Source organism: Nostoc sp. (assembly GCF_036917655.1).
In the GTDB taxonomy this organism is placed as follows: domain Bacteria; phylum Cyanobacteriota; class Cyanobacteriia; order Cyanobacteriales; family Nostocaceae; genus Nostoc.
The window spans coordinates 57,672-173,014 of record NZ_JBALCY010000047.1; the positions used below are offsets into that span (position 1 = coordinate 57,672).

Here is a 115,343-nt window from a genome sequence, read left to right on the forward strand (position 1 = left end):
TGCTTCCAAACTGGTTGCAGAACCCTTAATCGTGTCGGTGTTCTCACCAGTAGTGATAATAGCTTCTTTAATGTTCTGGATGCCGATGCCAGTACCACCTGTGCTGCTTTTTCTTCCCGTTTTATTGTTGCTGCCAGCAGTACCAGTACCGATGAGCGTATCTTCTCCTTTGCCAGTATTTAATTTATCACTGTTACTAATGCCAATTCCAGCACCGCCGTCCCCGCTTTCGCCTCTGAGGATGCTGGGGGGAATGGAACCAGTCTGGCCAATGACACTACCTTCGCCACCAGTACCACCAGTACCAGTGCCAGTGATAGTGTCATTTCCGTCCCCTGCATCAAAACTGCCACTGTTGCTGATGCCGATTCCAGTACCGCCTTTACCGCCTTTACCAGTAAGAGATCCTCCACTGTCGCCAGTACCACCAGTACCAGTGCCAGTGATAGTGTCATTTCCGCTCCCTGCATTGAGAGTAGCACTGTTGCTGATGCCGGTTCCATTGCTGCCAACAGTGCCACTGCCTGCCCCACTGAAGATTATTAAAGTTCCTTTGATTTTGGGAAGGTTGCCACCAGTACCAGTACCAGTACCAGTAATACTGTCATTTCCGTTCCCTGCATTGAGAGTACCACTGTTGTTGATGCCGATACCAGTGCCAGCTTTCCTAGGCTCAAGATTACCAGTGTCAGTACTAGTACCAATACCACTAATACTATCGTTTCCTGAAAATGTATTAATCACACCTTGATTTAAAATATCAATACCAATCGCCACAGATGCATTCGACTCTTCTGCGGCTAAAGTATCAATACCGGAAGTACCGACGAAATTAGGTGGAACAGTAAGTCTAGACATTGACAAAATCCTCTCTATCAGAATAATTACTTTGTCAATTTTAAGGCTTAGTTGTGCCGGAAGGTTAATTTGGTATGGTGATAAATCGTAGATTCTAAAAATCCAGTATGAGTAAGCTAGGTACAACCTTTAGTGAAGGGATAATTGCCTTCATAGCCACTAACATAGATGACATCATTATCTTGTTAATATTTTTTTCACAGGTAGATGTTAATTTTCGACGGCGGCAGATCGTACTCGGTCAATATCTGGGTTTTACAGCCATTATCATCGCTAGCTTACCAGGATTTTTTGGTGGCTTGGTCGTACAGCGAGAATGGATAGGATTGCTAGGACTGCTACCAATAGCAATTGGTCTTCAGCAATTAGTATCTAGAAAAGAAGAAACAATAACAGTTCAGACAGTTAGCAGTGATTTTAGGCAATCCACATCTACTAACCCCGTATTGTCTTTTATTTTGAGTGTTTTGCATCCCCAAACCTATAAAGTGGCAGCAATAACGATCGCTAATGGTGGTGACAATATTAGTATATATATCCCTTTATTCGCTGGTCATAATCTTACCAGCTTGGGAATAATTATAAGTATATTTTTTATCATGGTAGGGATTTGGTGTGCGATCGCTTATTTTTTAAGCCGTCAACCTACCATTGCTTATATTTTAAGTCGCTACGGTCAAGCTGTTGTACCTTTTGTATTGATTGGCTTGGGTCTGTTCATTATGTATGAACGAGGTACATTTACTCTACTACCTTGGGTGAGAAGTTAATCAATGTTGGATGCTGGATTTGGGATCTAAAATCTAAAATTTGTCATACCTGATGAACTAATTTCCAACTTACCATCATCAAGATGGCATAAATGATAAACCGTAGTGGGCGTTGCGGAGCGACTTGGCAGATTTTAGCACCTAGTAACACCCCTGGTACAGAGCCTAGCCATATAGGCAATACCAAACTCCAATCAACCGTTCCCAGGCTGAGATGACCGAGGGCTGTAAACAGCAGTAAAATTGCTGCGTGTGAAATATCTGTACCTACTAACTTCCGTGCATCAAGGCGGAAAAACCCAATCAGCACTAGAGCAAACATTGAACCAGATGAGACGCTAGTTAGACCAACTAAACAGCCTAAAACTCCTCCCAAAGTGATTGTTAGGAAGCGACCAAAGTTAGTTTCTAAATCTAACTTTGGCAGTTCGGGTAAATTAAATTTGGGCAAAAAAGTCAATAACAACAATTGCACTAGTGCTAACACTGTGACTAGCAAAATCATTCCGCCAAGCAAACGGAGCAAGATATTATCCAGGTTATACTCACCTGTACGTTTAAGGAAGTGCAAAATCCCCACCCCAAACAGTGAACCTGGAACACTCCCGAATGCCAGCCATTTGACAACTTCTGTGTCAAGGGTTTTCTGTTCCCAATGCTTGACGCTACCAACAATCTTCATCAATGTGGCAGCCATAACATCAGAACTTACAGCGATGGAAGGCGGAACCTGAAAAACAAAAATCAACATTGGGGTGATGAGAGAGGCTCCGCCAATTCCCGTCAAACCAACGATGATGCCAACAAAAAAGCTTAAGAACGGTAGTAATAAATAATGCATACTCTTCGGGGGTTTCAACAATCAGTTATCAGTTATCAAAGTCCTGTTGAGTCTCCCACTTTTATAAGTGAGCAGCGTCGGTTAGGGTTTAAATCCCCAAACGAAGCTTTGATAACTGTTCACTTTAACTACGAGCAGCTAGAACTGAAAGTCAGCTAAAGCTTCACTGCTAGAAAGCAGCAATTGTGCCAAACTATAGCCCAGTGGTAGACAGAGCTAGTGATGGCAAGTTATTGTGTTTCTCAAGGCATGAGTGACACAAAGGTTATCCAGCTAAAAGTTAGGGCAAAGGATTCCTGGACAACTTAAAACCTGTCTGGAAGTTTTTGTCAGCATGGCAACTGGCATTTAGCTGAAACAGACTTTGATAACTGTTTATGGGTCAGTTGCTCTGCTAAACTCAACTTCTAACTGGTTTTTATGCGGTTTTACATGTAAAAGCCCGTAAGGCGATGCACTTACCGTATTTTACTTGTAAGCATGAGTAAACGTCCAGCGTATTCGCGTTGTATATCGCTAGATTAGCTGGATAATACACCGTAGCCAGTTAAACTTCTTAGGACTGGTTGCTAAAAAAATTACCTACAAGTTAATAACCGTAGGGATAATTCAAAACCTTGTAGAAAAGATATATCGTGTCTCTACATCTGGATTCATACTGCAATTGGGCAACGCCATGAAAGTGATTACAATACTCAAAGTCAAATGCGATTCCCTAGTCTAATCATTCATGGAAAACTTTGTTTTTTACAATCCAGTCAAAATCCTGTTTGGCAAAGGTCAAATCGCCAATATTGCTAGTGAAATTCCTGCTGTGCGATTCGTTGCTTAGTGAATCACGGTACTCAGCCCGTACATAACTAAGCCAGCCCGACAGCAGATTACTGTCTCAAAAGGCTGAACTCTCGGTCAGATGTAGGTGAAAAGCCCTACCATTCAGACTCAGAATTGACTCCTTATCTGCCCACACCGAACAAGCTCGGTTCTTGTAGAGTGAAGCTAGCTGGGAACAGGGCGCAACCAGACGACCGTTGCGGGTTGACACTGGCGCTAACAGGGAGTTCCTATGATGAAACAGAGCCTAGAAAAACGACTTAATTTCGGGCAGGGCGCAACGCAAAACCCCTGACTTCATTGGAGAACATTCCCGCCGAACCATAGCAGGAGTATCGGTAAGAGTCCAGGGAATCCAACAGTCGAACTGGCTACATCTAACGGAACAATCAATCTCTCCGAGGGAACGAATAAAAACGATTTTGTGAGTCCTGGGGCTTTCGTTCCCCAAGTAGGCTAGACGAGAAGCGGAATTCTCACAAGTCGGGTAGGACAGACCGTAATTGGTCTGAGGTGTTCAGAATACACAAACTCTAGAAGAGAAAATGATTAGACACAGTAAAAATACTAGTGAATCTTGGAAAGCTCTACCGTGGAAGAAATTCCGCCGAAATCTTTTCCGCCTTCAAAAGCGCGTGTATAAAGCTGTTCAAGTTGGAGACAAGCGGAAAGCTCGGTTACTCCAAAAGCTTATTCTAAAATCCACCTCGGCTCGATTTCTTGCAATAAGACAAGTATCTCAGCTAAATGCTGGTAAAAAGACGGCTGGTATTGATGGGAAGAAATCCCTCTCATTTGAAGAACGCTTCAGCCTTGAAGAACTACTGAAAATGAATAGTGGAAATTGGAAGCATCAAGGACTACGGGAAATCCCCATCCCCAAAAAGGACGGGACAACCAGAATGCTTAAAATACCAACCATCGCAGATAGAGCTTGGCAATGCCTAGCAAAATATGCACTAGAATCAGCACACGAAGCCACTTTCCATGCCCGGAACTACGGGTTCAGAACTGGGCGCTCTGCCCATGATGCACAAATGTACATCTTTAACAACCTTCGCTCCAAAGCCAATGGAATAGAAAAACGAGTAATTGAACTCGATATTGAAAAATGCTTCGACCGGATTAACCACTCAGCAATAATGGACGAACTCATAGCACCCAAAGGCTTAAAACTCGGTATCCTCCGATGCCTCAAGTCAGGAGTTAACCCAGAATTCCCCGAACAGGGAACACCTCAAGGGGGAGTGGTCAGCCCATTACTAGCCAACATCGCACTTAACGGGATTGAGAGTATACACAGATACCACGAAAATAGAGGGTATAGAATCACCACTAAAACCTCAGCCAGTTCGATCATCGAACCATCAGTCCGATACGCGGATGACATGGTTATTATACTCCGACCCGAAGATGATGCGACAGAGATACTTGAAAGAATCAGCGAGTTCCTCCGCAAACGCGGAATGAATGTAAGCCAAAAGAAAACCAAAGTTACCGCCGCGACAGATGGGTTTGATTTCCTCGGCTGGCACTTTAAAGTCCAGAAAAACGGAAAGTTCAGATGTAGTCCCTCAGTGGACAACTTTAAAGCGTTTCGTAAGAAAGTAAAACACATCGTCAACAACTCGAATTATGGTGCTACTACAAAGGCTGAGAAATTAGCCCCGGTAGTTAGAGGATGGAGAAACTACCACAAGTTCTGCAAGATGGATGGGTCAAAGTTTTCCTTATGGCACATCAATCATAGAGCTTTTCAGGTATTCAACAAGGAAACCAAGCAAAACCGTCACTCATGCCAGGAGCTAATAAAAAAGGCATTCCCAAAGGTTCCTTACTCCGAAAACAAACACATTTCTGTCAAGGGAACTAAATCACCTTACGACGGAGATACAGCCTACTGGAGCAAACGTAACAGTAAACTCTATTTCGGCGAAACCTCTATTGCTCTCAAGGAGCAAAACCATAGATGTGCTTCCTGCGGCTTAAAATTCATCGATGAGGAACGCATTCACTTGCACCATATCGACGGAAATCACGCCAACTGGAAGAAAAATAATCTGGAAGCAATTCATGAGAGTTGCCACGATTACAAACACATGAGCAAAAGCGCAAGCTAAGAACATCGGAAGCTGGGTGCGGTGAAAGCCGCACGCCCAGATTTAACTGAGAGGTGCGGGGAATAATATCCCCCATCGACTCAACCGATGCCAAAATCCTGATTATTTACGGTGGGGGCAGCATCAAAACTAACGGCGTCTATGACCAGGTGAAGTCTGCATTGGCTGGACGGAATGTAGTTGAGTTTGGTGGAATCGAACCCAATCCTCACCTAGAAACCCTATTGAAAGCGGTTGAAATAGTGCGGAATGAGGGCATAGACTTTCTACTTGCGGTGGGTGGTGGTTCAGTTCTTGATGGCACTAAGTTTATTGCAGCTGCGGTTCCCTTTGTGGGCGATCCTTGGGACATCCTCGCAAAGAACGCACCTGTAAAGGCTGCTGTGCCCTTCGGTACAGTTTTGACTTTACCCGCAACCGGCTCGGAAATGAATACTAACTCGGTTGTTACTAAGTGGGAAACCCAAGAAAAACTACCTTTCAGCAGTCCTTTGGTATTTCCCCGTTTTTCTGTTCTCGATCCGGAAACGACTTTTTCCTTACCTGTGCGGCAAATTAGTAATGGAATTGTCGATGCTTACACCCATGTGATGGAACAGTATTTGACTTATCCAGTCAATGCGCCACTACAAGACAGGATGGCTGAATCAATCTTGAAAACGCTGATTGAGGAGGGGCCAAAAACCCTGGCTAATCCCCAAGACTACGATGCACGGGCTAATGTGATGTGGTCTGCGACATTGGCACTCAATGGGTTGATTGGTGCAGGAGTACCCGAAGATTGGGCAACTCACATGATTGGGCATGAATTGACAGCACTGCATGGTTTGGATCATGCTCAAACTTTAGCTATTGTGCTACCCAGCACCTTGACAATTAAACGCGATCGCAAATGGCAAAAACTCTTACAGTATGGCCAGCGAGTTTGGGGGATTGTCGATGGTAGTGAGGAAGCGCGGGTTACTGAAGCGATCGCTAAAACTCGCAATTTCTTTGAGTCGGTTGGTGTAAGCACGCGCTTGTCTGATTACGGTGTTGGACTTGATACCATTCCTGTAATTATTGAGCGTTTTGAAAAACGCGGTACTGTAGCTTTGGGTGAACACAAAGATGTTAATTCTCAAGTAGTCGAGCAGATTTTAACTCTCTCAGCATAAGGACTGGGGACTGGGCATTGGGAAGAGTTTTCCCAATGCCTAGTTCATTACTGAGCGCTAAAAAAACTTGACTTGCTAGCATGTATTATGGTATTTTTAATCAGACCATTCGGTCGGTAATATTTTATTTACAGCAATTTTCAATTCAATAAACTACACCACTCCCTACTCTCTATCGCGTATCCATTCATCTAATAAATCGCTGTAATGTCCAAAGGCGAAGAAACAAAAAGCAGAATTCTCCACCAAGCAGCCGAACTGTTTAACCAACAGGGGTATGCAGGGTCATCGATGTCAGACATCATGCGTGTTACTGGATTGCAGAAAGGAGGAATCTACAATCACTTCCAAAGCAAAGACGATCTCGCGCTACAGGCTTTTGACTTTGCGATCGCACGCATCAAACAGCATACTAGATTTGTATTACGAAGCAAACGCCACGCAGTAGAACGCCTGCAAGCAATCATTGGCGTATTTAGTAGCTTCGCAGAAAATCCACCTATCAAAGGAGGGTGTCCACTGCTGAATACTGCTGTGGAGAGTGATGATGCTCATCCGGCGTTGCGGGAACGCGCTCAACAGGCGATGAACTATTGGCTGCATATGATTCGTCGAATTATTGAAACGGGAATTGAAAAGGGTGAAATTCGCCCGGAAGTGAGTGCTGAGGAAATCGCTACCATCATAATTGCAACATTAGAAGGAGCGATAATGATGAGCAAGCTTTATGGAGATTCAATTCACATGCACAGGGTAATTAATCACTTGAATCAATATTTGGAAACTCACCTTTAAATTTATCGCACAAAATAATTTCCCATGCTTAAAAGAGGAAAATTTTTTTGCTATTTTACAGACCGATCAGTCTCAAAAGCTGGAGAAAATAATGGTGGTAAATAATAACTTGCACAGAACATTAGAAGTAGTATTGGCAATTCCTGTAAGAACATACGACATTGATTTTATGGGAATCGTGAGTAATATTGTGTATATCAGATGGCTAGAGGATTTACGTTTAAAGTTTTTAGATGAACATTGGCAACTAAATCAACAAATTGAGCAAGGATATGCACCTGTTCTAGCTGGAACTGAAATTGAATATAAACGTCCGATAAAGATTATTGATCAAGTAGTTGGACATTTATGGCTGAGTAATTTAGGACGGTTAAAGTGGACTGTGCAAGCGGAAATTTTATCTAATAATGAGTTAGCAGCAGTAGCTACACAAAAAGGTGCTTTTATTAGTTTACACAATGGCCGTCCCATGAGAATTCCAGAAGAATTGCAAAATAAATATTTCCAGTGTCAGCAAGTGACTCAGGACATTTTAATTTGATAAAAGCTGAAATTTTTTACACAAGTGCTTGGCGATCGCATTTTTTTTGGTAGTCACCAGTTAACTTTAGCAGATATTGTTGCAGGAATAGGTGTACTTTCATTACCTAATTTAGGTGTTAATCTCCGTGATTACCCCAGGCTAAATGAATGGTCTGAGCGCTTAATGCAACGTCCAGCATGGCAGAAAACTAAAATTAGCAGCGAAGAATTTGAAGCATTTAAAGGACGAGTTAGAGCTTTAGTGAGGTTGCGTAGGTATCAAGCCAATAAGAAAAAATAGCCAGTGATTAGCGAGTTGTTGCGTATTGAGGCGGGATATCAAGAAGTAATTGCGATCGCTAACCAATCAAGTACACTCTATAGAAATATCCCAAATTGGTATCACCACTGAAGTTGTCATATCTTTAATAACATGAGGAGTGAGGAAAATTTCTTCTGATCACTCCTCATAAGTTACTCATTACAACAATTTACTTAGCACCAGTCAATATACTTTCGATATTTTCTAGCTGCACCACTCCTGAAAAAGTTGGACTATTAATTACAAAGAAAGGTGTGCCAGGAACACCCAATTTCTCAGCTAGCTGGATATCTTTCTTAATTGCGGGAGTGGCAAGAGTCAGGTCGCGTTTAAATTTACTCAAATCCAGACTCAGTTTCTTAGCAATATCTAAATATAACGCCTCACCTAGTTGCTTTTGATTAGTAAATAGCGCATCATGATATTCCCAAAATTTACCTTGCTGATGTGCCGCCCAAGCCGCTGTCGCAGCTGTTAATGCTTCAGCATGAATTGAAGTCAGGGGGAAATTCTTGTAAACTAATCTTACTTTATCTGGATACTTTGCTAACAATTCTTTTAAGGTTTTATGCGCCTCAGCACAATAGGGGCATTGAAAATCTGAAAATTCTATTAGCACAGTTTTTGATTTAGTTGAACCTATGGTGGGAGACTCACCAATCACTGTTTCAGGATTCGTCTTTAAATCCTGTAAAAATGTTTGCTGTGCTTGCTTGACTTTCTGTTGTTGTTGCTGCTGATAGGTTTGAACAGATTCAATAATTACCTCTGGGTGTTCGCGGATAATTTGTAAAACTTGCTGTTCCAACTGCGGATCAATGCGGCTAGCAGCTTGTGCAGGAATTGACCAGGTAACAACCAAAAATAGCAGACCTATTGCTGTCCAAGTACGCACATACTGAAATAAGGGACTAAACCAATCAAAGAATATACCCATACAAAAACTCATAAATATTTTTTATCTGACTTAGGAGTTCACTCCAATTTAAAATCCCATAATTTAAGTTATGGGAATTTTCTTTTTACTTATTAAAAAGATCCAGCAATCATCCCAACAAGTAAAATAAAACCAATCCACACGTTTTGCCGGAACATCTTACCATAAACAGGATTAGGTAAGTCTCGCAGTCTTAATCGCAGAGACTGCCAAACCCATCCGATAGTAGCAATTGCAAGGCTAATCCAGAAGGCGAAGTGCAGATGTATCAGTACACCTAACCAAGCCAATAACAAGATTGTGCCAGCAAAGAAAATTCCAATAGCTACAGAGGCATAATTCCCAAAAAATAGAGCGCTAGAATTAACACCAATACGGCGATCGTCTTCCTTGTCGCTCATGGCGTAAACTGTATCAAATCCCAATGTCCAAAGTACAGTCGCGCCCCAAAGTAACCAAGTTGGTTGGGAGATGGTTTGTGTGACTGCACTCCAGCTAATCAATACCCCAAAACCCCAAGCGATGGAAAGCACCAGTTGCGGTACAGGAAACACTCGCTTTGCACCTGGATAAAGCAGAATTACAGGCACTGCTGCCACACATAACCAGAAACTCAGGGGGTTAAGATAAAAGGCCAGGACTGCTGCACATGCTAGCGAGACGATCGCGACTACAATCCCAACCTTCACAGACAAGGCGCGAGAAGCGAGGGGGCGATCGCGGGTTCTCTCCACTTGTGGATCAATATCCCGATCCCACAAATCATTGACAACACACCCAGCCGCACTCGTGGCCAGAGTACCCAATACAATCACACCAACCAGAGGTAAAGGTGGTTTCCCAGAAGCTGCCAAAAACACAGCCCACAGGGCAGGAATCATTAAAATTAACCGCCCTTCTGGTTTATGCCATCGCAAAAGCCGGATAATTACAAGCCAAACTGGTTGCTGGGGGCGTTCTGGCGTCCTTAACATAGAAATCAACAAATAACTTTAGATAGATCAATTCACACATCTTTACATCTATAGAATAACGTTATTTGTTATTTGTAAAAACATAACCTAAAAGTGGCAACTTTAAATATCCTTAAATAGTCACTACGGTTAGAAACAGTCGGGTGAATATACTTAGCTCAATTCCCCTCGACCAAAGATGAATAGTGCTGAGTATTTTTTAATTTACTCAGTGCTGAGGACTCAGCTTGAGCAAGTGTGTTGCAATCAATATCAGTGCCAGCTACCCCGACATATCACCGTTTGCCATCATTTCTTATAAAGAGAGAAAACTAGATGCTGAATTTAGTTTCTAGCTGGGAGAGTGTTCCAACTCAACCAACTAAGCAACATCGGATTATTGCTGCCATTGACCTGGGAACAAATTCTCTACACATGGTAGTAGTTAAGATTGACCCCACACTACCAGCTTTCAGCATTATCGCCAGAGAAAAAGAAACTGTAAGACTTGGCGATCGCAATCTTAGTACTGGGGAACTCAAACCGGAGATAATTAAAAAGGCGATCGCTGCTTTAGGACGCTTCCAAGAAGTTGCCAAAACTATCAATGCTGAAACAATCATTGCTGTAGCAACTAGTGCCGTGCGGGAAGCCCCCAATGGGAAAGATTTTTTGCACACAATAGAAGCGGAGTTGGGTTTAAGCGTTGACTTGATTTCTGGTCAAGAAGAAGCGCGACGAATCTACCTTGGCGTGCTGTCGGGGATGGAATTTCACAACCAGCCCCACATGATTGTTGATATTGGCGGTGGTTCCACAGAGTTAGTTTTGGGCGATAGTCACCAAGCACGGACTCTCACCAGTACTAAAGTCGGTGCAGTCCGACTCACTAGCGAGTTAATCACCACTGACCCCATCAGCAACACGGAGTTTCAGCAGCTGCAAGCCTATGCACGCGGGATGTTAGAACGTTCCGTGGATGAGGTACTAGCAAATTTCCAGCTTGGGGAATCTCCCCGTTTGGTAGGTACGGCTGGCACAATTGAAACCCTGGCGATGATTCATGCACGAGAAAAGTCGGGTGTTATTCCTTCCACTCTCAATGGCTACCAGTTCAGTCTTAAAGATTTGCGAGACTTGGTAAATCGCTTGCGGAAACTAAGTAACTTAGAAAAGGCTGCGATTCCCGGTATGCCAGATAAGCGCCCTGAAGTTATACTCGCTGGCGCAGTGATATTACAGGAAGTAATGACCCTTTTGGGTAGTGAATCGGTCACAGTCTGTGAGCGTTCTCTGAGGGAAGGTGTAATTGTAGACTGGATGCTAACCCACGGTTTAATTGAAGATAAGCTGCGTTACCAAAGTTCAGTTCGGGAACGCAATGTTCTAAAACTCGCTAATAAGTACCACGTCAACTTAGAATATAGCGATCGCGTGGCAGCATTTGCCCAGAGTTTATTTGACCAAACTCAAGGTACGTTACACCACTGGGGATCTGATGAGCGACAACTGCTGTGGGTAGCTGCAATATTACACAATTGCGGTCATTATGTCAGCCATTCCTCTCACCACAAGCACTCTTACTATCTAATTCGCAATGGTGAATTACTCGGTTATACAGAAACCGAGATTGAAATCATTGCCAATTTAGCGCGTTATCATCGCAAATCGCCGCCCAAGAAAAAACATGAAATTTATCAGAGTTTGCTGACTAAACACCAGCGCCAAATGGTCAGCCAATTGAGTGCAATTTTAAGATTGGCAGTGGCATTGGATAGACGACAAATTGGTGCGATCGCTCAAGTTCAATGTGAGTATTATCCACAATTTCGGCAGGTAAATCTGCTGATTTTTCCATCTCAATCTGATGATGATTGTGCTTTAGAACTCTGGAGTTTAGATTATAAAAAAGGAGTGTTTGAAGAAGAATTTGGAGTTAAATTAGTAGCGAGTTTAGAAAAGTCTAGCGTTGCTAATTTGTCTTAGAAAATAGGGTGCGTTAACGCAATGTAACGTAGTGTAACGCACCTGATGAATCAAGCATAAGCGCACATATATGCGTCACTACAAATTATCTGTAATTTACGCATCTGCTTTCAAAATTTCAGTTTAATCCTCATGTCTCATGTACTTTTTCATCATACTTAAGGATGAATTGAAAAACTATCCAGAGAAGTAGTTTAAAAACAAAAATTAGAATTAGAATTATAAGTATAGTTAATAGTCTATTTAATGTAGGTTATGTTGCTATTGGATATCTAAGCTGGGAAAACTTAGGTATCCTTTTATAAAATTTCAATCAAGCAGGCTAAATTGCTCAGTTTTCTGCACTGGAGAATAGTCAGGCTTCAGCACATAGCTTACATTTCTTAATTGTGAGAATTCCTCAGCTTTGAGAGCTATGCTCGATATCAAGGCTGGAGGGAAAAAATCTGATGAATTTATCTGTGACAACTTCCCTGACTAAAATTGCACCTAAGTTGACTTACGATATACTTATTGAAAATGAACAAGATGGCAGGGTTAGTGCGACATTGATAGGCTAACCAGATGTTAAAAGCTGTGGTGCGACTAAAGAACAAGCACTAGAGAAACTAATTCAACTGAGAACCGCTATATCAATTATTACGAAGACTTAATTCGTCAAAGAATCCGCATTGGTATACAAGATTTACGCATTGCGGCAATTACGCTGTCATACCATTTCACTTTAATAATGATACAAATACGTTGGTAAGGGCATGGCAATGCCATGCCCTTACGTGAAATTTATGTGTATCAAGGTTTTCGTGAAATGGTATCAGTGAATGGGATTTTGGTTACTCGCAACCGCAAGGATTTTGAAAAAGTGCCTAATTTGCGTTTAGAAGATTGGACTATATCTTAATTTGTCCCAAGGATAATTCAACTTATTTGTTTATAGTGAAAAACTTCAGAGTAATATTATTAGCTTCCCAGTGTTCTTTGGCTGAGAGTTTGCGAGTGGTAAGTTTTTGCTAAGTAACCATTGTGATTAGTTCACCAAACTTTACCTTCACCACTATGAGCTATCAGTTCACCCACCAGAGTAATTGATTTTCCCGTATGCGCGCAGGTGAGAAATGTCATTGAATTTTACTCTCTATCAAACAAGCACAAAAGTAAAGTTTTATCATCGTCAGTGCGAGAATTTAGCCGCTCAGAGTTGAGGAATTCCGTCAGATATTTATTTTCATCCTCTGAATTAACAGGTTTACGCAAGTGTTCCTCCAAAGGTTTAAAGAAAGGTGAGAAAGGTTTCCAGTCGCTCAAGCGAATTGCTACTTTTTCCAGTCCATCAGTGGAAACACAAATAAACTCTTGTTTTTCGGAAATAACCTCTACCTGCATATCTTTTACTGCATTTGTTGAGGTGATAAAAGTTGTTTCATTGATGAACTCACCTTTATCTGGCTGAAACAACAGTTGATATTCTGAGTCTTGGGAACGCAGCACAATAAATCCATCCCCGATTTGCATAGCTGCAACCCAGTCAGAAGTTGCCACGAAAACCAAAAGAGTACAAGCTAAATCATTGACAGAATAATCTTCATTGTCTGCTTTATTATGTAATTCTGTAATAACTTGATTCACGATCTCAGCAAACAGTTTCTGAGCTTCTTCTTTGGACAGTGGTTGAGAATCTCGCTTCTGAGGATATTCATTAATTTCAGAAAAGCATTTGAGTACCGTTTCCACCGCCAACTTAGAACCAACATCAGAATATTTAGCACTACCAGCACCATCAGCAACCGCGCCTACAATCACATCATCAAAGATGCGATAACCCCCATAATCTTGACAAAGTATCCCCTGGTTTTGATGACTTGTTCCGATAGCGGAACTCGCAACAGCTTTCCAATTCACAAAATTTCCTCTAACTGGTAATTTGACCCCATCCCACAGCCGGTAAAGCTACAGCCGGCCCTACTTTGCCACTACAAACCCGTTTCATCGAAGTAGAAAGCCAGACAAACAATTCACGAAAATCTAGAGTAAGAGAATTACAGGGCAACGATTTTCTGGATTTTCAACGAATTCAGGCAATCCTACAGACATCCGATGCTCCTAAATAGAGTCAACTGGTTTGAGAGATAAATTACTTACATTTTTAACTTAAAAAAATTACTTTTGCAGTAGTATTTATACATATAAAAGCTACTGCTTCTCTGCCTGATTTAAAGCGTTTTTGCTTGTTATCTGATTAAGCTTTTTAAAGCTATCCGTTTCATTACAATCTTCAGCCTCCTGTAACCTTAGCTACACCTGAGTATTAATTCCTTCTCTCCAAGACGCTACGCGATCGCAAAACTACATAATTCGGTAAAATTGGGTAAAGCAATTTTTGCGCTTGTTAAACAAAGGCATCAGCAAACCCATGCAATTGAAACTCAGTGCATCTCGACTTTCCTTTGCCCCTCTGCTATTAATTGCCCCCTTTTTTCTATGGGGGACGGCAATGGTAGCCATGAAAGGAGTGATACCCCATACCACACCGCTATTCATGGCGGGAGTGCGTCTGATACCAGCGGGGATGTTAATTTTGATTGCAGCAACATTCATGGGTAAACCCCAGCCCAAGGGTTGGGCTGCATGGCTGTGGATTGCCTTATTTGCCCTGATAGATGGGACGCTGTTTCAAGGCTTTTTGGCAGAGGGATTAGTCAGAACCAGTGCGGGGTTGGGGTCTGTGATGATTGACTCGCAACCTTTAGCTGTGGCCTTGCTATCGTTGTGGCTATTTCAAGAACACATTGGTTTTTGGGGATGGTTGGGGCTAGGCTTGGGAGTCACAGGTATTAGTTTAATTGGCTTACCTGATGAGTTGATTTTACATTTTATCGACTCAGGCGCAAACATCACAATTGGCAACTGGCAAGATTTGTTTGCTAGTGGTGAGTGGTTAATGCTGTTAGCAGCCTTATCAATGGCAGTGGGAACAGTGTTGATTCGGTTTGTGTGCCGACATGCTGACCCAGTAACTGCCACGGGATGGCACATGATTTTGGGTGGATTGCCACTATGGGGAATTTCATCAGTTGTCGAATCCCAGCAGTGGGAGAATCTGGGAGGATCTGATTTAGTGGCTTTGGGTTATGCTACCGTATTTGGCAGTGCGATCGCCTACGGGTTATTCTTCTACTTTGCTTCTAGTGGCAGTCTCACCAGTCTTAGTTCCCTCACCTTCCTCACACCCGTCTTTGCCTTATTATTCGGCAATCTCTTCCTCTCAGAAGTCCTCAGTCCGTTGCAGTGGGTAGGTGTTTTCCTCACTTTAATCAGCATCTATCTGATTAACCAACGTGATACTTTAGCAGGGCAAAACGACACAGTTACTGTCGGCGAAATAGCTAATATACCGCGACCAGTTTTAGAAGCATCGGCTAAAAAATTGAAGCCCATAACCCTAGCAGTCAGAGAATCTGAACCAGAAATTTTGCCCTAACTAGTTAAAGGGGAGATGAGGGGGATGAAGGAGTAGTAGTGCTGAGTAATTCGTGGGGAATCTCACTTCTTTACTCAGAATTGGGAACTGGCAACTGTTTTGTCCAATGGGCAATGACAAATAACAAATAACAGTTAACATTTAGACACCTTGAAGTTATTGTGGGATCGATGACTTCAAAAGCACGTTCAGGCTGAAACTTGCAATATGAGGCTACGCCCTTCCTCAATCTTGATATTTACCTGTTTTTCTTGCCTGGGTTTTTACCCAAATCGCGCAAGTACAGCCACACCTAACCTAGCACCTGAAATTTTAGAACTTGCACAAGCTAGTTCGAGAGTCACTGCTAGTCCGGCTGTTTTGAGATATGGTAGTCGAAAATCAGATGTGCAGAGACTACAAACCCAATTAAAGCAGTTGGGATACTACAGTGGTGTGGTAGATGGACAGTACAACGCCAGTACGGAAATCGCTGTAGCTAAATTCCAGAAAATAAAGGGTTTAAAAGTAGATGGTCTTGCTGGTCTGACGACTAGGGAGAGGCTGCAAGCAGCTTTGGCAGCCAAAAATCAGATTATCACCTCTCGAATTGTTGCCTCTCCTGCTGCAAAACCCAAGCCAACTGCAAAACCCAAGCCAACTGCAAAACCCAAGCCAACTGAGAGAGGTTTTGTCTGGTGGTTAATATTTGCCATTGGAGTTCTAGGAAGTATTGGCGCACTTGTTTACCTGCTGAGGTGGTTTCGTCAGGCAAAAGAAGTGCAAAAGTCTCAAATATCAAATACTAAAAGTTTGAGTGAGGCTAACAAAAAAACGATGATACCACCCCCACCAGAGACTGTAACTAGTCCACAAACAGCTACGCCACCACTCGCTACACAATTACTGCTACCAGAAAAAACTTCCCGGCTTGCTAAACTCAATATCGTTGACGAATTAGTTCAAGACTTACGCAGTCCTGACCCAACGAAGCGACGCAAGGCTATTTGGGATTTGGGTCAGCAGGGAGATTCGCGGGCAATTCAGCCTATGGTTGACCTGATGATTGATGCCGATTCTCAAGAAAGAAGCTTAATTTTAGCAGCTTTGGCAGAAATTGGTATCCGCACACTCAAACCGATGAACCGGGCTTTAGCAATTTCAATTCAAGATAAAAGTCCACAAGTGCGGCAAAATGCGATCCGTGACCTGACGCGCGTTTATGACATGATGGGTCAAATGAGCCAGATGTTGCGCCATGCACTAGAAGACCCAGATGCCGAAGTACAAGCAACAGCACGATATGCTTTAACTCAGATGAATCGAATGCGTGGCTTGGCGGAACAACAGAGTCTACCGGAAGATTCACACAACGATTCACGAGAATAGAGCAGGAGTGATTCGATTTTAGATTTTAGATTTTAGATTTTTCCTTCAATCCCTTCTCCTGTCGAAGACGCTGCGCGTAGCTTGCTTCCCCGTAGGGGTAAGGGTGACGCTCGTATCGACACTCGTTCGCCCTACACCCTTCGGGTATCCTACGGCGCGGTCTTCTCCAAAATCCAAAATTCAAAATCTCAAATTGGCGCAGTCACGAATAAAACAGGTTTTATATGTGGTTTTGAATTCTAGTTTGTCTACTGCACCAAGTTTAAATCTGCTGTCAGCCTAAAAAATATTTCAATTGGATTTTGATATTAGTATTTGGGCCTGCGACCAAAAATGCTGCTTCGCTAAATTTGGGCGCTCTTGTGCGAATTTCTGGGTTGCTGGAAAATCCAAAGCCTTCGATTGGTATACCAAGGCTATTACTATTGAGAGTGCCGTCATTATTTTGATCGTGAAAGACAGCAACGGCATAACTACCTGCTTTCAAGTTCTCAAAGGTAATGGTTAAGGGAGTTTCAGTAATCTTTGTACACTGCTTTTGTAAGATGCGATCGCGATCGCTAGGAAATCCTTCACTGCTTGCAAATATACTGGCACAGACTTGTCCTTGTTTATTCTTCAAGCCATCAATTTCCACAGTGAGTTTACCGTTAAAATTTGCCTTGGCACTAAATGGCCATGCCAGATTTCCCAGTACTGCCAATAGCAGCATACTAACTCTCAATCCTCTAACCATAAAATTGTCACAAGGTAAAATAAGTTTTGCTGAAATTAAGTTTTTACTTTGATTCAGATCACGCAGATTCATCGTGACATTATTCGGTCAATACTCGCAAGTATCCTGCCATATTTCGTCTCTAGATTTGTCTGTACACGCAGTAGTCAGTATTCATAATTTATAATTTATCTCTGCGAAAGAAAAATGTATCAAAAGCAACGCATATTTTCAAGATTTATCCTGAGATAGTGGATTGGTCGAGCTATTTACACAAGAGTTATCACTCTGTTAAATCTGGTTGTAAGTGTAAACTCACAGGCGATCGCTATCTTAATTGAACAGCTGCACCAGTTGAGCAAAAACGCTCCGCATCCTGGCTTGTTGTTAGACATCGCCTTGCCCATTAAGCACCAATCAGTGAAGGAAACATCTATCGAAACTCCCATACAAGCTTATAGCCTGAGTTAAATAGAATCGTAGTGGGAAACTTGGCTAACAAACCTAATTTCCTTAAATAAACTGGGTTTAGAGTACCTGTAATATGGGAGACTTGGCAATATTCCCTATAAATCAGATTCAAGATGAGTAACACAATTTCGGACATCGCAGTCAAGACCATCAACGGTGAAGATAAGCAATTAAACGAGTATACCGGGAAGGTACTCTTAATTGTGAATGTGGCTTCCTATTGCGGTTATACTTCTCAATACGAGGGGTTAGAAAAGTTGAACCAGAAGTATGGGGAAGCAGGGTTACGTATTTTGGGGTTCCCCTGTAACGATTTTGGAGCGCAGGAACCAGGAAGCAATGAAGAGATTGTGCAATTCTGCACGAGTAAATATGATGTTACTTTTGAACTATTCGATAAAGTTCATGCCAAAGGCTCGCAGCAGCATCCACTTTATGAGCGACTTACCAAAGCCGTTGAGCCAACAGGAACTGTTGCTTGGAACTTTGAAAAATTTTTAGTCAATAAACAAGGTGAAGTGGTAGCTCGATTTAATAGTAGTGTTCAGCCAAATTCATCAGAGATAATTGCCATAATTGAGAAAGAATTAGCAAAATAGTCAATAGTCATTAGGTAAAAATTTCTGTACTATTGACTGTTAGCTCTGGGCTGTTAAATTTATTTACGTCCAGTCCATTAATTGAGAATATTGTCTTGATGAGTAGTTTAATTTATTTGTGTCTAATTTGTCATGAACGTTGCAATCATCGGTTGTGGTTATGTTGGTTATAAAGTTGCTCAATATTGGCAGCAAAAGAGGAATTTTATTGTCAGTGTAACCACAACTTCCCCTGAGCGTGTCCCTGCACTACAATCAGTATCCCAAAGAGTTTTAGTTACCCGTGGAAATGACCCACATAGTCTAAAATCAGTTTTGCACAATCAAGATGTTGTCGTTTTGAGTGTTGGTGCAAAAGGTGGGGAAGTTTATGAAGAAACTTATCTACAAACTGCCCAAACTTTAGTTTCATCCTTGCAGCAGATTCCGAGTGTGAAACAATTAATATACACAGGGAGTTATGCAGTATATGGTGACAGAAATGGTGTATGGGTAGATGAAGAAACACCGCTTGCACCCGCTAATTTAAATGCCCAAATTCTCAGAAAAACAGAGGATGTGCTGCTATCAGCATCTAGCGAAAATCTCCGCGTTTGTATCTTCCGCTTAGGAGGGATTTATGGGACTGACAGGGAACTGTTGAAAATATTTAGTAGATATTCTGGTGCAACCCGTCCGGGCAATGGCGAGGATATCACAAATTGGATTCATTTGGATGATATTGTTGGTGCGATAGAATTTGCCCGTCACCGTCGTTTGCAAGGGATTTATAATTTAGTAGATGATGCACATCTCACCAGCCGAGACTTGCTAGAGTGCCTATTTGAAAAACATAATTTACCCAAAGTTAAATGGGATACTTCTATTAAGAGGACTCGCCCATATAATGCTTGGGTATCGAATGAAAAGCTTAAAGAGGCTGGATACCAGTTAATTCATCCACAGATGATTTTTTAGCAAGTATTAAAAACTAGGAATTATGCAACCATCTGCTGTAGCTAACACAACCAATTTGACAGCATCTCCTAGCCAGTTTTACACTTGGCAGAATTATCGTTGCGCCTACGAAGTTCATCAACCAATTAATATAACATCTGAGGGTATTCCCTTACTGTTAATTCATCCTATTGGCGTCGGGTTGTCGCGGCAATTTTGGCAGCGATTTTGTCGCGAATGGTATAATACAGGTCAGCGAAATTCAATTTACAACCCTGATTTACTAGGATGTGGCGAAAGTGATATGCCCCATGTGGCTTACACTCCTAGTGATTGGGCAGAACAGTTGCAGTACTTTTTACAAACAGTAGTACAAAAACCTGTCATTGTAGTAGTACAAGGTGCTTTATTACCAGTTGCGATCGCATTAGTTCAAAAGGAATCAAACTTAATTGCCAGACTTGTACTCTCTGGGCCTCCGGCGTGGGCTTTGATGACAAAGAAATCACCAGAATGGCAGCAAAATTTTCTTTGGAATATCTTAGATTCGCCTTTTGGGAGTGCTTTTTATCGCTATGCACGCACCCCAAAATTTTTACATTCTTTCTCGACTCGTCAACTCTTTGCTTCTGATAATGCTGTGGATGCAGAGTGGTTGGATACATTGGTTGCAGGTGCAGAAAATCCTGCTAGCCGCCATGCGGTGTTTTCTTTTTTAGCAGGGTTTTGGCGACAGGATTATACTAATTTTATCGCCTCTATTCAGCAAGCAACATTGGCGGTTATAGGGAAAACTGCATCGAGTATTAGTCAAGACAATAGAAAAGAAACGCCAGATGAATGCTTGGCTCACTACCTGTCCTGTTTGCCTCAAGGTCGAGGTATAAAAATAAATGGGCGTAATGTTTTACCATATGAATCAACTGCGGAATTTGTCACAGCGATCGCTCCATTTATTAATGAAGTTTCTTAGCTGATTGATAATTAGATTATATCCAGTTCTCCCATGATAGGTTATGACTGGAATTGATTACTAAAGGCAAGCAAAATTATGTTCCCCAATCGCCAAGGACAAAGAGTACCCAATGTCACTTTCCATACTCGTCAGAATAACGACTGGGTGGATGTGACAACCGATGAATTGTTTGCTGAGAAGACAGTGGTTGTCTTCTCCTTACCCGGTGCTTATACACCGACTTGTTCATCAACTCATCTCCCTGGTTATAACGAGTTGGCTAAGGTTTTCAAAGAAAATGGTGTTGATCACATTATCTGTCTTTCTGTGAATGATGCCTTTGTGATGAACGAATGGGCAAAGGATCAAGAGGCAGAAAATATCACACTAATTCCCGATGGTAATGGTGAATTTACTGATGGCATGGGTATGCTGGTAGATAAATCAGACTTGGGGTTTGGGAAGCGATCGTGGCGCTATTCTATGCTGGTGAAAGATGGTGTAATTAACGAGATGTTTATTGAACCAGACGAGCCAGGAGATCCCTTTAAGGTGTCCGATGCCGAAACAATGCTCAGATACATCAACCCCCAAGCAGAGAAGCCCGAAGTAGTTTCCCTGTTTGCAAAAGTCGGTTGTCCCTTCTGTGCCCGTGCGAAGGCGATGCTCAAGGAACATGGCATCAACTACGAAGAAATTACCTTGGGTAAGGATATCACCACACGGTCGTTAAAAGCAGTTACAGGTGCGACAACAGTTCCCCAAGTGTTTATCGATGGTAAATTAATTGGTGGTTCTGAGGCACTAGAAGCCTACTTCGCTGCTAAATAGGTTTAAGTTGGGGTACACAGCCGTCAAATGTGTCAACTTTAGCTGAAAATCATGATATTAGGACTTACGCAAAACTACACGCGCTCAGGGGCAATTAATGAATTGCCCCTACGGGAAATCAGGGCTTTCACTGCCTTTTGGCGTAAGTCTTGGGTATTTTGACCACAGCCTGATTTGTGAGAATTGAAAGCCACAGATCCCCGACTTCTCAAAGAAGTCGGGGATTTTGTTTCTTAAAAGTCAGCAATTAACAAATCTTTAAATGAGTAAATGTATTTTTGTGCAGTTACTCATTACTAATCATCTAAAATTGATTCGGATCGAATTTCCATTTATTTAAAAGACAATATGTTTGCCAGAATCCGCCGTCTTTTGAGTCAATTTTTTAGTAAATCAAGGACAATCAACAACGAACCACTAAATAAAGTGAGTTTGATTGTCATTATTTTAATTGATATTTTTATCTTGATTAATGTTTTTACGGGACTGGATGATATTAGCAGATGGCATATTAGTTCAACTGAGGCTTATCCATGTTATTCAGAGTGGCAAGATTACCGGACAAAAACCACTAACGATAAAGACTATGAAATTGTTAGACTTTCGTTGCCATCGGACACAAACAATCAACTCAGTTTTCAGCGAAACTATCAACAAGTCGAAGTAGGACATCTAGGTAAGGTTTCTAAAAGTTGCTTGCAATATGCAGATTACAAAGATAAGATTAACAATCCTGAAAAGCAGCAAATTATCAAAACTATTGATCAGGAACAAGCGAAAATCAGGACATTTGAACAAGAGAATCGCACTATTCAAGCCCAATATGACTCAACGCTTTTAGAAAAAATTGCAGGTCAGGGTCGTGAACAATCAATTAATCAAGTCAGTGCGGAAAAAGCTAAACAGACATTAGAACAAAATAATCGCCAAATTTCTACCCTTAAACAGAAAATTTCTACTCTTAAAAATGAACTGCTTACCAAACCGGAAAGCATTAGTTTTATAGCCTTTCTTAAAGATAACAATCAATTCCATGAAGTTGACAAAGGCTATCAAAAGGCATCATTTTGGTATCCAAGTATCCAGCTTGCTTTTCAGTCTCTCTTTCTTCTACCACTGATTCTTATTGCCTTATCAGTTCACAAATTTGCCCAAGGAAGAGGATATGGACTGATCTCGCTCATTAGCTGGCATTTGCTAGTTATCTTTTTTATTCCACTCATAATTAAAATATTTGAGTTTCTTCAAATAGGTGCAATATATAAATTTATATTTGATATCATTAGCGTCATTTTTGTTGGTTTACTTTTCCTGATCAATTATGTTTATATCTTACTGATTCCAATTATTGGTTTTGGAATTATCCAGTTTTTTCAAAAATTTGTCTTTAATGCTAAAGTTCAAGCAGCTAGCAGAGTTCAAAAATCACGCTGCGTCAATTGCGCCAAAAAAATTCGACATCTTGATACTTACTGTCCGCACTGTGGTTATTATCAATATATTGAATGCCAAAACTGTCATAATCTTACTTATAAACATTTGTCGTACTGTAAACATTGTGGAACTTCTCAAGATTCCAGTAATTTGTAATCAGTGAAGTCGTTTATAGCGGTTCTCGGTTGAGTGAGGTATAAGAACCCCTCCCCGCTCTTCGAGAGGGGACTATGATGTACCTCATGTGATTAGGAAACGCTATATCAGTCTTTTTAACTTAGATATGGAAAAAGTGAAAACAGCCCATAAAGAGAGTAAGTCGCCTCTTGATTTTCTGAAAAACCTGTTGATTGCTCGTTGGCGATCGCTCTTACTCCTCTTGATCGGAGTTTATTTACCTTTGCAGATATTTGAAATCCTGACAGTGAAGATATGGCAGAATCAAGCTGGCTTCCTGTGGGATGTGCCTATTCTGTTAGCGGTTCATTCTACAGCAAACCCACAGCTTGATGTTTTAGCAGTGACGCTAGCTATAATTGGGTTGCCTTGGACGGCGATACCGATTTTAGGTGCGATCGCACTCATATTACTACTTCAAAAACGCTGGCGATCGCTAGCTTATTTACTCACCGCCTCAGTGGGAAGTATCATCATCAACCGCACAGCAAAGGAATTAATGCATCGAGTGCGTCCACAATTGTGGCAGTCTATTGCGCCTGAGTCTAGTTTTGCATTTCCCAGCGCTCATGCCATGACGAGTGTAACACTGGTAGCAATTTTGCTATTCTTAAGTTGGGATAGCTCCTGGCGCTGGTTGCTTCTCATGTTCGGCAGCTTATATGTAATAGCTATTGCGTGGTGTCGTCTCTATCTGGGGGTTCATTTTCCCAGTGACATTCTCGCAGGTTGGATGGTTACATTAGGTTGGACAATTGGCGTCAGTCTAATTATCAAACCCTATAGAACTATAACCAAATCTGTAGATGGCGAACATCCTAAGGATGAAACTACCTTACTCCCTGAAGAAAAAAAGTTGATAACTGAAGAGTGATATTATGTCCGCTTCAAGACTTATTAATGAGGTTGATGCACAAACACGGAGAGTTTTTTTTTTAATAAATGATATGAAAGCTTGTTGCCGTATCCATCACTAATAAGATAGATTTACATATACAGATTATGGACATAAAATCACGTTCTTTTCTCCAGCCATCAATAGGGGCGGTAGCGAAACCAATGAAAAATCTGTACTACCACAAAAAGTGAATGTCACAAATAATTTCAGTGTTTTGGCAATCACATTGAAGCACGTTAAAGTGAGCAATTGAAGTTAAGGATGGATTTATATGCGCTTGCCAATCGCAATTAGTTCCTACTCTACGGTGTACACAGAAGTCATCGAATTACCCAAAACAAAAGAAAAACCTCACCCTGTCAAGAAAGGACATCCCTCTCCTTAGTAAGGAGAGGGACAGGTTTTGCTATGCAAAACCAGGGTGAGGTTTCTCAGGGGCTATGAGACTCGTAAATTGCCTCATCAAAGACTTGTGTGTATACCGTAGATTCCCTAATAGGGAAGAGGGCTTGGGGTTAGGTTTGAGTAAAAGTATTGAAATACAACCAAAAATAAATTACGAACCTTGTAAAAGGTCATTAATTGAACTTATCCTCTGTTTAATTTGTTCTGTCAGAGAAGTTCTTAATAAATCAAGGGTTTCGGCTGAAAGGTTAAGTAATCCCAAAGCATATAATAGGCTCGAAATACCAATAAATAGAGCCAAAAATCTGCCAAAACAACCGGGATTAATTTCAATAAAACCTAATTTAGATTGCCCGATGACTGCAATCGTTATAAAAACAATTCCTGCTATTAAAAATGTGCTATTTGGCGTTAAATCTGTCATTTTCCTATTAAGATATCTCAGTATTTTTATTGTAGCTATTATTAGTTCAAATTTCTACCCCGGCTATATGCAAAAACATAAAAAATTTGCTCCTCAACATCTATCCACCCTACCCCAAGAAGGGTCTGGCTATTACAGTATCGGTGCTGGATATCATGATGTGCTATGATTTAGAAAGACATATTCTGATTTTTAAACTTATTGAGCAACAAATAGCGTTGATTATCTCAATTGTATTTAAATCCTTCTATTTTACTCAGATACCGAAGGACAAACCCAGATTCTGCAAGAAGCGAACTGACTCATATACCTCTGGTAGAAATCAGATATTCTTAAGTTGCATCTGCTACCGATTAACTGTGAGGTTGCACAGAAGACAAAGGGCTTAACCACCTTGTCTAGCCAAGCCTGATTTTGTGCAGTTTCACAAAGAATTTATATGATTTAAACCTCAATTTTGCTTTTTACTATTTTGCTGAAACTATGCAGTGGTAAAACTTTCAGCATCAAAAAGCCAAAACGTTATCACTTCTTTACTAGACTTTGGCTTAGTTTATATATTAAAATACACTAAGCTGATAGGAATAGTGGGTTTTTATGGAAAGCGTCCAAAAGGTCAGTCAAGAGTTGAATGTAACAGGAGACACAGCCCTGGAGCACTTACAACAGTCTACTCCAGAAGAGTTCAAAAAAGACATTTTCAAAAAACTCAGAGGTGGATTTTTTCTGGTACTGGGATATTTGTTATCACCACTATGTTGGTGGAATGACCTACTATTCAATCTGCCAATAGCTTATGGTTTTGGGTATGCATGTAGTTTACTTTCCCCAAAATTACTTCTACCTTGTTCAATTATAGGATACTGGCTCTCTAATATCGTGGGAATTCTCTTGATGCAATTCGGTTCTAAGGACATTTTTCAAAAAGAACCTCAAGAGCATAACCTCAAAAAAGAATTATTCACGGGTCTAATTTCTTCAACAGCTTATACTCTGTTGATTATACTATTGATCCAGTTGAAGATTCTCGATTCTCCCATTTTATTCTCCAAGGGTTAATTGACTTTATCACCTTTATACAAATGAATCGGTTATAGGGGCGCACATCTGTGCGTCCCTATGTATAAGCAGATATTTCATTAAAAAGAATCTCAATTTTTATCAAATTTTAAAATTTCACTTAAATTAAATAATTTTGGAGCCTCCTTACTTACAATTAATGGCAGTTTCCCATTCCATTTTTCTATTGCTTGCCTTTGCAGGATTTCTGGAGTTAAACCGTCACGTAATAATCTGTGCGCCTCAGCCTCTCCTTTTGCTAAATTAACTTTTGCCTCAGCCTCTTTTGTTGCTTTCAGCGCGATAAACTCTGCTTGTTTTGCTTCTTGTTCAGCAATCTGCTTTGCCTCCACCGCCTCACCAAATCGTTCTGAAAAATGGACATGAACTAGAGAAATATCATCAACTGCAACGTGATAGCTACCTAGTCGTGTGGACAGTGCATCATCTACTACACCTTTGACTTCTCCTCGTTTAGTAATAATTTCTTCAGCAGTGTACTTTGCCATTACTGCTTTTAGTACTTCTTCAACTGCTGGGTTAATAATCCGAATAACTACATCTTGTTCATCTCCAATTTCTTGAAAAATGGCATTTGCTTCTTGGGGAATAATATGCCAATTGAGAGCGACATCGGTGAAAACATTTTGTAAATCTTTGGAAGAAGCCTCAGCGGAAATTTCCTGTTTTTGGACTCGAATACTCAACTTTTTCACAGTATTGACTACAGGAATAATTAAGTGAAGTCCTTCTCCTAATATTTGGTTTTGGACTTCGCCAAATTTCATCAATACACCACGTTCTCCTGCATTTACAATCACACAAGGCGTGAGGAACAGAGTTATCAGGAACAAAAGAGCAGTCAGTTTACCGGCACTGTTAAAAGTTGTAATTTTTCTCATCTGTATGAAACATTTATGCGTCTTGCACAGGGACACATCTTTAGGAGTTGTAGGCTTCTTCCCGTCATCCTCTTATAACTTTGGCTCTAAGTCAATTTTCATCTCACTCTAGCCAAGGTAGTATTACCAATAAGTAGCAAGTCCCTGACTGAGCAGTGAATGTGTTTAATATACAGGCATATAGTTAAGCTGCCAATGTGTACTTTACTACCCAAACTTGCAGCTAGCGAAGGTTAGGTAGCTTTATATTTACATAAATTACTGTAATAGTATCGAAAAACCGTAGTAATTGAAAAAGTAAGTTTGCCCTTAATTGTGTAAAGCAGCAGCGCAATCACATTGTTAATAATCAAAAAGCGTGCCCAGATGCTTACTCAAGGATGGAAAATATGATCATTGAGGAAATTTGTCAAGAAGCAACGGGAGCAGCAATGACAGTTTTTGAAGGCTATACGCAGAGGTCTTTACGATAAATGGATGGGGGTGCAACGCTCTTAACCCATGTATTACATTTAGCTCGTCTTTTTGTTTACTAAATTCATCAGCTGCTTATCCAAGCCGATGAGGTAATCTCTACCGTAAGTCCCATTCTCTAAGCCTGTAACGAGATGATGGGGAATGTCTTGTCTAATTTCTTCGCTACAAGAACCAGCAGCCAGGGCGATCGCAGCTACTGTATCCACATCCCCGGTAAAAGCGATACAATCTTGTAAAAGTTCGCTCATGCTGTCATTTCTGATCACCGCACTAATCGCAGCCCTGACACTCATCCAGCCTTTGGACTTTACTTTTCCTTCCCACGGTTTAGACCACTCGCCAGATACATAACCTTCTAGAAACTCTCCTAATTTACGTTTTGCTCCCAGTCGATAGATAAAATAATGTGACATCAGGGCAGCCGCAACGGCAGCATTGACTCCATCAGGTGTATTGTGGGTAATTGCTGCTTGAATTGTTGCAGCCTCAATGACTTTTTCTGGTGTGGGATAGATACCAATGGGTGCTGCACGCATCGCCGCCCCGCTTTTGTCACTATCAGGGTTAATTTTGGTTAAAAACTCTTCCCCATTCTGAATCTCTACCAGAAAATGGTAGAAGCTTCGAGAATAACCTTCTCTACTATCGCGTTTGAAAGCTCTAACAAAGCTATCGGCTAAAACTTCTGGCGTCCACGGTGCTTGAGCAACAATCACTTCCGCAATGGCAATGCTCATTTGGGTGTCGTCGGTGTAGCTGCCAGGAATGAGTCGAAAACGCGGATGTTGAACGTATCGACTCAAATCGTTGTTAATAATCATCTCGTCAGCATATTCAAAGCCTGCACCGTAGGCATCTGCAAGCGCTAACTCTAGCAGCATATTGGTGTTAAACTAAAAACGGACGCGCCAGAAAAAAGCTAGAAACTGATTTAGCATCTACCGGTTCTCCTTCCAGAATAGCTTTCTCTAATTCTTCGGGAGTCAAAAATACAGTTTCGATGTCCTCGTCTCCATCTTGTGGTGGTGGTGTCTCTAGCTTTTCTAAATCTCGCGCCAGAAAAGCATAGATAATCTCATCAGAATAACCGGGAGCTAGGAAAAATTCGCCTAGTTTGTCCCATTTTTGGGCACTATAGCCAGTTTCTTCGGCGATTTCACGCTGTATTGTCTCTAAAGGCTCTTCATTTGCTTCCACTGTCCCCGCCGGAAATTCTAATATCCGTCCCTGAATTGCAAAACGATACTGGCGCACGAGTACAAGTTTACCCTCTGGCGTCACTGGCACAGCTAGGGCACCACCAGGGTGACGAATACATTCCCATTCTCCTTCCGATTTATTCGGCAAACGCAAACGATTGACTTCAAAATCAAACTTGCGTCCTTTATAAAACAAGCGTTGCTTTAGCAGTTGTGGTAATTCTCTACCTAATGGCATAGTATAATTCTGATTATCTGTGAATACAGAGGCCAAATCAGCGTTCTTCTGCGTTTAAGGATGGTAATTTTAATTGCCCATCAATTAAATGTATATCAGAACAGTCTACCTTTTTCAGCAGTTCTTTAATAACACACCCAGAAACTGGTTCTATCCAATCTGGGGCAATTTCTGCCAGTGGTACTAACACAAAGGCTCGATCCCGCATTCGCGGATGGGGAATCTGGAGATTTGGTGTATCCACAATAATGTCATCATATAATAACAAATCCAAATCTAGGATTCGTGGCCCCCAGCGTTCTTGACGTACACGCCCAAATTGTTGTTCAATTCCTAACAAAATTTCTAATAACTGCTGGGCCTGAATTTCTACCTGCAATGTGACGCAGCCATTTAGGTAATCTGGCTGTGGTGGCCCGACGGCTTTGGTTTTATACCAATTGGATCTGGCTTCTAAGGAAATACCTGGCGTTTGGGCTAAAGTCTCTATAGCTGCTTCTAAAATGGTCTGTGAATCGCCGATATTACTACCAAGGGCAACGGCGCTTCGTCTGGGTTTTGCGTAAGCATAGCTCACCATAGGCATCGTACTCTCCTTAAGTAAGCCGTTTTCTGGCTGTCTTTGCGGATACTTCGCTGCGTCTGTTCCAAAAAATGCCAATATTTATATTCCGAATAGTTATCAAAATTAGAGTAGTTTTATAAAACTAAATTCACTAAATCTAAAAAACATTATTTTTATGGTGAATTTAGTTAATTATTTATAGGATATTATACTAACACAAAGGTGGTGTGCTAACCCCAAAGCTGATTGATGGTGGTTATATAGTTACTACTTTGAGCGAGGAACTGACGTGGGGAAGCTTACCTCCTGGTTCAAGCGAAGACCAACTAATTTGAGTGACTCTGGACAAGGAGGAACAAATGAGAGCTTACCACCAGCACATATGGCGCAGGCGAGGCAGTTACTGAGCAAAATGAAAATTTTACCATCTAAAATGAGGGGCAATCAGGCAACTGGCGGTAAACCACTCTATCGTCGCATCTGGTTTTGGGCAGGCTTGGGTGTAGGTGGTGGGATAGTTGCCTTGATTTACGGTGTCAGTTTAATAGATCGGACTTTGCCAGATCGGGCCGAGTTGAATGCCGTGCTGAGAGAGCAAACACTGACCATCAAAGCCGCTGATGGAAGCATATTACAACAACAAGGTGAAGCGACCAGAGAACAGCTAAAGCTGGAACAAATACCAGATAATTTAAAAAAAGCTTTCATTGCCTCAGAAGATAGAAGATTTAAGCAACATAACGGAGTTGATCCGCAAGGGATTGTGAGAGCAGGTTTGAATAATTTGCGATCGCAAGGTGTGGTAGAAGGTGGTAGCACCATCACCCAACAGCTAACGCGGATTCTCTTTTTGAAACAAGAACAGACAATCTGGCGCAAACTCAAGGAAGTCCGTCTGGCACAAAAAATGGAGCAAGAACTAACCAAAGATCAGATTCTAGAGCGTTACTTGAATCTGGTTTATTTGGGATCTGGAGCTTATGGTGTGACAGATGCAGCCTGGGTATACTTTAGTAAATCGCCAGACCAGCTTTCACTCGCCGAAATGGCAACAATTGCTGGATTGGCTCCTGCTCCTAGCTTGTACGCCCCAGACAAGAATCCAGTAGCGGCAAAACGGCGGCGGGACTTGGTATTGCAACGGATGCAAGAAGATGGAGTGATTACGCCAGAACAAAGGCAGGCAGCGCTTCAGGAGCCACTAACCCTAAAAAGCAGTTTACCTAAGCGAATGCAAGTAGAATCACCCTACTTTACCAGCTACATCCAAAAAGAATTGCCGAAGTACGTTTCCCCGGATGTGCTAAAAAGTGGCGGTCTAGTAGTGGAAACCACGCTCAACCCAACTTGGCAGAAGGTGGCAGACGAAGCAGTAGCTAAAACACTGCGAAATCAAGGACGCTGGGAAAACTTTAAGCAAGCAGCAATGGTGGCCATTGACCCTCGCAACGGTGAAATTAAGGCAATGGTTGGGGGAAAAGACTTTGGTAAAAACCAGTTTAATCGGGTTACTCAGGCACAACGGCAGCCAGGATCGACATTTAAAGGGTTTGTATATGCTACTGCGATCGCTAGCGGTAAAAGCCCCTACGATAGCTACGAGGATGCGCCCTTTGTCGTCGATGGCTATGAGCCGAAAAATTATAGTGAAAACTTCCACGGCTCAATGAACATGAGAGATGCCCTCACCCGCTCTGTTAATATTATTGCGGTGAAGGTGTTGATTGATGTGGGATTTACGCCAACGATTAAACTTGCCCATGATATGGGGATAAAATCTGAACTCAAGCCCACCTATTCTTTGGCTCTCGGCTCAAATGAAGTCAATCTGCTAGAGTTGACCAGCGCCTATGGTAGCTTTGCAACTCAAGGATTGCATACAGAGCCTCATGGTATTACTCGCATCCTCAACCGCCAAGGTAAAGTAATCTGGTCAGCTAATTTCAAGTCAAAACGGGCCCTTGACGCTGACAGTGCCGCCATCATGACTTGGATGCTACGCAACGTCGTAGAAGCAGGGACTGGTGGTGCTGCCCAATTAGATAATAGACCAGTTGCTGGCAAGACCGGCACCTCCGACGAAGCCCGCGATTTATGGTTTATTGGCTACATTCCCCAGATGGTGACAGGGGTCTGGCTAGGTAACGATAATAACCGTCCCACAGACGGCAGTAGTAGTAGTGCGGCTTACACCTGGCACGAATTTATGGAAAAAGCGGTAGAGGGGATGCCCGTAGAAAAGTTTCCCAAACGACCCAAGTTAGAAGATCGCAAAGGCACCATCAAAGCCCAGGCTATCAAGCCCAAACAAGTGCTGAATCGTTCTATTGACTCTGATGATGACTCAGAACAGGAAAGTTCTAGAAATTCTAATTCTGAGGATAGTGGTTCATCTAGGAGACGTAGAAGCAGAAGAAGCTATTCTCAAGAAGAACAGCAATCCAGCGATTCTACCCCAAGACGGAGAAGGCGCGATCGCACCGAAGAATCTAGTTCCAATAACTCTTCCTCAGAATCATCTACTTCACAGCGGCGCTCTAGAAGTGTAGAATCTGATTCTCCCGCGCCTCGAAGAAGTCGGCGAGAGTCCTCTCCCGCCAATAGTTCTGGTTCTTCAGGTTCTTCATCACCAGAACCTAGCTGGCGGGATAGGCTTAGACCTTCTCACTAATAACCCAAGTTGCTAGTTATCCACTGGGAGCGGACTTTGCAGGCGATCGCCCACAACAAGATGTACGTTGTAATAATTTCTGCATCACTCATCCCTGGGCGACAGTCTTCACTATGCCTAATCGCCTTTAACAGGTCATCGATGAAAGCACTCCATCTAAGGGAGGTAAGCTTTCAAAAACAGATGTGGCACTGGCAGATGTTACCCAGGAACGAGTGTTAAATCAAATCCGATCACAATTGCACTGGTAATCAAACCTTGTAAAACTGAGCGCCGTGAAGTGTTTTGTCTCATAATTTTTACTTGGTAACCTGAATTGTCAGATTCTAGACTGGCTTTTATATTAAGTTGACACCTATCCTCCTTGTCTCCCTCACCTCCCCCTGCTCCTCTGCTAATATCAAGTTGCTCAAACTAAACTCTGGGGGGATGTTAGGTGATAGGCTCATCTTATAGTGTGTTAAGTACTGTTATTTAACCTTGGAGAATATACTCATGCATTTATTTATGCAAACAGCATCAGCCATAGATGCTGACCCTCATTTTCCCGTGGCTTTTACCTTGGTGTATGTCGTTGGTTTTATTGCTGCTGTAACCATTGGTTCAATAGCTTGGTACAACTCGAAACGCCCCGCAGGTTGGGAAAGCAAAGAGCGTCCTGATTTTGTGCCTAAGGTTGATAAAGAAGAAACTCCGGGTCTGGGTGAACCGAAGCCATAAATAGTAATGAGTAATGAGTGATGAGTGCCTAGATGTGAGTGCCAAACTTAAAAATCATCTATCTAAAGACGTGATTATTTGCCTCTTGTCAACTCATAACTCATAACTCCCTGTTAGTTTTGCACTTCAACCCAACGACGGTAAAGCTTTTGAATTTGTTTGAGAAGTGCATTGTGAGCCGGTTGATTTGAGTCATTCGGCTTGGCTATATCCTGCAACTCCGTCAAGAGTCTGGCTTCTTCGACGGCAACCTCACCATCGCTATAAATTAAGCCACTGATGGCTTCAATCAGATTTTCACAATCTTCAAGGCTGGGGCGATCGCCTAAATACTCTCGCACCCAGTCATAGCACTCTTTTGGTTGTACAGGAACTAATTCGTACAGCCAAGGCTTAATCTCTGGATCGTTAGCCAAACCCTTTGCTTGAGCTATTTCGCGGAGATATTGCCGTTCTTCTGGCTGGATTCTGCCATCAATCCAGGCTGCTCCAATCAGGATTTTAACTAAGTTTTTCACATTGTCAGGGGTAACCATTGCTGCCTCCTCTGGTAGATTCAGGCCACCACCAAATCGTACAATCCCAAACAGTATTCACTCGGAATTATTGGTTTTTCTTAAGCGCACCATAAAAAAGCCATCCATGTCCTGTCTATGGGGCCAGACTTTAAACCAACCTTGAGGCGTGGTATGGGCAGAATAAGGCAACTCAACGCCACTGGGAGACTCAATTTGCCAATCAGGTGACTCAGCTAAAAATGCCGAAATCACTTCTTCGTTTTCTGCTGGATGCAATGTACAGGTGGCATAAACTAGTACACCACCAGGTTTGACAAAAGTAGATGTATGTGTTAATAATTCTTTTTGCAGCACCGAAAGTTCTCGGACAGATTCTGGTGTCTGTCGCCAACGAGCATCAGCATGACGGTGCATGGTTCCCAAACCAGAACATGGAGCATCAAGCAATACGCGGTCTGCGGTGTTTTGAAATTGGTTGAAGTGGCGACTGTCACCAGTGTAAATTTGAATAGATTGTAAATTCAGCCGTTGAGAATTTTCTTGGAGTTTACGAAGACGAGAAGCAGTGCGATCGCACGCCCAAATTTTCCCTTTATCTGCCATCAATTCAGCGATGTGGGTTGTTTTACCCCCTGGTGCAGCACAGACATCAATTACCACCTCACCTGGTTGGGGGTCAAGCAAATGACTTACCAATTGAGCGCTACTATCTTGTACAGTCCACCAGCCTTCTTTGAAACCAGGTAGTTTTTGAATTGACCCAGTATTACCAATAAATCGTAAAGCTTGGGGTAAATGAGGAATCCGTCTCACCAAAATACCAACAGATTGCAAAGCCGCCTCAACTTCCTCGATTGAAGTGCAAAGTGGGTTGATACGCAAGTCAATTGTTGGTGATTGGTTCATCCATTCACACAGTTGTTCTGTCTCGGCCAAACCCAATTGTTCTAACCAGACTTGAATAATCCAGTCAGGAAAGCTGTGTAAAATGCCCAAGCGTTCCACTGGATTTTCTGAAAGTTGTAATGGATCTTTCTTTATCTTTTCTGCAAGGCGGATGTACTGGCGTAATAGACCGTTAACAAAACCCGTGAGTCCAGAAAAACCGTTTTCTTTAGCGAGTTGGACAGTGGTATTAACAGCAGCTGAAGCGGGAATACGCTCTTGATAACGCAGTTGGTAGAAGCCCAGATGTAAGATGGTGCGGAGGTCTTGTGGTTGTTGATCAGATTTCTTTTTGGCGAGTTGATCAATGAGAGTATCAAGAGTGCGCTGCCTTCTGACACTGCCATAAATCAATTCTGTCACCAAGCGGCGATCGCAATCAGCCAAATTAACTTTTTGCAGCACTCTATCTAGGGCAACATCAGCATAAGCCCCCTTATGAACATCTCGCAGGGCGATAAAAGCTAGTTGACGCGGGTTTGTCATGGAAACAGGATTCAGGAGTCAGGAGGCTTTTGTATTCTAACTCTGCCAATTTTAGATTTTGGATTTTAGATTTTTTCTTCAATCCAAAATCTAAAATCCAAAATTGAATGATTCCTAACTTCCCTATCGAGACATATACGGGTCTACACTAGCGATTTCCAACTCACATGCTCTAGAAACCTGTTCTGCTGGTAATTTTCCAAAGCTGATTAATGGTAAATAAGTGGGGTTTGCCATCAATTCTTTTGCTAATAAGAACCCAGTAATTGTCCAAGTTTGATATTTCCTAGCTTGTTTCCCAATCAGTCGCCCTTTCTTCCCGTCGTAATACTCTGGCCATTCATCTGTACTGAGTCGTCCTTGGGCAGTTTCAATAGCCTTTTGTGCAAGACTTATTTTGTTAGTTTTCACAGCGGCAGCTGCCAACATCCACATTAAAACTGGCCAACTACCAGCATTATGATACGACCAGGGGATATTTTTGGGGTCGCATCCAGTGACAATTCTGTATTCTTCATGTTCCAAAGCTGGGAAACAAATTTTCATTGGCATATCTCCCACCAAATCATCCCATCGTTCCTCGATGAGAGTCATAATCGCTTGTGACTGTTCTTCGGTGGCTAAGTCTGAAATGATTGCCATTAAGTTTCCGAGTGAAAAGAAGCGAGTATCTAGCTGCGACGGCCCGACATTACCTGCTAGATAACCACCTTTTTTTGGCAGCCACTTATCTAATTCATAATAGGGAACAGAATCTACATATATATTGAACAAATTAACAGCACCCTTGCCATATTCTTCACTTTTGAAGCGATAAATTGCATTCAGGCGATTAATATCTATCCAATAATGCTGGCGAATATGAGCACATAAAAGAGGCAACCGGTTATCAATGGCTGCAACAATATCAGAATTACCTTTACAAATTAGCAGTTCACGAGATGCACGCAATGCCGTGTAAAAAAGAACTTGTAGCTCTAGAGGATGCCCATAAATGCCCATCCGACGATCAATCATACAAGCACCATCGGGAACCAACAGCGTTGGATACATATCAAAACGATTCGCCAAGCAGATTTCCATGATTAACCTGATACCATTTTGGAATTCAGGTTGATCGGCTAGAGAAAAGTCATCTGTGGCGACTACATAAGCACGTAACAAAATAATCCACCATAGGCAAGAATCTACAGGTGTAACTCTAGCGATCGCATGTTCACCAAAGTCTGCTTCTAAATATTCTTCCCCATTTTCTGATACAACTTTAAAGCTAGCTGGTATTAATCCTCGTCCCGGTTTATAGGCATCTAATGCCTTTTCTTTCGGCTGTAACTTTAAGGTTTCTTCTAAGAAATTACGAACAATATCTGTTCTACCTTTGATCAGAAAAATTAGACCGGCAGAGACAAAATCCCGAACAAAGCACTGATCATAATTGAGCGCCGCTACAGATGCATCATAAGCCGCTACCGTGCCAACGGGACGGCCTTGATAGTAGAGAATTGACTTTTCTAGTGCTTCCCATGCTTCTCCTACTTCTTTTAAATTTTCAGTAGTTTCCAATTCGTTTAGGTGCATCGCCAGAATAACTCCATTTGGATTGTGAATTTGTGGTAGATGCGTCTTCATTTATTATTTTTGCTATTCTCAGCATAACAAAAACGATTCTTTGAATAGCAAATATAATTTGCAGAAAAATTAATCAACTAACTAGCAATAAATCTGCTGACATTTATGCAGCTTTATTGCTAGTTAATTTGCTTATAATCGATTACTCTTTTGATGAATTATAGTTGTTGTTCTTCACCGCAAGCAGTAACATTATTCTTAAAAACAGTCACACCAGATATATTTTGAGATTATTTATCGTTCCCTCTCATGTCCAGAATCTTTGCTTTACCAAACAAAAATATATCTTCAGTGCTGTTTAGAGTTTGTGTGAAGTTAAAACTGGTTGCAGTATATTTACTTGAGCCGGATTAGTTTTTGACACTAAGAGGTCAGATTATTCCCCTATAAACTAATAATTTATAACTTTTTTTCAGAATATGCAAGATGAGCGCTTTAAAAATTTAAGATGTCAATACTTCTGAAGAGTTATATATTTTACCCTACTTGACATTGGTGAGCGTTTAACTGCTCCTGAAATTCTTTATAAGCTTGATTAATTGCTTGCATTGAAGCAATTGCTTTCGCAGAACTGTTGACATCAGGATGATACTGTCTTGCTAATCGATGGTAGGCAAGTTTAACAACATTGGCATTATCACTTTGCTCTACACCCAAAACTTCCCACCATTCCCCAGATAATACGGAGTCGAAAGTAAATTTATCAAAGCTTTGCACTTGACTCCAAATCTTGATGCTTGCACCATTACCGCCACTTAGCAGCGTCTTGCCATCAGGACTGAAAGCAACAGGACTACACCCAGAAAGACTTTGTAGTAGTTCTCCAGTAGGTAGGTTCCAAAGTTTGATAATACCGTCTCTGCTGGCACTGGCCAGGCTTTTTCCATCGGGGCTGATGGCAACAGACAAAACCGCCCCGGAGTGTCCAACTAGAGTACTGAGTAATTCTCCAGTTTGGAGATTCCACAGCTTCATTGTCGCGTCTGTGCTACCACTAATAAGAGTTTGACTGTTAAAACTAATAACAACTGTATTCACAGCTCCCAAATGTTCAGTGAAAATATAGCGCTGTTCCCAAGTTTTGACATCCCAAAGCCTAATAGTTTGATCAGCGCTACCACTTGCAAGGATTTTACCATCGGGACTGATGGTGACAGACAAAACTGCATCTGAGTGTCCATTCAAGGTGCGTTTTATTGTTCCCGTATAGCGTTCCCAAATTCTAATCGTCTTATCGGTAGCACCACTAGCAATAATTGCTCCATCAGGACTATAGGCAACCGAGTTAACAAAACCATTATGACTGTAGGGAGAACTTAAATAAAATAATGTCCGGTGAAATTTTCTTGTGTCCATCTGCCAACTGCTGATTTTGCGGTCGACGCTGCCACTTGCAATTTGCTGTCCATCGGGGCTGATAGCAACAGATAAAACTGCCTCTGCTTGTCCAGAGAACGTGTAAAGCCATTTTCCTGTTTTCAAGTTCCACAGATAAACTTGTCTGTCATCACTGCCACTAACCAAGGTAGTACCATCAGGACTGATAGCGATCGCATTAACTGCCGCTAAGTGACCCTTGAGTGTGCGTACACATCTCCAGGTTTCAGGTAGCTGAGTTGTCGGAGATATTATTTCTGGTTCAATATTGGGAGTAGAAGGTTTAGGGGTAACAAATTCTGATTTTTTCTTTAATTTAGCTTTGAGCGTCTGTAACTCATCTTCAACTTCTAAAGCAGCAAATTTTTGGTTGAAATCCTCACCAGATAAAAATGCTTCTAATTCCATCACTGCTTCTGAATAGGCATCCATCAGCAAAACTTTCTCTTCCATTCGCTCAAAAAGCTCTGCTGGAGTTTCGCTAATTTCAGATTCGTCTAACAGTTTGGCAATACCATAGGCGGCGAGTCCCACCACTGCACCAATTCCCGCCATCGGTACTGCACCAATCCCAAATGCCAGCCCTACTTTAGGCGCGACTAAACCCATACCACCGACGACGCTATAAATACCAGCACCGCCGACTGCACCAATTCCCATTGTAGCGAAGGCAGCTGCATCTCCTTCTGCGATCGCTTTAAAAGCGCCATAAGCAGCTGCACCAACCACAGCGCCAGCACCGACTACAGGAGTTATACCAATGCCAACAGCGCCAAATCCGCCTGCTAGTCCCATCCCGCCAACTGTTGCGGAAACACCAGCGCCTGCTATGGTTCCGCCTGCAATAAATACTGCGCCTGTTTTAGAGTTTTGTGTCACTTGTTTTTGTTTTTGAAGCTTTCAACTATAGCTGACAATTCAGGTCATGTGGAAAAGCCTACGAAAGACCTAGCCCCCTCTCTCATGGGTAGGTTTTTCAGATACGGTGAAAAGTCAGCAACTATAAACCTTTGCTCTTTAGCCAATTGATAAACAGGTCAGCGATCGCTAAGTTACCGTGTTCAAGCATTTGCAGATGACCGTGGGCAGGGAGTCCAACTTCAGGAAGCCAAATAAAATCACCCCGGAAATATTTTGCAGTTTCTGCATCTGTCTCACGAGGATGGCGCGGGTCTTGGTCGCCTGTAATCACACAGATGGGAATATCAAATAGTATCTGAGGGTCGCAAATATAAAACCCTCCTCGTTCAACATTTCTGCGTTCGTTGCTAATCCGCGCACTCTCAGCGACCAAACTGCAAAAGTAATTTTCAAATGCCTGTTGCGGAAAAGTATCTGAGTTGGTAAAGTACTTTTTAGTATCTTCACGCGACTGGATACGTGGACGGTCTTCGGGAAAAGCCAAAGAAGAGTTTTTTGTGATAACTGGTAATAGATTGGCTGGTGGACTTGGTGCAATGCCTATAATAGCTTTAACAAGTTTGGGATGAGTTTGTGCCGTCTCCCAACCAACGACACCAGACATACTGTGGGTAAGAATCACAGCCGGGCCAATCTGTTGGAGTAGCGCCACTGTAGCATCGATTATCCGTTGATATGACATCACGGGGAAGTCTGGAACAAAACCCGATCGACCATGCCCTGGCCAGTCAAGAATATAAGTTTGGTAGCCTTTTTCTGCCAGATATGCTGCCCAACCTTGGCGATTATCGGGTGTTTTGACAAAGCAAGTACCTGTATGAAATGCACCATGTAAAAGCACAATAGGAACTGGATTTTGGTCTTGACTCGGCCGGTAATATTGAACGTACATTTGATACGGAATAGCACCAACAAAGAATTCTGTTTCAGTGTATGAATTCATTTTAAGAAAAGACTTAAATCTTTACGGCAATGTTCATTGTTCACTCACTACAAAAAACTATTAACTGAAATTTTGAACAGTTGCTCTCGTGCAATCATATCATAGTCATGGAAACACAATCTGCTGAAATCACCTTGTAATCTACCTTTCAAGCACCTCTGTTCTCGTTGCTGCCGCCCAAGCAGGAATTGTCTTTTTTAGCTTTAGTTTGCTCTTGAGGTTTAGGTGGTAGCAATAATGCTTCTTTAAGTCGCTGTAATTCATCATCAACCCATACATCAACATCTTCATGTTCAAAGCTGATGAATGTCGGTGAAAACTCACTGTTCTTAGGCTTACTTCGTAATACTTCATTCTGTGCTTCTGAAACCTTTTTCTTCCAAGATTTTAAACTACTTTTAATTGCGTCTACTTGCGGTTGTTGCTCCTCTACAAGGGTTTTTAGCCTACTAGCAATTGCTTGGTATCGTTCTTTTTGGAATTTTGCTTGACGAATTAAATCCTGATTACTTCCTTTCAAAGCAAGTTGATATTCTTGTTCCCATTTATCAGTTGCCGCTTGAGCTTTCGCATAGTCTCGTTGAGCAATTTCTTGGGCTACTCTGGAGTGGCTTGCCCCTTCGCGTAACTTTTGTAGCGCATCCTGTGATGATTGATTTTGGTCGTAAAGTCCCATAAGTTTATCTGAGTAGCCTTATTACCCAGAGCGTAGACTAATTAATACTGTTGCGTCTTCGGAAAATTACTTAAGTATTGACTTTTGCTTTTAATGCTATGTCAGAAAAGTCTCAGTACAATATTTCATTAATTCGTAGCGAAATAAATTAGGCAAAACTCTGCGTTACTTTGCGTTTAAAAATATTACAATTTTACGCACTCATTACCAAATAATCGTAACTAATCCTGATGGGGTCATATTTGAATCACAGGTTAATAGTTGCACTTCATCACCTTTATTTGCTAAAACTAGCGCAGTTGCAGTAATTTGTCTATCGTGCATTTCATTAATAGCAGATAAACTCATAGTTGTTTCAATTACATCTTTGTCCAATGGATAAATTACCACACGGGGATCAGCTTCAACTGCTAAAAGTAAATTCTTGGCAGAAGGAATAGATGTTCTTCCTCTCTCAACAATCCAAACAGCTTCGGCTAATGTTGTAGCTTGTATAACTAACTGGGAATCAGGATTAGAAAGAATAGCATTGGCATTAGCACCTAATCGGGAATTTCCTTCGATAAACCAGATGAGAGCATGAGTATCAATCACGTACTTCATAACTACTTATGACCAATCTAATCCGTCTTCGGTATCTCCATGAAATTCAGTAATGTGAAAATCTTTTTCTGTTGATTGTTTCTTTCCAGAAAACATACCAAGCTGCATTATCTGCTTTGGGGCTTGAGATTTTTTTGATTCTAGAAAAGTGACAATAACACGGCTTTCTGATACATCAGATGGTAATTCTGAGAGTTGTATCTCCCCGTTATTGTATACTCCTTCAATAGATTGCAACATTAGTATTTACCAAATTTGTACTCAGAGAAATTATAAAGTTAATCCTAAAAAGATGCCGATTTGCTTAAAAACATCAAATTTTTGGGCTGTACTGGCGCGATCGCGTGTGCGTAACTTCCCCATGTTCCAGCTTATCTGCCAAAACACGCAGTGCTAATGCTTGAACTCTAGCAACTGCTTCTTCTCGTGTCTGCCCGTAAGCTAGCACACCAGGAAAATCAATCACTTCTGCTTATTGCGTCCATCCTCTTCTTGTTCAATCTCTATCGTGAAGTTCATAGCGAGTAAAGGTATTGTAATAAAAGCGATTCCTGGATAAAACAAAAAATTTATATGACCTCAGTTGATTCTAGCAAGCACAAAAAAGCCAGAGCCTTAAAACCTACCAGCCGCCGCCCTGCGAAAGAACTCTGTAGCGAGTGCGGACTATGCGATACATACTATATTCACTATGTCAAGGAAGCCTGCGCTTTTATTAATCAGCAAATAGGCGAACTTGAAGAAGAAACGCACACGCGATCGCGCCATCTCGACAATCCTGATGAACTCTACTTTGGTGTTCACCAAGACATGATAGCAGCGCGGAAACAGCAACCCATCGAAGGCGCACAATGGACAGGTATTGTTAGCAGCATTGCTATTGAAATGCTCAATCGCGGCTTAGTTGAAGGTGTCGTGTGTGTGCAAAACACCAAAGAAGACCGCTTTCAACCCATGCCCATCATCGCCCGAACTCCAGAAGAAATACTAGCAGCGCGGGTAAATAAACCAACGCTTTCCCCGAACCTTTCCGTATTGGAACAGATAGAGAAATCGGGGATGAAGCGGCTATTAGTAATTGGTGTTGGTTGCCAAATCCAGGCGCTACGAGCCGTAGAAAAACAACTGGGTTTAGAAAAGCTGTATGTTTTGGGTACGCCCTGCGTAGATAATGTTAATCGCGCCGGACTGCAAAAATTCTTAGAAACCACCAGCCGCTCGCCTGATACAGTTGTGCATTACGAATTCATGCAAGACTTCCGGGTTCACTTCAAACATGAGGATGGCTCATCAGAAACAGTGCCTTTCTTTGGTTTGAAGACTAACAAACTCAAAGATGTCTTTGCCCCATCCTGTATGAGTTGTTTTGATTACGTCAACTCCCTAGCCGATTTAGTTGTTGGCTACATGGGCGCACCTTTCGGTTGGCAATGGATTGTAGTTAGAAATGACACTGGTAAGGAAATGCTGGATTTGGTGAAAGACCAGTTAGATACTCAACCAGTGATGTCTAAAGGCAACCGCAAGGAAGCTGTACAGCAAAGTATTCCCGCTTACGATAAAGGCGTTACCCTCCCGATGTGGGCAGCAAAACTGATGGGTGTGGTAATCGAAAAAATCGGCCCCAAGGGTTTAGAATATGCACGGTTTTCGATTGATTCTCACTTTACTCGGAATTATTTGTATGTGAAGCGAAATCATCCAGAGAAATTAGAAGCGCACGTTCCAGAGTTTGCCAAGCGTATTGTTGGGCAATATAAGTTACCAGAATAAAATAGAATCTGGGGCATGGGGCATTGGGCATGGGGCATTGGAAGCTTTGAGGTTCCAGGGTGGATGGATCTAGTTCTAACTCTTGCCATCTCCCATCTCCCATCTCCCCATCTCAGTTGTAACTACTGGCTTGACGAGTAAACCTGTAATACTGGAGAGTAGATTCCTCTCTCCGAAAGGTCAAGAGGCTTTGAAACTCCCATTCCCTTGTAGGGAATGGGGTAGGGGGGTTAGGTTTGAGAGCTTTTGGTGTTAGCAATAATACTTTTCAAACATCATCTCAATCATTTGCCGTAGTTGAGGTGTAAACGTTACTGTGGGTTAGTTGATTTTTGGAAGTTCCCATATTCTAATTCTTTGAGGTTCACGGGACGATGTATCGCTTGTTGCTTGGCAACGTATCCAAAATTAGCAAAGTCAGTAAAATAGCCATCTATTCCTAACTTAATGAACTGTTCAAACTCACGAAGCGGTTGCCCGTGGTAGTCAGGGGACAGAAAATATGAATCGCTGCGGAAGGTGTAAGGATGGAGTAGCAAGCCAGCATTATGAGCATCGCTAACTAAGGAAGTTGGCTTTTCGAGGAACTTATCAGCATCGCTAATCTGCCCATCTCCATTAATATCAATCGGTTGACCTTGCTTATTCAATCGTGCAGAGGCAGGCACAATTAGCCGTTTGTCAGGGCCAATTCCGGTTGCGTAAGTTTTAACTTGGGTCAACCCTTTAGGAGTGATCAGATCAGCGTAGGTTTGAGGAACCTTGTGGTAAATAAAGTCATAAGGAGCGCCACTGCTATCAATTAACTGAATCAGAGGAATATCGACTCCAGCAGCAGGCATGATCTTATTTTTTAATTCTTTAAGATTAGAGACTTCAAAAGATTGAATAAAAATGCGATCGCGATTGGTGTAGCCGTTCGCAACCAACTGATTAATCAGAAGTTGTGAAGTATTGACATGGATCGGAGTGCCATCTAAATATTTACCAGCTTCAGCAAAATATGTTGGGTGCTTGGTTTCGGGATAGATACCAATTTTCCGACCAGTTTTTGCTTCGCTGCGTTTGGCAAGATTGATAACTTCATCAAAAGTAGGGATTTGGAACACACCATTATATTGAGTATTCTGAGGACGAATACTTGGGAGGCGCTCGATTGCCCGCAGTTTCTTAATCTCAGCTAAAGTAAAGTCTTCTGCAAACCAACCTGTAACACGATTCCCGTCAAGGACTTTGGTTGTTAAACGTTTAGCAAATTCTGAAACATCGGCAACGTTTGTTGTGGCTTCTTGAATAGTAGGTTTCCCATGAGCATCGTAAACAATCTTGCCATTGCTATCTGTTTTCACTGTTGCCAATAGAGGTTCGTGGCGAACAATCAAGACTCCATCTTTGGTTACTACCAAATCAGGTTCAATGTAGTCTGCACCAAATTCAATTCCTAAGTTGTGAGAACCAATCAGATCATGCCCAAAATCTCCCACCGTATGTTCTGGACGATAACCAGTTCCACCGCCGCGATGACCGATTACTATCGGAGCTTGTCCGTATAGAGTATTTAGTTTAGGGGAGTTTATAGCGTGAACAAAATTCATACTCCCTAGAATCACTGAAACAGATAATGCTAGAAAAAAGCAGAGAAATAATACATAACGTTTGAGCCGAAGCATATTTTCAAACCTCGCAAATCTATAACTTTATAGTTTGAGACTGCGAGGTTAAAACAAGGTTTACGAGAGTTTAAACTCTGTAATTGGCTGTCTTCTGCGGGACTGGATTTACCACTTGATATCATGTCCGCTTGATTGCTTATTAAACCCGAAGAACCCCACCCCGACAAAGCTGCGTTTTGTCTCCCCTCCCGAAGAGCGGGGAGGGGTTGGGGGTGGGGTTCTTTTAAAATCTAAAATTCGGTGAGGTTATGCCGGATAAATCCGCAATCTTCTATTTGGTTCTTCGCCAAAACTATGCGACTTGAGGCGATAATGTTCTACCAACTCATGTTGCATTTTGCGGACTTGGGGAGAACGCGGCAATAACTCCACTGGTTGTCCTTTCGGAATCACAATTTGCTCAACAGCAAGTCTAGCTTCTTCCAAGGCATCCATCTCATCATCGCTACCATTGTGCAAAAACAGTTGCAGTTCCCGGTCATCAGCCATCTCTGGGTCGTCGATGTTCAGCAACCGCCGCAAACCACGGGTAATTTGGGGAATGGTGCTGGACTTAATCATGTGGATGGGTACATGACGGGCTTTGGCCATTTGGCGTAATTTAGCGTGGTTTTTGACGTGCGATCGCAGTGCTAAAATTGCATCAGCACTATCTATATCTTTTGTCAATACCACGGGTAAAGTTAGTACGCTAATTACCTGTTCTAGCTGGTGGCGGCTAACGCCATAAGGGTAAACGTGCAGTGGCAAATCTTCACCATTGGGGCCGGGCTGTCTAGTAGCAGCACCCAAATCAATGCTCTCAGCATAATTGAAGGATTCATCCAACAAACGATCAAACTCACTGCGTCCAGTTACCCGCTCTACAGGCAATTGCGGCAGTGCAACCATTTGTCCAGATGAACGCCAGCCATTAGACGGTCGCGCTGGTGGGAAAGATTCCTCCACTGTTGCTAACTGTCCACCGCGACCGTTGACAACAGCTAACTGGCGTGTAACACCGATTTTGCCCTGTTCATCAACGGTTCTCGTTTGTGGGGTAGCCTGACGCCCCCGCAGCAGATTATCTACTGTGTCAGCAACACTTTCGTGTACTGTCCAGCGTTGGCGTTCCAACATTTCCACCGCAATTTCAAAGGTAGGAGGGGCTTTCCGCTCCAAAACAGTCTTTTGGCTGCCCCGGCGTCTAGCTTCGTCGTCTCCCAGTGTCACAGCTTGGATACCCCCAACTAAATCAGCCAGGGTGGGGTTTTTAATCAGATTTTCGATCTGATTCCCGTGGGCAGTACCTACCAACTGTACACCCCGTTCCGCAATGGTACGAGCCGCTAAAGCTTCCAGTTCCGTGCCAATTTCATCAATGACGATCACTTCTGGCATATGGTTTTCCACTGCCTCAATCATCACCTGATGCTGTTGTTCTGGATGAGCCACTTGCATCCGCCGAGCGCGACCAATGGCGGGGTGGGCAACATCACCATCCCCAGCGATTTCGTTGGAAGTGTCAATAATCACCACTCGCTTATGCAGATCATCCGCCAAAACACGGGCAATTTCCCGTAAGGCAGTAGTTTTGCCCACGCCTGGACGACCCAGCATGAGAATCGATTTACCCGTTTCTACCAAATCGCGGATCATGCCAATGGTTCCGAATACCGCCCGACCAACGCGACAGGTCAAGCCAATAATCTTGCCGGTGCGGTTGCGGATGGCGCTGATCCGATGCAAAGTTTGCTCAATTCCTGCCCGATTATCTCCGCCAAAGATTCCGACTCGTTGAATGCAATCATCTATCTGTTCTTGAGTAACGGGTACTTCGCTCAGATACTCAGCTTGATTGGGAAAGCGAGCCTCTGGGCGACGACCCAAATCCAAGACCACTTCTACTAAACTATCTCGTTTGGGATGACTCTCTAGTACTTGTCGCAGGTCTTGGGGCAAAATGTCTAATAACTTTTGGAGATCGTCTGTAATCGTCATGCTTTCTATGGTGACGTTTTTAGAGATAGCGAGGACATTTGCGTGCAGGAGAAGCCGCTTTGGGAAATTTTCAAAGAACGAGCGATTAGCGCTCCTGCTGTGACTTGATCTGGGAAACGAGAGAATGGGCAAGTTCTACAGCTTGCCAAAGTAATGTATCATCTTCTTCTAGGCGAACAGGCGCCTTTACATTGGTGTTACTTACCTCCTTATTCTCTAACTGTTCGAGAATTGGTGACAGCAGTACACGGGCGTAGCTACCGTAGGCGACCCCGGCAATTTTTGATTCTGGATTTCGGCTACGCTCAATCGAACGATTTTGGATTTTAGATTGTGGATTGGTGTCTTCTAATCCAAAATCTAAAATCGGCAATCTCAAATCGCTGAGTAGTCCCATTGCCTTTAACTTAGCAACGGTATAGCTATTAGTGCCGCCTGCTAACTGCACATATCCCGGTAACTTAGCTGCCAAAACTTTTTGCCCTAATTTCACCGCAGCTAAAGTGGTGCCATCGCCAATATCACCACTCATGGGACGACCATCGGTTTGCCAAATTAAAGCACTCTTGAGGGGGGCAATCAGGTTATATACTGCTCTCAGGTAGTCAGTCATCCCCTCGCCATCGGGACAACTGATGGCTAGTAACTTTAGTTGATCGGCCCACGGTGAAATTGCCTGCCATAATTGCTCAAATTCTGCCAACCGCCCGACTTTTGTATGGATTTCTACGGCATCTACTCCCGTTGACATTACCAATGGCGCGATCGCTCCCGGCGTTGACATATATGAACTTGTATAAATTATACTATAGGGACAAACTGGTATACAACGACCGCAGCCATAGCACTTTTGTGATAATACTCCCGAAAAGTCTGATTTTATACTGTTAAACACGATTGCTTGTGCCGGACAAATCCGTTCACAGGGTCTAGGGCAGTCTGTAGGACACTCAGTAGGATTAAATTCTGCTTTCCGAAAATGGGGGTCTTCTCCATCGTTTAGGCTGACCATCAAAAAGGGTGAGTTACCTTTGTAGTCAAAACCTCGCTTTTGGGCATCCCTAGCAAGAGTTCTGGCTACTTGTAGCCCTGCTTGCGCCGCTGCAATCACCGCTGGATCAGCTGCGACATCTATGCAGTCAGCGCCCGCCAAAGTATAGGCTAACGTTAAACTTCTGACTGCCGGCAAATGCTGGAAGCTGGCTCCGCAGATCAGCTTGAACCAGTCACCTTGTTTGAGAGATTGTAAAGGGGCGAACAGATCAGTCACTTTTCTATTATGCGTTTATGCGACTAAAAATAGTAGTCTGTAATCAAGAAAAATCCTGATTTCCTAATTAAGGGACTTCCAAGTAAAAAAATATCCAACTATTTTTTGTGGGGAGTGGCTCTCTAGCCCAGCCAGTTGATCAAAGGGGCGAGATGCTCCGTCCCTTGCACAGCTACCATCGGAGAAGTTCTGATGCCTTCTGTCCGAGACGCTACGCGTAGCTGATACGCCGACCTTTAGGCGTTCTCGCAGGATAGCTAGCGCGATGACTTCTTTCCATCCCACAAAATTGGATAATTTAATTTATTGAAAATCCCTTACCGTAAACCTGGGTTAAATTTGATTACTTTTCCCAAAAGAGCATCAAAGCTAAAAAATTGTCAATAAATAGGAATTGCAGTTCACGGGATAACTCAAATTAGTTTCTCCACGCAATAGATGAGGTAGAATTGCTGAACCGACTGGCGGTGCAACAAGCGATCGCCCGTGCTGCTCAAGGATAGTTTATCCGTTATGAAGTTGATGTTCTAGGCGCAAATAACCGAGTAACAACAATCGATTTTTCACTGCGTCCCCTTCCAGACGAGACGGGTCAAGTTGTTTTGTTGATTCCAGAAGGGCGAGATATCACCGAACAACAAGCCGCGCTGCGCGAATGCAAAAAACTGAAGAACGTTGGCACTTAGCGATCGCCGGTACTAATGAAGCAATTTGGGATTGGGACATATCTACTAATCAAACCTTCCGGTCTGAGCTTTGGTTCACAATGTTGGGATATGAACCCAACGAAATTAGCAATAGCGATGACGAGTGGAGTATTCGCATTCATCCTGATGACTATACAAGAGTCATGGCTGCACAAGAGGCTTATTTGCTCCAGCAAGTTTCAGATTATAACGTCGAATATCGTCTCCGGTGCAAGAATGGCAGCTACCGATGGTTTCGATCGCGGGCAAAAGCGATCTGGAATCAGCAAGGAAATCCAGTGCGATTGGTCGGTTCAATTGCGGACATTAACGATGTCTCCGACGCTTTGAAATACGCCTTTGCTGGTAATCAAAGAGGTGAAATTCAGGTTAAGTTTTATCAAGCATCTGAGTCTACTTTGACACTCATTATTCGAGATAATGGTATTGGTTTACCTGAAAACTTTGATAGCAAGAAAGCTAAAATGCTGGGCATAACTCTTGTCCAGGGTTTAGTCAAGCAGCTAAGGGGAAAACTTGAAATTAACTCTCAACAGGGAACAGAGTTCAAAATTATTTTTACAAACAGCCGGGCATGAACATGATTGGCATCTCATCAAACATGCAGACAAAAGAGACAGTTCGAGTCCTTGTTGTTGAAGATGAATATATCCTTGCGATCAACTTACAAGAAAATTTAGAGTCCTTGGGATATGTTGTTGTAGATATCGCTGATTCCGCAGAAGCCGCAATTGAGAAAGCAACCGAACTGCGCCCAAACTTGATTTTAATGGATATCAGATTGCGAGGCGAGATGGACGGTATTCAAGCATCTGAGCAAATCTGGCATCATTTACAAATTCCTGTTATCTACGTCACAGGTCATTCTGATAAAAGAACCGTGGAGCGGGCAACGTTGACATCCCCCTTTGGGTATATTCTCAAACCCATCAAGGAGCAAGAACTTTACGTTGCCATTCAAACAGCACTCAATCGCTACGATCGCGAACAATTTTTGAGTTCTGTGCTTGGGGGAATGGGTGATGGGGTGATTGTAGTCGATCTTCAGTTAAGCATCAAGTACCTAAATCAGGTAGCTGAAGCTTTGACAGGGTGGCGATGGGATGAAGCCAAGGGACGGATGTTAACCGAGGTGATCAAACTCGTTGACGAAGAAACTCAGATCCCCGCCCAAAATCCAATTATCGCAGCCCTCCAACAAGAAACTACTATCTATCTAGGCAGTAGCGTCCTACTAATTGCCAGAGACGGGACAACTACACTAATAGCTGATAGCGCTACTCCCCTGAGAAATAATAGTGGTGTAATTACAGGAGCCGTACTAGTTTTCCGGGATGATACGCAACGACGGCTAACCGAAGAACGGAATCTCGCAGATGAACGTGCCCAACAGACAGAAATTCGAGTCACAGAACTCCAACGGCTGAACCAGTTGAAAGAGGATTTTCTGGCAACCACTTCTCATGAAATGCGAACGCCCTTGTCAAACATCAAAATGGCAATCTCCGCGCTAGAAAATATTCTTGATCGGCAGGGCATCTTAAATTCAAACGCACTTTCCCCATCTGAACCTGTAGCCCGCTACTTAAGTATCCTGCGTGAGCAGTGCGAACAAGAGCTAGATTTAGTAGACAATTTGCTGCATATACGAATGCTTGATGCAGATGTCTATCCATTGGAATTAACTTCAATTCAACTCCAAAACTGGCTGCCTCATGTTGCCGAGTATTTTCAGGAACGGGCTGGAGCTAGGCAACAGACTTTGCAAGTTAGCATTCCTGCAAATTTACCACCTTTAGTTTCAGACTTAGCTAGCCTGACCGAAATTGTCTCAGAGTTACTTAACAATGCTTGTAAATACACCCCGCCTGATGAACAGATTACGGTTGATGTTCAGGTAATTGACACCACAAAAAGTCTAATCAATAAGGATGCTGAATCTGGTGGATTACGTAATTTTCAACTTCCTTACTTTCAAATCACAATTAGCAATTCTGGGGTGATGATCCCCAAACAAGAACAATCTCGGATCTTTGAGCCATTTTACCGGATTCCTCAAAGCGATCGCTGGCAACATGGCGGCACAGGATTAGGTTTAGCATTAGTGAAGAAGTTAGTCGAATATCTCCAAGGCACAATAGAAGTTACCAGCACTCAGGGCTGGACAACGTTCATAGTTCAACTGCCGTTAAACTTGTGACACAACGGGTTGTTCTTTTTTCACTTTAGAACTGCCGCGCTTGTTAATTTAACGTTACCAAGTTCGACTGATTATTTTCGACCCAGAAGAGGAGATGATCGTCAAATGGCAAAAGTAGAACAATACCGTCAAATAATTCAAGAATTGTTACAGGCTTACAGTGAAATTAAATCTAGTAACGAACAAGTCGAAGCCGAAGTAATTTTTGATGACGAGCGTAATCGCTATCAACTTGTTCATGCAGGCTGGTCAAACAAACGCCGTGTATATGGCTGTGTTTTACATCTAGATATTAAAAATGAAAAAATTTGGATTCAGCACGATGGTATAGAAGGAGGTATTGCCAATGAGCTTACCAATCGAGGTATACCGAAACAAGATATTGTATTGGCTTTTCATTCCCCCTTCAAACGACAATTTACCGAGTTCGCTGTTGGCTAAATTTCCACAAAGAAAGTCACTAACCCCAATGCGGAGGATGAAAACGAGATGTTCTCATCTAACGCTTAGGTTGCTCTATGGGAATTTCGATCGCAAACTCTGCTCCTTTGCCAACAGATGAGGTACAGGTAATCTGTCCTCGGTGTTTTTGCACGATAATCTGATAACTAATGGATAATCCTAGCCCACTACCTTTGCCCACAGGTTTTGTCGTAAAAAATGGGTCAAATAAACGCGATCGCACCGACTCTTCAATACCACGGCCATTATCAGCGATCGCAATTTTGACCATATTCAAGTCTATCACCTCTGTGTGAATCCAAATTTGGGGAGTAGGAGATTGATTTCCCACTCCCTCTTCTATTGCATCAATAGCATTATTCAACAGATGCATAAATACTTGGTTTAGTTCACTCGCATAACAAGTGATTAGGGGCAAGTTACCATAATCTTTCACTACAACAATTGCGGGACGGTCTGCTGCTTCCCTGAGTCGATGTTGTAACATTACCAAAGTGTTTTCGATGTCTTCATGGATATTTACCCGCTTCATCTCTGCTTCATCATGCCGAGAAAAGTGTTGTAACGCCCGGACAATTTCCCGAATCCGATCAGATCCTCTATACATTGCACCTATAAGGTTTTGCAGATCCTTAATCATAAAATTCAGGTCTATATTTTTGGCTATTTGCTGAATTTTTGGTGTGGGTTTGGGATATTCCTGTTGATAGACCTCAATCATATTCACTAGGTCTTGCACATATTGACCAGCATATTGGAGATTGCCATAAATAAAACTGATGGGGTTATTAATCTCATGAGCAAGCCCAGCTACTAACTGCCCCAGCGCCACCATCTTTTCGTTCTGAATCTGTTTAACTTGAGAGGCTTTCAAGTTGTCAAGAGCCTGCTGGAGCAAAAAGTTTTTTTCTTGCAGTTTAACTTGGAGCAAACGTAAATTAATCTGATTTTCAATTCGCAACACAACCTCTGCCCCATGAAAAGGTTTTGCAATATAATCTACACCGCCAACATCAAAGGCTTTTACCTTATCTACAACATCATCCAGGGCGCTAATAAAAATTACTGGGACTTCACAAGTTTTATCGTCAGCTTTCAGTTGTTGACAAACTTGATAGCCATCCATATCTGGCATATTGATATCCAGCAAAATCACATCAGGCAAAACCATTTGACACGCAGTCAGTGCCATTTTACCGTTTAAGGCTTTGCGAACTTCAAAACCCTGTGCAGTCAACATCGCCGATAAAAGCCGCAAATTATCTGGGGTATCATCGACTACCAAAATATTTCTTTTATGATAGTTAGTTTGATTAAAATGCATTATTATCAAAAGCTAGGCGGATAATTATTGAGGATAGTAAATGCTTCTTTGAAATCACCCTGAAATTTGTTGATCGATTTTACCAAAATACTTATATTTATAGTTTAACTCCCACGGTGGCTGGAGAGTTTTACAGACGCTCAAAGCTATCAGCCAGTTATGAGGTTTGCGAACGTGATAGCCTGCTGACAGCAGTATAGTAGATAGCACATGCAGATTATCTAGCCGAGCGTCAACAATGAAATTTTTCCCAGATGCTATTTGATAGCTACCATTGAGGGGCTGCGGCAAGCAACTTAAGAACCAATTGTTGTTCTATGGGTTTAGAAAACAGATATCCTTGAGCAAAATTACAGTTTAAACTTCTCAATTGAGCTAACTGTTCTTGTGTTTCGACACCTTCAGCGATCGCACTCATCCCCATTGAGTTGGCAATGCCAATCATTGCTGGTACTAACCCCATATTCTCTTTGTTTTCCAGCATCCGTTTTACGAAAGATTTATCGATTTTGAGTGCATTCAAAGGAAAGATGTGCAGATAACTCAAAGATGAATACCCTGTACCAAAGTCATCCATAATCAACTTGATTTTTCGCTGCTTTAATTTTTGCAGAATTATTTTAATCGCATTAGTATTTTCCATAATTACACTTTCTGTAATTTCTAATTCTAAGTATGCAGGATTTATTTTATTTTCATAAATTATTCGGTCAATTTGTTCTACAAAATTGGGTTGTGAAAATAACCTTGCACTCAAATTGACACTAATAGTTAGAGGTTCGGGTGTCACTGGATGATGTTGCCAGATGCTTAGTTGATGACAAGCTGACTCTAATACCCAAGTATTGATGGCATTAATCAAACCTGTTTCTTCTGCCACAGGAATAAATTCTGTAGGAGAAACCAGACCGTGAATCGGATGTTGCCAGCGCACCAAGGCTTCAAATCCAGAAATTCTGCCTGTAGGTAGGGAAACAATTGGCTGATAATAAACGAGGAATTCTTGCCTTTCAACAGCCCTTCGCAGGTCATTTTCTAACTCTAAAAGCTGAATAGCTTCCTGATGCATCCCTGGATTAAAAACGTGATAGTTGGCTTTTCCTTGAGCCTTAGCTCGATACATTGCCGTATCAGCATCCCGCAGCAAATACTCGGGGCGATCATAATCTTTATTCCCCCAACTAATACCAATACTGGCATTCATAAATACTTCATATCTTGACAGTTTAAAAGCAAGTGATAGCTGTTGCAGAATCCGTTCGGCAACTTGGATTGCTATGTTGATATCTGTGATATTTTCTAGGAGAATTCCAAATTCGTCCCCGCCTAATCGTGCTAAAGTATGAATAGGCATCAGACATGCTTGCAGGCGGCAAGCGATGGCTATGAGCAATTCATCTCCCACCACATGACCAAGAGAATCATTGACAACTTTGAAGCGATCGCAGTCTAAAAAAAGTACCGCATACTGATAACTAGATTCTTGCTTCGCCCGATTTAGAGCATTTTCTAATTGCCTAATAAATAAAACTCGGTTTGGTAATCCAGTCAGTGAATCATGCAGCGCTATGTCTAGCAGTTGACTTTGCAATTTCTGGCGGGAAGTGATTTCTTTTTGGAGTTTTTGTAGAGCTTTTTCTAGCTCCCCAGTCCGCTGTTTTACCCGATCTTCCAGTTCGACATTTAGTTTCAATATTTCTAATCGCGCCGACCTCAATGCCAGTTGGTTTTGGACGCGCACTAAAACTTCTTGAAATTCAAAAGGTTTGGTGATGTAGTCTACACCACCTACCTTAAAGGCTTTAACTTTGTCAAAAACATCATCTAAAGCGCTAATAAAAATTACCGGAATATCGGCTGTTAGTTCCCAAGCTTTAAAGGTCTGACAAATTTCATAGCCATCTACTTCTGGCATCATAATATCGAGTAAAATCAAATCCGGTAATACTGTTTGAGTTGCTGTCAGTGCCATTTGCCAGTTCAAAGCTTTACGAACGTTATACCCTTCTCTTGTCAATATCGAGGATAAAACCCGGAGGTTGTCCGCCATATCGTCAATGATCAAAATATCTTTTTTATCGGGGTCTAAATGCTCGTAATTCATTCTATGTTTCTTCTAGTCAATTCCATGATTTTCTCAAACTGGTAGTTATTTGCTAAATCCCGGAGAACTTGAAAAACTTGACCATTATCTGATGGAATTTGCTTGATTAACTCTAAAATCAGTTAATCGCTACAGCTGGCTGCGGCATAGTGCATCTGTTGGAGCCACTCAGGTGACATTTGTGATAAATGGCTTAGGAGTTCGGCAACACTGACAAACATCTGTGTGGATTGATCGACAACTGCTGTGTTTATGGTATCTACTTGTTTGGTATACTTTACACCCAGATGTTGGCTCAGTTTTTCCAATAATACTTCCTGTGTGAATGGCTTGCGAATAAAATCATCGCAACCAATAGACAAAATTTTCTGGCGTTCTTCCTCAAAGGCGCTAGCAGTTAGGGCAATAATAATCGTGTGTGTATTGGAGTAACCCTATGTTATCCCAGAGAAGTTGAAAGCGGGAGGCAGGCCTGTTGGCGTCCGCGTTCGCAAAGTGGACGCACCAAAAGCATCATTTCCCATGACACCAGTGACTGAGTTCCTCCAACGCCTAATTTTCAAACTTTGCGACGCCGAATAGCCCGCACTTCTCTACGAGACGCTACGCGTAGCTTGCTTCCCAAAGGGTACGACAAAGCTCAGTGACCATCGTAGACATCGCACCTGAATTTGCTCAGTTTTATCTGGCAATATTTCAACACATTTTCTCAGATGAACTGAAATTTAACCGATAAGCTACAGTATGCCATTCTAAAATTCAGGTCGCCATTAGTACTCAATCCTAAAATTTAATTTTTAATTGCTGATGTCTTGATTTTCCGGTCTCAAAACCTCTGGACTTGTACAAAAACTTATCTTTAACCACAACAATTTTAAAACTTTCATGCAAATACAAAGTATAAACAAAAAAAATTCCAAAAAATTTACTTTGTATTTTTTATTTTGAATAAATGTTAATTTTGTTGTGGAAATATGTCAACCTCATCGCCGATTTGTAAAATTTTTCCGGCTGACGATGGGGGTAATTGGGTATTGACACTCAATCTGTAAAAGTGATTAAAAGGTGATGAAGCAACCCAATTTGGTAGAGTTGCTTGTCGCTGGGTTGCAAAGATTTTTTGAAAGTTTGGGTAAGCTTCTCCTAAGTAAGAATCACGTGTTGGGACAATACAACGCTGACATGGGTTAACCCCAAAAAAGTCCACATCTCCCACTCGAAAGGAAAATAAATTACCTTGTTCACTAAATAACTGATCTTCCCAAAATGCTGGTACACCACTAATCTCGATGTTGGCACGCATCCGACGGCGCATTTCATCTACACTTAAACCGGGAAACCAAGAAGCTACTTCTGCCAACGTTGCCGTACTAATTACCGTTGGGCCAAGTGAGTGTGTATCGTCAGGAAAGCCCATCAAAGAGTTTTGGCTTAATGTGACAGCAAACTCAAAAAAATCACTCAAAGTTGCTTCTAGCGCTTGCCGTTCGTCATCCAAATGAAAAATTTGTTGTGAGTCGCCGCCTGGGATTTGTAGCGATATAGTTCTATTGAAGAGTGCAAATTGCGCCCTTAGTAAATGAATTTTAGCATGACGCTTGCCATTGACAAATCTACCCTGTTCGTCAAAAATAGCAAACTCGCGATCATGCTGTAGTGCGCTACTAGCAAGAACTCTAGCGTTATCGACTTCAATACCATCCAGTGATTTAACTGGATACAGAAAAATCTTGGCTAGATAAGGCATCATAGGAATTTTGGATTTGAGATTTTGGATTAAAGATTGGTGATTTAGCAGTCCCCAATCTAAAATCTAAAATTCTTTTGTTACTTAACCACCTTTATTGTCAATTTATGGATATAGTGGCGATTTATCTATTCCTCCAATATGATTTAGAGGCCAGAAGCGAACTACAGCCCGTCCAATAATATTCTGGCGGGGGACAAGACCCCAACAGCGGCCATCATAACTATTGTTACGATTGTCACCTAGTACTAAGTATGAGTCGGCTGGTATAGTCTGGGGTTTTGCCAAAAAAGGTGGCTGTGGCCCTGATTGACAAACATCAATTACTGTGGTCTGCCCAGAACTGAGATAATTAGCCTCTGGTAGGGGTTTGTTGTTAACATAGACCTTGCCATCTCTAAGTTGTACTTGTTCTCCAGGTAAGCCAATTACCCGTTTAATAAAAGCATCCTGGTATTGTTCTTTTTGTAATTCTTTCGTAGGTGAAAATACTACGATATCTCCCCTCTGCGGGTCAGCAAATTTATATTTCAACTTATCGACAATGATTTTGTCTGCCTCCCACTGGTTTGGCGTACCATGCAGAGTCGGTTCCATCGATCCCGAAGGAATCCAGCGTGCTTCAGCTACAAAGGTACGAATACCCAGAGCTAGAACAATGCTCAATACAATTGTTCTACCTAGCTCTGCGATCCAGGAATTATCGGGTTGTTGACTAGAGTTGTTATCAGACACTTGATTATGCATGAAATTACTTAACTAAGGAAAGATGTAGGTAATTAACTAGCCTAGTGAGACTTTATCTGTTAATCTTAACGGGAAAACTTTAATTTCCTAGTCATGTTCGCATCTTGACTACCAATTTTAGATTGTGGATTTGAAATTTTGGATTGGGAGTGTTTCTTCTGGTTCATGACTCGCCTCTGGTGGGCGAAACCAATCTCAAATCCCCAAACCGCATACTTTCTAGGATAAGGTCAATCCCAAATCCCAAATCTAAAATCCAAAATTGATTGATGGGGTTCTTCATAAATTAAAAATAAACTTTTTTTAACAGGCGGCAAAATTGCTCACTCAGAGCGCGACTAAGTTTAACCTAAAAGCATAGTTCTCTGTAATACATAAGCTGCCTTTGCTTAAGAAAACGTCCGGGAAATAGCCATAACTCTTGCCACGATTGAATCTCTCATTTTTAATTGTTGAACCCTATGTCATCTCCACAAATTTTACTTATTCGCCGCGCTCGCATAATCTTACCCAATGGTGAACTGATGATTGGGGATGTGTTGACGCGCGATCGCCAAATAGTCGAAGTTGCGCCAGAAATCTCCCAAACAGCACTAGTCACTGAAATTGACGCAGAAGGCTTAACTTTGTTGCCAGGGGTTATTGATCCGCAGGTACATTTCCGGGAACCTGGACTAGAACACAAGGAAGATTTATTCACCGCCAGTTGTGCTTGCGCTAAAGGCGGAGTCACTTCTTTTTTAGAAATGCCCAACACACGCCCCCTAACAACGACACAGCAGGCTTTAGACGATAAACTAGACCGGGCCTCACATAAGTGTTTGGTTAATTATGGCTTTTTTATTGGGGCAACAGCAGAGAATTTACCAGATTTGCTTTTGGCCAAGCCAACACCGGGAATTAAGATTTTCATGGGGTCGATGCATGGTCAGTTGCTGGTTGATGGCGAAACAGCACTCTCTGGGATATTTGCCAAAGGCGATCGCTTGATTGCCGTTCATGCCGAAGACCAAGCTAGAATTAACCAACGACGCCAAGAATTTGCCAATATTCACGATCCAGCCGTTCACTCGCAAATTCAAGATAATCAAGCGGCTTTGCTTGCAACTCAACTGGCATTAAAACTTTCTCAAAAATATCAACGTCGTCTGCATATCCTGCATATGTCAACGGCTGAAGAAGCAGATTTGCTGCGTCAGGATAAACCTAGTTGGGTAACAGCAGAGGTGACGCCACAGCATTTGTTGTTGAATACCAGTGCTTATGAGAAGATTGGTACTCTAGCACAGATGAATCCACCTTTGCGATCGCCCCACGATAACGAAGTTCTCTGGCAAGCTTTGCGCGATGGCGTGATTGATTTCATCGCTACAGATCACGCCCCCCACACCTTAGAAGAAAAAGCTCAAGAATACCCCAATAGTCCTTCGGGAATGCCTGGGGTGGAAACTTCCCTAGCCTTGATGTTAACTGCGGCGATGGAGGGACAGTGTACTGTGGCTCAAGTTGTAAACTGGATGTCTAAAAACGTAGCTGTGGCTTATGGTATTCCTAATAAAGGAGCGATCGCACCTGGTTATGATGCCGATTTAGTGCTTGTAGATTTAAATACATACCGTCCAGTCCGGCGCGAGGAACTTTTAACCAAATGCCGTTGGAGTCCCTTTGAAGGCTGGAACCTCACCGGCTGGGCTAAAACCACTATTGTCGGCGGTGAGATAGTTTATGACAAAGGCCAGGTAAATACGCAAGTGCGAGGTCAACCTTTAATTTTCATGTAGCAAATATTTATTTAAGCTTACGTAGTAGACAAATGATTATACATCAAAGTCATACTTTGACTCGCAAGATTTTCATCTACCAGAGTCAAGACTAGACCAATGCAGTTTGGTTAAAGGTAAAAGACGAAAATCCTTGTTTTTCCTCCTTTACCCTTTTAACCAAAGGGTATTGACTTGTCGATGTATCAGAAATTGCAACTTTAAACCCTGAATTTATTTGTAAGTGTTTCAAGTCAAATCTTCAATAACTACTCCCTTCCCGCAATAATATTACCTATTTATTCTTCTTTTCCCTGCTTGGCGTCCTTCTCTAACGAGACGCTGCGCGTTGGCGGAAGCCTCTCGTAGAGATGGCGGTTCGTTAAAAAAACTTAGGTATTCTTCCAGATGGATAAGAGTAAACAAGCTAATGGAAATGTATTGCGATTCATCTCATAATGCTTGTCCCCAGAAAATATCCCCGGAAACATAACTATAGAAATAATCAAGGAGAATTTCTATGTCCTTCAAAATTTTGGCTTTAGACGGTGGCGGTATTCGTGGAGTCATTGCAGCACGAATACTTCAACAAGTAGAACAAGAAATTAGAAATCAGGGGAAAGGAAACTTTTTACACGAATACTTTGACCTGATTGCTGGCACTTCTACCGGTTCAATATTAGCAGGAGGAATTGCTGTAGGAAAGGATAGTGATGAACTAATTAAACTGTATAGAGATAGAGGTAAAGATATATTCCCGCCCAGTAGAAAAGAGCGCTATAAAAATTTACCGTCCATCATTCAACCAATTATTGATGTATTCTCAGCACCTAAATATTCTCATGATGGAATTATTAGCGTCCTCAAAGATGCGTATAAATCCACAAGAATAAAGGATATTGAAAAACCTATTATCTTGATTCTTGCTTACGATACGCTATATCGGAATACAACCTTTTTTACAAATTGTCATCCCGATCTAGGAGATAGATGGTACGATGACTGTTATTTATGGGAGATATGTACCGCTTCTGCCTCAGCTCCCACTTTTTTCCCACCATATAAATTAGAACCTGTAGATAAACAAAAATTTGGTGATTGGGAATTCCCACACATTGATGGAGGAGTATCTGCTAATAACCCCTCTCTTGCAGCTTTAAGTCTAGTTATGAGGATTAGTCAGTCTTCAGTCTCTCCAACAATCAAGCAAAAGTATAAACTTGATAATCTGCGATTGGAAGATATTTCTATTCTTTCTATTGGCACAGGTCAAACTGGTAAACCATATCAATATGAGCAAATAAGCAAATGGAGAGGTTTAGACTGGGTACAAAATCTTACTAATATCTTTATAGAACCTACATCTGAGATTGGTAGTACGATTTGCCGACAAATCATGGGTGGATACGATTCTAAACGTTACTTACGTCTTCAGTTTGACTTAAATGAGACATTTGAACCCAAACCAAAAGAGACTTATAAAGATCCTCGCATTGTATTACCTCCAGAAGAGCGAAAAAACCGATTTACAGGAAAAAAAATTACTGAAGAAATAGATAACACTAGTTCGGAGATTCTTCAGCAGTTAATAGATACTACCTCTGCATTCATTGATAAAGGTCTTACGTACTATACCAGAGACGACTCCGGTTATCCGATAAAAAAGGCGATCGCCTCTTTCATTAAAGATAACTAATACTTTGTCAAGCTAGTTTTGAGGGTTTGTAATAAGGACTTTAGTGCTGAGAAAATAAGGACTAAAGTCTTTACTACAAATTTGTTTAGCCATCTATTTAAACTTGATAGACTACTAGTGCAACCACGTAGGCATATTAATATCAACTAATATAAGATAAAAAATCTCGTAGAAATACGAGATTTTTTATTTAATATTTCCTTGAGTTCAGTGCTAATTACAGATGTGAATAGAAGAAATATTTGCTAGATAAAATTAGTTAAATTTCTTTTACACAATCAGAAAATAGTTTCTGATTGTGTATAGATTGTGAGCCTAACTGGGGAATACTAAGTGTAAGTAAAGTTAGACAACTTATACATAAATTGATTGTTGTTTAATTTTTCTCGACTAGCTTTCGCTGCTAAATAATCCCGATTGCTTCTTTGAATGATAGTAGGAAACTAATCTGGTTCAACCAAACTGACTAAGTTCTGTAAAAATTCTCATTTAATCCAACAACAGTTTATTTACATTTGCTTGATTCGTACACCATCTAAATCAGTTTTTAACTGCTTATTACAGCAATAAAGCTACTAGATGCCAATCCGGAATATATATCAATACCGTTCAGTTAAGAATCACTGTAGGTTCAATACTATTCGGACAAGATTCCCGCGTCTGGATTGACTCCCTTTTTAAAGGGGTGAAGGGAAAAAACTCAACCTATTTGTACCTCTGTTTTTAGCTTTAACTGAACCCTATTGCAATATATCTGCTGTTGAACAATTCTTTCGTTTATTTTTGGTTGAGATAACAATGTTAGTGACTGACAGTGGTGAGCGTGGTAGTGGCAGATAGGACGAGTGTGGAGTTCTCCCTCGACTATTTGCAGAAATTTTCTAGTGTTGTGATCAAAAAAGTGAAATCTCTCGTACTTCAGTCGGGAGATGAGCTTAAATCGCGGCAATGACTTTGCTAATGGCACAATTGAATGGTATGAGTTCGACTTGACGAGTGCCCCCATGCCCATAAGTCAAACTCACACTCAGATAACTATCTGGCTTGTAGGGCAATCGTTCTGCCCATTCAACTGCCACAATTCCTGGTATGACTTCAACACCTTCCCAGTAACTTTCTAAATTCAAGGCTGCAACTTCTTGTGGTTCTAAGCGATATAAATCCAGGTGGTAAAGGGAGAGGCGTCCTTCCGTATACTCATTAATCAGCGTGAAAGTGGGACTGACAATGGGTTCAGCAATTCCCAAACCTTTGCCAATGCCTTGAACTAGGGTAGTTTTACCAGCGCCTAAATCACCTTCTAGTAAAATTACACTGCCAGGGGTCAGGGATTCACCAAGAGTAATACCTAAGCGTAGCGTCGCCTCTGGATCTGCAAGAAAAATTTTCATAATTAGTCATTAGTCATTTGTCATTACTCATTAGTCTAAACAAAGGACAAATGACAAATTTTCATCTTCCGTGATGACCTCTACCGTACCACCGCAATAACACTCGTGCTAGTTTCTGCGGGTTGTGACGGACAAAACCTGTTTCATCTTCATACAAAACATTAGCTGGAACAATCCTTCGCCCTAGCTGAGTTACGGCTTCTCTATCCAGGAAAACTGGATGGGAGTTTTGTTGGGCGTAGCGGATGAGTGATTGCTCCGAGGGGGATTTTTTGTGTATTAGCACAGCATCAAATAGCCGTCTTTGCCCACAAGCAGCATCAATTGCTCTGATGTGATCGGCAACAGTGTAACCTTCAGTTTCTCCTGGTTGAGTCATTATATTGCAGATATAAATACGGGGGGCATCTGTTTGAGCGATCGCATCGGCAATTTCTGGTACTAATAAATTAGGAATCAGACTTGTATAAAGGCTACCTGGGCCAATAATGATGTAATCAGCTTCTTTAAGAGCCTTAATAGCTGCTGGTACTGCTGGGGGATTAGCTGGAGTGCAGCCAATTTTAACAATTTTACCGCCAGCTTTGGGAATGCTAGACTCCCCATCAATGCGGCGACCATCGGCTAATTCTGCCCAGAGGCGAACATCACTGAGAGTTGCTGGTAGTACTTGTCCCCGTACCGCTAGCACTTTGGAACTGGCTGCAACTGCTTGTTCTAAATCTCCAGTAATATCACTCATTGCCGTTAAAAACAAATTGCCAAAACTGTGACCTGTCAACCCATCTCCAGCCCGAAAACGATATTGAAACAATTCTGTCAATAACTTTTCTTCATCTGCTAGTGCAGCCAAACAATTGCGAATATCCCCTGGTGGTAGCACTCCAAATTCTTGACGCAACCGCCCAGAAGATCCACCATCGTCGGCGACAGTGACAATAGCAGTAATATTAGCGCTATAGGTTTTCAGTCCCCTCAACAACGTAGAAAGTCCCGTACCACCACCAATTACCACTATTTTCGGGCCTCGGTACAATCGATGATGTGCCAGCAAGACATCAATGAGTTCCTCTCCGCCTTCTGCTCTTAGTACCTTAGTAATTGAGCCTACAGTGCGAGTTTGCCCCCAAAGCACTAACAGCAAGCCGCCAAGCAGCACCAAAGGCCCACTGATATAGTTGGGTAAAATGTTGGTGATTACTCCCAGAAAATTCCTAAACAACTCGATCATCCAAAAAATTGGGGTCAGCTTAATCCAAATAGCTAACCCCAAACTCGCCAGCAGTACACCCCCAACACTGATTAACAACCAACGTTTTACCGATAGTCCAGGGGATAACCATTTGAACCACTGATTAACCCGATAGGAAGTACGAGAGCGCGACTGCTTTTGCAGGGCGTTGAGGGCTTGTCTGAGAAAACCAATTGACATACCTGATTTGGAGCAGTGCTACAAACAATAATTAACAGAAAATGTACACCACTTGGTTTAAAACACCAGGCGTGAAACTATTATATTTGTCTATCCCATTAGACTAAGAGAAAGTCGTGAAGATTGCCAGTATTCCCACTTAAACAATAGCCTGGCTTGGCAAAAGTGAATTTAATGGAAAAACGAATTTTAGGATTAGATCCAGGACTGGCAATTTTAGGATTTGGGGTAATTACCTGTACACAAATTCCCAACAAGGTGCAAGAGACTACAGTAAATATGCTGGATTTCGGGGTAATTAAAACGTCAGCAGGTGTAGAAATGGGACAGCGCCTATGTACCTTGTTTGATGATTTACACACCCTAATGGAGGAATTTCAACCAGATTTGGTGGCGATCGAGAAACTATTCTTCTATCGGATGTCAAGTACAATCCTGGTTGCACAGGCGCGGGGCGTACTCATTTTGGTGTTGGGCCAGCGTCGTCTTCCCTATGTAGAGTTTACTCCTGCTCAAATTAAGCAAGCTTTAACAGGCTATGGCAATGCTGATAAGTTAGATGTGCAAGAGGCGGTAGCGCGGGAGTTGGATTTAGATGAAATTCCCAAGCCTGATGATGCTGCCGATGCTTTGGCAGTAGCATTGACTGCTTGGTTTCAGGTGTAGGTTTGTACGCAAACAATAAAGTTCTCAAATGAACAATAAACTTCTTTTCTAACTGGCACAGAAGTACAAATGCTTAAGTCTTGCTTCATGTAGAAGGATAAAAATGCTACCTAAAGCTTATTACGCAGCCGTGCAATTGAAAGAACTGTGTGAGCTATTTCCAGAAATTCAAATCCGGTTTAGTGAGTGCGTTGGCTGATAATCCACACGAGTCTATCAAAGCTATGGTAAGTGTACTGACCGCTCAGGGAACTAAGGCCAAAGAAACCATGCATTTAGTTGCTGCTTCTTTAATAATAATTAGCGTTTAATTATATCATACAGAAGCGCAAAAAATTCTTTATTACTGATATTAAAGAGATTTGATAATATGGATTAAAAAACATCCCTTGTGAATGAAATCGATAATATGTTTGATACCGATAGAGCAGGTATATACGTAGAAAAACTTTTTGGATACAAAGCTTTTATACCTAGTTCTGTATAGTGTCGTAATTGCACTTGGTTTTTAGTCTTATTCACCACCCGCAGCCATGCCCCCTTGCTTTGACAAATGGTGTCAACAGTTTGATGATGTGTTTACTCATAAAGCTCAAAAAAGAGAAAGCTAGTTTAGGTTACATTTGGGCTTAATTTTTGTTTAAGTCCCGTTGGCATTAAAAGTCAACTAAAGCATTTTTTCTAAGAATTGCTTGGCCCTTTGGGACTGAGGATTTTGAAAAAACTTGTTGGGAGTGGTATCTTCTGCTAAAGTCCCTTGATCGAGAAACATAATTCGACTAGCTACAACTCTAGCAAATCCCATTTCATGGGTAACAATCGCCATTGTTATCCCTGTCTGAGCTAAATCTTGCATCACTTGGAGTACATCTTTGACCATTTCTGGGTCTAAAGCAGAGGTGGGTTCATCAAATAAAATCATCTCTGGTTCCATTGCCAAAGTGCGGGCTATAGCTACCCTTTGTTTCTGTCCTCCTGATAGTTTGGATGGAAAGACATCTGCTTTTTCCTCTAAGCCCACCTTTGTCAATAACTCCATCGCTTTATTTTGGGCTAACTGCCTCTCTACTCCTTTCACTTTGATCGGAGCATAGGTGACATTTTGCAATACTGTCATGTGGGGAAATAGATTAAAGTGTTGAAACACCATCACTAGCTGTTGACGAACCTTGGCAACGTTTACCTTGGGATGAGTGATTTCTTGCTCATGAAAATAGATTCTGCCTTTAGTGGGGCGTTCTAGCAAGTTCAGGCACCGCAGAAAGGTAGATTTACCCGAACCAGAAGGCCCAAGAATAGCAACGACTTCCCCTTGGCGAATCTCCGTAGAAATATCTTTTAGTACATCGAGTTTGCCAAAGGATTTACACAAGAATTCTGTCCGAATTACGACTTTACTCACTTTGTCTTAACTTCCTTTCTAAAACGGATGCACTCCTAGTCAGACCCATAACTAAAACATAGTAGATTAACCCCGCAAACAGCAGAGGTTCAAAGTAGATATATTTATTTGCACCAACAATTTGGGCACTGCGTAATATTTCCACTACACCAATTGTTGATACCAAAGCTGAGTCTTTCAACAGTCCAATAGTTTCATTCACCAATGCAGGTAGAATGTTCTTCAATGCTTGGGGCAAAATTATGTCCCACATCATCAAGCGATAAGGAATACCCATAGACATCGCCGCCTCAGTTTGTCCTTTATCTACTGCTTGAATTCCACCCCGGATGGTTTCTGACATATAAGCCCCAGAGTTGAGGGTAAAAGTTAGCACCCCTGCTTCTAAAGCCGAGATATCATAACCTGTCAGCTGGGGTGTCGCATAGTAAACCAAAGCCAACTGTAACAGCAGGGGCGTACCTCGAAATACAGAGGTGTAGGCGTTGGCAAGCCAGGTGAAGGGCTTGATAGCAGTGATTTTGCACAAAGAAAGAACTGTACCCCAAATTAACCCTAGAAATACTGACAATAGCGTAAACAACAATGTCAAAGGGATGCCTTTGAGGATAAAGGGAATGTCTGGGATAATTCTAGTAAAGTCTAGATTCAGCCCGCCTTTAGTAGGAGATTTAGATACAGTAGCGGTTGAGGTAGTTTGCGAAAACCACTTGGTGACTAATTTTTCTATTTCTTTTTTGTCCTTCATTTGTTGCAGGACTTTATTAAAAGGTTCTACTAAACCCGAACCTTTAGGAAAAGCGATCGCCGAGCCACTAACCTCGTCTGAGGAAATAATGTTAAACTCTAAATCTGTGTTGGCTTGGGCGAATCCTCTAGCAACGGTGTCCTCGACAATTGCTGCATCAATTCGCCCCGATTTGAGTTCCTGAATTATTTCTGGTACTCTATTGAGTTGTTTTAGCTGAATCCCTGTAACTTTTTGGGCAATTTTTTTAGCATTTTGCTCTTGGATAGTCCCCAGCTGTACCCCGACTTTTTTAAGAGCTAGGTCTTGAGTCTGTTTGAGATTGCTATTTTTGAGAGCGACAATCGTATCTTTTGCTTGGTAATAAATAATTGAAAAATCAACATTTTTCTGACGTTCTGGTGTGGGAGTCATCCCAGCCATAACAAAGTCAGCCCGCTTCGCTTGCAGTGCAGGAATTAATCCATTAAAATCGGATTCTATTACCTTGAGTTTAAATCCTAGTTCTTGAGCAAGAGTCTTGGCAATATCTACATCAAAGCCAACAATTTGCCTCTCACCCTTGTTAGTATCATAAAACTCATAAGGTGGATAATCTGGGGAAGTAATCATCGTCAGGGTGTCTTTGCCAATAGATGAGGCTGCTTTTAGAGAATGGCTATAAGCTGTGATGATACTAATCAATATCATTGATGCAAGCAGCATCGTTAATAACCATAGTTTTCTTTTATTCATGAACTTGATAATTATTTAGGCAAACAGTGTATAACTCTTAAGTATGGACACTAGCCAAAGAAAGAAGAATTAATGTCACACCTAAAACTCTATATTGATCTGGTGTTTGTGGTGATGAGACAAACTCTTCAAACTGAGCAGCTAATAGTTATCTAAAAACATTCTAAACAAGAAAGAGACGTGAATTTAAGCACGTCTCATATGATGGGAAAAGATTTCGATTGAAACTGAACGGAGTCGGAGCCACCGAAAGTCCGAGCTAAGTAAGTGGGCGAGAAAAGTTCAATGTATATGAAGAAATATAAATTTGAAGTAGGGGAGCCACTGCGTTCATTGGTGTCAACTTAACGTAAAAACCAGTCTAGACAAAGCTTTGATAGATTCCCTCGTTCCCAGTCTCCGACTGGGAATGCCTATATAGAACCCATTTGAGATCTATTCCTGAAACTAAAAGCCTTGCAGCTAGCTGGTTTTATCCCTGTTATTGCAAAAAACAGTCTTGTTAAGCAGGCTCTATCATTGATCGCAAAGTAACGGCTTACTTCAAAGCCAAGCACCCCAGCAAAAGATGTCAAATGGGTTCTATAAGGCGGAGCCTCAAGACTAGCGGCAGAGCCGCAATTGAAGAGCATTTCCAGTCTCTGGCTGGAAACGAGGTTTTAAAGGGGTTTGCGCTTAAGTTGACACCAATGCACAGCGTTGCGCGGGTTTCCCGCGTTGTTCGCGCAGCGTCTCCCCGCAGGAGTTGTGTTACGCCGTAGGCTAACGCATCTTGAATCGTTGACGGTGCCTTGCGCTGCGCGACAACACACCCTACATTTAAATTTCTTAACATAGCTTGAAATATTAGCGCCGACTTACTTAAGTGTTGACGTTGCGGAGCAAGTTATGTTTTAAATTCAAGAATCCCGGTGCATAAATGCGCGGGGAGTGTCAAACGGTATAGTATCTCGCCAGCCTTTGGCACAAGCAAGATACCTTCATCCTCACGGTTAACCCATTCAGTGGGTCGAATGGTAGCCGGGTCACGATAGTTCAAGTTATGAGCAGCACAGCGTTCAGCAGAAATACCAGTAGCTAAAGTGACGCGAATCCGCGCTTGTTCCCCTTTTATAGGATCAAAAGTACCCATACCTTTTAAGTGAGTACTATGAGCTAGCACTCCACCGGGATGCGCTTGGAATTTATCCCACTGTTTGAGGAAGTAATCCCGGACATGATAGCCAATTTGGGCTAGAATTTCGCCGTGTGTATAGCTAAACTCGGTAATGTGAGGAGCATATATAATTACTTCACCTCCGTCGGCCACTACTGGCTCTAACTTGTACATTCCTTTAGCTGCTGTCCAAATGTCGTCATACATTTGAGGCATTACTGAAAGCACTTGTTTAAATGGCTGATCTACATATTTAATATGCAGTTTGGCCGATAATTTTGCAGCATATTCCCAAGCTGACTCTGGTTTATCTATATATAGTCCAGCTAGCTGATTCGTTTTTGGTGCAACCACCATCGCTAGGCAAAGCTTCGGGGTAGAAATCAGGTTAGCGGCTCGGTTAATCAAGCGCCGAACTGGTGTTATTCCGGGTGTACCAATAATTTCGTAACAGGTAATTAAAGCACCTAACCAGTGTGATAGATCAATTACTTCCTGACCACCAATACCGGGAAAAAAGTATTTATTTCCACCAGAGAAACCGACAACTTCGTGGGGAAAGACCGGGCCGCAAATAATTATTAGATCGTACTCTGTTACAAGCTTATTAACACGCACATCAACTACCTGATGCAGCATTCCACCGCTAATCTCTGCTATCTCATCTGCGGAAATTACGCCACAAGAAATGAAAGTATCTGATATATTCCAAAGGTGGTTAAAGATGCGAACTTTTTGAAAAGTTGTCTCTCGCTCCTCTGGTGTAACTCCCACCAAATGATTGATTTGTTCTTTACTCATGGGATTATGTGTACCCAGAGCAATTAAAAAATCTAGAGCCGCAACCCTTTTACCCAACTCCTGATGAAGCAATCGAAACATTTGAGGTATGGGAGCAGTGCGGGTACCATCTGGAATTAAGACCAAGATGCGCTGTCCATCCAACTTAGGGTCTGCTAAAGCTTCATGAACCAGTTCGGAAACCTGCTGATCTGAAAGTGTCCCGTTAGTTACAGCCAGTGAATACATTATTATTAAACTCCACTGTAGATACTAAACCCACCGTCTACCGGCACCACTACCCCGTTGACAAAACTAGAACCAGAACTGCATAACCAGATCAAAGTGCTGAGTAATTCATCCGGTTTTCCGAAACGTCCAGCGGGGGTATGCTCGATAATTTTTTGCCCGCGTATAGTCAAGCTTCCATCTGGATTTAGGAGTAAATCTCGATTTTGTTCCCCAATAAAGAAACCTGGCGCGATCGCATTTACTCGCATTCCATCTCCATACTTTTGGGCGAGTTCTACGGCTAACCAGCGAGTAAAGTTATCTATCCCCGCTTTCGCGGCTGAGTAGCCAACCACGCGGCTAATCACCCGAATAGCAGACATAGAAGAAATATTCACAATACAACCGTGGGGCTGATTTTTTTCGACCATCGCTTGACCAAAAACTTGGCTGGGCAGTAGAGTACCGACTAAGTTTAGGCTAACTACTTCCTCAAAAGCTGCGTGTGGCAGATCAAAAATAGTTGCATCAGGGGTAATTGTGGCAGCCGGAATATTACCGCCAGCCATGTTTACCAAAATGTCTATTTGACCCCAATGCTGTATAATTGTACCCTTGGCTATTTCTAATTGGGAGCGATCGCTAACATCTGCCAGCACAGCTATGCTTTCTCCACCGTTAGCGGTAATTTCAGCTACTACCGCACCCGCCCGTGCTTCATTACGACCCAGAACGGCTACTCGCGCTCCAGCAAGGGCCAAACCCTTTGCCATAGCCCCACCAAGCACACCAGAACCTCCTGTGACTACTACTACCTGCTCTTTGAGGCTAAAAAGTTTATTTAAAATCCAGTCTGACATCGATGATTTCCCTGGTTATTGCAATTTGTAATTAATAAAAGTCAATATTTAAACGCAAAGGTACGCAGATAATTCGCTACGAATTAATGAAATGTTGCGCTCCAGATGCAGGGAGGAAAAAGAGATTTTATGAGTGACCTTGAAAGGGCTAGTGCTAATAGTTTGATTTGGGAGAATTGGTATTAGTTTAGTTTGTAAGCAACTTTAGCGAGGTCGTAAGCTAAAGCGCGGGCCATGTCGTAGCCTTCTTCTTCTTCAACTAATCCCCGTGTTACCAATCCGGCTAACCAATTACAAGCTACTCGCCGCCAAACATTGTGACGAGCCGGAATAGAAACGAAAGCGCGGGTATCATCATTAAACCCAGCAGTATTATAAATTCCGGCAGTTTCCATTACCTGATTGAAATAGCGTTCCATACCATTTACGCTGTCGTGAAACCACCAAGGCGGCCCGATCAATATAGTCGGATAATGACCGGCTAAGGGAGCCATCTCTCGGCTTAGGGTGCTTTCATCCATGCCAAAAATAATTAAGCGGAAGCGCTGATCATTACCGTAGGCTGATAACAACGGGCGCAGGTTTTGAGTCCATTCTATTTTTAGCGGAATATCAGCACCTTTATCAGATCCAAATCTCTCAAATAAAGTCGGGTTATGGTTACGCATAACACCACAATGCATTTGCATCACCAAACCATCTTCCACACTCATCCGCGCCATTTCCATGAACATATGACCGGTAAAATGTTCTACATCCCCTGGATTCAGCTTGCCGGTTAATGCTCTAGCAAAGATAGCTTCTGCTTCTTGGTCGGAAAGGCGTGTGGTATAAGGTGTAGCTGCACCTTGATCGGTAGCTGTCGCGCCCATTTTTTTAAAGAAAGCTCGACGTTCTTCTAAAGCTTGCACAAAAGTGGCGTAAGTGCTAATTTCTCTGCCGACAATGCTTTCCAATTTGGTAAGATTTTCGCGCCAACCAGGAGCATCCAAGTTAACTACTGCATCTGGTCGAAAAGTTGGTCTGATTTGAGTAAAACCTTCTTTGTGGAGCGATCGCTGATTCTCTAGGCTATCACTGACTGCATCGGTAGTACAAAGCACTTCGATGTTAAAGCGTTTGAATAAAGCACGAGGGGAAAACTCAGGCAAAGCTAACAGACCTTCCAGGTAATCATAGATATGTCCGGCATTGCGAGAATTTAAAGGTTCATCTACGCCAAAGACGTTAGTGAGTTCGTCTTTCAGCCACAACCCGGACGGAGTACCCTGGAATAGATAAAAATGTTCGGCGAACAATTGCCAGATTTTGCGGTGGTCAGTTTCTGGCGGTGAACCATCACTGGTAGGTATGCCCAAAGCTTGTAGAGGTACGCCCCGACTATAGAGCATCCGCAAAAGGTAGTGGTCAGGGATAATCAGTAATTCGGTCGGTGAACCAAAACGGGCTGCTGGATTAGCTAATAAGGCTGGATCTACGTGGCCGTGTGGGCAGACCAGAGGTAGCGCAGATACACTGTCAAAAAATTGATGGGCTAGTCGTCTTTGAATTGGTTCTGGAGAAAAGCAGCGATCGGGAGATAAAGTCGGTTTTTTGGTTAACATAATTTTTGTTTGGTTAAAATCTTTAGTATTGCTGAGTGAAAATATGAATTTGCCTCACGCCTGGACGCAGATAAATCCCGTCCATTTTGAAACCTGGAGTTTTTAATCAGAGGATATTTCGGTTGCGGCTTGAAGATGAGCTTTACTCTGATTACAAAAAAAACTACAACTTTCAAGATAGACACGCTTTAAGATTACTTACTTAATACTTTGCTACTACCACGCTGTAATAGAAAAGGAGATAAAACGCGGTTTTCCACAGTTTTTTCTTCTAATAAATCGAGTAACATTTGCATGGCTATGCCACCAATTTCCAACATTGGCTGGCTGACTGTCGTGAGTGCCGGCGTAACGTAACGGCCCAGAGCGATACCATCAAATCCCACAAGACTTAAATTTCGCGGTACTAAAATACCTAGTTCTTGGCAGGCTAACAGAGCGCCAACCGCCACCATGTCGTTATAACAAAAGATGCCTGTTACTTCAGCAGCCAATAGTTTAAAAAGCATATTTTGTCCAGTGACAACATCGCTTATTCTGGTATCATATTCATCACTAATTGAAACCCAATCAGTATTTTGTGGTATACCAGCTTCAGCAAGAGCCATTCGATATCCTTCTAGGCGCTGCTGATTCGACCTGCTGCGATCGCCTACACCCAGATAACCAATAGCGGTGTGTCCCAGACTTATTAGATGCTCTACGGCTAATTTAGCACCTAAGCAATCGTCTATTGCCACTGAATGAAATATTTCGGATTGATCTTCGGTCTGGCTATTAATCAGAACTGTGGGCACAGCAATTTGCGTTAGTTGTTTGGTATGCTGTTTACTAATGCGTGAGTCGGCTACTAAAATCCCATCTACTCTCCGGCGATGAAAAGTATCAATAGCTGCTATTTCCTGCTCAAAATTTCGGTGGGAAGCACTTAACAAAACACTCAAGCCTGCTGGTCTTGCTATCTTCTCGATTCCCTCTACTACCTCAGCGAAAAAGGGATCTGCGATGGAAGTTACTACTACACCAATGGTATTAGTACGTTTATTTTGCAAGCTCTGAGCTATAGCATTCGGCACATAACTCATCTCCTGCGCCAGTCGCTTAATTTCTTCTCGCACTTTCGGGCTAATTAGAGCGTTATCTCGCAACGCGCGTGAAACTGTGGAATGAGAAACGCCTGCTTTGCGAGCAATATCTTCTATTGAAATTCTTCGTTTATTCATTTTTTATCTTATGCTTTTAAAGCATTGCACACGTGTGCAATAATATGTATTATAGAAAATAATCGTTATTTGTCAAGAGATTTAATACAACTCACATTTTCATCGAAAGGAGTCAGGAGTCTTGAATTCTGCCTCCGTTTCAATAACTTAACTTTTCTTAATAAAAATATGATTAAGCAGTCAATGATTATTCTCGTAATGGGTGTATCCGGTTCTGGCAAAACCACCATAGGAAAACTGCTAGCAGACTCGTTAGAATGGGAGTTTAGCGACGCTGATACTTTCCACTCGCCAGAGAATGTTGAGAAAATGCGGCGCGGTATCCCTCTGAGTGAAGCTGACAGGATGCCTTGGTTACAAGATTTGCTAACAGCTATTAAACATTGGCTGCAAGAAAATCAAAATGTGGTGCTGGCGTGTTCGGCTTTAAAAGATAGCTATCGGCAATTTCTGGTATTGGATAGCGAACGCATCAAGCTAGTTTACCTCAAAGGGTCTTATGAGTTGATTCAAAAGCGGTTGCAAGAGCGTAGCAATCATTACATGAGCGAAAAACTTCTCAACAGCCAGTTTTATACTCTTGAAGAGCCATTAGAAAATACCATATCTATGGATGTTGCACAACCACCGCAGATAATTGTCCAAAATATTAGAACGGCTTTGGGAATCTAGCTTATTGATGACAACCGTAAGATTAAGATTAATCACGTCTCTAAAAAAACACGAACTTTTGGCAACTAAATTACATCAGATGTCAGTCTAAAGAAATATCAAAGCAACCACATAACTGGAGTGGTGGGAGTAAACTAGTGTTTCTAAGATTAGCGCAACAACATCAGGAATTCGTCCAAGACTTGGTAATGAACCTGCAAGCCCTGACAATTATACTTGAGCGGCGTGGCTATACTGCGTCTTGTTATACATGCGGCGACCAAATGAAGAGTGCTTCATTTATGGTTAGCCTGAAACAAAAGCACCTGATTCGATTTTTAGTGTCTGATTACGGGATTACTTGGATGGAATTGTGGGACGATCGCGAATTAATGAAGTTTGAGGGTGCAGAAGCGATAAACCAATTACAAGAGTTGGCTAATATTGTCAAGCATTCTCCTGCCATCCAATTGACAAATTGACACTCGTCTGAGTGAAGCTGATAAAAAAATTAACATAGATTTTGCATATGTGTGTAAAACAAAAGATAAACTTACAAATAGCACTTTATGCACACGTGTGTATAAAGTCGTCGCTACCGAGAAGGCATCAAAATCTCTGAGAATTAGCGATCGCATAAATGCTTTGTCTTAACTCCAATGCACATTTTGTCTACTTTGTCAATGTGTTGCCTAATTCCTAATTTCTTCTGATCCAACCAGATTGGACAAAACACTTGATGAAATCAATTATGCACAGGGATGCAAAGACGAAAAGAAACTTAACACATATTTTTGCACACGTGTGCAAAAATTAAAAACAAGTCTAATACAGGTTTTGCACACCTGTGCATAAGATGGAGTGTGAAAGTATTATTTGACAAATCAACAAGTAGGAAAATATGTCTCAAACTCTAAATAATGTCATTGCTCAAGCTCAAAACAATCCCTTGCATTCGCTAGAAGAATGGGAAGAAGACTTACTTAATCGCTATCCCGATCCGGATAGCATAGTTAAAGAAGGTAAAACCACCGAAGAGTATAGGAATTACGAAACGACTATTAGAGATACGGTGAAAGAGTTTTATCGGTTAAATCATATTAATCAAACATATGATTTTGTACTCCAAAAAGAAAAAGAATTTTTGAAGTTTGATAAGAAAGAAATGTCTGTTTTGGATGGAGTCGAATTTTTGAATCAATTGGTTGATGATTCCGATCCTGATACAGACATGGATCAGTTACAGCACCTATTACAAACATCAGAAGCTATTCGCGCCGATGGTCATCCTGACTGGATGGTACTTACCGGTTTCTTTCACGATATGGGGAAGGTGCTTTGTCTGTTTGGTGAACCTCAATGGGCTACTGTAGGCGATACTTATCCTGTAGGTTGTGCCTTCTCTGATAAAATTGTTTTCTCAGAATTCTTCAAAGAAAATCCTGATTATAATAACCTCGATTACAACACTAAATATGGTATTTATCAGCCGAAGTGTGGATTGAGTAATGTACATATGTCATGGGGGCATGATGAGTATTTTTATCAGATGATGAAAAACTATTTGCCCGAACCTGCATTGTATATGCTTCGCTATCACTCATTTTATCCCCAACATCGCGAAAATGCTTACGAACATTTGATGGATAAACACGATAAAGAAATGTTTAAATGGGTGAAGTTATTCAATCCCTACGATTTGTATTCAAAGAACCCTAATCCTCCAGATTGGCAAAAATTAAAGCCTTACTATGAAGATTTAGTGGCTAAATATTTACCCAGAACCTTAAGATTCTAAATCTCCCCTACTAGCAAAGGCAAAGAATTTAAAAAATACTCTACAGATATTAGAACTGATTGGGATTGTGGAGATTCCGATTATTTTACCTAATGATGAATAACAATTCTTCAGCAAGCCTAAACTGAGTGGAATGTTTTCCAGTAAACAATAGCACATTGCCACTTATAAAAGTATAAAACATCTGTGCAGATGTTTTGAGGTTAATAGCTACTGACTTGACTTTTCTTTAATTTCCAGAACGACTGAACAGGCACGAACTTATCATCGCGTCGGTTCTTTCACATCTTGACAACGGCGCTAATGAGATGAAAATAACTTTTTTTCCTTCTCTCTCTATCTAAAGAATTATTCTGGCCCAGATATAGCAAGACTAGCTCTGGCAACTTAATCTAGCAAATAAGCGCACTTTACAAGTATATTTGAGTAAACTTTGAAAATAAGGCAACAGGATTTATGAAAATGGTAATCGACTATATATTTCTACCCCTAAAAGATAGATTTAAAAACAACCATTTCCCTTATACAGTATTAACTTTTCTCAATTCTAGTTAAGTGAAATATGTTAAGTTTTTTAAACTCTACTTAAGCTGAAAAATACTTAATTTTCGCAAATGCTCCAGGACAAACAAAAATTTTAAACTATATAAAGATAAAGATGAAGCAGTTTTCTTTACTTTGTAAAGTTCGATAAACGGCACTCATATTTGGAATAATGCAGGTTAAACTAAAATTACTGTAAAACCAAATACCAATTCGCAACTTTGATAACATCAGGTTATAACAATTTTAGTTAAACGCTATTTTTAGCCCTCGAACTTCCAAATGTAGTTTCACAAATAAAATGTGATTTTTTGATGTAGCGTAATGCTCATAGTTTTGCTTTAACAAACAAAACATCTAAATTTAGGGCAATTAATAGCGCTAACTCAAATCAGGTAACATTAGAAGACCTTTGAGAGGAGTTTAAATTGCCAAAACCAGCAGTAATGCTAGGTTATGTCTGAAGTTTTCAGAACTAGCTTATATTGTGATAACTTGGCAAATTTATCTTCTACTGACCTTTTTTGAATTTAAATCCCTTGTTAGAAATAGATGAATATGAAGAGAATTTTGCTCATCGTTGGCATATTAGGTTTCGCTGTTGTTGGTTGTACAAATAGCTCTCGAACTGACAATATTGCTACTAATACTGTTACCAACACTAGTTTAGAGAGTCAGGTAAATGCTCCAAATAGAAAATTGCAAACAATCGGCGTTGCTCTTGGTGACTTAGGCAACCCTTTCTATAATGCAGTGCAGAAGGGGGCTGAGACAGAAGCCAATAAAATCGGAGGTAATATCAGAGTTAATGCGGTTTCCAGTGCCTTTGATCTGAACCAACAAACCAACCAAATCGAAAATTTCACGGCTGCAAATACTGATCTAATTATCCTCAGCGCTGTTGACAAAAAAGGAGTTAAACCAGTTATTGACCAAGCAAGGCTTGCAGGTAAAATTGTCATTGCGGTAGATTCAGCCGTTGACGCAGATGTGGATGCGATGATTAGCTCCAACAATACCCAAGCTGGAGAGATTGGTTGCCAATATATTGCCGATCGCATCAAAGGTCAAGGTAGTGTAGTCATCCTTAACGGTGCCCCGATGGACTCAATCAATCAGCGAGTGAGTGGCTGCCTTGAGTCATTGTCTAAATATCCGAATATCAAACTGATCTCTAAAGACCAAAACGCCGAAGGGACTAGGGATGGAGGACTGAGAGTGATGAGCGATTTGCTCACAACCTTTCCCAAAATAGACGCCGTTTTTGCCACTAACGATCAAAGCGGTGTTGGTGCAGATTTAGCTGCCAGACAAGCCAGACGTAAAGAATTTTTTATTGTTGGGGTTGACGGATCACCAGATGCAACCAAAGCAATGGAAGATAAAGATGGTGTATTTGCTGCAACTGCTGCTCAAAATCCCGCAGAGATGGCTCAAAAAGCGGTTCAGATTGGCAATGATATCATTCAGGGCAAAAAACCTGAGTCACCTAACATTCTGATTCCAGTCAAGTTGGTTACTAGAGAGAACCTCAGCAGTTACAAAGGCTGGTAATACTAATTCGTAATTCGTAATTAGGACACACAAAAAAAGGCTTGATACACGAGGGTTAGAATACTTTACCCTGTTTTTTTAATAGATCGGTTGCAAATTTGGTGTAAGGAAGAATGACTTCTAGGAGATATATGAATATGAAAAGGATTGCGTTTACCCCTGGTGTTACGGTTCGTGTAATTGCAGCTAGCATATTAGGTATCATCAGTGGTAGTCTTGTTGGCTGTACAAATACTCCTCCCGATCGCAACACTGCTACTAACACTGATACAAAGCCGGCTACCAATATAAGTGCAGAGAATAAAACTGCCACTGGGAATACAAAATTACGATCAGTTGCCTTCACTGTTGGTGATTTAAGTAATCCCTTCTTCGTCCTCATGGGACAAGCAACTGAGGCAGAAGCGAAGAAAATTGGTGGTAAGGATGTCAACGTTAGCGTAGTTTCCAGTGCCTATGACCTCAACCAACAAGCTAATCAAATTGAAAATTTCACTGCTGCCAATACTGACATCATTATCGTCAATGCTGCTGATAAAAGTGGCATTAAGCCAGCAATTGAAAAAGCGAAACAAGCCGGTAGAATTGTCATTGCCGTAGATACAGGTGCTGAAGGAGGTGTGGACGCCACCATTACTACTAATAATGTTCAAGCTGGAGAAGTTAGTTGCAAATATATTGCCGATCGCCTGAAAGGTAAAGGCAATGTTGTAATAGTTAACGGGCCGCCAGTGGACTCAGTTATTCAGCGAGTTAGTGGCTGCGAGAATGTATTGTCTAAATATCCTGATATCAAAATACTCTCTAAAAACCAGAATGCAGAGGGTAGTCGGGATGGAGGACTTAGAGTTATGACTGATTTGCTGACAACCTTTCCAAAAATTGATGCGGTTTTTGCCATCAATGATCCGAGTGGAGTCGGCGCAGAACTAGCAGCTAACCAAGCACAACGTAAAGATTTCTTTATTGTCGGGGTTGATGGTGCGCCAGAAGCTATAACTGCGATCGCTGCTAAAGATGGTTTATATGCGGCGACTGCTACTCAAAATCCGCGAGGGATGGCCCAAAAAGCAGTTCAAGTTGGCAATGATATCTTAAATGGGAAAAAACCAAGTAGTTCTACCATTTTGATTCCAGTTAAGTTGATCACAAAAGATAATGTCAGCACAGAAAAAGGCTGGTAAATAATAAAAATTGTGAATTTGCAATTGGAAATTATGCCTAATCTGAATCCTTTGACGCGTTTGTAAAGTTTTTGCACATACCTATAATGTCCGGCGGTTTTCACTTAAATTAATACAACACCTCATATCCAGTTCCTTGCTTTTCCCTGACAAAAGATCGGTTTGGAGAGAGGTTAAAACTTTATTACACCCAATCGAAAACCGCTATGTATGTGCATTAGCGGAAAGTCTGAGTCACAATTTCTATGACTCAGAAATTTTCCAGACAGTCCATATCAACTAACGTTAAAAACGAAGTATGACAACAACTATTGAAACCTCATTTCCTGATGCACCAACCACCACCCCTGTATTAGAAATGCAAGGGATTACGAAACGATTTCATGGTGTATCTGCGCTCCAAAATGTTAATCTGACGATTTATCCGGGAGAAGTTCACGCCCTCATGGGTGAAAACGGAGCAGGCAAAAGCACATTGATGAAAATCCTGGCTGGGGCTTACATTGCCGATGAAGGAGAAATTCGCATCAATGGTCAACCCCTGAAAATTACCGATCCGGCGACAGCACGTAAGTCAGGGATTAATCTCATTTATCAAGAACTGAATGTTGCACCTAATTTAACCGTTACCGAAAATATGTTTATGGGTAGCGAGTTGCGGCGAGGTCAGTTTTTAGACCGCAAAGGGATGCAACTGGAAGCAGAGGAAGTGCTGGAAAGCCTTGGAGCCAATTTTACAGCGCAGACTGTGGTTGGTACCTTATCGATCGCAGAACAGCAACAAGTGGAAATTGCACGAGCGCTGAAGGACAAAAGCCGCGTTTTGGTGATGGATGAGCCAACAGCAGCCCTGTCTGACCGCGAAACTGAGCATTTGTTTGAGGTAATTCGCAAACTGCGGAATGATGGCATTGCGATTATTTACATCAGCCATCGCATGGAAGAAATCTATGCCTTAGCTGACCGGATTAGTGTGCTGCGCGATGGTCAATATATTGGTAGTCTCACCCGCAGTGAAATTTCTCCACAGCGATTGGTGCAGATGATGGTCGGTCGCTCCATGCAAGACTTTTACGAACATCAACGGCAAATGAATCCTGGCCCAGTCGTGCTGGAAGTCAGAAATATGAGCGACGCCCGCAAGAAGATTGAGCCGACTAGTTTTAAAGTTCATGCTGGAGAAATTGTCGGTTTAGCGGGGCTGGTTGGTGCAGGACGCACAGAACTATCGCGGCTGATTTTTGGTGCAGACCGTAAGGCCAGTGGCGAAGTATTTTTGAATGGTAAAAAACTGGAAATTAATACGCCCAGTGATGCCATTGCGGCGGGAATTGGCTACGTCCCGGAAGACCGCAAAGACCAAGGTTTATTTCTGGAGATGAGCGCCCGGAAGAATATTGCCATCAACACACTTAAGCAGGATGCCAAAGTTGGAATTGTTAACTGGGGTTCAGTGAATCGGCTGTCAACAGATGCGGTGGAAAACTTTAATATCCGCCTGGCCAATTTGGAAATTAGAGCGTTGGATCTTTCTGGTGGTAATCAGCAAAAGCTACTGTTAGCGCGTTGGTTAGCCATTAAGCCAAGAGTCCTGATGTTAGATGAGCCGACACGCGGCGTAGATATCGGTGCCAAAAGCGAAATTTACCGAATTATGAGCGAATTGGCAGCGCAAGGTGTTGCTATTTTAATGGTTTCCAGCGAACTATCGGAGATTGTCGGCATGAGCGATCGCGTCTTAGTGATGCGAGAAGGACAGCTGGTAGGCGAACTGGATGGCAGTCTTGGTAAAGAAATTACCCAAGAAAAAATTATGCACTATGCAACTGGAGCATCGGAGGTATTAGCATCATGAGTCAAACAGTCAGACCGCCTGCCAATAAATTAGCCAACAATCCCGTATCCCGCAACCGGAAATCAATTAGCACTTTGCTGGAAGTTGCGGGTATTCTGCCAATCTTAGTAATTATCTGCATCTTATTTGCATTCCTTTCTCCCAACTTCCTCACCGGCGGTAACATCGTTAATATCTTGCGTCAGGCATCAATCAATATTGTACTGGCGACCGGAATGACCTTTGTGATTCTCACCGGAGGTATTGACCTTTCAGTTGGGTCAATCTTAGCTGTTTCTGCCGTAGTTGCCCTGCTGGTATCGCTACTACCGGCTTTAAGTTGGGCGGCTGTGCCTGCTGCCTTGCTTGCAGGATTGTTTTTGGGCTTACTCAACGGCGCTCTCATCACCTTTTTAGATGTGCCACCTTTTATTGTCACGTTAGGTTCACTGACTGCCTTACGGGGTGTAGCCTTTTTGGTTGCCAAGGGGACAACGCTGATTAACCGAGACATCAATTTTGCTTGGGTGGGTAATAGTTATGTCGGTCCTCTGCCGTGCCTAGTAATCATTGCGCTACTGACCGTAATCGCTAGCTGGTTTGTGTTGCGGCAAACTGTTTTAGGAGTGCAGATATATGCCGTCGGTGGTAACGAGCGGGCAGCCAGATTAACTGGAATTAAAGTTAATCATGTCTTGCTATTCGTCTATGGTATTAGTGGATTACTAGCAGGTTTAGCCGGAATAATGAGTGCTAGCCGTCTCTATAGTGCTAGTGGCGTATTAGGTCAGGGTTATGAATTAGATGCGATCGCAGCTGTTATTCTTGGTGGAACCAGCTTTACAGGTGGTATTGGTACCATTGGCGGCACTCTTTTAGGTGCATTAATCATTGCTATTCTCAACAACGGTTTAACCTTGTTGAACCTATCTTACTTCTGGCAACTAGTCGTCAAAGGACTAGTAATTATTTTGGCGGTAATGATTGACCGCTTACGCAGACGTTCCAGACGGTAAAGAATTAAGGGGATGGGGACTAGGGAGACGCAAAGAATAACTAACTAACGCCGTGTGCAACTTTCTCTCAAACCTAACCCCCAACCCCTTCCCTACTAGCGTTGGGGAGCAAGAATCAAAGCCTCTCAGGACTGGGGGAGAGGAATGGAAGCGGGGTTTTAAAAATAAGTTGCACATCGCGGTAACTAATGCCCAATGCCCAATGCCCAATGCCCCATGCCCAATGCCCAATGCCCAATGCCCAATGCCCAATATATAAACTATGTCTTCTACTACTGCTCGTCGTAAATCCAACACGTTATATGTTGTTTTGATTGCTGGTGCTGCTGCCCTCGGCGGCTTTCTGTTCGGTTTTGATACTGCTGTAATCAACGGCGCGGTTTTATCTCTATCAAAAGCTTTTAACACCAGTAGTTGGCTGACTGGGCTAGCAGTGTCCCTAGCGTTGCTGGGTTCTGCTGTCGGAGCCTTCTTTGCCGGACAGATTGCAGACCGTTATGGTCGAGTCAAGGCAATGGTAGTCGCTTCGGTGTTGTTTACTATCAGTGCCATTGGCTCTGGGCTTGCCTTTACTATCTGGGATTTTATCTTTTGGCGATTATTGGGTGGGGTTGGAATCGGCGTTGCTAGCGTCATCGCCCCAGCTTACATTGCGGAATGTTCTCCCACCCATTTGCGGGGAAGGTTAGGATCTCTGCAACAATTAGCGATCGTAGTGGGAATTTTCGTCGCCTTATTGAGCGACTACTTTATCGCTGTGTCAGCAGGTTCAGCAGACTTGCCGTTTTTGTTTGGGGTTGCAGCTTGGCGCTGGATGTTTTGGACAGCAGTTCCGCCAGCGATATTCTACGGGATGGTGGCTTTAACAATTCCTGAATCCCCCCGTTACTTAGTTGCCAAAGGACGGGAGCCAGAAGCTGCTAACGTTCTGACCAAGATTTTGGGGGGTGATGTGCTGCCAAAAATTGAAGAAATTCGCCAGACAGTGCTTCGTGAACGCCAGCCTAAGTTTTCTGACTTGTTGGGTAGAAGTGGCGGACTCCTCCCCATTGTTTGGATAGGAATAGGCTTATCTGTACTCCAGCAATTCGTTGGTATTAATGTAATCTTCTATTACAGCAGCGTTTTGTGGCGGGCAGTCGGGTTTTCCGAAAAAGATTCCCTAACAATCACGGTGATTACAGGAGCCGTAAATATTATTACAACACTGATTGCGATCGCCTTCGTGGATAAATTTGGTCGCAAGCCCTTACTGATATTAGGGTCGATTGGCATGACCTTGACCTTGGGAACGATGGCTTCGATTTTTGGTACTGCTCCGGTAGATGCTGCTGGGAACCCTGCTCTCACCGGAAGCGTAGGTACTATGGCTCTGATTGCAGCCAACCTCTATGTGTTTTGCTTCGGTTTCTCCTGGGGGCCAGTGGTTTGGGTGCTATTGGGAGAAATGTTTAATAACAAAATTCGAGCTGCTGCACTTTCAGTTGCTGCTGCCATGCAATGGGTTGCGAACTTCCTCATTTCCACAACATTTCCTCCCATACTGCAATATTTCGGTCTAGGTTCTGCCTATGGACTCTATACAATTGCTGCGGCTATCTCATTCTTTTTCATTCTGTTTTTTATTAAAGAAACCAAAGGAATTGAGTTAGAAGATATGTAATTGGCATCGACTTAATACCGCTTGCTATCAATACTATTCGGTTAAGGCAAGAGACGCGATAAATCGCCGTCTTTACAATAATCAGTCATTCGTAGAGACGACGATTTATCGCGTCTTCGGAATCTGGCGATTTATCGCGTCTTTGGGAACTGGTGATTTATCGCGTCTTTGGGAACTGGCGATTTATCGCGTCTTTGGGAGCTATTATTTTCATCAAATAACCTTAACCGAACCGTATTGGGATTGCTATAAATTTTGTGGGTTGGGCAACATGAGCGCCCTGATTATGCAAACTTTCTGTGGACAACTAAATACAAACTCTCGCTTCAGTAAATCACTAAAAAGATGGAAACTATCAATACGGCTCTTTGTTCTTATGGTTTGTCCGGCATGGTATTTCATGCGCCGTTTATTGATTTGCATCCCGGATTTAAATTAGCCGGTTCTTGGGAAAGAAGCAAAAAGCTGATACATGAACATTATCCTGGGGTAAAAAGCTATCCTTCTTTGGAAGCATTGCTGGCAGACGATAAAGTAATGTTGGTGGTGGTAAATACACCCACTTATACCCATTACGATTATACTAAACAGGCTTTGCTTGCAGATAAACATGTAGTGGTAGAAAAAGCATTTACCACAACAGTGGCAGAAGCCAAAAAGCTGAAAGAATTAGCCCAAAAACAGGATAAAAATTTATCTGTATATCATAACCGCAGGTGGGATAGTGATTTTAAAACAGTCAAAAAAATTGTCCAAGAAGGCTTGCTAGGTGATATTATTGAAGCAGAATTTAAAATTCAAAAATATAAACCAACCCTCAGCTATAAACAACACGTAGAAGTTCAAAATCCGGGAGCAGGAACATTAAACAACTTAGGACCGCATTTAATAGACCAAGCTTTGCATTTATTTGGGATGCCTGATGCTATTTTTGCAGACATCCGCATAACTAGGCTGCGATCGCAGGTAGATGATTATTTTGAGTTGATACTATACTACGACAAACTGCGCGTCAAATTAAAAGCAAGTTTTCTTGCGCGTGAGCCTGCGCCTGCCTATATCATACATGGCACTAAGGGTTCTTTTCACAAAAGCAGAGCCGATAAACAAGAAGAGTATTTAGTAGCGGGTATGAAGCCTAATGCACTTGATTGGTATACAGAGCCGGAAAGTGAATCTGGCTTGCTTCATACAGAAAAAGACACAAAAGTAATTCGGGAAAAAGTAAAAAGTTCACAGGGCAGTTATTTAGGTTATTACGATGCGGTGTACAAATCCATTGTTAATAATCAGCCAATTGCTGTTACTCCCGATGACGGAATTAATGTAATGCGGATTATAGAAGCGGCTATTAAAAGCAGCAATGAGCAAAAAGTCATAGCGTTACTTTAAGTGACCTAAAACTTAAACTCAAAATATGTAACTTTAATGATGGTTATAGCGTTTCCTAATCACATGAGCTACATCATAGCCCAATACGCTTGGGTTAAGAATTTCTTTCTTCTCTTTGCGTCCTCCGCGCCAACTCTTGGAGACGCTGCGCGTTGGCGGTTCGTTAAAAAATTGACTTTGATAACAAAGTTTTGGCCTTAACCCAAGCGTATTGCATCATAGCCCCCTCCTCGCTTGCGGGGAGGGGGTTGGGGGTGGGGTTCTTCTAGCTTATAACCTGGAAGCTTTTGTTCGAGTGTAATCTCTTGAGTTACAAAGTAAAAATTCAACCATTTTCAACTAATAAATCAATGCTAAAAATTATTTTTCATAGCTTTTTTCTCTTATTTTTGGCAATTCCAGCAGTTTGGGCAGCACCTCCAGAAGATGATTCTAATGCAGCAGATACTAATAGAAATTTGGAGGGACAAGTCAATTCTGTTTCCCAGTTTTCTGATATTAAACCTAGTGATTGGGCATTCCAAGCACTGCAATCGCTAGTGGAACGTTATGGCTGTATTGCAGGTTATCCTGACGCAACCTATCGCGGCAACCGTGCTTTGAGTCGTTACGAGTTTGCAGCTGGTTTAAATGCTTGTTTAGACCGGGTAAATGAATTAATTGCTGCGGGTACCAATGATTTAGTCAAGAAAGAAGATTTGGCAGTGCTGCAAAAATTGCAAACAGATTTTACGACAGAATTGACAACTCTGCGTGGGCGGGTAGATACGCTGGAGGCACATACAGCAACGCTGGAGGGGCAGCAATTTTCTACTACTACCAGGCTGAATGCTCAAATTATTACCGCCATTAGTGATACTTTTGGTAATAGAGTGGGTGGGGAACGCGATGAATCCCGTATCTACTTTGCAAACCGGGGTCGTCTCAACTTTGAGAGTAGTTTCACAGGCAAAGATTTGTTGCGAGTCCGGCTAGAATTTGGTAACTTTACGAATTCTAATGGTACAAGCCAAATTGCCGCAGCCACAGGCACAGGGATGACCCGCCTGAACTTCGATTATGACAGCAACGATACACTTTTTGTTCCCCACATCCGTTACTACTTCCCAGTCAGTGATTCTCTTAACTTCGTTGTTGGTCCCACAGGCATTGGTTACACCGATATTTCCACCACCGTCACTCCCGCCACAATCGCTGACGACGGCAATGGGGTTCTCTCACTTTTTGGGTCATATAGTCCCTTATTCCGGCGAGGTGGCGGCGGTGCAGCCGCTAACTGGAACATTACCAAAGACTTGGTTCTTACCTTGGGCTATTTAGCAAGCAGTCCCAATGTCCCATCGGCGAGCAACGGCTTGTTTGATGGCGGCTACAACGCCCTGGCGCACTTAGCCTATTACGGTAAGCAAGGAGCTATTGGTGTGGCCTACTCTCATGGCTATAGCCCTGCTGGAGTAGTCGATGTCGCAGCTGGGACGGGTAGCGCCCTGTCAAACGCTCCCTTTGGCAACAACATTGCTACTTCCAACGATATTGTCGGCGCACAGGGTTTCTATCACTTCTCCCCAAATTTCCAAATCCACGCTTGGGGTGGATATATCTGGGCAAATGCCAAGAACTCTGGTTTGAGTGATATTTCCAATGGTAGGGGTGGAACAGATTCTCTGTTTGTAAACAGTGGCGACAATGCCAATGTCTGGTTTGGGGCAATTGGGATGTCGTTTCCCGATGTGGGGGGTAGGGGTAACTTGCCGGGAATTCTTTTTGGTATACCGCCGCGTGTTTCTAACAGTGATGTCCGTCAAGACCGAGACAACGCTTATCATATTGAAGCATTCTATCGCTACCGACTAAATGACAACATCTCAGTGACTCCTGGTTTTTGGGTGATTCTCAACCCGGAAAACGACAACAGAAATGATCCGCAGTATGTGGGTGTGATTCGCACAACCTTTGATTTTTAACTGAATGTGAATGGTTTGCTTGACTAACAGAGTGCTGAGTACTCAGCACTCTTTATGCAATCTGCAATCGATCATAGATACCCCAATATTGAATATTGCACTTCCTCAAAATTGTTTCAGCAATTCAGATATCGTTGTCTGTCCCCTCTAGCATGAGTAATATATTTACAGCATTGGATGCGCGATCGCAATAACGTCTAGCTGGTTCTTCAGAAATACCTAAACGTCTGGACTCAAAGCTACGGCGTACTTCTGAATCAAATAATCTTTGCCGTCATCCAAAGAAGCCATTGGCATGTTCCGCAGTAATCCTTCAGGCACAAATACCAAGGTGTCTACTTTGCTGTTGTCTATTTCAGTTTTAACTGGTTTAATTAACCACCCATATATCTGCTGCGATCGCCCAGTTGGTAGAAAGCAAAATTTTTTGACCACCAGTCCGACATTGTTCGTTTCCTTGAACACCCGATTTTACCTACTGTACTATCAGTGATCTACTTTATCTAGAATCATTTGAGAGATCGCTTTTGAAGAGTTGCCGTAAAAAGTCAGATCCATATACTTTTTTAAATAGAAAAATTGTATTTCTAAGATAACTTTATACAAAATTTTCCCTATAGTACAGATGCATTAACCTACTTTCCTGGTATTTGAAGCAGTTTTATGGCAGTATAAGTACATAGAGTAATGTATTTTCTATATAAAGATGCTTGCTAACTAGTTGTAATTCCCTAAACATCAAAGTACCTTATAAATACTGAAGTACCAAAGATTGTTTCCCAGCGACAACTTCTTGTTAGCCTATTTTATGGCAGCATTGAAAAGCAAATTTTCAATGCTGGGTGCAAGATTTGGAATTTTAAAAATTGTAGTAACTCGCACATTAACTCTACCGGAAATATCTGATGAAGACAAGGTACAAATTAGCACTTACAACTGCTAGCATTGCTTTGGGTTTTGGTGTAATCCAAGCTAAACCAGCACAAGCTGCGACATTTAGTGGTCCGCTTTACATCTATGCTGCTGCCAGCTTGACCGACACCCTACCTCAGATTGAGGCACTTTACCAGCAAAGCAACCCCAACGTCACCTTTATGAATACCTTTGGGGGTTCTACTGGTCTCGCTAATCAAATCATAATGGGAACAAATCCAAAGCCAGTAGATATCTTCTTCTCAGTATCCCAAGCACCGTTAGATAATCTGCAAGCTGCCAACCAACTAATAAAAGGAACCAGGCAAGACATACTAAACAACACCTTGGCTATAATCACGCCGATAAATTCAACCTTACGTATATCAAGCGTTCAAGACCTATTACAGGCGCGTCAAGTGGCTATTGGTAATCCTGCGTCTGTTCCAGCAGGAGTATTCGCCCAGCAATTATTTGCCAATTCCGGGATATCGGGGAAACTCAATCTTGTCTTGGGCAGGGATGTGCGTGATGTATTATCATTAGTGTCAAGCGACACCAATGATACTATAGATGCGGGCGTTGTTTACACCACAGACGCTCTAACAGCACTTGATAAAGTCAAAATTGCATACACTCCGCCTATCAACGCTTACTCTCCGATTGTTTATGGCTCTGCTGTACTCAGACAAACTCAAAACCTAGACGCAGCTAAAGACTTCAACTCCTTTCTGCGCAGCTCTCAAGCATTATCTGTGTTTCAAGTATCTGGATTCTCGCCTATCCCCGAACCCATGACTACTGGTGGCTCAATAGCAGTTGGTATAGTCGGCCTGATGATGAAGCGAAAGGTAGGGGCAAAAGCCAAAGTTAAAGCAGCAGTGGATTAAAGGTTTTTGGCTGTATTCTCAATCAAAATTGAACTCACAACTGCAAATAGGAATCAACCCAGGATAATCTGACTTTTCACGGGATGTGAAAAGTCAGATTATCCTGAATCAAAAGTTGCAATTCATTTTGATAAAAATCACCAAACATTCTTTCCATCTTTCTTTATTGAGATGTAGTGCAGGAGATATTTGTTTGCCAAGGGCTATATGGGCTGACGTTAGATACTTGAGCCACTAGGTGGATATCTCCATTAGCATCGAAAATCCATCCTTGAGACTCCACAATCAGATTAGTAAATTTAGTCATAAATGCAGTAGGTTTTTTATCTGTAATTTCCACAAATATAGGACTTACGCATTGACAGAAAAGACCAAGTATGGGTGATTTGAAAAACCACATTCATCGTCGGGGCAATTCATGAATTGCCCCGATGACGCGGGTCTACTTACCATCCATGAATTGATTAATAAAAACCTGAAACGGCGTATTTACGTTCGTACACAACATGATTATTTTGTACAGTGCGTAAGTCCTATATATAACCTCAAGATTTGAGGCCATGCCTACAGCAACCCCTTTGGGTATATAGGATATAACAAAGTCCCCAGCTTTAGGTTGCTGGAGACTAAGTGCGTTTGGCTCGTAAACTGATTTACTGATTTAGCAGTCCGATAGCCATCTCAAGGTGCATCTTAGCTTTGTGCAAGTTCAGTAAACTCTCTTGGTCGTATCGGTCAGGGTAGCTCATAGCCTTGCCTTCTAAAGTTATCCGAATTAGTGCCGCTTGTTCATCAGTGGGGGAGTTAATCTCATCTACGACCCCTTCGAGGAATTGAATAACACTGAAACCTGGTGATTTTAACCCTCTTGCTTGCCTTAACTGAGAGAGTGCTATCTGTGGGAATGCCATCAAGGTAACAATCCAACTAGTCTTGTACCCTCCATTCCCGGTAGGCTTTAATCCGTAACGTCTACACAAATCTCTCAAGTCAGCAGTGGTTTTGATTTCGAGTTCTGACCTTGTGAACATAAAATAGAATTACCCATTTGTAAAAGTGGTATCGGTGGTGAACTGTTTTGACAGACGCGAACACCACCGATTTAAAAGTCTATCTATATGTTCACGTATAGCTCAAGCTATATTTACATCTCTCAATAATGCCTAACCCTAAAGGTAATCCAGAAAATTTAAAACCACTTAAGTCTGATAGAGAAGAACCGCTGACACAAAATCTTAATTTTCGTGTCACCGAAAAAATGAAGGAAGAGGTAAAGGCACAAGACGACCCTCCTGAGTTTTGCAGAGAAGCTATTCAGAAAGCACTGGATGAGAAAAAAGGGAAGTAGTGAAAAGTTGTTGGAGTTTAGTGCAGCAACTTTTCTAAAAATTGAGATTTTTGATTAACTGAATCGTATTGCATGGTGGTTTAAAAAAATCAGTCAAAAATACCACTTTTTGAAATAACGGAAAATGCTAAAAATCCCCACCCAAATGGCAGGGATAAGGCAGTTGTGGGGTCAAAGTCGCCCACAATCGCCGTGGTAGGGCTTTTAGGTTCCCAGTTCACCGTACTGATATTATGTCCGGTAGCTTACTTATTAAACCCGGAGAACCCCACCCCGCCAAAGCTGTGCTTTGTCTCCCCTACCCGCAGGCTCTTAGGGGTTGGGGGTGGGGTTCTTTTATTATGGGTAATTTTGGCGGACATGATATGAGTTTACTGGTTCCAATTTATTTAATGGCTTACAAATTCAATTGTTCTATTAAGCGCTCTCTTAATTCATCGATAGTACGCCACTTAGACATTAAGTTGTGACTAGACAACGATATAGCTAGAGTGTTATAGCAACCCCATGCGGCTTGCATTACCTCCTTATCAACAGGAATACTATCCCAATTCCTTAAATCAGCAGGGCAATCCCTCAAATCAGCAATCCAATGAACCTTAACCCATCGAAAAATCCCCCACGGAGACTTTTCCCATTGAGGTTCATCCTCACTTCCTTCATTCACCAGTTCAACTACGTGTGTGAGGTATCTCTTTTTGCACCCATCTGGTATTTTTTTTTGATCTCCTACGGTATTTTTTTTGCATTCATGCGGTACTTGAGAAAGGATGATAAGAGATCCTTTTGGTAATCTATGGGCGTGAGATTCTACTACTCTTGTACTTTCCCTTCTTTTAAAATTCAACGGAAAGTAAGCTCCAATAGGATGTTTATCATACGCCCACTCTCTCTCATCACCTTTGTCAGTGACACTTTTGATATAATCCAGACGATTACAATCCATTATTTATTACTACTGTCTTGTATTAACCAGATTTTTCTCCATATCTAGTTTGCCCAAACTCTCATTAAAAACTTTTAGATTTAATTTTGCCTTACCTTGCCAAAGGCAGGCGATCGCACAAAATTTCTTGAATTACTTGTTGTACAACTTCTTTACTCAAGCTGCCATCTACCCGAACAATTCGTGAGGGATGGGATACTGCTAAATGTGCGTATCCTTGCTGAACGCGCCGATGAAAAGCGATTGTCTCCTGTTCAATCCGGTCTAGTCCTACTCCATCTCCCCGTTTGCGGGCCAGTCCCACTTCGACATCGACATCTAGCCAAATAGTTAGGTCACTTTCTAAGCCACCAGTAGCTATATAGTTAAGCTGATTGATTAAACTCATGTTAAGACCCCGACCATATCCTTGGTAGGCAATGGTAGAGTCGGTGTAGCGATCGCATAAAATATATTTCCCTGCTGCGAGATTTGGTTTGAGTTCTTGTTCAACGTGTTGCGATCGGTCAGCAGCATACAACAAAAGTTCTGTCACTTGTGCAACTGGCTCGCCCTGAGCGGAGCCGAAGGGTTTATCTTCTGCCTTCTCTAAAAGCAAGCGGCGAAGATGTAAGCCTAACTCTGTTCCCCCTGGTTCACGAGTTACCACCAAAGAAACACCCAGACTTTCCAACCACTCAGAACAAAGCTTCATTTGGCTGGTTTTACCACAGCCTTCGACCCCTTCAAATACAATTAATTTGCTACTCATGCTTTTTTATGTTCACTGCTTTAAAAATAACTTTTGGATATAGACTCTTTGTTCAGAACATTTAGGAGATGGGAACTCTAGCTAATAAGCTTAATTACAGTATCCCACCCAGCACTGCCAATCATGTCCCATCCTGCTCATGCCACTTTGGGCCAATCTTCTTACCCTCGCTTGACTAGAAGCCTGAGTGCTGTTGAAAGTTGGGGCTTTGGTTTGACAGCTCATATTTCCTGGACAGCATTGGTTCCAGCAATTCATGCTGCTCTCGGTTCCCAAGCTATTTTTGTCTGGATACCTGCGGTGATTTTCGGAATGCTGCTCAACTATCAGGTAAAACGCTTGGGTATGCATTTTAGGAATGTGGCTGGAGGAACACCTAACTATGCTACCAAGCTGCTGCAAAACTACCCCGGACTAGCTTGCTATGCCGCAATTGGATACCTCCTCAACTGGGTTTCCTACCTGGCAGTTAATACGATCGTCCTCAGAGATTTAATTAAGGTGAATTTGGAGGCGCTGGGTATTGCCTGTCCAGAAATATTGTTGGATATTGGCTTTACACTGTTGCCGTTTATCGTGGCGTTTAGTGGTACTCGCGCCCTAAGTATTTTACATTTGTTTTTTGTAATTCCAGCCTTTGGATTGCTAATGACCTTTTGTGTGCAGGGTCTTGGCTGGTTAGCGTTCTCTAGTGATAGTCCTGGGTTTTTTCCTAGCAATTGGTCATCTTTGGGCTTCGTGGATTGGGCCAAGTGGTTCTTTTTCGTCACCTATGCAACCTACAGCTGTGAAACGGCTTCTTCTTTTGTCGCTGATAGCCGCCAACCCACCCAGACGCTATGCTTTCTAGACGTTGCAGCTTGGATGATGCCACCCATCTTTTTGGGGGGGTCTTGGGTAGTGATGCGGTTAGCAACAGATCCAAGCCTTAAAGACAATGCTTTTCTGAATCTTGTGGCGGCTTCCCAGCCCTTTTGGGGAAAATCAGCTGCTATAAGTGTTTCTTTTTTACTAGTAGCTGCTTGTCTTTTAGGTTCGGCAACGGTTGTTTCTAATTGCCCGCGAATTTTGTATCAGCTGGCTTTAGATAACCACATTTCACCAGTATTTTCCGTTGTATCACGCCGGGGTGTGTTTGTCCCAGCATTGACCTTGACACTGGTGTTGTGCTTGATTTATCTGATTTGGGGAGATGTAGCGCGGATCGTAGCTGTTGGTAACATCGGTTGGTTTATCTCCTTTATGTTATTCCATTTAGGGCTTTGGCTGCGGCGCGATCGCCCGGAAGTTTTGTTCCCTGGCATCTCTTTGGGCATTCTGCTGTTAGAAGTTGTGGTGCTAGTGGTGGGCGGACTTGCCTGGGGTTGGCTCAACTTCCTGATTGGGCTATTATTTCCCATTGGTGTCATGGGAATTGATGCGGTGATTCGCCGTGTGGACTTCCCTCCATTCCATCCCAGTTGGTGGATGCGGCGATATCGCACGCGCCCTGTGGTAATTATCAAGGACTCAGTAATTCTTCAGGTAAGCATCCTGATTTTTTTACTGTGTAGCGCAGTGGGAGTTGGCTGGCTATTTGGTATCAAACTTAACAAAGTTGCAACTGCGGCGGGTGAAAATCTATTTGTGGTGCTGCTGATGACGGTGGCATTTGTGGGAGTAGCGATCGCTTGTTGGACAAGTTTACCTCAAGTGGTGGCGATCGCAGAAGCAAGAGAAGCTGCCGAACACCTGTTTACTGTTGCCCAGGATGGTATTTTAGTCGTGGATGATCGAGGCATTATCCAGCAGGCTAATCCAGCCACTGAATCTTTCTTTAGTGTCAACCCCTCTGAGTTGCGAGGAAATCACCTCAACAAATGGCTACCCGCATTAGTCTACTATCCAGACCAGTGGACAAAACGCAGCGAACAAACCCTACTCCGAAATGGGAAAAACAAAATTCTGGAAATTTCCATTTCAGACCGACCCCATCAAGATTTTCAGGAGTATGTCGTTATTCTCCACGACATTACCCAGCGCAAACAAGCAGAAGAGATATTGCAACACTCAGAAGCACAATTGCGCCAAGAGGCAAAGCAGCTAGCATCTCAACTGGTGCATAGTGAAAAAATGTCGAGTTTGGGGCAGTTAGTAGCAGGTGTGGCGCACGAAATCAACAACCCAGTCAACTTTATCTATGGCAATATCGGCTATGCCAATCAATATATCCAAGATTTACTTAGTTTGTTGCAATTATACCAGCAAAACTATCCTAATCCAGTAATTGAAATTCAAGAAGAAACAGAAGCCATCGACTTAAATTTCGTGATGGCAGACTTGCCAAACTTGCTAACTTCTATGACAGTTGGTGCGGAACGAATTACAGAAATTGTCTTATCTCTACGAAACTTTTCCCGCTTAGATGAAACAGAGATGAAAGCTGTGAATATCCATGAGGGTATCGATAGTACGTTAATGATTCTGGAACATCGCCTCCAACCTAAATCTAATAATCTAGCAATTGAGGTGATTAAAGAGTACGGCGACCTGCCATTAGTAGAATGTTATGCTGGACAACTGAATCAAGTATTTATGAATCTTTTAGCAAATGCGATCGATGCTTTAGAAGAGGCAGTGGAGAATGGTGAATGGGAAGTAGGGGAAAAAGCGCTCTCTACTCCCCAGATACGCATTAATACTAAACTCACGAGCGATAATCAGATAGTTATTTGTATTGGCGACAATGGTATAGGCATTCCAGAAAAGGTACAAAAACAATTATTTGAACCGTTTTTTACGACTAAACCAGTTAATAAGGGTACCGGGTTAGGTTTATCTATTAGTTATCAGATTATCACCCAAAAACATCAGGGAACATTACAATGTATTTCGGCTCCGGGACAAGGTACAGAATTTGTAATTGTAATTCCGCTAAATCAGCAAAATACGTAAATTGTCACGACCTGCAAACAGCAATTTGATAAAAATTCCCACTTAGTTACTAATAGTAACTGTAAAATGAAATGCCAAACAGCAAAAATGGACATGGAAAATTTAAGATTCACACAGGAATAACTTACACAATGAGCAGTACAATATTCGAGGTATTATTAAAGCAGAACACTATGAACTGACAATCATGCATAACTCTGCCAGTCAATCTAAAACTTTACGCGAAGCATGGGAGGAAGGTTTACAGCAAGGCTTAACCCAAGTTGCACTCAATATGCTGCACGAAGGTATTGATTTAGGTATAGTAGCAAAATTAACAGGACTACAACTCGAAAAAGTGAAGAATTTACAAGCTAGTGATTCAGTTTATTCTCAAATATTAGTAAAGGATTTTCTGGAATTGAGTGAGTCGTCACTAAAAAAAATTTGGCTTAACCCAGAGGAAGATGAAGCTTGGAAGGATTTATAGAAAACCTTGGCAAAGGGGATGTAATTTCAGTACCTTTTCCCTTTTCTGATGCATCAGCTACTAAAAGACGACCTGCTTTAGTAATTGCCGAATCAGATAGTAACAATATAATCGTCTGTCCAATCACCAGTAAACCAGGCAGAGAGTATGAAATTAAGTTAGAAGACCAAGACTTCCGAGTTGGTAAACTAAATTTAAGTCCTTGCTACATTCGGACTAATATTATTGCCACGGTTGATAAAAGTAATGTTATTCGATATATAGGAAAACTAAAGAACGAAAAAATCAATGAAGTCATTACTGCAATTATTGAAATCCTTCAAAAGCCTCACGAACCTCCACCGCCAGCATCAAGAGCTTTAGAACGAGGCAAAAGCCCAAAATTATAAAGTTTTTAGGTTGGGTGAAATAGTAACAAAGGATAAATTAAAAAAGGGTGGACAACTTCCACCCTGATAACTTTTATAATCTTGTCAAAACTTTCTATGATTCAGATAATAATAACGTCTACCACCATTTCAACTGGTTACCAACCCAGTTGCCAACTTGATACACTGCGTAAGCAGTAGCTCCTGCTCCACCAATTAGAATTGCACCCATTACTACCGGGCCGCCCACTGCTGAAGTTACAACAGCAGTCGCAGCAGCTCCAGCCACATTAGTTCCCATAGCTCCGGCAATTGCTGTTGTAGCGCCACCAAGCCCCATTGATGAAACTGTGGAAGCTATACCTGCGTAACCAGCAAGAGAACCAGCGCCTGCTGTCGCAGCAGAGCCAACAGAAATTCCTAGAGTAGCAGCAGTCTTGATGCCAGCCTCAGCAGCCTTTTCTGCCGATTTCTCGTGTCCATCTAAACCATCACTAAACCCATCAAATGCGTCTTTATAAGGAGCCATAAGTCACAGTTCTATTATTTACAAGTACCTAGCTCAAATCCTGAGCGTAGTTTGTACCAAGTTAAACTATATATATCTGAAATGTCATCGGAAATTTCCCAATAAGTATTCACATTAATAAGCTGCATGAACTGTGAAATTTTTAACATTAATTTTGCTACTTTTTTCAAGTTAATGTAAAGTTTTACTTTGTATCGATTGAGTAAAACAAAGTAGAACCCAACAAAGCCTACTGCTTTTTGCCTGCTATTTTCCTTAAGAAATAGTCTTAACTCTCATCGAATAATCTACACCTGTCGCCAAAATATTCCACACCGGAAGTAGAAATAATCCAAATTCCCTTGTTATGCTACCTATATAGCGTTAAGGAAACAGAGCAATGTTGAAGGTTTTTGCTGATAGGGGTGGTACATTCACAGATATTGTTGCTGTTACTGATAATCAAGTAATTATAAACAAACTATCAAGATATCCTGAACGTTTTTTAATTGTGACTCTGCCTAATCAGCAATGGATTATAGTCTACAAACTACTTTCAGAAAATCCCGAACAATATCAAGATGCAGCCATTCAAGGTATACGGGATATCATGGGTATTCCCAGCAATGAACCCATTCCTAGTGAAGTAATAGAAGTAGTAAAAATGGGGACAACAGTAGCAACAAATGCGCTGTTAGAACGTAAAGGAGACAGGGTTGTTCTTCTCATAACTAAAGGGTTTAAAGATGCCCTACGAATTGGTTACCAAAACCGTCCTAATATCTTTGCCCGTCATATCGTTTTACCAACCATGCTTTATGAGGAGGTGATTGAGATTGACGAACGTTATGATGCTAAGGGAAATGAATTAATCTCTGTAGCTATTCAACAAGTAAAAAATTACTTACAAGCAGTTTACAAGACAGGAATTAAAAGTTGTGCTATTGTTTTTATGCACAGCGATCGCTATCCGAAACACGAACAACAAATAGCCCAGCTTGCTTTAACAATCGGCTTTACCCAAATATCCGTATCCCATCAAGTTAGTCCGTTAATGAAGTTGGTTAGCCGAGGAGATACAACAGTAGTCGATGCTTATTTAACTCCTATTCTGCGTCGCTACGTCAACCAAGTAGCGAGTCAGTTACCCGGAGTCAAATTAATGTTCATGAAATCTGATGGCGGTTTAGTCGCAGCCGAACAATTTCAAGGAAAAGATAGTATTTTAAGTGGCCCGGCTGGCGGTATTGTTGGCGCAGTTCAAACTAGTAAAAGGGCAGGTTTCGAGTTAGTTATTACCTTTGATATGGGAGGGACAAGTACAGATGTCGCCCACTTTAAAGGAGAGTATGAACGACAACTAGATTCGGAAATTGCTGGGGCGCGGATGCGAGTTCCTGTATTAGCAATTAATACCATTGCTGCTGGTGGTGGTTCTGTTCTCTTTTTTGATGGTTCTAGTTATCGTGTTGGCCCTAAATCTGCTGGTTCAAATCCTGGGCCTGCTTGTTATCGACGTGGTGGGCCATTAGCAGTTACTGATGCCAATGTCATGTTAGGTAAAATTCATCCACAATATTTTCCCTATGTTTTTGGCATTGATGGTAATTTACCTTTAGATAAAGATATTGTTACTCAGAAATTTACCCAATTAACCCAAGATATTCAAGCCGCTACATTAAATGATTGTACCCCCGAAGAAGTAGCCGCTGGATTTATTGCGATCGCAGTGGAAAATATGGCGAACGCAATTAAAAAAATCAGTCTGCAACGCGGTTATGATGTCAGCCAATATGTGCTTTGTTGTTTTGGCGGTGCAGGCGGGCAAGTTGCTTGTTTAATTGCCGATACTCTGGGGATGAAAAAGATATTTTTACATCCTTATGCTGGTGTTCTTTCTGCTTATGGAATGGGATTAGCTGATGTGCGGGCAATTAGAGAAGGGGGAGTAGAACAACCTTTAATCCAAGGATTAATCTCTAAATTACAGCAGTTAATGAAATCTTTAGAAACTCAAGCTAGAAATGAAATAGATGAATTACGTAGTCAAATAAAAATAGTCAGAAAAGTTAATTTAAAATATGAAGAAACTAACTCTACTTTAACCGTTAACTTTGCCGATGATGTAGTACTGATGCGACAACAATTTGAGGCTGAACATAAATCCCGTTATGGTTTCATTCAATTAGAGAAAACCTTAATTGTTGAATCTGTTTCAGTGGAAGTCATTCAGAAGATGGAGACTCCCGAAGAACCTTTAATTATTCGGACTCGCCCTTTAAATGAAGCTCCTGCATCTGTTGAGATAGTAAGGATGTTTAGTACTAATAGATGGTATGATACTCCTGTTTATCGGCGGGAAGATTTACAACCAGAAGATAGTATTAATGGGCCTGCGATCGTTGTGGAAAAAATTAGCACAATTGTAGTGGAACCTAACTGGCAAGCAAGATTAACTGAACGGAATCATCTAATTTTAGAACGTCTATAAACTGGCTGTTGTGCTGGAAAATACTTACCCTCGCTACACTAAGCTCAACACGGTTTTACAATAAAATGGAATAAGCTCTTTAGGGATTTTAAATGGTTGCTCTATTTCTGCCGTGGAGTACTAGTAGTAAACACTAAAGTGTTTAAAAAAGCGCTTAAGCTATTAAGCTGTTCCACATTTAACTTGCATAATTGGAGCGGGCAAGATGCCCATCCCACAAGAGTTATGTTTAATTCGGTTATACAAATTAAATGTTTTTAAGATTACTACACAAGTTTTTTAAGGACTTAAAAATGTACACAACATCTCAACCCGATCCAATCCGTTTAGAAATATTCAAAAATCTCTATCAATTTATTGCAGAACAAATGGGAATTGTTCTCCAAAATACGGCAGCATCTGTAAATATCAAAGAAAGACTGGATTTCTCCTGCGCTATTTTTGACTCTTCTGGATTATTAGTCGCTAACGCCCCTCACATTCCCGTACATTTAGGCTCAATGAGCGAAAGTGTCCGCAGTTTAATTAATGACAAAGGCCACACCCTAAAACCGGGAAATGTCTATCTATCTAATAACCCCTATAATGGCGGAACCCACCTTCCTGATGTCACTGCAATTACCCCTGTTTTTTTGGAAATTAGTGAAAATATTTCATTCCCCATGCCCCTCTTTTTTGTTGCTTCTCGTGGACACCAAGCCGATATTGGGGGAATTACTCCCGGTTCAATGCCTCCTCACAGCACCACAGTAGAAGAAGAAGGAATTCTTTTTGATAATTTTCTCTTGGTTGAAGAGGGCAAATTTCGCGAATCCGCAGTCAGACAGCACCTTTCAACTCATACTTATCCTGCTCGTAACCCTGACCAAAATATCGCTGATTTTAAGGCACAAATTGCCGCAAATGAACGGGGAGCGCAAGAACTTTCTAAAATGGTTTCACAATACGGACTTGAGACTGTTCAAGCTTATATGAAGTTTGTGCAAGCTAATGCCGAGGAGTCGGTAAGAAAGGCTATCAATCTTCTCAATGATGGCTCATTTGTTTATAAAATGGATAATGGGGCAATAATTAAAGTAAAAGTTACGATTCATCAAGAAAGTCGCAGTGCTACCATTGATTTTACTGGAACTTCGGAGCAACTAAATAGTAATTTTAATGCTCCTAAAGCTGTAACTCAAGCAGCAGTCTTATATGTCTTTCGGACTTTGGTTGATGATAATATTCCTCTTAATGCCGGGTGTCTTAACCCTCTAGAAATTATTATCCCGGTAGGCTGTATGCTAAATCCAATTTATCCAGCAGCAGTAGTAGCGGGTAATGTAGAAACTTCTCAAACTATTGTTGATGCTTTATATGGCGCTTTGGGTGTTATGGCTGCTTCTCAAGGAACGATGAATAATTTTACTTTTGGTAATGAGCAATATCAATATTATGAAACTATCTGCGGTGGCTCTGGAGCAGGAATTGATTTTGATGGAACTGATGGTGTTCATTCTCACATGACTAACTCCCGTTTGACCGATCCAGAAGTTTTAGAAACCCGTTATCCTGTACTTTTAGAAAGCTTTAGTCTTCGTTCCGATAGCGGTGGTAAAGGAAAATATTCTGGTGGTAATGGAGTTGTCCGCCGCATCCGTTTCCTAGAACCCATGACAGCTAATATTCTCTCTGGTCATCGGGTTGTACCTCCTTTTGGATTAAATGGTGGGGAAGCCGGAATTGTTGGACGCAACTGGATACAACGTCAGAATGGAATTGAAGAGAATTTGAACAGCACAGCAACAGTAGAGATGAAAACTGGGGATGTTTTTGTGATAGAAACTCCTGGAGGAGGCGGATTTGCGTAAAGTCTCGTAATACCAATAATTTCCACTGATTTTAAAACCTATCAATACATGTGAAAAGTGCTGGAACTCTACTTATAAAATGTAATTTTTTGATACCGTATGAAGTAAAACACTCCATAATCCCTCTGAATAGAATGTGTGAGGGTGTACAATGCAGAATCAGCATGAGATTCCCAGTATGAAAACGGCTTTTCAACTCTCAGAATTTCTGCTAATAGCAAATGTTTCCAAATGTCTCCGATTGTTCCGAAGTGTCTATTTGTCATGTTGATTAGCAAAATATTTTATCTGTAATAACACTTATCAATCCAAATTCGCATTTCTTCTTCAGAACCAAAACAGGCAGAGCGTCCTGTGATTGGATCGTAGGCGTGCCAAGAAGAAATGTTACCACGCCAGTCTGATTCCGGCCACACTTGGAGGTCAGAACCACTAGCCATCCAGATGACAAAATGTTGCCAAAGTTTTTGGAAAGTTAACAAAAAATCAAATTTATTCATGGTGAAAGCACCTGATAAACAGTGAACTATTACTCTTACTTTCACGTAAGAATTTTCAACTGAGAAGGTACAGTTTTGGCAGATTTAACTAGTACAGTTAAGCGCCATCCCAACTGGTATAGTAAAAAATCTCTCAACTGTACTAGGTAAAGTTGGTAAAAATAGTTTATATTGCGAGTATTGATGATTATTTAGTCATTGACGAGTGCGCCAAAATGAACATTTTATTAGAACGACAGTCACACAAACCGATTTATTTGCAGATCCACGATGCCTACGGCGAGCTACGCTAACGCATCAGTCGTCTGATTAAATCTGGCGCACTCAAAAGTGGCGATCGCCTCCCTTCTATCCGCTCTCTTGCAGAAAGTTTACAAGTTAACAAACTCACAATTATTGAAGCATATAACGTTTTAGAAGCAGATGGGATTGTTTCTGCTCGTCAGGGTTCAGGATATTTTGTCAGCAGCATTTCTCTTAAGAGCGCCAACCTAGAATCTACATTTGCTCCAGCCCAAAATGTCATAATTACAAAACCAGAAAAGTGTTCTTTTTATGAGATGTATACTCCACTAGTGCAAGCACAAACGCAGCCAGGAATAATTAATTTTGGCTACGGTTATCCTCGTCCACCAAAAGATATCAACTTCATTGCCAGACGAGCGCTAAGACAAGAAGATACTGATATTTTATTTACCCACGAGATGCCTCAAGGACAACTAACTCTGTGCAGACAAATTGCCCAGATGTTAGTACATCAAGGATTAGAGGTTTTCCCCGAAGATTTAATTATTACTAATGGCTCTCAGCAAGGGTTGTCATTAGCTATGAATTATTATGTACAACCTGGTGATTGGGTGATTGTGGAAGCTCCCACCTATTATGGTGCAATCTCAATCTTAGAAAACTTAGGAGCCAAAATTATTGGCATTCCCATGACTGCGGAGGGAATGAATTTAGAGTTATTAGAGCAATATCTCCACAGCCACCGCCCGAAATTAATTTATACTATTAGTACTTTCCACAATCCAACCGGATTGACGACAACACAAACTCATCGGCAACAATTATTAGGATTAGCAGAAAAATATGAATGTCCCATTTTGGAAGATAATGCTTATGAAGGAATAAATTTTGAGGCTGTGCCAGCACCAATTAAAGCTTTAGATAAAAATAATTTGGTGACTTACTTAAGCACCTTTTCTAAAACTTTAATGCCTGGTTTACGAGTGGGCTATATGGTAGTTACAGGTAAGCATTATCAAGCAATTGTTGAGCGGAAGTTGCTCCATGACTTGCACACATCCAGTATTTCGCAAACAATAGTTAGCGAATATCTCGCCTCAGGACATTACCGCCGTCACCTCAGCGGACTTCGCACAGATAATCTGCAAAGTCGTAATATTATGCTGCAAGCTTTGGAGCGTTATTTTCCTGAAGAGATTCGCTGGACAGTTCCCACGGGTGGATTATTTCTCTGGGTACAGTTACCAGATGATTTTCCGATTGGGACAATTCGTGAGGAAGCCTTTGCACAAAATGTCTACCTGGCGTGTGGTTCGGCATTTTTCCCCGATAAGCAGGGTTATCCAGCGATGCGTCTAACTTTCTGTCTCCCGTCAGAGGAGATTGAGGAAGGGATCTCGATTGTGGGTAAGTTGCTGAAAAAGTATATTTCCAGAGGATGTGTAGTAGCACAAAGAAGTCTGAGTACTGGAAGCCAAGCGCTCAGTTAGCAAGGAACGAGCATCACTTTTAAAGACACAGAGGAATGGAAGTGAGGTCAGCCTATAGTCTATATCAACTGAAAAATGGTGTTATGCGATCGCTTACTTGAAAAAGGCGCTCTAAATTTCAACCTTAAGGGGGTATCCCTGAGCATTGCGATCGTTGTAAGAAACTTTAAAGATAGCTAATATCTTGTCCAGATGATTAACATTAGCTGTTTGCAGGCAGAACTACTTTAAAACATATGACCCTAAACTTTGTCGTTACAGGCGCTGATACGGAACTGGGACAAGAAACCACGCAGCAATTAGTTGCGCGTGGACATCAGGTGACTGGAATACCACTGAGTAAAGATGGCGCTGAGGTCATACGTTCTAAGGGTGGCCTAGCTGCTGATGTCAGTTTGACAAGTGCCACTGAACTTAAGGATGTTTTATCCGCAGCTAATGCTAACGTAGTTATCAACCTAACGCCACAGTTTGCCAATACATTATTAAGCGATGGTCAGGACTGGAAAGAATTTGACAAAACCTTAAAAGCCACAACTGCTGCACTATTGACAGCGATTAAAAATGCAGGGACTCCGTTTCTTGTCCACACCAGTTATACTTTTCTCTATGGCAATGCAAGAGATAGCACAGAAACTTCGCCTCTAGTTGCACCTGGCGACGACCCAATTTTTGCCGCCGCGATCGCCACAGAAAACCAGGTGAGCAACAGCAAGATTCCCTCTAGCCTTTTACGGATGGGATACTTGTATGGCCCACAATCTCAAGACCTCAAGCTATATATCAAATCATTCAACCTCAGACGCCCTTATTTTGCAGGGCCTGCAAATAACTTAGGTAACTGGCTGCACTTTGAAGATGCTGCTCAAGCTCTAGTTCAAGCAGGAGAGCAGCAAACAGTAGGCGCAGTGTTTAACGTTGTCGATGGAACTCCGGTATCCTTTGGGGATTTCATTGATTACTTTGCCTTCGCTTTAGGCAGAAAACAACCTGTACACATTCCTATGTTGCTGACTCCTGTAGCACTTCTGGTGATAATTACACCTCAGCAGGTAGACTTACTTAAATTGGAAACCACAGTTAAAAGCGACTCAATTCGTCAACAGCTTGGTTGGAAACCGCGTTATTTAAGTTACAAAGAGGGTTTGCAGCAAACAGTACAAACTTGGCGCAGCAAGAACGAAATTAAATAACAGACGCGATTAATTGCGTCTGTTAGGAGCCAGAAATCGGCTTTTCAACTTCATCATTCCACCTCTGAGCCTCATTGTTAAACCTCAGAACTCGGAATGTTGAGTTCTTATCTCGGAAGTTCGTGTTCAGGTGTAGCGACTGTTTTAAAAGTCAAGCGTAGGCGTAGCCCGTCGTAGACATCACTTTGTTTGTGGAGATCTATGAAAGCGATGCCTACGGGGGGCTACGCCTACGCACCTGTGTACTTGATCGCGGTGCGACAAAGTTTGAAGTACCTCAACACGATTTCGGAGTACCTCAACACGACTTCGGAGTACCTCAACACGACTTCGGAGTACTTCAACACGACTTCGGAGTACCTCAACACGATTTTGGAGTACCTCAACACGATTTTGGAGTACCTCAACACGACTTCGGAGTACCTCAACACGATTTTGGAGTACCTCAACACGACTTCGGAGTACTTCAACACGACTTCGGAGTACCTCAACACGATTTTGGAGTACTTCAACACGACTTTCAAGTACTTCAACATGACTTTGAGCGTATCTGTTGCTTATATAGCAGTCCTAAATCATTCGTGAGAATTTGAGATAGTTTTAACCCCCCGTAGTCCTGCCTTGGTAAGCTACGGTGTAGATACAAGTCTGAAATAGCTTACTCACCTGGTTTTTCACGTCAGTTTTACCCCACCCTAACCCTCCCCTTATAAAGGGGAGGGAACCAAATTTCCTATTTCCCCCCTTTATAAGGGGGGATTAAGGGGGGTAATTCGACTTGTGTGTACACCGCAGCCTTTCCAAGGGGAGGGAACAAGATTTCTTATTTTCCGCCTTTATAAGGGGGGATTACAAGATTTCCAAAAGACAGATGCTCCATCATAATTGCAATGCCTTTATCTTTTGTATAACCAGGTACTTTTGTTTGCATAAACGCATTGGATGGTATGTGATGCGGAGTGAGTTTATCTCCTCTGCGTCCAATTTTGAGTAATTCACCATAACAACCAACAGCATCCTCACCCGGAAGCAATAAACTTTGTATAATTGCGATTAATCTTGCTCCCACTCTCGCTCGATTTTCTCCAAATCCTTCGCCGCATCCAATTGCTGGAAGATTTGATGCGCTGTATTGTAATGCTGTTGGGCAAGTTCTGTATTGCTGCGCTTACGCTCTAGCCATGCTAAATCGTAGTTAACCCCTGCTATTAGGTGAGTCATCCCCAATTCTTCTGCTAATTTCAAAGCTTGTTTAGAAAACTGTTCTGCTGCTTCTAGATTACCGCGATCAAGTTCATTTTCTCCTAAACCACTATAACAATCAGCTATACCACAGTGATTGCCTAATTCTGCCATCAATCCCAAAGATTGCTGATACAGACGTTCACTCGCATCCCAGTTGCCGCGATGACGCTCGATATCTCCCAATACTCCCCAACCATAAGCTATGCCAGCGCGATCGCCTAATTCTGTCATCACTTCTAAGTATTGCTGATACAGGGTTTCGGCTGCATCCCACCTGCCGCGACATTGCTCTATATCTCCCAACTGTCCCCAACTAGTAGCTATGCCAGCGCGATCGCCTAATTTTGTCATCACTTCTAAACATTGCTGATACAGGGTTTCGGCTGCATCCCACCTGCCGCGACATTGCTCTATATATCCCAACTGTCCCCAACAATGAGCCATACCATAGCGATCGCCTAATTTTGTCATCACTTCTAAACATTGCTGATACAGGGTTTCGGCTGCATCCCACCTGCCGCGACATTGCTCTATATATCCCAACTGTCCCCAACAATGAGCCATACCATAGCGATCGCCTAATTCTGTCATCTCTTCCAAAGCTTGCTGATACAGGGTTTCGGCAGCATCCCACTTGCCGCGATTGCGCTCTATATCTCCTAACAATCCCCAACTATTCGCTATCCCAGAGCGATCGCCTAATTCTGTCATCACTTCTAAGTATTGCTGATACAGGGTTTCGGCTGCATCCCACCTGCCGCGACATTGCTCTATATCTCCCAACTGTCCCCAACTAGTAGCTATGCCAGCGCGATCGCATAATTCTGTACTCACTTCCAAAGCTTGCCGATATAGGGTTTCGGCTGCATCCCACCTGCCGCGATTGCGTTCTATATCTCCCAACACTCCCCAACTAGTAGCCACGCCAAAGCGATCGCCTAATTCTATCTCAACTTCTAAACATTGCCGATAGAGGGTTTCGGCGGCATCCCAGTTGCCGCGATTCTTCTCTATATCTCCCAACAATCCATTGCAATATGCAATATTACTTTTACTTTCTTGCTTTTGTGCAATGGCTAAAGCATTCTGAAAACATCTTGCTCCTTCATCCCAATTGCCTAAATCACGATGAATTACTCCAATCAATTGTAAGCAGATGCAGCATTCCTCATCATCAATGTGTGGCAAAACTTGTTCACATAAGTCTTTTAATAAACTCCAGTGTCCCCACCATCTCAGATATTTTCCCAGAGTTCCCGTTACCAAATAAAATGCTTCGCTGTAATTGCCCAACTGAAAAGCAAAATATTGAGCCTCCAGCACTGGGCGCAAATCTTCTAAAGTTTTAGGATTTTCAACATTTTTACCAGAGCAGTAAAATTTATAGATACTCTTGAGCAGATTGGGCAGTTCGTCTTTATATTCCCCTTGTACAAACTCCACAATCACCCGATGCAAGTCATAAAAGTACTCACATTGCTGTTCATCATAGCGAATCTGCACCAAACTGCTATCGATTAATTGGTCTAAAATTGCTTGCGTTTCATTAATTTCCACCTCTGTCAATTCAGCAGGTTTTCCCCACGTTGCTGCAATTTCAAAGCGCTCATCTTGCTCTTGATCATCTGTATATAACCGCAAGAAAGTTAAACCTCGGATATCTATCCCCACCCGCAACACACACATCCGGCTGAGTAAATCTCGTGCTGCTTCACTTTGCCTTGCCAGTTGTTCTCTGAGAATAGGTTCAGCCTTTTTCGTTACCAATTCTGGATGCTTCCGCAGATACCCAGGCTTATCCTTACCAATAGCCGCCAGTTGGGTTAACAAAAATACGTGTCCCTCAATGCGCTCAGATATCCACTCCAAATCTGCTACACTATCTTTCAGTTGGCGCTGTCGCAAAATCTCAACTCCCGCGACTGTCGCCACTCCAGAAATTCTCTCGATATACACCAATTCTGAATCTGGTTCCGCACCTTCATAGCGGATATCAGCTAAATCTGCTGGTACTTCTCGACTGGTTAATAAAGTTTGAGATTGATGCTGGTGATAGACTAGGGCGTTTAGCAGTTTACCCCAATCCGCTGAAATCGCCCGTCCTGCTTGCGGATGGTTGGCAGGTTGTAAAATACTTTCTAGGTTATCCAGCACTACAAGAGTGCGTGTTTGCGCCAACCCTTCAATAATTTTGGCTATCTTTTCATCAGCAGTTTTCAACGTCTCTGCTGTTTGAATACCCAAGCCTTCAATTAGGAGAAATTCTGCGACATCATCAAAACTTGTCCCCTCCTGCGCCTTGAAATACATTACGCACTCATAAGCACACTCTTCTACATTCGCCCCTTTTTCAACGGGAGTTAGGGCGGATCTTCCACAATTAACGCCCAGTGCTGCTAAAAGTTTTACAGCTAAACTGGTTTTGCCAATACCCCCTTGTCCAATGAGTGCCAATACCTTAAGCGGATTTTCTGGTTGCTGTAATTTTGTCTGCAACTCTTCAAGGAGTTCATCTCGCCCCTTCCACACGGGTACTTCTGGGATCGCTTGGTTGAGTACAACCCTTGTTTCTGTTGTGGAGTGGGCAACATGAGCGCCCAGTTCAACTTCAGTAACAGATTTAGTCTGCACTGTCGAATCAGGTTTTTGTTGTTCCTGCACCACTTCCACATCAGCATCGCTGAAATCAGCTATTTCTTGAACATCGAGTGACAATCGCCGACAGATTTCTTCAAAGTTGGAATAGTCAACAGGGTTGCCATTGAGAAAGTTCCATACAGTATTTTTAGAAATGCTTAATTCGTTAGCTAAATCTTGCTGTCGTGAGAAACTATTGCGCTTGAGTGCTAGCTTGACGTTTTTAATTTCCTCTTTGCGAACCTTAATTCCTCTCGGCATGGCTCATGACAGTATATTTATTTAGAGTCTAGCAATCTGGGTAGGTATTACAGCGTTTTCAAGTAAATAAACCACGGGGTAGGGGCACGGTATTGCCCATTGGTGTCAACTTCTGCTCAAACCCCTTTAAAACCTCGTTTCCAGCCTCTGGCTGGAAATGCTCCTGCGGCTCTGCCGCCAGTCTTGAGGCGGAGCCTCACATTAGGCATTCCCAGTCTCCGACTGGGAACGAGACAATCTCTAAAAGCTTGTTATCGCAGGCTTTTACCGGAAGTTGACACCAATGGGCATTGCCGTGCCCCTACAAAAATCTGTGGTTCATTAACTGAAAATAGCTGTAAGTTGGGAATAACTTGGGAATTGAGAATAACTAGGAAATAACTCGGTAATAACTTCAGACAGCTTGGGACTGAACTTGTGATTGAGCATTGTTTCATGGAATTGTCAACTATTTAAAAGCAATTCTGATGAAACGTAAACAAGCCGAATTTATTCTGACAGTATTGGGTGTTGCTGAAGTTGTGGCTACTTTCTACACGATTTATCCACCTGTAGCGATCGCACTAACTCCTTTGGCTATTTACTGCTTGATAATCATTTATAACAATGACGCAAAGAACAGCAAAAATAAACCTAATGCCTAAGAGGATGTTTGAAAAGTCATGATTGATGTATCAAATATTTTTTACCCCACCCTAACCCTCCCCTTATAAAGGGGAGCCACTGCGTTGGGCGGCTTTGCCGACTTGAAGCATGTGGCGTGAGGGAACCGGATTTTCTTATTTCCCCCCTTTATAAGGGGGGATTAAGGGGGGTAATAATTCGATTAAAATCACAACATACCACTTTTCAAACAACCTCTAAAGGTGTAGTTATACAAAAAAAGTCTGCTTTGATGGGTTGATTTTAAGCGATGTCTACAACGGGCTACGCCTACGCACTACTCATTTCAAGTGCGTAGGCGTAGCCCGTTGTAGACATCGCCTTTTCAACTTGATCATTTCACCTTTAAACGTCATCGTTCAAGCTCAGAACTCGGAAGGCCAACCTTTTTGCTCGGAACTTCCTGCTCAGAACTCGAAACATTGAGCTAGGAGGCTGGTAAATCTAAGCTTTGCTGAAAAGAGATTAGTATTTCATTCAATGCATCCATGTCAATTAAAAATGCATCATGTCCGTGGGTTGACTTTAGCCACGCCAGTTGAGCATTAGGGATGAAATTTGCCAATTCTTGTTGTTCTACTGGAGGATAGAGGATGTCAGAATCAATTGCGACAACTAGAGTCGGTTGCTGGATGCTTTGCAGAACAGATTCATAATCTGATAAATTAGGACTTGTGCGATCGCGTGCAACATCGTGGCGATCCATTACGTGGGTGAGGGTGATGTAAGTGTTGGCGTCAAATCGTTCTGTTAGCTTTTGACCCTGATGCTGTAAGTAACTGGCTATAACAAACTGCTCAGATGCATCATACTGCCGTCCAAAGCGGGTTGTAAAACTATCCCAAGAACGGTAAGTACTCATCGCCATCATCCGCGCCACTGCTAATCCTTGGTTTGGGGGCGCATCCAGCGTATATTTCCCTTCTTGCCAGTTTGGATCAGCATAAATTGCCTGTCTTTGGGCTTCACTTAATCCAATACACCAAGCGGAATGTCTTCCAGAAACAGCGATGGGTGCGATCGCTTTCACCTTTTCTGGATATAATAACCCCCACTCCAGTACTTGCATCCCACCTAGCGATCCGCCAATTACTAACCGCAGAGATTGAACACCCAGGTATTCTAGTAGTGTAGCTTGCAGGTGAACCATATCTCGGATTGTAATCTTAGGGAAGGATACACCATAAGGATTTCCCGTTATTGGGTTGATAGTAGTTGGCCCAGTTGTGCCGTAACAACTTCCCAAAATGTTGCTGCACACAATAAAATCGCGTTCTGGATTGAAAGCTTTCCCTGAACCAAACAAAGGTTTCCACCAATCATCAGCGTCAGCCGAACCAGTTAAGGCATGACAAATTAGTACCCCATTATCGCCTTGAGCATTTAACTGTCCCCAGGTGCGATAAGCAACGTGAACCCCAGTTAATGCTTCGCCCCCTTCAAGTTGAAATAGCACCGTCATCTGGTAAAACTGGGTTTGCGGTGAGATAAAGTCTGAGTAGATCATATCTAGAATTGTGTTCAAGAGGCAGTAGACATAGGGGAGCAGGGGAGAATGGTTTGGAGCTGTAATTCAGGGAATTAGTATGAAATTAAACTCCAAACTCCTAACTCCAAACTCCTAACTCCAAACTCCTAACTCCAAACTCCAAACTCCAAACTCCAAACTCCTAACTCCTAACTCCTAACTCTCCTCTATTTTCACTTGCCGAAATGCCTGCTCAAAATCCTCTTTGATATCGTCGATATGTTCAATTCCCACTGATACCCGCACCAAATCTGGTGTCACACCTGCTGAAAGCTGTTCCTTATCACTTAGTTGTTGATGGGTTGTGGAAGCGGGATGAATAACGAGGGTTTTAGCATCACCAACATTTGCTAAATGACTCGCCAATTTTACATGATTAATAAAAGCTTTACCTGCCTCCATTCCACCTTTGATGCCAAAGTTTAAAACTCCCCCAAAGCCATGCCGGAGATACTTTTTCGCTCGTTCATGAGATGGGTGATTAGGAAGTCCCGGATAATTAACCCATAATACTTGCTCTTGCTGCTCTAACCACTGAGCCAATTCTAGGGCATTGCTCACATGACGATCTACACGTAGGGAGAGAGTCTCTAATCCTTGCAGTAAAAGAAAGGCGTTAAATGGACTCAAGGACGGGCCAAAATCCCGTAACCCCTCGACTCTGGCGCGAATAATAAAGGCAATGTTGCCAAAGGAACCGCTAGGGCCAAACACTTCTTGGAAATTCAGCCCATGATAGCCGGGTGATGGCTCAGTAAACAGGGGAAATTTGCCGTTACCCCAGTCAAATTTACCAGAATCGACAATTACGCCACCAATGGAAGTACCATGCCCACCAATCCATTTAGTTGCAGATTCCACTACAATGTCTGCACCATGTTCAATCGGTCGAGCTAGATACCCACCAGCACCAAAGGTATTATCCACAATTAAAGGTATGCCGTTTTCGTGGGCAATGTGAGCTAAAGCCGCAAAGTCGGGAATGTTGTATTGGGGATTGCCAATGGTTTCAACGTATAGGGCTTTGGTGCGATCGTCGATCGCCTGACGGAAACTTTCTGGCTGATCTCCCTCAACAAACTTGACATTAATACCCAAACGGGGTAATGATACTTTAAATTGGTTATATGTTCCCCCATACAGAAAACTAGTGGAAACAATATTATCACCAGCCTGAGCGATGGTAGTGATTGCCAAGAATTGCGCCGCCTGACCACTAGCGGTTGCTAATGCTGCTACACCCCCTTCTAAGGCAGCAATCCGCTTTTCAAATACATCCGTCGTTGGATTTGCGATCCGGGTGTAAACGTTGCCAAATTCCTGGAGAGCAAACAACCGCGCTCCGTGATCGGCGTCGTCAAAAACGTAGGAAGTCGTTTGGTAAATGGGTACAGCACGAGCATTAGTTCCAGGAGCAGGCTCTTGTCCAGCATGAACTTGCAGGGTTTCAAAACGATATTGTTCAGACATAAGCAGTTATTTTAGTTTCCAATTATACAAGCAAGGAATATAATATTTGAGCGTTGGGTGAGATTAATCAACGGTAATTTGGCAGCCTGACCGTATTTTAATCTAAAATATTTTTGGCACAAAGAATTTTGGCGTTGCATATTTGCGGGATGGGCGGAAAAACCCCCCCGAAATACAAAGGACGGGCTTTTCCGCCCACCCTACAATCATCCCTTGATTCAGCAACGCCAGAATTTTATTTTGCAAAAACCAATAACCTTTCTTCGTAAATGCCCTACCAGTTAACAAAAATTAGAACTGTATAGCTGCTCAAACGGAGAACCTCTGTTACCTCATTGGTATGTCTGATTGAGATAGAAAGCATATTTTTAAAACCTCCTATTGCACCATGAATTATTTTTGCAAGAGGTCTAATATCCTGTACCTTAATCTCTAATGGTGAAGTTGTTATACTTCAAAAATACAATATTACGCGATCGCACCTGTGGAATGTGGGATCAATTAATAGGAAGATCCCGATCTGCAATGCGATTGTTTCGATTTGCAAAAATTAACCCACCCTTTCTTTACAGTAATTTTCAGGTAATTAAACTATAGTGTAGGGGCGCACAGATGTGCGCCTTTACTGCATCTTGGCAAATTTTTTCTTCACGACAATCCAGACCGGAATTGTTACTAGCTAGTACATTGTGGCGAAAGTTTGCCTACCTTAAGCACGGGGCAAAATCCCCTTTTTTTGACACAACAAGAGTTATTATATTTGCGATCGCAACTCATGATTGCCTTTAAATTAGGGTTCTGGAGTATTCTTACTCTAAGATAATGTTAAATTTGTACCCTCGGAATGAGCCTTTTCAACCTATAGCAGGAGGATCATTTCTCATCAAGTGCCTACTATGGAGAACTAGGAAATCAAATTGCAGTATATCTGCCTTTCAATTTATGGACTGGAAGTACAGGTGGAAAAATGGCTATCGACCAAGCCGAGATGAAGCGGCAAAAAACCCTTATTTGTTAGATGAGAGTCAGTTCGAGAACGATCAAGACCGAAAGCTAGCTGAAGAATCTGCAAGGAAGCATTTGGGCATACCTGCACCAACCTTAGACGAAGAGAAGTCAATACTACCTCATGCAGCTTCGCCTGATGAAAACTTTCCATACTAACACCATTTCCAAAAATCTTTGCAACAAATTGGCTGTAGGGGCGTACAGATGTATGTCCCTGATCATGTATCCGTAGCAGGAATTTCGTGAAATAATATAACGCTTGGGCATTTTGTGCCTATGTACGCTCCGCACCATTATAAAATTCGACAAAATGCAGATTTATCAACTTTTCAATCGATTAAACAATAGAAAATCCACTAAGTTACTTACTCAAACAGTAGCTTTAGGCGTAGGTGCTATAGTTCTACTCTCAAGTACTAATGCTAATGCTGCCGAGCAAGTTGTTTTAAAGTATGGTAGTTTTCAGGGGCAAATATCTGTTCAAGAATTAAGTCAGTTTACAGAAACTGGCAAGACTACGCCGACGTTAACGGCTTATTTGCAGGCGGCCCAACAAGACCCCGCAATAGCTCGTAAGGCACTGAAAGCCCCAATAAAAGCCGATCCTGCTTTTTTAAATAGTTTACTGTCTAGCTGGGCAGGGCCGATTTTGGTTGACCAAATTGGTGAGGTAGTTCACCCTCCCACAGGACAACTAGATCAGCAGGCGCTACGGAGCGCTTTAAGTGCATCTATTAAACAAAATGGTGAAGTTACACTGCTTGGAGCCATTCAGAATTATCCAAATACTTCTGTTGAACTTGAAGGAGATCGTCTCATATCTGTTTATAAACGCCTAAGCAATCTTGCAGAACTCCTATGAGGGTTACATTAGAGACAATATAGTTGTCATCAGATGATTGGTTTGGTGCATCGATAGTCGTGAATTTTAGTCATGAGCAGGATTAAGTTAATACTAATTAGTCTATCTTAGGGTTCATACCCTATTACTTAGAAATTCCCTAATCTAAATGTAGAGTTGAGTCTAAGAATAGGAAAAAATTTGTATGACAACCGATGTTTCTAGAGATATAAAGAAGGATGTTAATGGGTCGCTGATAACTGGTGTTCTGCTGAGTATTTTGGGTGTTGTTGCGATCGCAGTGCCTAATTTCACCACCATATTCGCCGAAACTTGGATTGCAGGGATTTTGATTTTCGCCGGATTTACAAAACTAGTTTATGCCACTCAAACCCGCGATCGCGGAGGTTTTATTTGGAAACTTCTATTGAGCGGACTCTATATTGCAACGGGCGTGATGTTGTTTGTTTATCCTTTTACAGGTGTGCTCACACTAACTCTGTTGCTTGGTACCTTTTTGCTGACTGAAGGCACATTCGAGTTAATTCTGGCATTTCAGTTACGTCCGCAACAAAACTGGACGTGGATACTAAGTGATGGCATTATTACGCTGGTCTTAGGCGCAATGATTTGGTTCCAGTGGCCCTTCAATGCACCCTGGCTTATTGGAACACTAGTTGGGATCAGCATTATTTTCACTGGCATTTCCCGTGTGATGCTGGCGTTGAATGCGCGTTCTACCTCGAATCCTTCTGACCAAACTGCAAAAGCGACTTAGTACAGCATTTCATTAATTCGTAGCGAATTAAATTTGGCAATACGTTGCAATGTTAATGCATCGCACTGCAATGCCAATGCATCCCAATACAATGTTAATGTGTCGGCTGCATTGTGAATGCGTCCCCTTGCAATGCCAATGCATCCCAATACAATGTTAATGCGTCGGCCGCATTGTGAATGTATCCCGATGCAATGTTAATGCGTTCCTCTGCATTAAAAACCCTACCTTTTACCCAAAACTGTACTTAGTAGATGGGGCATGGGGAATAAGGAATAGAAAAAAGCAATTACCAATGCCCAATACTTCTCTACGAGAGGCTGCGCCAACGACTTACCTAGGCTCCGCTCGGCACAAGTCGCTCAGTACAAGTGCCCCATGCCCAAACTTCAAGAGTCAAAGTTTATAAGATATTGCAGCAGCGATGCCTACGCCAACAAAATTGCTAAATTAACTAAGGAAATAAAAATCAAGGCCAGCTAGCTGCAATCAACAATGGTATCTATTGCTACTCCCTTCTCGGATATCCAAAACCATTGGGCACGCTCATTTATTACAGCCTTAGCCCAACGTAGTATTGTTAGTGGGTCGCCTAATGGCACGTATCGCCCCGATAACTCAGTCACCCGCGCTGAATTTGCCGCCATCATCGCCAACGCATTTGGGACAGTTTCCAAGAAGCGGCAGTATGTTCCCTTTGTTGATGTACCCACGAATTATTGGGCAGCAGCCGCCATTCAAGCAGCTTACGAAAAAGCATTTATTAGCGGGTTTCCTGATAAAAGTTTCCGTTCCGCTAACCGAATTACTAGAGTAGAAGTCTTAGTTTCTTTGGTAGGAGGCTTAGAAATTGCCACCAAGGTAAAACCTGACCTCCTCTCACAACTCCCACAAATTTATCAAGATTCTATTCAGATTCCTGAGTATGGTAGAAATCACATAGCTATTGCCACCAGCGCTGGAATGGTGGTTAGTTTCCCAAATGTGAAATTACTCAATCCCAATCTTGCCGCCACCCGTGCAGATGTGGCAGTGATTATTTATCAAGCTTTGGTGTATTTAGGTAAGGCAGAAAAAATTGCCTCTAGTTACCTCGTGCAGCCGCCAATACTGACACCGACACCAATACCAACGCCAATACCCACACCGATACCAACGCCGATACCAATGCCAACGCCAACGCCGACACCTGTCGGTAGCGTTAGGGTAAATCATAGCCGGGAATTCCGGGGGGCATGGGTGGTATCTGTATGGAATGGTGATTGGCCTTCCAAAGCTGGACTTTCTGTTGCCGAACAAAAAGCCGAACTCACCGAGATTACTACTAAATTACAAGCGCTAAACTTCAATGCCTTGATCTTCCAGGTACGACCAGAGGGAGATGCTTTATATGAATCCAAATTAGAGCCTTGGAGTGCTTGGATTACAGGAACTCAGGGTGAAGCACCAGAACCATTTTATGATCCTTTAGCGTTTGCGATCGCAGAATGTCACAAACGCAATATTGAACTTCATGCTTGGTTTAACCCCTACCGCGCTAGTACTTCCACCGACCCAGCCAAAACTGTCCGTCCCCACATAGCAGCTACCAATCCAGAAAGCGTTTATTTGTGGAAAACTCAACGCTGGATGGACCCAGGACTGAAAATAGTTCAGGACAGAGCTTACAACGTAATTATCGACGTAGTGAAGCGCTACGATGTTGATGGCATTCACTTAGATGATTATTTCTATCCATATCCCATCGAGGGACAGTCTTTCCCCGATGACAAAACCTACGCTGCATATAAGGCAGTCGGTGGTACACTCAGCCTTGGCGACTGGCGACGGGACAATGTTAACAAAATGGTACAGCGCCTCTACCAGGGAATTAAAACAACCAAACCCGACGTTAAATTTGGGATTAGTCCCTTTGGGATTTATCGCCCCGGACAACCTGCTGGGATTACTGGGTTGGATGCTTACAATGTGCTGTATGCCGACTCGAAGAAATGGTTAGAAGAAGGCTGGATTGATTATATTGCTCCTCAA

At 42.1% G+C, this 115,343-nt stretch carries 99 protein-coding genes and 2 pseudogenes (2 of these 101 cut by a window edge); 54 read left to right on the plus strand and 47 right to left on the minus strand.

Annotated elements, in window-relative coordinates:
* Nucleotides 1-858, minus strand: the 5' portion of a protein-coding gene (locus tag V7K30_RS17005) for a hypothetical protein (RefSeq protein WP_335001147.1). The gene continues 474 nt to the left of window position 1, outside the view; 858 of the gene's 1,332 nt are visible here — the first part of the coding sequence; it begins with the start codon at nucleotides 856-858; the stop codon falls past the left edge of the window.
* 107 nt (nucleotides 859-965) lie between these two features.
* Between V7K30_RS17005 and V7K30_RS17010 the strand changes: the two genes are divergently transcribed.
* Nucleotides 966-1,628 carry a cadmium resistance transporter gene (locus V7K30_RS17010; RefSeq protein ID WP_335001148.1) on the plus strand — a complete coding sequence of 221 codons (663 nt, stop codon included), beginning with the start codon at nucleotides 966-968 and terminating at the stop codon, nucleotides 1,626-1,628.
* A gap of 43 nt (nucleotides 1,629-1,671) precedes the next feature.
* Here V7K30_RS17010 and V7K30_RS17015 read toward each other — a convergent pair whose 3' ends face one another.
* The gene (locus V7K30_RS17015) at nucleotides 1,672-2,469 is read right to left on the minus strand and encodes a sulfite exporter TauE/SafE family protein (RefSeq protein ID WP_335001149.1); all 798 of its coding nucleotides are present in this window, start codon (nucleotides 2,467-2,469) and stop codon (nucleotides 1,672-1,674) included.
* Between V7K30_RS17015 and V7K30_RS17020 the strand changes: the two genes are divergently transcribed.
* The 6 genes from V7K30_RS17020 (at nucleotide 2,464) to V7K30_RS17045 (ending at nucleotide 8,198) form a co-directional block, all read left to right on the plus strand.
* Nucleotides 2,464-2,628 carry a hypothetical protein gene (locus V7K30_RS17020; protein WP_335001151.1) on the plus strand — a complete coding sequence of 55 codons (165 nt, stop codon included), beginning with the start codon at nucleotides 2,464-2,466 and terminating at the stop codon, nucleotides 2,626-2,628. The genes V7K30_RS17015 and V7K30_RS17020 overlap by 6 nt on opposite strands.
* Before the next feature lie 1,220 nt (nucleotides 2,629-3,848).
* Nucleotides 3,849-5,423, plus strand: coding sequence for a group II intron reverse transcriptase/maturase (locus V7K30_RS17025; RefSeq protein ID WP_335001153.1), 1,575 nt, complete (start codon nucleotides 3,849-3,851; stop codon nucleotides 5,421-5,423).
* A 53-nt stretch (nucleotides 5,424-5,476) separates the two neighbouring features.
* Complete coding sequence (locus V7K30_RS17030) at nucleotides 5,477-6,580, plus strand: iron-containing alcohol dehydrogenase (protein ID WP_335001155.1); 1,104 nt, start codon at nucleotides 5,477-5,479, stop codon at nucleotides 6,578-6,580.
* A gap of 207 nt (nucleotides 6,581-6,787) precedes the next feature.
* Nucleotides 6,788-7,375 carry a TetR/AcrR family transcriptional regulator gene (locus V7K30_RS17035; protein WP_335001157.1) on the plus strand — a complete coding sequence of 196 codons (588 nt, stop codon included), beginning with the start codon at nucleotides 6,788-6,790 and terminating at the stop codon, nucleotides 7,373-7,375.
* Between the two features lie 91 nt (nucleotides 7,376-7,466).
* Complete coding sequence (locus V7K30_RS17040; protein ID WP_335001159.1) at nucleotides 7,467-7,916, plus strand: acyl-CoA thioesterase; 450 nt, start codon at nucleotides 7,467-7,469, stop codon at nucleotides 7,914-7,916.
* A gap of 6 nt (nucleotides 7,917-7,922) precedes the next feature.
* Complete coding sequence (locus V7K30_RS17045; protein ID WP_335001367.1) at nucleotides 7,923-8,198, plus strand: glutathione S-transferase family protein; 276 nt, start codon at nucleotides 7,923-7,925, stop codon at nucleotides 8,196-8,198.
* 190 nt (nucleotides 8,199-8,388) lie between these two features.
* Here V7K30_RS17045 and V7K30_RS17050 read toward each other — a convergent pair whose 3' ends face one another.
* A complete protein-coding gene (locus tag V7K30_RS17050; protein WP_335001161.1) occupies nucleotides 8,389-9,168 on the minus strand; it encodes a DsbA family protein in 780 nt (259 codons plus the stop codon).
* Between the two features lie 80 nt (nucleotides 9,169-9,248).
* Nucleotides 9,249-10,130: a 4-hydroxybenzoate solanesyltransferase gene (locus tag V7K30_RS17055; RefSeq protein ID WP_335001163.1), complete on the minus strand. Its 882-nt coding sequence runs from the start codon at nucleotides 10,128-10,130 to the stop codon at nucleotides 9,249-9,251.
* A gap of 315 nt (nucleotides 10,131-10,445) precedes the next feature.
* Here V7K30_RS17055 and V7K30_RS17060 point away from each other — a divergent pair, with 315 nt between their 5' ends.
* Together V7K30_RS17060 and V7K30_RS17065 are read left to right on the plus strand one after the other, a co-directional pair.
* Entirely contained in the window at nucleotides 10,446-12,095 is a 1,650-nt protein-coding gene (locus V7K30_RS17060; protein WP_335001164.1) for a Ppx/GppA phosphatase family protein, read from the plus strand.
* Nucleotides 12,096-12,861: 766 nt separating this feature from the next.
* Nucleotides 12,862-12,996, plus strand: a complete 135-nt coding sequence (locus V7K30_RS17065; RefSeq protein ID WP_335001165.1) for a hypothetical protein — start codon at nucleotides 12,862-12,864, stop codon at nucleotides 12,994-12,996.
* A 227-nt stretch (nucleotides 12,997-13,223) separates the two neighbouring features.
* Here the strand turns inward: V7K30_RS17065 and V7K30_RS17070 are convergent, their stop codons facing one another.
* Nucleotides 13,224-13,994 (minus strand): PP2C family serine/threonine-protein phosphatase, encoded by a 771-nt coding sequence (locus V7K30_RS17070; protein ID WP_335001166.1) that lies wholly within the window; start codon nucleotides 13,992-13,994, stop codon nucleotides 13,224-13,226.
* 511 nt (nucleotides 13,995-14,505) lie between these two features.
* Here V7K30_RS17070 and V7K30_RS17075 point away from each other — a divergent pair.
* Both V7K30_RS17075 and V7K30_RS17080 read left to right on the plus strand, forming a co-directional pair.
* On the plus strand, nucleotides 14,506-15,573 hold the full coding sequence (locus tag V7K30_RS17075; RefSeq protein ID WP_335001168.1) for a DMT family transporter: 1,068 nt from the start codon (nucleotides 14,506-14,508) through the stop codon (nucleotides 15,571-15,573).
* A gap of 207 nt (nucleotides 15,574-15,780) precedes the next feature.
* On the plus strand, nucleotides 15,781-16,941 hold the full coding sequence (locus V7K30_RS17080) for a peptidoglycan-binding protein (protein WP_335001170.1): 1,161 nt from the start codon (nucleotides 15,781-15,783) through the stop codon (nucleotides 16,939-16,941).
* Nucleotides 16,942-17,215: 274 nt separating this feature from the next.
* On the opposite strand, the gene V7K30_RS17085 is transcribed toward V7K30_RS17080, so the two are convergent.
* Nucleotides 17,216-17,677 (minus strand): DUF2141 domain-containing protein, encoded by a 462-nt coding sequence (locus tag V7K30_RS17085; protein WP_335001172.1) that lies wholly within the window; start codon nucleotides 17,675-17,677, stop codon nucleotides 17,216-17,218.
* 563 nt (nucleotides 17,678-18,240) lie between these two features.
* Here V7K30_RS17085 and V7K30_RS17090 point away from each other — a divergent pair.
* The 8 genes from V7K30_RS17090 (at nucleotide 18,241) to V7K30_RS17125 (ending at nucleotide 25,845) form a co-directional block, all read left to right on the plus strand.
* Nucleotides 18,241-18,726, plus strand: coding sequence for a glutathione peroxidase (locus tag V7K30_RS17090; RefSeq protein WP_335001174.1), 486 nt, complete (start codon nucleotides 18,241-18,243; stop codon nucleotides 18,724-18,726).
* Between the two features lie 132 nt (nucleotides 18,727-18,858).
* Entirely contained in the window at nucleotides 18,859-19,683 is an 825-nt protein-coding gene (locus V7K30_RS17095; RefSeq protein ID WP_335001176.1) for an SDR family oxidoreductase, read from the plus strand.
* 22 nt (nucleotides 19,684-19,705) lie between these two features.
* Entirely contained in the window at nucleotides 19,706-20,635 is a 930-nt protein-coding gene (locus V7K30_RS17100; protein ID WP_335001177.1) for an alpha/beta fold hydrolase, read from the plus strand.
* A gap of 78 nt (nucleotides 20,636-20,713) precedes the next feature.
* A complete protein-coding gene (locus V7K30_RS17105; RefSeq protein WP_335001178.1) occupies nucleotides 20,714-21,448 on the plus strand; it encodes a redoxin family protein in 735 nt (244 codons plus the stop codon).
* Between the two features lie 348 nt (nucleotides 21,449-21,796).
* Entirely contained in the window at nucleotides 21,797-23,038 is a 1,242-nt protein-coding gene (locus V7K30_RS17110) for a hypothetical protein (protein WP_335001179.1), read from the plus strand.
* 127 nt (nucleotides 23,039-23,165) lie between these two features.
* Nucleotides 23,166-23,933 (plus strand): phosphatase PAP2 family protein, encoded by a 768-nt coding sequence (locus tag V7K30_RS17115; RefSeq protein WP_335001181.1) that lies wholly within the window; start codon nucleotides 23,166-23,168, stop codon nucleotides 23,931-23,933.
* A gap of 545 nt (nucleotides 23,934-24,478) precedes the next feature.
* On the plus strand, nucleotides 24,479-24,955 hold the full coding sequence (locus tag V7K30_RS17120; protein WP_335001183.1) for a hypothetical protein: 477 nt from the start codon (nucleotides 24,479-24,481) through the stop codon (nucleotides 24,953-24,955).
* Nucleotides 24,956-25,383: 428 nt separating this feature from the next.
* The gene (locus tag V7K30_RS17125) at nucleotides 25,384-25,845 is read left to right on the plus strand and encodes a hypothetical protein (RefSeq protein WP_335001184.1); all 462 of its coding nucleotides are present in this window, start codon (nucleotides 25,384-25,386) and stop codon (nucleotides 25,843-25,845) included.
* 92 nt (nucleotides 25,846-25,937) lie between these two features.
* Here V7K30_RS17125 and V7K30_RS17130 read toward each other — a convergent pair whose 3' ends face one another.
* From V7K30_RS17130 to folK, 4 genes are all read right to left on the minus strand, one after another.
* Nucleotides 25,938-26,747: a prohibitin family protein gene (locus tag V7K30_RS17130; RefSeq protein WP_335001185.1), complete on the minus strand. Its 810-nt coding sequence runs from the start codon at nucleotides 26,745-26,747 to the stop codon at nucleotides 25,938-25,940.
* Nucleotides 26,748-27,259: 512 nt separating this feature from the next.
* A complete protein-coding gene (locus V7K30_RS17135; protein ID WP_335001187.1) occupies nucleotides 27,260-28,105 on the minus strand; it encodes an ADP-ribosylglycohydrolase family protein in 846 nt (281 codons plus the stop codon).
* Nucleotides 28,106-28,112: 7 nt separating this feature from the next.
* On the minus strand, nucleotides 28,113-28,661 hold the full coding sequence (locus V7K30_RS17140; protein WP_335001189.1) for an NUDIX hydrolase: 549 nt from the start codon (nucleotides 28,659-28,661) through the stop codon (nucleotides 28,113-28,115).
* Nucleotides 28,662-28,698: 37 nt separating this feature from the next.
* A complete protein-coding gene (gene folK / locus V7K30_RS17145; protein WP_335001369.1) occupies nucleotides 28,699-29,247 on the minus strand; it encodes a 2-amino-4-hydroxy-6-hydroxymethyldihydropteridine diphosphokinase in 549 nt (182 codons plus the stop codon).
* Nucleotides 29,248-29,515: 268 nt separating this feature from the next.
* Between folK and V7K30_RS17150 the strand changes: the two genes are divergently transcribed.
* Nucleotides 29,516-31,897 (plus strand): transglycosylase domain-containing protein, encoded by a 2,382-nt coding sequence (locus V7K30_RS17150; RefSeq protein WP_335001191.1) that lies wholly within the window; start codon nucleotides 29,516-29,518, stop codon nucleotides 31,895-31,897.
* Between the two features lie 56 nt (nucleotides 31,898-31,953).
* Here V7K30_RS17150 and V7K30_RS34265 read toward each other — a convergent pair.
* Nucleotides 31,954-32,040, minus strand: a pseudogene (locus V7K30_RS34265) (IS982 family transposase); the annotation flags it as partial.
* A 352-nt stretch (nucleotides 32,041-32,392) separates the two neighbouring features.
* Here V7K30_RS34265 and psb35 point away from each other — a divergent pair.
* Nucleotides 32,393-32,617 carry a photosystem II assembly protein Psb35 gene (psb35, locus tag V7K30_RS17155; protein ID WP_335001193.1) on the plus strand — a complete coding sequence of 75 codons (225 nt, stop codon included), beginning with the start codon at nucleotides 32,393-32,395 and terminating at the stop codon, nucleotides 32,615-32,617.
* 113 nt (nucleotides 32,618-32,730) lie between these two features.
* On the opposite strand, the gene V7K30_RS17160 is transcribed toward psb35, so the two are convergent.
* From V7K30_RS17160 to V7K30_RS17200, 9 genes are all read right to left on the minus strand, one after another.
* Entirely contained in the window at nucleotides 32,731-33,153 is a 423-nt protein-coding gene (locus tag V7K30_RS17160) for a tellurite resistance TerB family protein (protein ID WP_335001195.1), read from the minus strand.
* Nucleotides 33,154-33,210: 57 nt separating this feature from the next.
* A complete protein-coding gene (locus tag V7K30_RS17165) occupies nucleotides 33,211-34,566 on the minus strand; it encodes a 16S rRNA (cytosine(967)-C(5))-methyltransferase (protein ID WP_335001197.1) in 1,356 nt (451 codons plus the stop codon).
* 123 nt (nucleotides 34,567-34,689) lie between these two features.
* Nucleotides 34,690-36,144, minus strand: a complete 1,455-nt coding sequence (locus V7K30_RS17170) for a glycoside hydrolase 100 family protein (RefSeq protein ID WP_335001371.1) — start codon at nucleotides 36,142-36,144, stop codon at nucleotides 34,690-34,692.
* Nucleotides 36,145-36,672: 528 nt separating this feature from the next.
* Entirely contained in the window at nucleotides 36,673-38,451 is a 1,779-nt protein-coding gene (locus tag V7K30_RS17175; RefSeq protein WP_335001199.1) for a DnaJ domain-containing protein, read from the minus strand.
* 121 nt (nucleotides 38,452-38,572) lie between these two features.
* Nucleotides 38,573-39,436: an alpha/beta fold hydrolase gene (locus V7K30_RS17180; RefSeq protein ID WP_335001200.1), complete on the minus strand. Its 864-nt coding sequence runs from the start codon at nucleotides 39,434-39,436 to the stop codon at nucleotides 38,573-38,575.
* A gap of 148 nt (nucleotides 39,437-39,584) precedes the next feature.
* On the minus strand, nucleotides 39,585-40,112 hold the full coding sequence (locus tag V7K30_RS17185) for a PspA/IM30 family protein (RefSeq protein WP_335001202.1): 528 nt from the start codon (nucleotides 40,110-40,112) through the stop codon (nucleotides 39,585-39,587).
* 204 nt (nucleotides 40,113-40,316) lie between these two features.
* A complete protein-coding gene (locus V7K30_RS17190) occupies nucleotides 40,317-40,715 on the minus strand; it encodes a type II toxin-antitoxin system VapC family toxin (protein WP_335001204.1) in 399 nt (132 codons plus the stop codon).
* A 6-nt stretch (nucleotides 40,716-40,721) separates the two neighbouring features.
* Nucleotides 40,722-40,955 (minus strand): hypothetical protein, encoded by a 234-nt coding sequence (locus V7K30_RS17195; RefSeq protein WP_335001206.1) that lies wholly within the window; start codon nucleotides 40,953-40,955, stop codon nucleotides 40,722-40,724.
* 73 nt (nucleotides 40,956-41,028) lie between these two features.
* Complete coding sequence (locus V7K30_RS17200) at nucleotides 41,029-41,181, minus strand: type II toxin-antitoxin system HicB family antitoxin (protein ID WP_335001207.1); 153 nt, start codon at nucleotides 41,179-41,181, stop codon at nucleotides 41,029-41,031.
* A 107-nt stretch (nucleotides 41,182-41,288) separates the two neighbouring features.
* Between V7K30_RS17200 and V7K30_RS17205 the strand changes: the two genes are divergently transcribed.
* Nucleotides 41,289-42,488: a Coenzyme F420 hydrogenase/dehydrogenase, beta subunit C-terminal domain gene (locus V7K30_RS17205; RefSeq protein WP_335001209.1), complete on the plus strand. Its 1,200-nt coding sequence runs from the start codon at nucleotides 41,289-41,291 to the stop codon at nucleotides 42,486-42,488.
* Between the two features lie 311 nt (nucleotides 42,489-42,799).
* Here V7K30_RS17205 and V7K30_RS17210 read toward each other — a convergent pair whose 3' ends face one another.
* The 3 genes from V7K30_RS17210 to ldpA form a co-directional block, all read right to left on the minus strand.
* Nucleotides 42,800-44,083, minus strand: a complete 1,284-nt coding sequence (locus V7K30_RS17210; RefSeq protein WP_335001211.1) for a glycerophosphodiester phosphodiesterase — start codon at nucleotides 44,081-44,083, stop codon at nucleotides 42,800-42,802.
* A 324-nt stretch (nucleotides 44,084-44,407) separates the two neighbouring features.
* Nucleotides 44,408-46,141, minus strand: a complete 1,734-nt coding sequence (locus V7K30_RS17215) for a R3H domain-containing nucleic acid-binding protein (RefSeq protein ID WP_335001213.1) — start codon at nucleotides 46,139-46,141, stop codon at nucleotides 44,408-44,410.
* A gap of 85 nt (nucleotides 46,142-46,226) precedes the next feature.
* A complete protein-coding gene (ldpA, locus tag V7K30_RS17220) occupies nucleotides 46,227-47,411 on the minus strand; it encodes a circadian clock protein LdpA (RefSeq protein ID WP_335001215.1) in 1,185 nt (394 codons plus the stop codon).
* A gap of 655 nt (nucleotides 47,412-48,066) precedes the next feature.
* Between ldpA and V7K30_RS17225 the strand changes: the two genes are divergently transcribed.
* The 3 genes from V7K30_RS17225 to V7K30_RS17235 all read left to right on the plus strand — a co-directional run bounded on the left by V7K30_RS17225 (nucleotide 48,067) and on the right by V7K30_RS17235 (nucleotide 50,759).
* Nucleotides 48,067-48,696 carry a PAS domain-containing protein gene (locus tag V7K30_RS17225; RefSeq protein WP_335001217.1) on the plus strand — a complete coding sequence of 210 codons (630 nt, stop codon included), beginning with the start codon at nucleotides 48,067-48,069 and terminating at the stop codon, nucleotides 48,694-48,696.
* Nucleotides 48,697-48,719: 23 nt separating this feature from the next.
* Entirely contained in the window at nucleotides 48,720-50,318 is a 1,599-nt protein-coding gene (locus V7K30_RS17230; RefSeq protein ID WP_335001219.1) for a hybrid sensor histidine kinase/response regulator, read from the plus strand.
* Between the two features lie 105 nt (nucleotides 50,319-50,423).
* Nucleotides 50,424-50,759 carry a XisI protein gene (locus V7K30_RS17235; RefSeq protein WP_335001221.1) on the plus strand — a complete coding sequence of 112 codons (336 nt, stop codon included), beginning with the start codon at nucleotides 50,424-50,426 and terminating at the stop codon, nucleotides 50,757-50,759.
* 58 nt (nucleotides 50,760-50,817) lie between these two features.
* Here V7K30_RS17235 and V7K30_RS17240 read toward each other — a convergent pair whose 3' ends face one another.
* The 5 genes and pseudogenes from V7K30_RS17240 to lepB form a co-directional block, all read right to left on the minus strand.
* Nucleotides 50,818-52,104, minus strand: coding sequence for a hybrid sensor histidine kinase/response regulator (locus V7K30_RS17240; protein WP_335001223.1), 1,287 nt, complete (start codon nucleotides 52,102-52,104; stop codon nucleotides 50,818-50,820).
* A gap of 268 nt (nucleotides 52,105-52,372) precedes the next feature.
* Nucleotides 52,373-54,208, minus strand: a complete 1,836-nt coding sequence (locus tag V7K30_RS17245; RefSeq protein WP_335001225.1) for a two-component system response regulator — start codon at nucleotides 54,206-54,208, stop codon at nucleotides 52,373-52,375.
* Nucleotides 54,205-54,636, minus strand: a pseudogene (locus V7K30_RS34270) (response regulator); the annotation flags it as partial. The pseudogene V7K30_RS34270 and the gene V7K30_RS17245, both read right to left, overlap by 4 nt.
* Before the next feature lie 527 nt (nucleotides 54,637-55,163).
* Entirely contained in the window at nucleotides 55,164-55,955 is a 792-nt protein-coding gene (locus tag V7K30_RS17255) for an MOSC domain-containing protein (RefSeq protein WP_335001373.1), read from the minus strand.
* A 105-nt stretch (nucleotides 55,956-56,060) separates the two neighbouring features.
* Nucleotides 56,061-56,702: a signal peptidase I gene (gene lepB, locus V7K30_RS17260; RefSeq protein WP_335001228.1), complete on the minus strand. Its 642-nt coding sequence runs from the start codon at nucleotides 56,700-56,702 to the stop codon at nucleotides 56,061-56,063.
* A gap of 461 nt (nucleotides 56,703-57,163) precedes the next feature.
* Between lepB and V7K30_RS17265 the strand changes: the two genes are divergently transcribed.
* Nucleotides 57,164-58,483: a dihydroorotase gene (locus tag V7K30_RS17265; RefSeq protein WP_335001230.1), complete on the plus strand. Its 1,320-nt coding sequence runs from the start codon at nucleotides 57,164-57,166 to the stop codon at nucleotides 58,481-58,483.
* Nucleotides 58,484-58,982: 499 nt separating this feature from the next.
* Nucleotides 58,983-60,158 carry a patatin-like phospholipase family protein gene (locus tag V7K30_RS17270; RefSeq protein ID WP_335001231.1) on the plus strand — a complete coding sequence of 392 codons (1,176 nt, stop codon included), beginning with the start codon at nucleotides 58,983-58,985 and terminating at the stop codon, nucleotides 60,156-60,158.
* A gap of 935 nt (nucleotides 60,159-61,093) precedes the next feature.
* Here V7K30_RS17270 and tsaE read toward each other — a convergent pair.
* Complete coding sequence (gene tsaE, locus V7K30_RS17275; protein ID WP_335001233.1) at nucleotides 61,094-61,549, minus strand: tRNA (adenosine(37)-N6)-threonylcarbamoyltransferase complex ATPase subunit type 1 TsaE; 456 nt, start codon at nucleotides 61,547-61,549, stop codon at nucleotides 61,094-61,096.
* A 61-nt stretch (nucleotides 61,550-61,610) separates the two neighbouring features.
* Nucleotides 61,611-62,981 (minus strand): gluconeogenesis factor YvcK family protein, encoded by a 1,371-nt coding sequence (locus tag V7K30_RS17280; protein ID WP_335001235.1) that lies wholly within the window; start codon nucleotides 62,979-62,981, stop codon nucleotides 61,611-61,613.
* Between the two features lie 174 nt (nucleotides 62,982-63,155).
* On the opposite strand from V7K30_RS17280, the gene ruvC reads away from it, so the two are divergent.
* On the plus strand, nucleotides 63,156-63,647 hold the full coding sequence (gene ruvC / locus V7K30_RS17285) for a crossover junction endodeoxyribonuclease RuvC (protein ID WP_335001237.1): 492 nt from the start codon (nucleotides 63,156-63,158) through the stop codon (nucleotides 63,645-63,647).
* Between the two features lie 667 nt (nucleotides 63,648-64,314).
* Here the strand turns inward: ruvC and V7K30_RS17290 are convergent.
* The 6 genes from V7K30_RS17290 to V7K30_RS17315 all read right to left on the minus strand — a co-directional run bounded on the left by V7K30_RS17290 (nucleotide 64,315) and on the right by V7K30_RS17315 (nucleotide 72,386).
* Complete coding sequence (locus V7K30_RS17290; protein ID WP_335001239.1) at nucleotides 64,315-65,049, minus strand: amino acid ABC transporter ATP-binding protein; 735 nt, start codon at nucleotides 65,047-65,049, stop codon at nucleotides 64,315-64,317.
* Nucleotides 65,042-66,532 (minus strand): ABC transporter permease subunit, encoded by a 1,491-nt coding sequence (locus tag V7K30_RS17295; protein ID WP_335001241.1) that lies wholly within the window; start codon nucleotides 66,530-66,532, stop codon nucleotides 65,042-65,044. The genes V7K30_RS17290 and V7K30_RS17295 overlap by 8 nt, the downstream gene beginning before the upstream one ends.
* An 886-nt stretch (nucleotides 66,533-67,418) precedes the next feature.
* Nucleotides 67,419-68,717, minus strand: a complete 1,299-nt coding sequence (locus V7K30_RS17300; RefSeq protein WP_335001243.1) for a lactate racemase domain-containing protein — start codon at nucleotides 68,715-68,717, stop codon at nucleotides 67,419-67,421.
* 5 nt (nucleotides 68,718-68,722) lie between these two features.
* Nucleotides 68,723-69,559 (minus strand): SDR family oxidoreductase, encoded by an 837-nt coding sequence (locus V7K30_RS17305; RefSeq protein WP_335001245.1) that lies wholly within the window; start codon nucleotides 69,557-69,559, stop codon nucleotides 68,723-68,725.
* 182 nt (nucleotides 69,560-69,741) lie between these two features.
* A complete protein-coding gene (gene uxaC, locus V7K30_RS17310) occupies nucleotides 69,742-71,163 on the minus strand; it encodes a glucuronate isomerase (RefSeq protein WP_335001247.1) in 1,422 nt (473 codons plus the stop codon).
* A 194-nt stretch (nucleotides 71,164-71,357) separates the two neighbouring features.
* Nucleotides 71,358-72,386, minus strand: a complete 1,029-nt coding sequence (locus tag V7K30_RS17315; RefSeq protein ID WP_335001249.1) for a LacI family DNA-binding transcriptional regulator — start codon at nucleotides 72,384-72,386, stop codon at nucleotides 71,358-71,360.
* A 183-nt stretch (nucleotides 72,387-72,569) separates the two neighbouring features.
* On the opposite strand from V7K30_RS17315, the gene V7K30_RS17320 reads away from it, so the two are divergent.
* The 10 genes from V7K30_RS17320 (at nucleotide 72,570) to V7K30_RS17365 (ending at nucleotide 85,985) form a co-directional block, all read left to right on the plus strand.
* On the plus strand, nucleotides 72,570-73,058 hold the full coding sequence (locus tag V7K30_RS17320) for a gluconokinase (protein WP_335001375.1): 489 nt from the start codon (nucleotides 72,570-72,572) through the stop codon (nucleotides 73,056-73,058).
* A gap of 137 nt (nucleotides 73,059-73,195) precedes the next feature.
* Nucleotides 73,196-73,519 (plus strand): DUF1815 family protein, encoded by a 324-nt coding sequence (locus tag V7K30_RS17325; RefSeq protein WP_335001250.1) that lies wholly within the window; start codon nucleotides 73,196-73,198, stop codon nucleotides 73,517-73,519.
* A 419-nt stretch (nucleotides 73,520-73,938) separates the two neighbouring features.
* On the plus strand, nucleotides 73,939-74,835 hold the full coding sequence (locus V7K30_RS17330; RefSeq protein ID WP_335001252.1) for an inositol oxygenase family protein: 897 nt from the start codon (nucleotides 73,939-73,941) through the stop codon (nucleotides 74,833-74,835).
* A gap of 1,101 nt (nucleotides 74,836-75,936) precedes the next feature.
* Nucleotides 75,937-76,932: an ABC transporter substrate-binding protein gene (locus tag V7K30_RS17335; RefSeq protein ID WP_335001254.1), complete on the plus strand. Its 996-nt coding sequence runs from the start codon at nucleotides 75,937-75,939 to the stop codon at nucleotides 76,930-76,932.
* Nucleotides 76,933-77,063: 131 nt separating this feature from the next.
* Nucleotides 77,064-78,116: an ABC transporter substrate-binding protein gene (locus V7K30_RS17340; protein WP_335001256.1), complete on the plus strand. Its 1,053-nt coding sequence runs from the start codon at nucleotides 77,064-77,066 to the stop codon at nucleotides 78,114-78,116.
* Between the two features lie 298 nt (nucleotides 78,117-78,414).
* The gene (locus V7K30_RS17345) at nucleotides 78,415-79,971 is read left to right on the plus strand and encodes a sugar ABC transporter ATP-binding protein (RefSeq protein WP_335001258.1); all 1,557 of its coding nucleotides are present in this window, start codon (nucleotides 78,415-78,417) and stop codon (nucleotides 79,969-79,971) included.
* Complete coding sequence (locus V7K30_RS17350; RefSeq protein ID WP_335001260.1) at nucleotides 79,968-80,966, plus strand: ABC transporter permease subunit; 999 nt, start codon at nucleotides 79,968-79,970, stop codon at nucleotides 80,964-80,966. Before V7K30_RS17345 ends, V7K30_RS17350 begins: the two co-directional genes overlap by 4 nt.
* A 262-nt stretch (nucleotides 80,967-81,228) precedes the next feature.
* A complete protein-coding gene (locus V7K30_RS17355) occupies nucleotides 81,229-82,629 on the plus strand; it encodes a sugar porter family MFS transporter (protein ID WP_335001261.1) in 1,401 nt (466 codons plus the stop codon).
* Between the two features lie 345 nt (nucleotides 82,630-82,974).
* Nucleotides 82,975-84,021, plus strand: coding sequence for a Gfo/Idh/MocA family oxidoreductase (locus V7K30_RS17360; RefSeq protein WP_335001263.1), 1,047 nt, complete (start codon nucleotides 82,975-82,977; stop codon nucleotides 84,019-84,021).
* A gap of 350 nt (nucleotides 84,022-84,371) precedes the next feature.
* A complete protein-coding gene (locus V7K30_RS17365) occupies nucleotides 84,372-85,985 on the plus strand; it encodes an iron uptake porin (protein WP_335001265.1) in 1,614 nt (537 codons plus the stop codon).
* A 219-nt stretch (nucleotides 85,986-86,204) separates the two neighbouring features.
* Here V7K30_RS17365 and V7K30_RS17370 read toward each other — a convergent pair whose 3' ends face one another.
* The gene (locus tag V7K30_RS17370) at nucleotides 86,205-86,450 is read right to left on the minus strand and encodes a CHAT domain-containing protein (protein ID WP_335001267.1); all 246 of its coding nucleotides are present in this window, start codon (nucleotides 86,448-86,450) and stop codon (nucleotides 86,205-86,207) included.
* Between the two features lie 440 nt (nucleotides 86,451-86,890).
* On the opposite strand from V7K30_RS17370, the gene modA reads away from it, so the two are divergent.
* Nucleotides 86,891-87,787: a molybdate ABC transporter substrate-binding protein gene (modA, locus tag V7K30_RS17375; RefSeq protein WP_335001269.1), complete on the plus strand. Its 897-nt coding sequence runs from the start codon at nucleotides 86,891-86,893 to the stop codon at nucleotides 87,785-87,787.
* A 163-nt stretch (nucleotides 87,788-87,950) separates the two neighbouring features.
* Here the strand turns inward: modA and V7K30_RS17380 are convergent, their stop codons facing one another.
* Complete coding sequence (locus tag V7K30_RS17380; protein WP_335001271.1) at nucleotides 87,951-88,094, minus strand: hypothetical protein; 144 nt, start codon at nucleotides 88,092-88,094, stop codon at nucleotides 87,951-87,953.
* Nucleotides 88,095-88,440: 346 nt separating this feature from the next.
* Nucleotides 88,441-88,818 (minus strand): hypothetical protein, encoded by a 378-nt coding sequence (locus tag V7K30_RS17385; RefSeq protein ID WP_335001273.1) that lies wholly within the window; start codon nucleotides 88,816-88,818, stop codon nucleotides 88,441-88,443.
* A gap of 128 nt (nucleotides 88,819-88,946) precedes the next feature.
* On the opposite strand from V7K30_RS17385, the gene V7K30_RS17390 reads away from it, so the two are divergent.
* Entirely contained in the window at nucleotides 88,947-89,135 is a 189-nt protein-coding gene (locus tag V7K30_RS17390; RefSeq protein ID WP_094353117.1) for a hypothetical protein, read from the plus strand.
* A gap of 397 nt (nucleotides 89,136-89,532) precedes the next feature.
* On the opposite strand, the gene V7K30_RS17395 is transcribed toward V7K30_RS17390, so the two are convergent.
* Nucleotides 89,533-90,081, minus strand: a complete 549-nt coding sequence (locus tag V7K30_RS17395; protein WP_335001275.1) for a hypothetical protein — start codon at nucleotides 90,079-90,081, stop codon at nucleotides 89,533-89,535.
* A gap of 91 nt (nucleotides 90,082-90,172) precedes the next feature.
* Nucleotides 90,173-90,832 carry a dTMP kinase gene (gene tmk / locus V7K30_RS17400; RefSeq protein WP_335001277.1) on the minus strand — a complete coding sequence of 220 codons (660 nt, stop codon included), beginning with the start codon at nucleotides 90,830-90,832 and terminating at the stop codon, nucleotides 90,173-90,175.
* A 123-nt stretch (nucleotides 90,833-90,955) separates the two neighbouring features.
* Between tmk and V7K30_RS17405 the strand changes: the two genes are divergently transcribed.
* The 3 genes from V7K30_RS17405 (at nucleotide 90,956) to V7K30_RS17415 (ending at nucleotide 94,624) form a co-directional block, all read left to right on the plus strand.
* A complete protein-coding gene (locus V7K30_RS17405) occupies nucleotides 90,956-93,766 on the plus strand; it encodes an ATP-binding protein (protein WP_335001279.1) in 2,811 nt (936 codons plus the stop codon).
* A gap of 187 nt (nucleotides 93,767-93,953) precedes the next feature.
* Nucleotides 93,954-94,235 (plus strand): hypothetical protein, encoded by a 282-nt coding sequence (locus V7K30_RS17410; protein WP_335001281.1) that lies wholly within the window; start codon nucleotides 93,954-93,956, stop codon nucleotides 94,233-94,235.
* On the plus strand, nucleotides 94,220-94,624 hold the full coding sequence (locus V7K30_RS17415) for a type II toxin-antitoxin system PemK/MazF family toxin (RefSeq protein WP_335001283.1): 405 nt from the start codon (nucleotides 94,220-94,222) through the stop codon (nucleotides 94,622-94,624). The genes V7K30_RS17410 and V7K30_RS17415 overlap by 16 nt, the downstream gene beginning before the upstream one ends.
* Before the next feature lie 118 nt (nucleotides 94,625-94,742).
* Here the strand turns inward: V7K30_RS17415 and V7K30_RS17420 are convergent, their stop codons facing one another.
* On the minus strand, nucleotides 94,743-95,132 hold the full coding sequence (locus tag V7K30_RS17420; RefSeq protein WP_335001285.1) for a hypothetical protein: 390 nt from the start codon (nucleotides 95,130-95,132) through the stop codon (nucleotides 94,743-94,745).
* Between the two features lie 379 nt (nucleotides 95,133-95,511).
* Here V7K30_RS17420 and V7K30_RS17425 point away from each other — a divergent pair, with 379 nt between their 5' ends.
* The gene (locus V7K30_RS17425) at nucleotides 95,512-97,602 is read left to right on the plus strand and encodes a hydantoinase/oxoprolinase family protein (RefSeq protein ID WP_335001287.1); all 2,091 of its coding nucleotides are present in this window, start codon (nucleotides 95,512-95,514) and stop codon (nucleotides 97,600-97,602) included.
* A 293-nt stretch (nucleotides 97,603-97,895) separates the two neighbouring features.
* Nucleotides 97,896-99,452, plus strand: coding sequence for a hydantoinase B/oxoprolinase family protein (locus tag V7K30_RS17430; protein ID WP_335001289.1), 1,557 nt, complete (start codon nucleotides 97,896-97,898; stop codon nucleotides 99,450-99,452).
* A 284-nt stretch (nucleotides 99,453-99,736) separates the two neighbouring features.
* Here V7K30_RS17430 and V7K30_RS17435 read toward each other — a convergent pair whose 3' ends face one another.
* On the minus strand, nucleotides 99,737-99,952 hold the full coding sequence (locus V7K30_RS17435; RefSeq protein WP_335001291.1) for a hypothetical protein: 216 nt from the start codon (nucleotides 99,950-99,952) through the stop codon (nucleotides 99,737-99,739).
* Between the two features lie 350 nt (nucleotides 99,953-100,302).
* Between V7K30_RS17435 and V7K30_RS17440 the strand changes: the two genes are divergently transcribed.
* The 3 genes from V7K30_RS17440 (at nucleotide 100,303) to V7K30_RS17450 (ending at nucleotide 103,466) form a co-directional block, all read left to right on the plus strand.
* A complete protein-coding gene (locus V7K30_RS17440) occupies nucleotides 100,303-101,688 on the plus strand; it encodes an aminotransferase-like domain-containing protein (protein WP_335001377.1) in 1,386 nt (461 codons plus the stop codon).
* A 236-nt stretch (nucleotides 101,689-101,924) separates the two neighbouring features.
* A complete protein-coding gene (locus V7K30_RS17445; RefSeq protein ID WP_335001293.1) occupies nucleotides 101,925-102,881 on the plus strand; it encodes an NAD-dependent epimerase/dehydratase family protein in 957 nt (318 codons plus the stop codon).
* Nucleotides 102,882-103,082: 201 nt separating this feature from the next.
* Entirely contained in the window at nucleotides 103,083-103,466 is a 384-nt protein-coding gene (locus V7K30_RS17450) for a hypothetical protein (RefSeq protein ID WP_335001294.1), read from the plus strand.
* Between the two features lie 238 nt (nucleotides 103,467-103,704).
* Here the strand turns inward: V7K30_RS17450 and V7K30_RS17455 are convergent, their stop codons facing one another.
* Nucleotides 103,705-103,950, minus strand: coding sequence for a hypothetical protein (locus tag V7K30_RS17455; protein ID WP_335001296.1), 246 nt, complete (start codon nucleotides 103,948-103,950; stop codon nucleotides 103,705-103,707).
* A complete protein-coding gene (locus tag V7K30_RS17460) occupies nucleotides 103,935-107,024 on the minus strand; it encodes a tetratricopeptide repeat protein (protein WP_335001298.1) in 3,090 nt (1,029 codons plus the stop codon). Before V7K30_RS17460 ends, V7K30_RS17455 begins: the two co-directional genes overlap by 16 nt.
* A gap of 102 nt (nucleotides 107,025-107,126) precedes the next feature.
* Between V7K30_RS17460 and V7K30_RS17465 the strand changes: the two genes are divergently transcribed.
* Nucleotides 107,127-107,405, plus strand: coding sequence for a hypothetical protein (locus V7K30_RS17465; protein ID WP_335001300.1), 279 nt, complete (start codon nucleotides 107,127-107,129; stop codon nucleotides 107,403-107,405).
* A gap of 86 nt (nucleotides 107,406-107,491) precedes the next feature.
* Complete coding sequence (locus tag V7K30_RS17470; protein WP_335001302.1) at nucleotides 107,492-107,668, plus strand: hypothetical protein; 177 nt, start codon at nucleotides 107,492-107,494, stop codon at nucleotides 107,666-107,668.
* Nucleotides 107,669-108,114: 446 nt separating this feature from the next.
* On the opposite strand, the gene metX is transcribed toward V7K30_RS17470, so the two are convergent.
* Nucleotides 108,115-109,194 carry a homoserine O-acetyltransferase MetX gene (gene metX, locus V7K30_RS17475; RefSeq protein WP_335001304.1) on the minus strand — a complete coding sequence of 360 codons (1,080 nt, stop codon included), beginning with the start codon at nucleotides 109,192-109,194 and terminating at the stop codon, nucleotides 108,115-108,117.
* Between the two features lie 177 nt (nucleotides 109,195-109,371).
* Entirely contained in the window at nucleotides 109,372-110,685 is a 1,314-nt protein-coding gene (locus V7K30_RS17480; protein WP_335001306.1) for an O-acetylhomoserine aminocarboxypropyltransferase/cysteine synthase family protein, read from the minus strand.
* 942 nt (nucleotides 110,686-111,627) lie between these two features.
* On the opposite strand from V7K30_RS17480, the gene V7K30_RS17485 reads away from it, so the two are divergent.
* From V7K30_RS17485 to V7K30_RS17500, 4 genes are all read left to right on the plus strand, one after another.
* Nucleotides 111,628-111,849 (plus strand): bromodomain-containing protein, encoded by a 222-nt coding sequence (locus V7K30_RS17485; protein ID WP_335001308.1) that lies wholly within the window; start codon nucleotides 111,628-111,630, stop codon nucleotides 111,847-111,849.
* 154 nt (nucleotides 111,850-112,003) lie between these two features.
* Nucleotides 112,004-112,555, plus strand: coding sequence for an alpha/beta hydrolase (locus V7K30_RS17490; RefSeq protein ID WP_335001309.1), 552 nt, complete (start codon nucleotides 112,004-112,006; stop codon nucleotides 112,553-112,555).
* Nucleotides 112,556-112,739: 184 nt separating this feature from the next.
* Nucleotides 112,740-113,312 carry an HdeD family acid-resistance protein gene (locus V7K30_RS17495; RefSeq protein ID WP_335001311.1) on the plus strand — a complete coding sequence of 191 codons (573 nt, stop codon included), beginning with the start codon at nucleotides 112,740-112,742 and terminating at the stop codon, nucleotides 113,310-113,312.
* A gap of 495 nt (nucleotides 113,313-113,807) precedes the next feature.
* Nucleotides 113,808-115,343 carry the 5' portion of a glycoside hydrolase family 10 protein gene (locus tag V7K30_RS17500; RefSeq protein ID WP_335001313.1) on the plus strand. The gene runs 555 nt beyond the window's last position, so 1,536 of the gene's 2,091 nt are visible here — the first part of the coding sequence; it begins with the start codon at nucleotides 113,808-113,810; its stop codon lies off the right edge, out of view.

Excerpts from the sequence above, each read along its gene's own strand:
- V7K30_RS17115 (WP_335001181.1), top strand. The coding sequence starts at position 23,166 with ATGGAAAAAGTGAAAACAGCCCATAAAGAGAGTAAGTCGCCTCTTGAT.
- V7K30_RS17265 (WP_335001230.1), top strand. The coding sequence starts at position 57,164 with ATGTCATCTCCACAAATTTTACTTATTCGCCGCGCTCGCATAATCTTA.
- V7K30_RS17380 (WP_335001271.1), bottom strand. The coding sequence starts at position 88,094 with ATGACTAAATTTACTAATCTGATTGTGGAGTCTCAAGGATGGATTTTC.
- V7K30_RS17170 (WP_335001371.1), bottom strand. The coding sequence starts at position 36,144 with ATGCACCTAAACGAATTGGAAACTACTGAAAATTTAAAAGAAGTAGGA.
- V7K30_RS17210 (WP_335001211.1), bottom strand. The coding sequence starts at position 44,083 with ATGAATTTTGTTCACGCTATAAACTCCCCTAAACTAAATACTCTATAC.
- V7K30_RS17135 (WP_335001187.1), bottom strand. The coding sequence starts at position 28,105 with ATGCTGCTAGAGTTAGCGCTTGCAGATGCCTACGGTGCAGGCTTTGAA.
- V7K30_RS17470 (WP_335001302.1), top strand. The coding sequence starts at position 107,492 with ATGAAACGTAAACAAGCCGAATTTATTCTGACAGTATTGGGTGTTGCT.
- V7K30_RS17075 (WP_335001168.1), top strand. The coding sequence starts at position 14,506 with ATGCAATTGAAACTCAGTGCATCTCGACTTTCCTTTGCCCCTCTGCTA.
- V7K30_RS17140 (WP_335001189.1), bottom strand. The coding sequence starts at position 28,661 with ATGCCATTAGGTAGAGAATTACCACAACTGCTAAAGCAACGCTTGTTT.
- tmk (WP_335001277.1), bottom strand. The coding sequence starts at position 90,832 with ATGAGTAGCAAATTAATTGTATTTGAAGGGGTCGAAGGCTGTGGTAAA.
- V7K30_RS17050 (WP_335001161.1), bottom strand. The coding sequence starts at position 9,168 with ATGAGTTTTTGTATGGGTATATTCTTTGATTGGTTTAGTCCCTTATTT.
- V7K30_RS17485 (WP_335001308.1), top strand. The coding sequence starts at position 111,628 with ATGGACTGGAAGTACAGGTGGAAAAATGGCTATCGACCAAGCCGAGAT.
- V7K30_RS17300 (WP_335001243.1), bottom strand. The coding sequence starts at position 68,717 with ATGTATTCACTGGCTGTAACTAACGGGACACTTTCAGATCAGCAGGTT.
- V7K30_RS17100 (WP_335001177.1), top strand. The coding sequence starts at position 19,706 with ATGCAACCATCTGCTGTAGCTAACACAACCAATTTGACAGCATCTCCT.
- V7K30_RS17355 (WP_335001261.1), top strand. The coding sequence starts at position 81,229 with ATGTCTTCTACTACTGCTCGTCGTAAATCCAACACGTTATATGTTGTT.
- V7K30_RS17225 (WP_335001217.1), top strand. The coding sequence starts at position 48,067 with ATGCAAAAAACTGAAGAACGTTGGCACTTAGCGATCGCCGGTACTAAT.
- uxaC (WP_335001247.1), bottom strand. The coding sequence starts at position 71,163 with ATGTTAACCAAAAAACCGACTTTATCTCCCGATCGCTGCTTTTCTCCA.
- V7K30_RS17110 (WP_335001179.1), top strand. The coding sequence starts at position 21,797 with ATGTTTGCCAGAATCCGCCGTCTTTTGAGTCAATTTTTTAGTAAATCA.
- V7K30_RS17460 (WP_335001298.1), bottom strand. The coding sequence starts at position 107,024 with ATGCCGAGAGGAATTAAGGTTCGCAAAGAGGAAATTAAAAACGTCAAG.
- V7K30_RS17385 (WP_335001273.1), bottom strand. The coding sequence starts at position 88,818 with ATGTTCACAAGGTCAGAACTCGAAATCAAAACCACTGCTGACTTGAGA.
- V7K30_RS17080 (WP_335001170.1), top strand. The coding sequence starts at position 15,781 with ATGAGGCTACGCCCTTCCTCAATCTTGATATTTACCTGTTTTTCTTGC.
- lepB (WP_335001228.1), bottom strand. The coding sequence starts at position 56,702 with ATGCATAATCAAGTGTCTGATAACAACTCTAGTCAACAACCCGATAAT.
- V7K30_RS17180 (WP_335001200.1), bottom strand. The coding sequence starts at position 39,436 with ATGAATTCATACACTGAAACAGAATTCTTTGTTGGTGCTATTCCGTAT.
- V7K30_RS17495 (WP_335001311.1), top strand. The coding sequence starts at position 112,740 with ATGACAACCGATGTTTCTAGAGATATAAAGAAGGATGTTAATGGGTCG.
- V7K30_RS17295 (WP_335001241.1), bottom strand. The coding sequence starts at position 66,532 with ATGAATAAAAGAAAACTATGGTTATTAACGATGCTGCTTGCATCAATG.
- V7K30_RS17195 (WP_335001206.1), bottom strand. The coding sequence starts at position 40,955 with ATGTTGCAATCTATTGAAGGAGTATACAATAACGGGGAGATACAACTC.
- V7K30_RS17435 (WP_335001291.1), bottom strand. The coding sequence starts at position 99,952 with ATGAATAAATTTGATTTTTTGTTAACTTTCCAAAAACTTTGGCAACAT.
- V7K30_RS17055 (WP_335001163.1), bottom strand. The coding sequence starts at position 10,130 with ATGTTAAGGACGCCAGAACGCCCCCAGCAACCAGTTTGGCTTGTAATT.
- V7K30_RS17020 (WP_335001151.1), top strand. The coding sequence starts at position 2,464 with ATGCATACTCTTCGGGGGTTTCAACAATCAGTTATCAGTTATCAAAGT.
- V7K30_RS17280 (WP_335001235.1), bottom strand. The coding sequence starts at position 62,981 with ATGTCAATTGGTTTTCTCAGACAAGCCCTCAACGCCCTGCAAAAGCAG.
- V7K30_RS17190 (WP_335001204.1), bottom strand. The coding sequence starts at position 40,715 with ATGAAGTACGTGATTGATACTCATGCTCTCATCTGGTTTATCGAAGGA.
- V7K30_RS17320 (WP_335001375.1), top strand. The coding sequence starts at position 72,570 with ATGATTATTCTCGTAATGGGTGTATCCGGTTCTGGCAAAACCACCATA.
- modA (WP_335001269.1), top strand. The coding sequence starts at position 86,891 with ATGAAGACAAGGTACAAATTAGCACTTACAACTGCTAGCATTGCTTTG.
- V7K30_RS17205 (WP_335001209.1), top strand. The coding sequence starts at position 41,289 with ATGACCTCAGTTGATTCTAGCAAGCACAAAAAAGCCAGAGCCTTAAAA.
- V7K30_RS17235 (WP_335001221.1), top strand. The coding sequence starts at position 50,424 with ATGGCAAAAGTAGAACAATACCGTCAAATAATTCAAGAATTGTTACAG.
- V7K30_RS17245 (WP_335001225.1), bottom strand. The coding sequence starts at position 54,208 with ATGAATTACGAGCATTTAGACCCCGATAAAAAAGATATTTTGATCATT.
- V7K30_RS17255 (WP_335001373.1), bottom strand. The coding sequence starts at position 55,955 with ATGCCTTATCTAGCCAAGATTTTTCTGTATCCAGTTAAATCACTGGAT.
- V7K30_RS17350 (WP_335001260.1), top strand. The coding sequence starts at position 79,968 with ATGAGTCAAACAGTCAGACCGCCTGCCAATAAATTAGCCAACAATCCC.
- V7K30_RS17480 (WP_335001306.1), bottom strand. The coding sequence starts at position 110,685 with ATGTCTGAACAATATCGTTTTGAAACCCTGCAAGTTCATGCTGGACAA.
- V7K30_RS17335 (WP_335001254.1), top strand. The coding sequence starts at position 75,937 with ATGAAGAGAATTTTGCTCATCGTTGGCATATTAGGTTTCGCTGTTGTT.
- V7K30_RS17420 (WP_335001285.1), bottom strand. The coding sequence starts at position 95,132 with ATGGCTCCTTATAAAGACGCATTTGATGGGTTTAGTGATGGTTTAGAT.
- V7K30_RS17340 (WP_335001256.1), top strand. The coding sequence starts at position 77,064 with ATGAATATGAAAAGGATTGCGTTTACCCCTGGTGTTACGGTTCGTGTA.
- V7K30_RS17405 (WP_335001279.1), top strand. The coding sequence starts at position 90,956 with ATGTCCCATCCTGCTCATGCCACTTTGGGCCAATCTTCTTACCCTCGC.
- V7K30_RS17345 (WP_335001258.1), top strand. The coding sequence starts at position 78,415 with ATGACAACAACTATTGAAACCTCATTTCCTGATGCACCAACCACCACC.
- V7K30_RS17425 (WP_335001287.1), top strand. The coding sequence starts at position 95,512 with ATGTTGAAGGTTTTTGCTGATAGGGGTGGTACATTCACAGATATTGTT.
- V7K30_RS17105 (WP_335001178.1), top strand. The coding sequence starts at position 20,714 with ATGTTCCCCAATCGCCAAGGACAAAGAGTACCCAATGTCACTTTCCAT.
- V7K30_RS17165 (WP_335001197.1), bottom strand. The coding sequence starts at position 34,566 with ATGACAAACCCGCGTCAACTAGCTTTTATCGCCCTGCGAGATGTTCAT.
- ruvC (WP_335001237.1), top strand. The coding sequence starts at position 63,156 with ATGGAAAAACGAATTTTAGGATTAGATCCAGGACTGGCAATTTTAGGA.
- V7K30_RS17085 (WP_335001172.1), bottom strand. The coding sequence starts at position 17,677 with ATGGTTAGAGGATTGAGAGTTAGTATGCTGCTATTGGCAGTACTGGGA.
- V7K30_RS17060 (WP_335001164.1), top strand. The coding sequence starts at position 10,446 with ATGCTGAATTTAGTTTCTAGCTGGGAGAGTGTTCCAACTCAACCAACT.
- V7K30_RS17035 (WP_335001157.1), top strand. The coding sequence starts at position 6,788 with ATGTCCAAAGGCGAAGAAACAAAAAGCAGAATTCTCCACCAAGCAGCC.
- V7K30_RS17090 (WP_335001174.1), top strand. The coding sequence starts at position 18,241 with ATGAGTAACACAATTTCGGACATCGCAGTCAAGACCATCAACGGTGAA.
- metX (WP_335001304.1), bottom strand. The coding sequence starts at position 109,194 with ATGATCTACTCAGACTTTATCTCACCGCAAACCCAGTTTTACCAGATG.
- V7K30_RS17010 (WP_335001148.1), top strand. The coding sequence starts at position 966 with ATGAGTAAGCTAGGTACAACCTTTAGTGAAGGGATAATTGCCTTCATA.
- V7K30_RS17395 (WP_335001275.1), bottom strand. The coding sequence starts at position 90,081 with ATGGATTGTAATCGTCTGGATTATATCAAAAGTGTCACTGACAAAGGT.
- psb35 (WP_335001193.1), top strand. The coding sequence starts at position 32,393 with ATGCATTTATTTATGCAAACAGCATCAGCCATAGATGCTGACCCTCAT.
- V7K30_RS17360 (WP_335001263.1), top strand. The coding sequence starts at position 82,975 with ATGGAAACTATCAATACGGCTCTTTGTTCTTATGGTTTGTCCGGCATG.
- V7K30_RS17315 (WP_335001249.1), bottom strand. The coding sequence starts at position 72,386 with ATGAATAAACGAAGAATTTCAATAGAAGATATTGCTCGCAAAGCAGGC.
- V7K30_RS17450 (WP_335001294.1), top strand. The coding sequence starts at position 103,083 with ATGAAAGCGATGCCTACGGGGGGCTACGCCTACGCACCTGTGTACTTG.
- folK (WP_335001369.1), bottom strand. The coding sequence starts at position 29,247 with ATGCCTATGGTGAGCTATGCTTACGCAAAACCCAGACGAAGCGCCGTT.
- V7K30_RS17490 (WP_335001309.1), top strand. The coding sequence starts at position 112,004 with ATGCAGATTTATCAACTTTTCAATCGATTAAACAATAGAAAATCCACT.
- V7K30_RS17410 (WP_335001281.1), top strand. The coding sequence starts at position 93,954 with ATGCATAACTCTGCCAGTCAATCTAAAACTTTACGCGAAGCATGGGAG.
- V7K30_RS17025 (WP_335001153.1), top strand. The coding sequence starts at position 3,849 with ATGATTAGACACAGTAAAAATACTAGTGAATCTTGGAAAGCTCTACCG.
- V7K30_RS17365 (WP_335001265.1), top strand. The coding sequence starts at position 84,372 with ATGCTAAAAATTATTTTTCATAGCTTTTTTCTCTTATTTTTGGCAATT.
- V7K30_RS17330 (WP_335001252.1), top strand. The coding sequence starts at position 73,939 with ATGTCTCAAACTCTAAATAATGTCATTGCTCAAGCTCAAAACAATCCC.
- V7K30_RS17230 (WP_335001219.1), top strand. The coding sequence starts at position 48,720 with ATGCAGACAAAAGAGACAGTTCGAGTCCTTGTTGTTGAAGATGAATAT.
- V7K30_RS17270 (WP_335001231.1), top strand. The coding sequence starts at position 58,983 with ATGTCCTTCAAAATTTTGGCTTTAGACGGTGGCGGTATTCGTGGAGTC.
- tsaE (WP_335001233.1), bottom strand. The coding sequence starts at position 61,549 with ATGAAAATTTTTCTTGCAGATCCAGAGGCGACGCTACGCTTAGGTATT.
- V7K30_RS17240 (WP_335001223.1), bottom strand. The coding sequence starts at position 52,104 with ATGCATTTTAATCAAACTAACTATCATAAAAGAAATATTTTGGTAGTC.
- V7K30_RS17065 (WP_335001165.1), top strand. The coding sequence starts at position 12,862 with ATGCCCTTACGTGAAATTTATGTGTATCAAGGTTTTCGTGAAATGGTA.
- V7K30_RS17040 (WP_335001159.1), top strand. The coding sequence starts at position 7,467 with ATGGTGGTAAATAATAACTTGCACAGAACATTAGAAGTAGTATTGGCA.
- V7K30_RS17125 (WP_335001184.1), top strand. The coding sequence starts at position 25,384 with ATGGAAAGCGTCCAAAAGGTCAGTCAAGAGTTGAATGTAACAGGAGAC.
- V7K30_RS17305 (WP_335001245.1), bottom strand. The coding sequence starts at position 69,559 with ATGTCAGACTGGATTTTAAATAAACTTTTTAGCCTCAAAGAGCAGGTA.
- V7K30_RS17160 (WP_335001195.1), bottom strand. The coding sequence starts at position 33,153 with ATGGTTACCCCTGACAATGTGAAAAACTTAGTTAAAATCCTGATTGGA.
- V7K30_RS17215 (WP_335001213.1), bottom strand. The coding sequence starts at position 46,141 with ATGACGATTACAGACGATCTCCAAAAGTTATTAGACATTTTGCCCCAA.
- V7K30_RS17130 (WP_335001185.1), bottom strand. The coding sequence starts at position 26,747 with ATGAGAAAAATTACAACTTTTAACAGTGCCGGTAAACTGACTGCTCTT.
- V7K30_RS17185 (WP_335001202.1), bottom strand. The coding sequence starts at position 40,112 with ATGGGACTTTACGACCAAAATCAATCATCACAGGATGCGCTACAAAAG.
- V7K30_RS17445 (WP_335001293.1), top strand. The coding sequence starts at position 101,925 with ATGACCCTAAACTTTGTCGTTACAGGCGCTGATACGGAACTGGGACAA.
- V7K30_RS17015 (WP_335001149.1), bottom strand. The coding sequence starts at position 2,469 with ATGCATTATTTATTACTACCGTTCTTAAGCTTTTTTGTTGGCATCATC.
- V7K30_RS17095 (WP_335001176.1), top strand. The coding sequence starts at position 18,859 with ATGAACGTTGCAATCATCGGTTGTGGTTATGTTGGTTATAAAGTTGCT.
- V7K30_RS17430 (WP_335001289.1), top strand. The coding sequence starts at position 97,896 with ATGTACACAACATCTCAACCCGATCCAATCCGTTTAGAAATATTCAAA.
- V7K30_RS17390 (WP_094353117.1), top strand. The coding sequence starts at position 88,947 with ATGCCTAACCCTAAAGGTAATCCAGAAAATTTAAAACCACTTAAGTCT.